This is a genomic window from Rossellomorea sp. ABR4_004 (assembly GCF_056159585.1).
The window spans coordinates 57,672-146,099 of the sequence record NZ_JBSWVM010000005.1; the positions used below are offsets into that span (position 1 = coordinate 57,672).

The following is an 88,428-nucleotide window of genomic DNA, read 5'->3' on the forward strand; positions in this document are numbered from 1 at the left end:
AATTCCGAAACGTGATCCCGGTCCGTATGCACTTGCTTCTCCTTCATTCCCCATCAAGATCAATGCTTTGCTATCAAGGCTTCCAGTCTTCTCTTTAATGCCGTCGACCTGAGCTTGAACATCCTCTAATTCCTTCTTCATTTCATCTTCTTTATCAAAGATTTCTGCAATGGTTTCCATGTTACTTGTGAACGATTCCATGTAATTTGTGTAATCCGTTTGAACATACACAGTCGGAGCGATTTTTGCGAATTCTTCATACATTTCCGATTGGCGTGCAGAGATGAAAATCACATCCGGCTTCATCGAACTGATGGCTTCAAAATCTGCCTCTTTCAAACTTCCTACGTTCGTATAGTCTGAGCTGCTGTACTTTTCCAGGTAGGGAGGAATGGTTGCTTGTGGTACTCCCGCTACTTCCACGCCAAGTTCATCTAACGTATCAAGGACACCGAAATCAAACACGACTACCTTTTCAGGGTTTTGCTTCACTTTCGTTTCGCCAAGTTCATGCTTTACCGTGATTTCTTTCGACTCTTCATTTCCACTTGAATTCTTCGCTTCTGTTGATGATTCTTCCTTTGAACCGCACGCTGCCAAAACTAGTAAGACTGTAAATAATAATGTTATAAATGTCCATTTTTTCATTTTCTTATCTCCTCTTTTTTTATGAATTAAAATAAACACAAATTCGATTGTCATTCATCTGTTGCACAGGAATATCCATATCATAGATTTCCTTTAATGTTTGGGTTTGTATGATGGTATCTGTTGAACCTTCTCTAATGACCTTTCCGTTTTTCATCGCTACGATTCTGTCTGAATACACAGAGGCAAAATTAATGTCATGCAGGACGATGACGACCGTCTTTCCCAGGTCATCCACTAATCTGCGCAGAATTTTCATAATCTGGACAGAATGCTTCATATCCAGGTTGTTCAGGGGTTCATCCAGGAGAATATAATCGGTATCCTGGGCGATGACCATGGCAATGAATGCCCGCTGCCTTTGCCCACCTGATAATTCTTCTAAGTAGTTCCCCTCTAAGTCCACCAGATTCATATAATCAAGCGCCTGGTTAACTGCCCTCTCATCTTCTTCGGTCAATCGTCCTTTCGAATAAGGAAATCGTCCAAACGATACCAGTTCCCTCACCGTCAAACGGACGTTAAGATAGTTGGATTGTTTTAAGATCGCGACTCTTTTGGCAAGATCGTCTGAATTCATTTTCCTGAGATCGGTCTGATCCAGTATGATTTCACCACTATCTGAATCGAGCAAACGGCTTACCATTGATAAAAGGGTAGACTTCCCGGCACCATTCGGTCCAATGAACGAAGTGATTTGACCAGGCTGAACCGTGACGGTCACGTCTTCAACTACCAGCTTTTTCCCGTAAAACTTGGACAGCCCTCGAATGTGTATCATTTGGCTTTACTCTCCTTTAACAAAAGATATATAAAGTACATCCCTCCGATGAAATTCACAATCACGCTTAGAGTCGTGGAAAACGTGAAAATCCGTTCTACCACCCACTGTCCGCCAACGAGGGCAATGACACTCATCAAGCTCGCACCGGTAATGAAAATGCTATGTTTGTAGGTCCGAAAGAATTGATAAGCTAAGTTTGCGACAATCAATCCGAAAAAGGTAATCGGACCGACCAAGGCGGTAGAAACAGCAATGAGCACAGATGCAATCACCAGCATACGACGCACCATTTGATCGTACGGGACGCCAAGATTAATGGACATTTCCCTTCCCAATGACATGACATCCAGGTAATGGATCTTTCTCCAGCCAATCATCATCACGAGGATGACAATGATAAGGGCAAGCCAAACCAGATCTGCATTTATGTTATTGAAACTCGCAAACATCTTATCCTGAACCATTAAAAATTCATTGGGATCAATCAACACTTGCAGGAATGTGGTGATGCTTCCAAAGAATGTACCAACGATGATTCCGATCAACAATAAAAAGTAGATTGGTTGATTACTATGACGGAATAATAATTGATACAGGATAAGGGCAAATACAATCATGGCTGTAACGGATAATAAGAAGTTTATATTCTTGTTTATGACTAGTATGTGATCCGATCCCAGGAAAAAGATCATTACTGTTTGCAGAAGAAGATAAAGAGAATCAAGCCCCATAATACTCGGTGTTAATATCCGATTATGTGTGATCGTTTGAAACACGACCGTTGAATAGGCGATCGCGACTCCCGTAATGATCATGGCAAGCACCTTCATACCCCGTCGAGGCAGTGCATAATCATAGCTTCCATTTAGCTCGTAAAATAAATAAACACCACAGAATAATAGAGAAATCCCCAGTAGAATAAGCATTTTCCAACGATTACGCATATGCCTTCCTCCTTACCAGCAAGTATAAGAAGATGGCACTGCCGATGACCCCAACCATTAAACTGATCGAAATTTCATAAGGGTAGATGATGACCCTGCCCAAAATATCACAGACAAGAAGAAAGATGGCTCCAAGTAAGGCCGTATGAGGTAATGTCTTCTGTAAATGATCTCCTTTAAAGATGGAAACGATATTGGGTATGATCAACCCCAGGAACGGAATCATCCCTACGGTCAATACGACTGTCACCGTGATGAGCGCAACCAGCACGAGACCAATATTCACTATTCTGCGATAAGAAACACCCAGGTTCTTGGAGAAGTCCTCCCCCATCCCGGCGACAGTAAATCGATTCGCATAAAGATACGCAATGATCATAATGGGAATGCTTATGTATAAAAGTTCATATCGACCTTTCATGATTAATGAGAAATCACCTTGCAGCCATGCTGCCATATTTTGAATCACATTTGCCTTGTAGGCAAAAAACGTTGTCACCGAAGATAACACATTTCCAAGCATCAACCCGACGAGGGGGATAAAGACGGCATCCTTGAATTTGATCCGATCGAGGATTTGCATAAAAAGCAGAGTACCTGCTAACGCAAATGCAAAGGCAACAATCATCTTCTCAAGTATTGAGGCATGCACAAACACAATCATCGATACAAGGATACCAAGCCTGGCAGCATCTATGGTTCCCACTGTTGTAGGGGATACGAACTTGTTTCGACTCAAGCTTTGCATGATCAAACCTGCAATGCTCATTCCCGCACCGGCAAGTAAGATCGCCAGCAATCTCGGTAATCGACTGATGAGAAAAATCTGTGTCTCTTCGGATTGAAATTGAAGTAAATCCATCGGTGTAATATGGCTCACTCCGACAAATAAAGACAGGAGTGACAGCAAGATGAGCGTAATAAGAAGGTAACGTTGTTTCATGACAATCCCCAAAACTTTCATTGATTTTTACTGAATATCATTGATATTGAAAATCATTATCAGTTAATACAATCCTATATTACAATAAGGTTTCAAGAGGAGTCAACAACTAAATGAAAATCATTATCACTAATTCCATAATCATCCACGGCTGAAAAACAGTTCGAAATGCGCAGTACAGTTAGAATTACACACAAAAAAAGACTTGCCCTCCCTCTCGGAAAAACAAGTCTTTTGGACTATGAGATTTTCTTTTCTTTTACCCTGCCGGTGTCCTTCATGTAATACTCATCCGACGTAAAGAATTCATGTGTAAGCCTCTTCACTTCTTTACTTAAAAGAAGAACCGCAATGATATTCGGAATTAAGATTGCTGCAAGGGCTAAGTCAAGGAATTGCCAAATGACTTTTGCTGCACCAACTGAACCAAGGACAATCGCGACCGTATAAACGATCTTAATCCCTTGTGCTGCTTTGTAGCCAAATAGAAATTCTGCCTGCTTTGCTCCATAAAAGACGATGACGATAATCGTAGATAGTACGAAGAAAATCAATGAAATCGTAACGAGGATTCCACCAAATTCCCCGAAATAACTAGAGAACGCTTCAGTTGTTAGTGCTGAAGGGTCATCCAGTGCATTTTCAGCAGTCCAAACCCCTGAAGATAACACGACGAAGGCCGTTGCTGTACATACGATGATCGTATCAATCACGATTCCAACGATCGCCCATAGCCCCTGCCTGACGGGGTGATCGGTTTGTGCCGCAGCATGTGCAATCGGTGCCGTTCCCAGTCCTGCCTCATTGGAATATAACCCACGGGCAAATCCCCAACGGATCGTCTCAGCCACTGCGACCCCTGCGAACCCACCCATTGCAGACATGGGTTGAAATGCGTTCGACAGAATCAGACTGAAGAATTCCGGCACTGCATCAATATTCATAAATAGAATGACCAATGCGCTTCCAACATAGATCAGAGCCATGAACGGTACAAAGATTTCCGTCACTTTACCGATACGCTTTATGCCACCAAATACGATTAATACAACGATGAGGGCAACGACAATACCCGTGATAAGTCCATCTACATTAAATGTTTCTTCTACCGTGGATGCCACAGCGTTCCCCTGCACCATCACACTTGGAATCAGCTCGATCATAAGGGCGAAGGCGAACCATACACCGAGCCATCTCATGTTTAATCCTTTCGTCATGTAGTACATGGGACCGCCAACATACTCTCCCTTTTCGTTTTTCTCACGATAGCGGACCGCAAGCACACTCTCGGAAAACTTAAGGGCCATCCCAATTAAGGCAATCACCCACATCCAGAAAACAGCTCCCGGCCCACCAAACATGATCGCTGCCGGTACCCCGACAATATTTGCTGCCCCGATGGTGGATGATAGAGCCGACGTCAAGGCCTGCAACGGCGTCACCGTTCCTTCACCTTTAGGCTTCTTAAATACGCTCCCTATCGTTTGCTTAAATATGTAGAGAGGATAGCGAAATTGTATGAATTTCAATAAAAATGTCAGGTACAAACCCGTTGCACCCAGGACAATGATTAATGGTGGCCCCCATAACCATGCCGAAACTTTACCTATGATGTCAAAAAACGTATCCAATCGTGCTCCTCCTTTTAGTAGAGGCAGTGGCTAAGGTTTGGAATTGTTGATCGGGGCAGGCGGAAATGATCGTACAAACGTATGTATAATGCCTTTATTTTCCTAAATGAGACCCCTGTTCCTGAAAAATTAGCCACAGCTTCTAAATGGTTTTTCAAACTTTTCCCTAAATTTGGTTGTGTGAAACATTTTGTTTGAAAATAGGAAAGTATGAGGATGATTTAGTTGGTGAAAGTCTATTAAAGTGAGTTTTGAGAGGGGTCCCATTCGACAAAAACCGTTCATTTCCCCGGAAATACGGCAACTTCTGACCAATAAAAAATCTGCAGCCAACTTCTGACTGCAGACCCTGATTCTTATTCTGAAACCCTGGGCAGAATCAATACTTCCACCCTGCGGTTTTGTCCCCGACCCTCTGTGGTAGAATTGTCGGCAATCGGTTCAAATTCACCGAATCCTTTTGCACTGAACCACTGGGGATCAAGCTTCGGATTGTCCAAAATGATTTTCATAAAATTGACGGCCCTCATGACGCTAAGCTCCCAGTTGGAGTCGTACTCCGCATTACTGATAGGCACGTTGTCGGTGTGACCGCTAATGATGATGTTCCGAGGAGGATTCATTTCAAGTAGTGCCGATAGTTCACCTGCCACACTCAGGTCATTTCCTTGGACTATGGCTGATCCCGAGGCGAATAACACATTGTCCCGTATCGTGAGAAGCAATCCTTCATCAGTAAGCTTCGTAACGAATTGAATCTCCAGATTATTCGTTTTGATATACTGATTGATTTTTTCCTGAATTTCCTTTAACTCTTCCTGATCCTTCAGAAATGCCTGCTTTTCAAGCTCTTCCTTACTTAATTCCTTCTCTTTCTCCTCATCATTCCCTGATGATGCTGCCTGTTTGCTTTCCTGATCGCTCGACTGCTGGGGTGCCACGGGACTGGGATATTCCATCATTCCGGTCCCACCGGTGAATATTTCACTAAACACCTGGGAGAGTTCCCTGAATTTTTGAGCGTCCACTGAACTTGATGCATAAAGCACGATAAAAAGGGCCAGTAACAGGGTTAGCAAATCCGCGTAAGGTATCAGCCAGGACTCGTCCATATGCTCGTCGTCATGTTTCTTCTTACGCCGCCTCATCCTCATCCCCCTTTAACAACAATAATCGTTCACTTGCCGGTAAGTAGGATGCCAGCTTCTGTTCGATCACCCGCGGTGATTCTCCTTCGATGATCGAGAGGATCCCTTCTACCATCATCATTTTCATCTGTACTTCACGCTTTGATTTACGCTTCAGCTTGTTGGCAAATGGATGCCAAAGAACGTAACCCGTGAAGATACCGAGGAGTGTTGCAACGAAGGCTGCAGAAATGGCATAACCAAGTTCATCCGTATTGTCCATGTGACTGAGGGCCGCAATAAGTCCAATCACCGCTCCAAGTACCCCAAGGGTCGGTGCATAGGTACCCGCTTGAGTGAAGATGAGCGCCCCGGCACTGTGCCTCTCTTCCATGGCATCAATTTCTTCATGCAGCACATCCCTTATATAATCAGCGCTTTGTCCATCCACAGCTAATGAAAGTCCGTCCCTCAAAAAAAGATCATCGACTTCCTGAGTTTTGGCCTCAAGTGCAAGCAGTCCTTCCTTTCGGGCAAGGTCTGCCAATTGGGAGAAAAATTGAATCGTTTGTTTCGGGTCCTGCAGTTTTTGTTCTTTAAACAGTATGCCGAATAGCTTCGGTACTTTTTTAATTTCATGGGTTGGAAAGGCAATGGTCACTGCTGCCACTGTCCCAAGTAAAATAATCAATATGGCTGCAGGGTTAAGCAAGGCAACAGGGCTTACTCCCTTGAAAACCATCCCAACTCCAACCGCTATCAATCCTAAAATGACTCCTATCAAAGACGTCTTATCCATCGATCGCTCCACCTTACTCTTCGTAGTCTACTTCTAATATCGGATGGAACTTCTAATTATTGAGAGGTAAAAGCGTTCAAAATTTTCTTATAAATTACTGTAAACCGTTATGAAAACGCAACCTGTTTTTGTCGATATATGTAATATATAGGTATTTATATTAAAGGAGAGAACCGTCATGACCCCAAAGCAATTGAAAGAAGTCGATAGTAAAAGAAAAAATCTGCTGCTCCTGATCACATATTCCATCAGTCTGATCGCAGCCCTCGTGTATTCCATCATGAATGAGTCAGGGATCATTACCGTAACAGTATTCGCTTCACAGATCATCATTCTGGCCGCATATTTCATATTGTTGCAATTAATGCTGAAAAAGCCACATTCCTTTGTTTATTTCAGCATTCCTACTGTTTATGCCATCATCGGAATCTGGCTTTTTTTAGAAGGGTCCAATCCAAACGAATTAGTCATCTTATTATTTTTGGCTGTCATCAGTGCGATTCATTTTAATCCAGTGATCTTTGGGATCGGGTACGGGTCCGGACTCGCCTTATTCATCTTAAATGGCGCCCTTGCACCTGCAAACGACCCGATTTTCACAGAATTATTCATTCCGGCTTTACTTGTATATGTACTATTGGGGACGGTCCTTGGAGTGGTGATCCACTTGAACCGCAATCAATTCAAGCAGCTTCAGGAATTTATCAAAATGACAGAAAGCGAAGGAATGAAAAAAGAAGAACAACGAAACTTCCTACAAAAAGAATTAGCGACCATCTCTACGAGCATTCATCAAATCAACGAGCAGATACAAACTCACCTCGTCTCACATGATGAAATGAGGACGGCCGTAAATGAAATATCAGCAGGCAGCGTCACACAAAGCGATCAGATTAACAACATTGCTGCCGTTTCCGAAACGACGATGAGTAAAATGGAGGAAGTTTCGAAGCTTTCAAACAATCTCACTGTCCATTCCACTCAAGCGAATTCCATTGCAGTGTCAGGCAGTGAGCGAGTCACTTACTTGCAGGAAAACATGATTGAGTTGAAGAATATTATCGAAGGCCTTCGTCAAACGTTCAGCGAATTAACAAGCAAAATTGAAGAAACAAATACGTTCATTGGAAGCATTCAAGACATTACGGATCAAACCAATTTGCTCGCTTTAAATGCATCCATCGAGGCTGCGAGGGCAGGGGAAGCAGGTCGGGGATTCAGTATTGTAGCAGATGAAATCCGGAAACTGGCAGAGATTACGCGAAACACTGCCACCCGTATTAACGACAATCTCGCTTCCGTTAACTCAGTGAACTCTTCTGCTGTCGAAATTATGAATCTAAGCTCAGAAAAGCTGAATGAAAATGTCGGGGCAACCGGTGACGTAACAGAGTATTTCACGACACTGCGTGAAAAGCTTGCTGCCTTGTCAAACGAGTTCGAGACCTTAACTTCTACGGCAGCTGAAGTAAGTGGGCAAACAGAAGAAGCTGAGCTATCGACGAAAGAGCTTGCAGCTGTCATTCAACAAACCTCTGCAGGGCTCGAGGAAATCAGTGCTACCATTGAAACCCTTCATGGTGATAATCGTATGATTGCTCAATATGTTCAAGAAACCGCCACAAGTGCCGAACGGATTCAACGGAGTGTCGACGTGTAAAATATGATAAACTAAAAGCATCATTAGAGCACTAAAGGATGTGGCACCTTGAAACGAAGAATCATCATGATGATTCCCATCATGTTTATCGTAGCCGTTGTAGCAAATTGGATGCTCGGCAAAGGATACTCTGAAATACCTGCCGAAGCCAAAACCATGATCATCATTGGAGCGGCACTCTTATCCGGTTTGATCTCATTTTTCTTATTTAAAGATGAGCCCGAGAAGAAATAAAGAAACACCACTTTCCTTGTCGAAAGTGGTGTTTTCATTATTTCAGCAGCTTATTTTCAATTTTATGCTCATAATTTTTGAATAGTGAACCATTCGTTTTGATTCTTTTCTTTGAAAGCATCGCGTTGTATTTGAGCATGTTTTCACTCAGGCTTTTTTTCAGCTCCTGCTTCTCCAGGTCATCATCACATACCCGTAACAAATCTTCAATGCGCATCATTTCTTTTTTCACATTCATTTCATCCGTTGTAAACCCTGCATTCTTCATCATTCTGTGGGCCATCTTCAACTCCTGGGGCACTCCTAAATCATCATCTAAATTGAGCGGTTTACCAAAGCCCGGCAGCTCTTTGAACTCGCCATCCTCATACGCCTTCTTAATCCGTTGCTCGGACATGATCATCGAAAAATCCAATTTTACCCCTCCTACTCAAAACTATAGTGGACGCGGCTGGTCTTTGACGTATCGATCACTCCCCACTTCTTACCAATAGTATATCCAAAGAACTCCAGGTTTGTATGCATAAGATACGTCTATTTTCTGACAATTCCTCTTCACATATTTTCGTATGAGCTGGAAAAACTACCTGTATCACGGATGAAAAGGAGTGGCTGATATGGCACGTGGAAAATCGTTCGAATCAAAGAAAAAGGGACATCCAGGAAACTTCCCTCAAAATAGTGCACCAGAGGGAAAACACTCAGAAGATGCAGCTGGGGATGAAGAACTGATTGTGACCCAGGAAGCGTTTAAAAACCGGGTGGATGAGGACGAACATCGTCTGTAAATACGAAAAACGCCAGGTTATCCTGGCGTTTTCTGTTTATTTGGCTGAAAATCAAAATGTGAAAGGGACGAAAACTTAGTTTTATTTTCAATTCTTTCACTTCTTAATTTCAATTTCGGCCAATATAATTTCAACTTCCCCATTTTATTTTCATATCCAATTCCCGAAACTCTTTTTACACACTTACACTTTCCTTCTTCGATAAATCCATCGCTGGTCCAAAGAACTCAAAGTGTATGTTAGATTCAAGAACTCCCATTTCCTTCAACGTTGAGATGACAGCTTTCATAAATGGTACCGGCCCGCACACATAGCATTCCGTTTCTCCATCCACATATTGTGTAAGGATTTCTTTGTTCACATATCCTTTATAATGACCTTGAGATTCGTCACGGGGATTTTCGTACACATAGCACGCTTCTCCGTTCATTACTTCTTCCATTAAACCGTCTACTTCATTTCTAAAGGCATGTACCCCTTCATGTTTGCTCGCATGAATAAAGACAGTCGGGCGTTCCGGCTTCGTTCTCGCCACCGTTTCAAACATACTCATCATAGGGGTGATTCCGACACCTCCGCTAATAAATGCAACAGGTGATTCGGCATTCGCTAAATAGAAATCGCCTGCCGGTGCACTGACTTCAATCTCACTTCCCACGGCTACTTTGTCATGTAAGAAATTAGACACCTTCCCTTGAGGATCGAATTCCGCTTCTCTTTTAACAGAAATTCTGAAGTAGTTCTCCATTGGCGCACTTGATAAACTGTACTGACGAATATGGGTGTACTCTTCACCAGGGATGCTCACCCGTACAGAAATATATTGACCCGGCATGTAGGTTGGGACATTGCCCCCTTCTTTTGGTTCAAGATAGAAAGAGGTTATACTATCGCTTTCCACTACTTTTTTCGCGACGATGAACGGTTTAAAGTCTCTGTAACCGGCTACTTTGTTCTCCGTTTCTTTGTACATCTCTTCTTCTACTTCAATAAATACTCCTGCGATGACACCGTATGCTTCTCCCCACGCTTCAATGATTTCGTCTGTCGCTGCGTCTCCAAGAACTTGCTTGATGGCTTGAAGTAAATGCTCGCCAACGATCGGATAATGCTCAGGCTTAACGCCTAAACTTCTATGCTTGTGCGCGATTTGCTTTACAACCGGCAGGATCATCTCGAGCTTATCGATATTCTGTGCAGCTGCATACACCGTATTGGCCAATGCGGTTTGTTGTCTGCCCTTTTTCTGATTGGCATGATTGAAAATATTTAGTAATTCCGGATGATTTGTAAATAAATTTTTATAAAAAGTGGACGTAATTTCCGTTCCTTTGACCTCTAACACAGGCGCAGTTGACTTCACGATTTCAATGGTTTTTTGAGATAGCATGTTGGTCACCTCTAAAGATATATTTTAAATACATCTTTAGCGTACTCCTCTTTTTTTTACAAAGCAATATATAAAATACATCTTTAACAAAACAGCCACATTTAGACACAAACATGCTTCCTTCTGTATAATAAATGTATCGGATCGGAAAGGTGAGATAAATGAGACTAACTTTATACACTGACTACTCACTGAGAGTCCTAATCTTTCTGGCATCAAAACCAAAAGAGGAACTCTCTAATATAAAAGAAATCGCTGATGCCTACAGCATCTCAAAGAATCACCTGATGAAAGTGACGTATGAACTGGGGAAAAACGGTCTGATCGAGACGATCCGCGGCAGAAACGGCGGCATCAAACTGGCACAATCCCCGGAAGATATAAATATAGGAAAACTTGTCCGGACCACAGAAGAAGACTTCCATCTTGTCGAATGCTTTGACGCCAAAAACAACAGCTGCGTCATCACTCCGGTCTGCGGATTAAAACATGTCCTCGGCAAAGCGTTAAACGCCTACCTCTCTGTCCTTGACGAATATACCTTGGCCGATTTGATCCAAAACCCGATGGACTATCGGTTCCTATTTCAAGAGCAGCAGCAGGATAAAGCTTCCACCTAGTTATGAAAACTCCTCTCCATTTCGATGGGAGGAGTTTTTTGATTGAGGTGGAGTAGCGTCAGGCACGTTTTATCCAGGTACAACTTATCCACAATTAACTCACACCCATTCAAAAAAGCCTGTTTTTCAACTGAAAACAGGCTCCTCTCCTACTTCTTACTCTCACTATATTTAAATGTCATGAATACGAATAGGAAAAAGCTGAGTAATAACGTGCTTCCTCCAACTATATAGAAGACCATCGTGAAGCTTCCCGGCAGTTTGAATGGATTTAAGTTGTACATCCACATCCCAAGGGTTAATCCGATGGAACCGATAATCGCAGTCCATACATGTGCAAATGCAAGTTTAGAAGATTTCGGCACTTGATAGGAACGATAATAGGATGAATACGCAAATAAGCTTAACCAGCCCACTACTAAAATATGAGCGTGAATGGGCTTAAACGCATACGACCCGGCTCCTGCCATATGAGACCCGAGAAATGCTCCAATAAACCCATAGATGGCGGACATTCGTAATAAAAGGACATTCCACGGCACTGTTTCTTCCCCCTTTTTGATCTGAAGTATTGCTTCAATCATTATAGTATAGTTTCCCCGTGGTTCGCTATGTTTCTTGTTTGGATGCCACAGAACGTTCACGAAACAAATACTTTTCCCTTCTTTCGCATACGATAGAAAGATGGGTGTAAACACTTGCAAACGGTGCCCGCACTGATACAATAAGAATGTAATAGAACATTCTGAAAAAAAGGAGAATACATATGTCTAATTACCAACAAAATCTTGAGAAATATGCTAGCCTGGCTGTTGAAGTCGGCGTCAATGTTCAAAAGGGACAGACACTTGTCATCAACACGTCCATCGATTCAGCAGAATTTGTCCGCTTAGTGGTAAAGAAAGCCTATGAAGTTGGGGCTAAGCATGTCTATGTTAATTGGAATGATGATGTAGTGAATCGTACGAAATATGATCTTGCTCCAGACGAAGCATTCCAGGAGTTCCCTCAGTGGAAAGCAAGAGAAGTCGAAGAGCTTGCTGAAGGCGGAGCTGCATTCATGAGCATCGTATCTTCAAGCCCTGACTTGCTTAAAGGGGTAGATCCAGATCGTATCTCAAACTTCCAAAAGGTAGCTGGAAAAGCAATGTCCAAATACCGTCAATTCATTCAATCGGACAAAGTAAGCTGGTGCGTACTGGCTGCTCCTTCGAAAGACTGGGCTGCAAAAGTATTCCCGGATGCTTCTGAAGAAGAACAGGTGGATTTACTTTGGGATGCAATCTTCAAAGCAGTCCGTGCCGACCAGGCTGACCCTGTCCAGGCATGGAAGGATCACGACGCAAACCTTCACGAAAAAGTGGAATACCTGAACGAAAAGAACTACAAAAAGCTTCACTACACGGCACCGGGGACGGACCTTACGATCGAGCTTCCTCAAGGTCACCTGTGGGTAGGAGCTGGAAGTGTGAACGAACAAGGAACCACTTTCATGGCAAACATGCCAACGGAAGAAGTTTTCACGGTTCCATTAAAAACTGGTGTGAACGGAACGGTATCAAGCACGAAACCACTTAGCTACGGTGGTAACGTGATCGATAACTTTACGATTACATTCGAAAACGGCCGTATTGTGGATGTTAAAGCTGAGGAAGGCGAAGAAATCCTGAAGCGCCTTGTGGACACAGATGAAGGATCTCATTACCTTGGGGAAATCGCCCTTGTTCCTCATCAATCCCCAATCTCTCAATCGAATGTGTTATTCTACAACACACTATTCGATGAGAACGCATCAAACCACCTTGCGATCGGAAATGCCTATGCATTCTGTATCGAAGGCGGAAAGAAAATGAGTGAAGAAGAGCTTGAGAAAAACGGTTTGAACAACAGTATCACACATGTTGACTTCATGATTGGTTCTGACAAAATGAATATCGATGGTGTGAAAGAAGACGGCTCGACTGAAGCAGTATTCCGCGATGGCGGTTGGGCGTTTTAAGATTTGACTGTGGAGGATCCCGGAAGGTGGCTTGGCTGCCTTTTGGGATTTTTTTTATGGGGATGAGGATGGGATTGGAAGAAGTTCGGTTGACTGAGCGCTCAGTCCATTGGGTGTATCTGGAAAAAGACGCATATATTGAAATGTTGACGCAATAATTTTGAAAAACGACGCATAAATCAAAATATAGACGCATATAATACTATTTTGACGCAAAAAACCTGAAAAAAGACGCAATCCTCCCCTTTAAATCGGAGTATCCTTCTCCCGTGATCCTATAAACCTTCCATTCACATTTTGAAACAAATCCTCCTATTTCGCTCAAAAAGCTCACTCACCCAAACTGCTTTGTCAACGCAATGGCTGCAATCGTCGCACCTGCTGCCTGGGCATAGCTTCCGAATGCGGTGATCTGCAATCCGATATCCTTCATTTCCTTTAAAATATATACTTCTCCTATCGCTTCAATTGCTGCACCAAGGGATTGAAGTGAATTTCCGGCTGCAAGAAGATCTGAAAACTCCCGCGTACCCAATGTGGCCCCATAGGCTTCCAGTCCTGCCCCTAAGGATTGGATGGTATCACCAAAGATATCAAGATTCAATCCTTCCTCTCCTCTTCCTGCAAATTGGAGTTCAGCTGCTGCAACGTTTGTTACGTTTCCTGAAGCCTGAATCCAATCACCGATCACTCTTAACGTTTCTCCAAATGAACCGTCCGAGAGCTTTTCCGCTCCCACCCCCTGAAGGGCATTTCCTGCCGCTTCAAATCCGTTTCCGATGGAGACCAACCGAAACCCGAGAGGCTCTTGACTGAATCGTTCTTCTTGTATGACCATGGTTTCGCCAATTGCTGCAATCACCGTTCCGATCACCTGCGTCCAAGCACCAGTAATAAGGATAAGCCTATCAATCACCTCCACCCACCGTTCCTTTCCCATTCAATACTTTTAATGTATTCAAAAAGGAGAAAATGGTATCTTTAGACGCTGCTTCAGCAAGAGTAAATATTTTGTAAATACCAGTTAAATCAGTCTTGTTTATTTTGTCCTATCGAGCTATGATATTCTAGTTCATCTAGCGTTTCATGAGGGGAGGAATATAGATGAGAATTCGGGATTGGGACCGTAATCTTAAGGTCCGGCTGTTTGGGGAAGCAGCGATTAACATTACGTTCTGGATGTTCTTTCCGTTTTTGACGATTTATTTTACAGAGTCATTCGGAAAGCAGACGGCAGGATTATTATTGGTTCTTTCACAGGTATTCGCCGTACTCGCGAATCTGATGGGAGGCTATTGCGCGGATCGCTTCGGGCGTAAGCGTATGATGGTAATCTCTGCATTCGGACAAGGCTTTGCCTTTTTAATCTTCGGCCTTGCCAGTTCACCGTGGCTCGATTCAGCCATGATCGGCTTTATCTGCTTTAGTTTGGTAGGGGTATTTGGTTCGTTTTATTGGCCGGCAAGTCAGGCCATGGTGGCTGATGTAGTGGACGAAAAGGACCGCAGTCATGTGTTTGCCATCTTTTATACTTCTATAAATATCGCAGTAGTCGTAGGGCCGATTCTTGGTGGGATTTTCTATGTTCATTACCGTTTCGAGCTTTTAATTGCCGCTGCGCTTATTTGCATGTTCCTAGCTCTTCTTTTATATAAAATGACGAGGGAAACAGCACCTCTAGACACTAGTAAGCTACTGGTGACAGAAGGGAAAAAGAAAGCCTGGCATAGTGTGATATCAGATCAGATGAAGGATTATAGTGTTATTTTTAAAGACAAAACGTTTTTATTATTCATATTAGCAGGGATTCTCGTGGGTCAAACGTTTATGCAACTGGACCTGCTGATTCCCGTATATATCAAAGATGTGATGGATCAAGCCACTCTGTTCAGCTTCGGGGACTGGTCATTGACCCTTGTGAGTGAGCAGGTATTCGGGTTGATACTATCTGAAAATGGATTCCTGGTGGCCCTTCTTACAGTGGTCATCACGAGATGGATCACGAAATTCCGTGAGCGCAATGTGTTCATCCTATCCTCGGTCATCTACGCCGTTTCAATCTTTATGTTTGGACAAACAAGCTCGGTTTGGATGTTTGTGATTGCCATGGCGGTATTCACATTCGCAGAGCTCATGACAGCAGGTATCCAGCAAAGCTTCGTTTCAAAGCTTGCACCGGACCATATGAGGGGGCAGTACTTTGCCGCAGCCAGCCTGCGTTTCACAGTCGCGAGAACGATCGCGCCTCTATCCATCACTCTCTCACTTTATGTAGGGTATGATTGGACGTTTATCATCCTTTCGCTCCTTGCTCTAGTGAGTGCCGGACTCTTCTTCATCATGTTCGAACGATTTGAAAAAGAAGAATTGGAATTGAAGAAAGCTGTTCAATAAAAAAGGAATGATCCGCAATGGATCATTCCTTTTCTTTTTTTACAGTCCTAAATCAAAACCTTCATCGTCAGACTGCATCATTGTATTTAGTCCAAGATCTGTAGAAAGACCAAGGTTGAACTCGCTGTCTGAAGATTCTTCCTTTTCCCATTGAGTGTAGCTGGCATCTGCATTTACTCCAAGGTTTGATAGAAGAGAAGATTCGTTGTCCTCATCAGAGGATAAGAATCCAAGAGTTGTATCTGTACCTGCACTTAACCCAGCACTTGTATACTCTTCTTCTTCAGAATCCATTGATTCAGCCCATAGTCCAGCTTCCACTGTGTTCATGACAGTAGCAGCAGATTGTTCGTCTTCATCGTTCGACATAGCACCCAGCATCAGGTTATTCCCTGCGTTTGTTTCAAACTTAGAATAGTCGTCGCTGTTTTCAACAGTCGTCATGACAGAAGTATCGTTCATAGCTTCTACTTTAGAAGAATCGCCATATTCTTTATCTTCTGTCCCCAGTACAAGACCATTTGCAGATTCAGTACCAAACGACGCTTTAGAAGAATCATTTTCTTCGTTGCTTTCGGCACTTACCCAAACATTTGAATCTGTCACGGCATCAGCCATTACTTCGTTCTCTTCATCAGATTCAGAAGCATTCAGACCAGAAGTAAGGTTTCCGGAAGTAGTAGTGGCATAAGAATCTTCTTCTTCATTGTACATGGTTTCGTTCATGATACCAGCGTCAGTCATTGCTCCTACCTCTGCTGATTCTTCTTCTCCTTCAAGAGCGGCATTTACATCTTGGGATGCTCCTGCTTCTGTTTTTGAAGTAGCTGAATCTTCTTCTACTGTTATTTCGTTCATGACTCCAGCGTCCGTTTCCGCATTCACTTCCGCTGATTCGTCTTCTCCTTCAACCGCTGCATTTACATCCTGGGATGCTCCTGCTTCTGTTTTTGAAGTAGCTGAATCTTCTTCTACCATTGTTTCGTTCATAACAGCAGCGTCCGTATCTGCATTCACTTCTGCCGATTCATCTTCTCCTTCAACAGCTGCGTTTACATCCTGTGATGCTCCTGCTTCTGTTTTTGAAGTAGCTGAATCTTCTTCTACCATTGTTTCGTTCATAACAGCAGCGTCCGTATCTGCATTCACTTCTGCTGATTCATCTTCTCCTTCAACAGCTGCGTTTACATCCTGTGATGCTCCCGCTTCTGTTTTTGAAGTAGCTGAATCTTCTTCTACCATTGTTTCGTTCATAGCAGCAGCGTCCGCATCTGCATTTACTTCTGCTGATTCGTTTTCCCCTTCAACCGCTGCGTTTACATCTGAAGTTGCTTCTGCACCATTATTCGTAGTAACAGAATCATTCTCTTCATCGACGACGGTTTCGTTTACGACATTTGCATTAGCATCAGCATTTGCATCCGTATTCGATTCTTCATCTGATCCACCAATGTTTAATCCATTTAATAGACCCTCTTCAGAATCCAGGATGTTGACATCTTCCAGTAATCCATCATTGCTGTTAAGCAGTGAATCATTCTCTGCCGCTAAGCTTGTTTGACCTCCGATTGCTAGACTTGCTGCTAATCCACCTGTCATTACTAATGTTCTAAATACGCTTTTTCTCATCTTATTTTTCTCTCCTTTTAAAAGTTTTTAGGTTTTATATACTTTTGAAAAGAAGAGATTGCCTGAGGTGGTTGGGACGGTGGTGCGTTTAACCATTGATCATAATAAAGATTCTTTTTATCATATAAATTGGCTTTTTGGAAGTTGACGGACCCTGCTTGCTGGTCCGACACATACCATAGAGAGCTAGATCCGGTAGTTTGCCCATTCATTCCACTCGTGCTTGAAGGCTGACTTGTGGAATTCGTGGTTGTTGTCGTTAATACCGGTTCCATCTTTTTGGCAGGTGTGAAAGGACGTTCCTTCTGATTTTTCGGTTCTTCAACCTTGAAGGCTTCTTTTGCCTCAACTTTAGCCGGTTTGGTAAGTATTGAGTCTTTTAATTGTTTTGCTTTGCTAATTCTAATGGAATTTTCATCAGTACCTTTGGATGATGCTTCATCAGGGACATCTTTTTTGAAAGTTTCCTTCTGAACATCTTCTTTCTCCACTTCTACTTTCTCATCCACCTTAATGTCAACCGATGGCTCATCGTTTACTTCTGTTTCAACGATTCCAGTGTCCACTTCAACAGATGTTTCGTCTGAAACATCTGCTTCTACTACTCCTGTATCCACTTTTACTTGTGGATCCTTAGAAACGTCGACATCGACAATCCCTGTATTTACTTTCACTTCAGGATCTTCTGTTAGATCGACTTCTAATAAGGGCTCATCGTCTGACAAAGAATCTGTAACTGGTTCTGTCGTTTCTTCCACCGTGTTCCTGACCGTATTGGTTGTCGATTCAACTGTATTGGTTACCGTTTTCGTTGTTTCTTCAACAGTATTGGTAACGGACTTCGTTGTATTGTTCACCGTTTCCGTTACAGGAGCCGCTGATTCCCCTACGATATCAGTAACCGGTTTTGTTGTACGTTCCACGGTTTTGTCTACAGTATTTCCGACCGTTTTGGTTGCGGAATTCACTGTATTTGAAACGGTCCCAGTCGTCTGATCAACCGTTTCTGTCACCGAATCAACTGTACCCGAAAGTAAATTCCCTTTTGATTGATTCTCCTCCTTTGAAGTTGTCCTTTTCTCTTCAATGGAAGGTTTGTCCTTCTCCTCGTCAGGAGCGGATACGGCTTCATTCACGGTTGACGTTGCTTCATCAGTGACAGCGTCGACTTCATTTGTCACATTGGAGAGAAGTCCGCTATCTGCAGAAGCAAAAGTGGGAATACTGATGACTCCGAGAAAGAGCAAAGCCTGAATTAGGCGTTTATGCACTGCGTCTTGTCACCTCCTTCCGATTCGCTTTTTTTGGGGTGTGGTGTACCTGAGACAGGCACCCTCCATCCAATTTTCACAAAGCTAACGAAGGTGGTTCAGTTTTGGATCACTTTTTTTCAAAAAAAATAATTTTCCCTGAAAAATATTCAGAAAAGGATGAATCCGAAAAATTCCCTTTACCCCCTTTTTTCATGAAATATGAGATGTTACAATGTACAACCGTAAGCAATCTTAACGTAGCTCATGCGAAGAGCTAGTCGGAGATTCCAATCAATAACAAGCAAAGAAAGGATGTTGATTTCAATGCATATCGGAAGCAAAGGCTGGTACGTACAAGAACTAAAAAAAGCAGGCGTACGCCACTACGAGGAACGCTATGTAGAATCTTACAAAAAACACGTTCTTGCAAACCTATTAGAACGTACAAAATAAGAAGACACAAGAGAGGGACGGACCTCGATTCCTATGACCTGGTCATAGGAATGAAGGTCCGTCCCTCTTTTTTATATAGTAATAAAGATTCACCACGTTTTTCCATGGCTTGCATTCATAAAAAACTATTGTGATAGTCTTCCGTCATATGATAGAGTAGAAAACATATTTCAAATCAACTTCATACGAATTCCTTATATATCTATGGTGATATGGACCATAAGTCTCTACCTGGCAGCCGTAAAGTGCCGGACTATAAGGAAAGTCTTTTCTATATGCTGTTTGTGTATGGAGACTTTCCCTATTTAATAGAGAATGTCTTCATGCACTTTTTTATTTTCTCGAGAGGTCTGACATCATACGACGTAAACCTGAGAATTCGTTGAAGATTACATGTTGGGGGATTGTATTATGAGTTTACTATATGGCATCTTATCATTACTTGGCGTTCTATTTTTAGCATGGCTGTTGAGCAGCAACCGCTCTGCCATTCAATGGCACACGATCATCATCGGGATCTGCCTGGAATTCCTTCTTGTCTTATTTGTCTTAAAAGTCCCATTCGGACAAACCATTTTGAAAAAAGCTGCCTTGGGTGTACAGAAAGTGATCGACTACAGCAATGAAGGGATCATGTTCGTGTTCGGAGGATTTTTTGAGAAGGGTACGAACATTTCATTTGTGTTCGCAATCAACGTTCTGGGTGCGATCATCTTTATTTCTGCACTTATTTCAGCACTTTATTACTTGCGAATCATCCCGTTCTTTGTAAAATATATCGGAATCGGGTTAGGTAAGATCCTTGGGACAACGAAGGTTGAATCGTTTAATGCGATCGGAAATTCTTTTCTTGGATTAGCTGAAGCCCCCCTTTTGATTAAACCCTATTTAATAAAACTGACGCGTTCTGAACTTTTTGCCGTTATGGTTGGGGGAACTGCTTCGGCAAGTGGAGCGATTTTAATCGGATACTCATTGATGGGGATCGACATGAAATTCCTTCTTCTATCCGTCTTTAGTGTACCAATCGTCTCTCTTGTGATGGCCAAAATCATCGAACCGGAAACGGAAGAATCCAAGACGAATGGAGATATTTCGTTAGGAAAAACAACTCATACAAACGTATTTGAAGCGATTTCAGAAGGTGCCCTTAGTGGTACACAGCTGGCCATCAATATTGGTGGACTGCTCATCGCATTTATCGGGATCCTTGCCCTCGTGAACGGATTACTGGGTGCTGTCGATATGAGTCTTTCCACGGTCTTCGGGTACCTGTTCTATCCACTTGCTCTTCTCGTCGGCATTCCGATGGATGAAGCATTCCGTGCTGCCTCCATCATCGGGACGAAGCTTTCTGTGAATGAATTCGTCGCATACAAAGAACTTTCAGGAATGATGAGCGAACTTTCCCCTAAGACTGTTGCGATTCTTTCCGTAGCCCTTTGTAACTTTGCGAACCTGTCTTCAATCGGTCAATTGATTGTCGGATTGGGTTCTTTAGAGCCGACACAGCGTCCAATGGTTTCTAAATTAAGCTTGAAGGCTATCATAGCCGGGACATTGGCGAGCTTCATAACGGCCATTGTTATTAGTATATTTCTATAACTTTTTCTCGCGATTATGTTTCTTCCGACCGCCTTTAGTGAATAGTATAAGGTAGCAATCTTTTTGCACATTGATAACGGAAGGTGAATTCATTGAGAGAAAAAAAGTTTATGAAAGAAACGAAAACAAGTAAAACGACCCACGTTCTTCCACCTGACACCAACCATCATGGTACATTGTTTGGTGGAAAATTGATGGCCTATATAGACGATGTGGCATCCATAGCCGCTACCCGTCACGCCCGTAAGCCCGTCGTAACGGCTTCAACAGATTCCGTCGACTTCCTGCAGCCCATCAAAGTCGGGGATGCCGTGACGTTGGAAGCGATGGTTACCTATACCGGACGCAGCTCCATGGAGGTTTGTGTGAAGGTCACTTCAGAGGTGCTTCTAACGGGAGAAACCAATGTGGCAGCCATCTCATTCTTGACCTTTGTTGCTTTAGAAGGCAATAAACCAGCCGTCATTGCTGAAGTTGTACCGGAAACAGAAGAAGAAAAATGGCTGAACGAAACAGCCAAGAACCGTGCCGAGCACCGCAAAGCGCGCAAAAAACATAGTCAGGAGCTTGCGGAGTTTTTCCGTAAGGCGTATTGATGAAGGGGAGATGCTTGTTGAGAGCATCTCTTTTTTTGATGGGAAAGAACTTGAAAGGTGTGTGTTCGCCGTTAAAATGGAATTTTCGCTGTTATATCGAAAATTCCGCTGATAAAATGTAAATCCCGCTGATATCTTGCGTCCGAAGTCTAAAACGCTTCTCATTTACCGTTCAAAATCCACCCCCTCCCCCTTTTCCGAACATATCACGATTCCCCACCAGAAAATTGTAATTTTCCATTTTAGTTGCCGATTCCCCACCAAATAATGGTGCATATCCAATTGTCATTACCAAACCAATCTACACAACATCATCCATACCACACGTTCACTCTAAACCCCAATCATCCCCACAACACTTTTTTCCCTCCTCCCCTTCAAAATAGGTCCGTCCCTCCGATAATACAGAGGTACGGACATGTGAATGTCCCACTATATATTTTTGGAGGTAACGGTTTGAAGAAGTTAATCAGCGTGTTTCTTCTTGTCATGTTGGTTGTGGCAGGTTGTTCCACACCCATGACGGAAGAAGCGAGTGTAGAAAAGCAGCAAAGTATTGGAATCCTTCTCTCTGACACAGGGCTTGGAGATGGATCGTTTAACGATTCGGCATTTCGAGGATTAGAACGGGCGAGGGAAGAATTAGGTATTTTATTTGACTATAGAGAAGCCCCGGACGGAAACTTTGAAGAAGCACTCCAGAAGCTTGTCGATCAGAACCATGAGCTTGTGATCGGACTTGGATTTTCGATTCAAGATGCGATTGAAAAGATTGCAAAAGAAAATCCTGATCAGAAATTTCTATTGATAGACGGATACTCAGATGTGGATAACATCACATCGATTACGTTTAAAGAACATGAAGGCAGCTTCCTTCTCGGTATGGTGGCAGCTATGAAATCAAAAAGCAATACGATTGGATTCATTAGTGGAGCCGATGTTCCTGTTATTCAACGATTTGAAAAAGGGTTTGAACAAGGTGCTCAGTACATCAATCCTTCCATAAAGGTATTGAAAGACAACGCAGACAACTTTGGTGACGCTGAGCTTGGCGGGAAAATAGCTGAGAACCAAATGAAACAAGGCGCCGACTTTATTTATCCTGCCGCTGGCTTTACAGGAGTGGGAGCGATTCAGGCTGCGCAAAAAGCAGGCATTTTATCTGGAGGGGTCGACTCGGATCAATACTTTATTGCCGAAAAGTCGGTTGTGACGTCCATGGTCAAAAAAGTTGATAACGCGGTTTTCAACCTGACAAAAGAACTCATTTCAAAACAAAAAATAACTCAACAAGCCTATGAGCTGGGTCTCAAGGAAGATGGAGTCGGATTAGCCCCTATCCGTGTCACAAGCTTGTCTCCTGAAGAAACAAAACAAATAGAAGACGCTAAAAACAAAATCATCTCTGGGGACATTAACATTAAATTGCACTAAATCTCATCTAAGGAGTATTCTCATGGCATTAAAAAGACGTTTACTGATTTTGGGACTTATCCCCCTTATCCTTTCGACGATTATCATTGGGTACATCGTCTCTCAACTGATTTCTCTTCAAAATTCTGCAAATGAAGATGTACAAGTGCTTCTTGAAACAGAGACATTGCGGGGAGATTTGAATGTAGCAAAGCAGGCACTATCCAATTACTCCGTCAATTCAACAGCAGAAAACAAACAAATGGTAGAGGGCATTCTGGAAGAAACCTCTACGCAGATCTCAGATTTAAAAAAGCTTTTGACAGTTAAAGATCAGCAAGAAACCCTTTCCTCCATCGAGAGGAAATTCACAGATTTGAAGACTGCATCAGACGCAGCTCTCACTGAAATGAACAAAGCAGAGATCAAACGGCAGTCGATCCGTATCTCCGGCGTCCTGAACGATATGTATCTATTAACGAAACAAACAAATGATTGGTATCAAAATCTTTTAAAAGAAAACAAGCGGCAAATTGAATTTATTGTATGGGTGTCAGTCATTGGATTTATCATAACCATCATCCTGTCCATGGCAGCATCTACCTTATTGACACAGCGAATTGTGAAGCCTTTAAACGTTATGGTGGATAATGCTGAAAAAATGGCCAATGGTGATTTAACAATTTCAGTTGAGTCGGTTAAAGAGAAAAACAGTAAATTTGAAGTGGACAAACTCCAAACAGCTTTTCACCATATGGTTCTGAACCTGCGGAGTACGGTTCAGTCCGTTCATGATATCGGATCAAATGTAGAGAAGTTCACCCAGGATGTACGTTCACAAATGACGAGTTTGGCAGAAAGCAGCAACCAGGTGGCGGTTTCCACTGAAGAACTGGCAAAAGGAAGTCAATCCATCTCTGAAGACATCCAGTCAACGGCTGCTTTAATGTCTCTGATGGGTGATGATTTTGCTCAGAATGTAAGACAAAGCGGAGAATCATCCGCTAGCAGTAAAGTGGCATTGGATTCGGTTGAGCATGGTCGGGCTTCCTTAAATAAACAGCAGCAATTTGCTGAAATGATCGCCGAATCTTCTTCATCCATCATGGATTCCATCGAACATTTTGCCCAGTATACGGGTGAAATTGAACATGCTTCCCATGCGGTAAGGGAAATTGCCGATCAAACAAATCTCTTAGCACTAAACGCAGCAATCGAAGCAGCCAGAGCCGGGGATGCAGGAAAAGGATTCGCCGTCGTTGCCCAGGAAGTCCGAAAACTGGCAGAAGATTCATCCGTTGCAACCGAGCGAATCGGTAACATGGTCGGAAATATCAAAAATGGCATTCACTCTATTATGGAAGCTTCTCAAAAGGGAAAATCCCTTTCTACTCAGCAAGTAGACTCCATGAGTGTGACAGAGCATGCGTTTAAAGACATCTCCGGAAACGTTTCAACCATTTATGAAAATTTAGTACAACTTGAAAATGGTATGCATGCTTCGAATGAACGCACCAACCAGGTGATCGCAGCCATTGAAAACATCTCGGCGATCACAGAGGAAACAGCTGCCGGAACAGAAGAAATTTCTTCTTCTACGGAAGAGCAGCTGAGGTACTTCGAACAAATGAATGAACAAGTAGGAAAATTGAATGAAATGACAGCAGAAATGAAAAAAGAATTGGAGCGGTTTACGCTTTGATTGTGGGAAAAATGCCTCTTGATGGGGCATTTTTTGTTTGATAGATTGATTGATATTGAAGGGATATCGGCCGTTCGCTGATATATGTGGAATTTCGCTGATAAAATGAAAATTTCGCTGATATCTGGCTTTCAATGCCCAAACTTTCTTTCAACCTATCATAGTAATGGCGATTCCACCCGGAAGATAATATAAATAGTATCGAAATCATAAGGAATACACAATCTACTACAAGAGTCCCCTTCCCCACCATTTTCGCCTAAGCACCATCCCATATGACCACTCCCATGTCCCGAACTCCCCATTCACCACCATCCGACTACTCCAAACATCCCTATCTATATTACAGAACGTTTAAATTTTTTTAACGAACAAAAAATCAAGGTCCGTCCCCACGTACCCGCATAGGTATACAAAACCCCTCCATTATACACTTTCAATTTTTTCGAAGCGCTTTCACTTCTGTCATACTTTGTAATAAATTGTCGATGGTAAATATCTCCACCTTCATAACCCTCAAAAATCTCCTATACTGTATAGAAGGTTATACTGTCTAGAATTCTTATAGTTGGAGGAATATTGATGTTATCAAACTCTGAAATTGGTATCGATTTAGGAACTGCAAATATACTTGTTTATAGTAAAAATAAAGGAATTATACTTAATGAACCATCTGTTGTCGCGATTGACACAGAAAATAAAACGGTATTGGCGGTTGGAACCGAAGCTAAGAGCATGATCGGGAAAACGCCAGGGAAAATCGTGGCTGTGCGCCCGCTTAAAGATGGTGTGATTGCCGACTTTGACGTGACTACTGAAATGTTAAAACAAGTGATGAAAAAAGCGAGTAAAAAACTTGGATTCTCTATCCGCAAGCCAACGGTTGTCGTATGTACGCCTTCTGGTGCAACAAGTGTCGAGAGAAGAGCGATTCAGGATGCCGTGAGAGGAAGCGGTGCGAAATCCGTTACCCTTATTGAAGAACCTGTAGCTGCTGCCATCGGTGCTGACTTGCCTGTAGGTGAGCCTGTTGCCAACGTAATCGTTGATATCGGTGGCGGAACGACGGAAGTAGCGATCATCTCTTACGGTGGCGTTGTTTCCTGTAACACGATCCGTATCGGTGGAGATCAAATGGATGAAGATATCGTTCAGTACGTTCGCAAACGTTACAATCTGTTGATTGGTGAAAGAACCGCTGAATTAGTGAAGATCGAAGTGGGTCAAGCACTGATCGACCATGAAGAAAGAACGATGGATATTCGTGGACGTGACCTTGTGACGGGCCTTCCTAAAACGATCGAACTTTCATCAAACGAAATTCAGGATGCGTTAAAAGAATCTCTTCTTCACATCTTGGAAACGATCCGTGCGACATTGGAAAATTGTCCTCCTGAACTAAGTGGGGACATTGTCGACCGCGGTGTGATTCTGACTGGAGGCGGAGCACTGCTGAACGGACTTCAAGATTGGTTGAGCCAGGAAATCGTTGTACCGGTTCACTTAGCTCCAAACCCGCTGGAATCAGTGGCCATCGGTACAGGACGTTCCCTATCCGTGATTCACAAGCTACAAAAAGTAAAATAAACACTTGGTATCCCCCATTTCTCTGGGGGATATTTTTTTATCAATATCAATCCGAAACTCCTCTATTTACCCCACTAACATTTTTTTCAAACATTTTTGATCCAAAATCTAATTCCATGCGTTAGCTTATCAAAATTGAGTTCCTCTCCGTTGTTTAGTATCCTTATTTTATATGTCAAAGATAAGGAGCGTAATATGCCCAATGATCGACACGATGATATAGAACTGTATCAGCAAGTATTAGCTAAGGATTCAACAGCATTACGACAACTTTATCAACAATACGAAAAACTGATTTATTCATTCTCTTATAAAATGACAGGTGATCGGGAAATTGCAGAGGAAGTAATTCAAGAAGTATTTATGAAACTCTGGAAAAAACACTCTCCCTATGACCACAGTAAAGGAAAATTTTCATCATGGCTGTTAACGATGACGAGAAATACGTGCCTTGATGCGATCCGCAGGCGAAAGAAACATGAGTCTGTTGAATATATAGAGAAAGACTCTCTGCAGGTGACCGATGAAACTCCTGCCGATCAGTTGGAATGGAAAGAAAAAGGAGCAGCGATTCGGGAATGTATCCAGTCGTTGAAAGATGATCAGCAAAACATTGTACAATTATTCTATTTTAAAGGGTTGACTCAACAATCCATTGCCGATTCCACTGACATACCACTAGGGACTGTCAAGGGAAGAATCCGTTTGGCGCTAAAGCATTTACACACGTGTCTTAAAGGGAAAGGAGGTCAATTCGAATGACTACACACCAATGCGATTACTTACTCGATTACTACAACGGTCATTTATCTGAACTTGAGAGAGCCCAATTTGAAAAGCATCTGGAAAGCTGTCTCCAGTGTCAGGAAGAACTTCATGAACTGGAACAGTTAGCAGAATATATGCCTTTCGCATCTGAAGTTGTCGAGCCTCCTAAAGACCTGGAAGACCGTGTTTTGGCTAACATTCTGAGTGAAGACAAGCAAAAGGAGAACGTGAAACCTATCTCAAATAAGAAAAAGAAGTCATGGTTCCTCCCTTCTGTGGCAGCTGCCTTGGCCCTTTCCTTAATCGGGAACGCGTATATGTTCACACAGATCGAGGACCAGAACGATGTGGTTGAACAAGCAACCATCGATCAGGTAGTACAATATGTCGATCTCGCTGCCGTCAGTGGAAATGCCAAGGGTACAGCGAGTATCATCAAGCAGGGGGAACAAACAAGCATGGTGGTCCAGGCTTCTGAGCTTCAGAATCTTTCTAACGAAGAAGTGTATCAGGTCTGGCTCATTAAAGATGATCAACCGGAACGGGCCGGAACATTTGTCACGAGTAAGGATGGTAAAGGATCGGTCGTATTCAAGTTTAACGAAGAGTTCACGAAGAAAGATTGGGATACGGTGGCCATCACCCTTGAGCCCGATGCAAACAGCCAGCTACCTCAAGGGGACATTGTGTTAGCTTCGGAAATATAAAAAAAGTTCAATAAATGTTTTTTCGCCGGGCAGTCCAGTACTGCCGGGCTTTTTTTATTTCTATCGGTGATTATTTCGTTATTTTTCACCTATCGAAATGTTTAAGAAATTTGCATCAGGGAATTAAGTCCTATGCAACAGAAGTTATACAAATATTAAACAATGGCTATTCGTTATTCATTACTACATTTTTAATACGGCTACATAGTAGAAGCCCCCCCTATCCATGATATCTTTTACACCCTACTTTTCACCCCTATTAAAAAATAATAGAAAAAAATTTTAAAAAAATGTGATCCATGTTTGAACTTCTGTCGTTAGCTTTATGAAAATATAAAAAACCCAAAAGGAGAGATTCAATTATGAAAATGAAAAAAAGTTATTTAGCCGTCCCTTTAAGTATGACATTACTAGTACCGACTGTAGGTACAGTTTCTGCCCATAACGGTGAAGATCATTCACACGAGGCGAAAGTGGATACTCCAGCAGGAGAATTAAGAACAACCTTAGATCACTTACTTACTGAGCATGCATACTTAGCGGTGGAAGCAATGAGACGTGGAGCTGAAGGTGCTGAAGATTTTGATGCAGCAGCCGGGGCCCTAAATGATAACGCAGCCGATTTAAAAGGAGCCATCGCTTCTGTATACGGTGAAGAAGCCGGTAATCAATTCAACACCATCTGGACGAATCACATCGGGTTTTTCGTTGATTATGTAAAAGCAACGGGTGCTGATGATCAAGCGGCAAAAGACGAAGCACTTGCAAATCTTGCAGGCTACAAAGAAGAGTTCTCTACCTTCCTTGAAACGGCAACTGGTGAACGTTTAAAATCTGATAGTTTGGCAGAAGGACTTCAAATGCATATCAACCAACTGATCGGTGCATTTGATAGTTATGTAGCCGGAGATTATGAAAAGGCTTACGAATACGAGCGTGAGGCAATCGGACATATGGGAATGGTATCAAAAGGATTATCAAGTGCCATCACAGATCAATACCCTGACAAATTCGAAAATACGATGGCTGTTACACCGGCAACGGACTTACGTTCAACTCTTAACCACCTGTTAACAGAGCATGCTGCCCTTGCGACGATGGCGATGCAAAACGGGATTGACGGATCAGAAGATTTCGACGCTTCTGTTGGTGCCCTGAATGCAAATACTGAGGACCTGTCTGCAGCGATTGCTTCTGTATACGGTGAAGAAGCGGGTAACCAATTTAAAGATATGTGGTCCAAGCATATCGGATTCTTCGTTGATTATGTAAAAGCAACAGGTGCTGAAGACGAAGCAGCAAAAGAAGAAGCCCTTAAGAATCTGGATGGATATCGTGCAGAATTCTCCAAATTCCTTGAAACGGCAACGGATGGCCGCTTGAAATCTGATGCCCTGGCAGAAGGACTTCAAATGCACGTTGAGCAGCTGGTCGGAGCATTCGACAGCTATGCAGCCGGGGATTACGAAAAGTCATGGGACCAAATCCGTATGGCGTATGAGCATATGCTGAATCCGGCAAAAGGATTATCAGGAGCGTTTGCTGATCAGTTCCCTGACAAATTCAAAGCCAATATGCCTTCTGAAATGCCTAACACCGGTATGGGTGGAACAGCCGGAAACGAATTCCCATTCGAATTCCTTCTTGCAGCGCTTCTGATCATTGCTGGTGGAACCACACTAGGAATGAAAAAATACGCTACACACAAAAAATAATAAGAAAAGATGAGAGGGACGGACCTATTAAGGTCCGTCCCCCAGTGTGAAGATGAAAGGAGTGGCTTCACATAATGTATACTATGAGGGTTGTACTACTTGTGCTTGTACTATTGCCCATTTCTGCTTGTTCTTCGGGATTTAGTTCAAGTTCCCAAGAGGAAAAAGCGGCCACGCAAACAGCCGAGGAAAAGCCGAAAGCTCAAATGGCTAGTACCACTACTTCCCCTTCCCCATTTGCTGATACGATCATTAAAGATGAGCGAAGCGGAATCGTGCCAACGACCATTGAAATTCCTGCAATCGATTTATCGGCACCAGTAGAAGCTGTCGGATTAAAAGAAAACGGGGAAATGGACGTAACCGAAAGTTTCGAGAAGACTGGATGGTACGAAGGCGGATACAAGCCGGGCGAACCTGGAAATGCTGTCATCGGTGGTCATGTGGACAGCCGGAATGGCCCTGCTATTTTTTATAACCTTAACAAACTTTCAAAAGGTGATGAAATCATTGTTAAAAATAAAGATGGTGATGACCGCATCTTCGTTGTATCGGATATGAAGGAATATCCTTGGAATGACGCCCCTCTTCAATCGATTTTCGGATACTCCCACGCAAGCACCCTTAATTTAATCACTTGCACAGGTGACTTTGACCGTTCCTCAAGAAACTACAGTAAGCGCCTGGTCGTTTATACCGAATTGAAGCAATAGATAAAACAGCACGGACTCCTTCCGCTGCTGTTTTTTTATGGATATTTTTTCAAGATAGTGAAATCCTATTAGTAAGGAAGGTGAAGGTCATGAACGAACAACAACTGGAAGATCTGTTCAGCTTTTACGGGTACGAGGATTTATACAAACGATTCAAGACGCCTCTTTATGTGACCGGTATTATGGATGATGCCGACGCAGAGTTAATTGAAGATTTCTTTGAGAATTTCACATTCGATGCCCCTGTTTTATTCGATGAATTCAGGTTTTGGTTTCAATATTATGAAGTATCCAAACGCCCGCCATTCACGTTTTAAAAAAGCTGCTTTCTGTACGAAACAGAAAACAGCTCTCCTCAATAAGGTGCATCTTGATAGAAATAATTCGTCGAATTCCACGTATTGTTGTACTCTTTATGAAATATATGAGTCGTCGCCGGGGACACAGGCGGAATCAACCATGTCCAATCCCCCGTCATATCACGCTCTGCACTTTTCTCGTTTTCCTCGAACAAACGGAATTGCTGGGCAGCCGTATGATGATCGACGATGCTTACCCCCTCTTCTTTAAAAGAATGGAGCACAGCGATATTCAACTCAATCAGCGCTTTATCTTTCCACAACGTTGCCGCTCTTGACATATCCAACCCCATGCAGCTTGCTACTTTAGGCAGAAGATGATAGCGGTTCTCATCCGCAAGATTCCGTGCGCCGATTTCCGTTTCCATATACCAGCCGTTAAACGGAGCTGCTTTATATGAGATGCCCCCGATTTTCAATTCCATATCAGAAATGATCGGAACTCCATACCACTTCACCCCCAAATCCTGGAACCAGTCAAATTCAGGGTGACGTAGAGGAACCTCCAACTTAAGTCGGGATTCAATCTCTTTCCACTGTGGAGGTCCGTCCCCGATTTGCACGACGAAAGGCAGGACATCAAAGTCAGTCCCCTGCCCTTTCCAGCCAAGCTCCTGGCATTTCTTCGTAAAATCGATGGAATGGGGGTCTCCTGCATACTGCCCATCCTCCACATACCCAGCATATCTGATCAGTTGATGATTCCATAATCGGATGTCAGGCTGTTGTGGCTGAGACGGTCTGAAGATGGTAATCGTCGGACGGATTCTTCCATTGTTGGAAGCATAGTCAAGGTGGCGCTCTAACGCTCCGAACACCTCGTCCTCCGTCGACGCTTCCCTTTCGTCAAACACGTTCAACGAATTCCAGAACAATCTTCCAATACAGCGATTACTGTTTCTCCACGCCATCTTGGCACCATGTACAAGCTCTTCTCTTGTATGAGTATAGATTCCTTCTGTCCTTAGTTGATCTTCTATTTGTTGTAAGCGCAGCATCATATCTTGCTCGCTTTTATTTAATTCCTGATAACATTGCTCAATGAAGGCCCTCGCCTCATCCAAAATCTGTGTCAATATAATCGCTTCCCAACTTTCTTATTCAGCGCATACTGTACCTTCAAGTATACCATTTATCCTATACTCTTTTCCTTGGTACATTTGAACAACCATTGAATCTTAATGCGTCAGCGCTTTCTCATAGCAGCGATATTCCTGATGCCCCTCTGGTTTAGAGGTGAAATAGACCGATCCCCGATACTCATAGCCCATTTTTTCATAAAGGTAATTGGCTCCCGTATTCCTCGAATACGCATCTAACCGGATACTCTCGAAGCCTTTTTCACGAGCGAACTCCTCACATTTCTCCATGAAGATTTTCCCCAAACCATTTCCCTGCTGAAGGGGATCGAGAAACAAGGCATGAATCACCCACTCATTCTCAAGTTTCCAAGGAATTTCAGCCCATTCCGGGGACTGCCATTTATTCAGGGTTGCGGATCCTGCTATTATTTCATCTATCATGAGTACGTACAGATTTCCATTTGTCATTTCTTCTTCAAAATATTCACGGCTTGGGTAGACTTCATTCCATTGAAGTAATCCCTTTTCATCCAGATCCTTTTTACATCTCAAGTACACGTCCATAATCGTGTCGAGATGGTCAGGATTCGCTTGCTTAAGTTGAATATTCATGTTATTTCCTCTTCTTATCATTGAATTTATGTACTCTTCTAGTGTTTGTTGATGATATGGCGGTTATACTGAACCCCGCAATAACCTCTCACGATTTTGAGAGTGGTGATCCCTTCAGCTTTTCTGCCACTCTCTCTCCTGCTGAAATCCCGGATAAATAAGCACTTTCAAACCGAGTTCGTCCGGCTTCATCATTTTCTCTTAAAAAGGCATCTCCACAAACCATAACCCGCTGATTACTTCCAAGTTCCACATAAGGAGAGCGAACGACTTCTTCTGCCTCTGCATATTTCCAGCGTTTCAATTGAGCATCGACCAGTTGATTTCCCTCTCCAAGATGAAGTTCAGCAACCTTCTGAATTTCACCCAAAATGGTGGCATCCTCAAGGTCAAACCGCTTCTTCGACCAGGCTCCCGTCATATATACACTCACCGTTACCGTTGAAGAAATTCCTTTTTTATGATGATCCACTACCCGTTCAACTCCCGGAGGCAATTGTTCGTCCTTATGTCCCGGTGCAGGTACGATGCTTTCCTGATTGAAGGTGAACATTCCGACGAAACAAGGAGCGAACGTGATAGGCTTTAGCTCCTTGCTCTCAATTGTAGATAGCAATGTAAGGGTCTGAGGTACAGGTGCCGTTACGATGATATGTTCACCAATGATCTTTTCTCCATTATCCAGTTCCACTTCCAAAGGTCCGTCCCTCCCATCAAGGATGGAGGAGACTTTCGTATTAAGCTCTACAGGAAGTGCTTCGGCCAAGTTTTTGGCCAGGGCGTTCATTCCATTGACTGAGGTGTAGCGCGGGTACGGGTCGCCAAACCACCTTTTGATCCAGCCTGACTGGAGCCAATTCTCAACGTCTGCTTGAAGTTCTGGAGAGCGCACCGTGAAGAACTGCGCACCGTGATCCGCTTTTCCGTCTTGGATCCGTCTTGTGGCGAGTCTCCCTCCGACACTTGTACTCTTTTCAAAGACGATGATATCCGTTATTCCATTATCTTTTAACGTTTTGGCAGCCATGATCCCTGACAGACCGCCACCGATGATGATCACTTCTTTTTTCAACATTCACTCTCATCCTCTCTTCTATTCCATTATACAAAGGGCATGGGACATGTTGAAAGGGAGATGACTTCAGCGTCATCTCCCTTCTACACTAACCCATTAATTCTTCTAACTCCCGATACATTTTGTCCCGATCCTGCTCTTTCTGTTCTTTTTCCTTATACAGTTCCTGAAGGATGTCCAGGTCTTCTTGTGAAAGAAGCATCTCTTCAATGGAAAAAATCTCTTCTTCAACCCGTTCCAGCTCAGCTTCCACCTCTTCCATCGTCCTCGACGGTTTTTCAGGGACTGCTTTAAGGGGTGCTTCTTTTTTCACAACGACTGCAGGAACTTCCTGTGGAACAAGTTCAGGCAATTTTTCCTTTGCCCAGCTATATGGCCCATCAAAGAAATAAAGTTCGCCCTTATGGATCCAGTACGTTTTCTTAAATAATTTATTTAAAAAGTATCGATCATGAGATACTGCCAGGATTGTGCCTTTAAAGTCCTCCAGGGCATCCTCCAACACCTCTCTTGAATCAATATCCAGATGGTTCGTCGGCTCATCCAGGACAAGGAAGTTAAGGTCCTGATGCATCAACTGGGCAAGGCGGAGTCTCATCTTTTCCCCACCGCTCAGCTGACCCACTTTCCTGAACACATTCGGTCCATAAAATAAGAACCTGGCGAGAATATGCCGTGCATCTCCCTCTGTCACGGGAACCTCTTCCCGAAACGCATCAATCAAACGAACACTTGGATCCGCCACCGTAAAGTGCTGGGAAAGATAGCCTAATTTCACATTGCTTCCGATTTTCACAACACCTGCATCGGCGGCCTCTTCTCCGAGAAGCATTCTGAGAATCGTTGATTTACCAGTCCCATTCTGTCCGACAATCGCGGTGCGATCCTTGAAATGGACGAGGAGATCGGCGTCAATGAACAAGTTTTTGTCTCCATAAGACTTTGAAGCACCATCCATGGCAAACACGATTTTCCCGCTTCGATCGCTTTCTTCAAACTCCAATCCCATCTTCTTTCTGTCCAGAACCGGGCGCTTGATCTTCTCCATCCGTTCTAACGCCCTCTCCATGTTTCGTGCCCGCTTATGGAGAGCTTCATTTGGCGGATTAGCCTGATTCGCCCATTCCCTTAACCGTTTGATCGCTTCTTTCATTTTCTTGATTTTCTTCTGCTGCTCCTGATAGGCTTGAAATTCGATCATCAGACGTTCTTCCTTTTCCTTCACGAAACCGGAGTAATTCGTATGATAAATCGTCAATTCCCCGTCCTCTAAGTCATACACCTTCGTAATCACGTTATCGAGAAAATAACGATCATGTGAAATACACACGACGGTGCCCTCATACTCTTTCAAAAAATCCTCCAGCCATTCAACGGCTCCTATATCCAGGTGGTTCGTCGGTTCATCAAGGAGCAGGAGATCAGGCTTTTGCAAGAGAATCAATCCTAAACAAAGCTTCGTTTGTTCCCCGCCGCTGCAGTCATTGAAGTCCTTATCCACCAGTTCACGGATATCCAACCCATTGACGATCTTTGAAATATTGGATTCAATTTCATATCCCCCGGCAAGAGTGAATCGGTCCTGGGTTTTGCCGTATTCCTCTAATAAACGGTTGAGAGTATCGGCATCTTGCTCCGTCCCCATTTGAAATTCCAATTCTTTTAATCGCTCACCGGTCTTGATTAAATCGGAAAACGCAGAGCGTAATACGTCAAGTCCTTTCGTCCCTTCCGGATAATGAGGGATTTGCGCAAGGTAGCCTACCCTGGCTCCCTTCTTTAAATGAACAAGACCTTTATCAGGGGATTCGACTCCTGATAATAATTTAAATATCGTCGTCTTCCCCGTCCCATTTCTGCCAACGAGACCGATTCTTGCTCTTTCTGGTATTTCAAAGGATAAGTCCTCAAATATTAAATGTCCTCCAAACATCTTGCTTAATTCCTGTGCACTGCATAGTATCATGTTCCTCTTCCTTTCGTTCATCTATTTTAAGGTAAGAGGTTCCGTTATGATCACAAAAAAGCCATGGGAAGCAGAAGGCTCTCCCATGGCTGATCGAAGTGCGATGGCACTTCCCCCTTTTATAAAAGAAGGTATAAAAAAAGAGAGCGAAAACGCCCCCTTTTTCCGATTCTTTATAGAAAAGTGATTGGAATTGAGACCTCTTACCGTTCAGTATTCATATTTATTTGCTGCAAAAGGGCATACGTGTCCCCTTGAAGGCAAATACATGAAAAATTGCACGGCAAATGTAAATATAGTCTAAATACTTCCCACGCAATCCTACAGAACGATTCATCTCAATTCCACCTCCTTTTCCATTACACGTTAGTTAATATCACCATTATATAATTATTCTGAAAGCTTTTGCAATGTGTTTATTCCTTTTTATATAAAAATCTTGAAAGCACAAGACCAATCACTCCGATTGGAATCAGGATCATGGCACGGATCGTGAAATCCAGGAACACGAGATCTGCCAGGAAGAATTTCACCAGTGCCAGAGCTAAAAAACTGATCCCCACCCAGCGGTAAAAGGCGTCCTTCCTGCTTTCACCGAAGATGAGATAAGCAATGGACAGAGCGGCAATTGCTACGGTGAAGGCGGTGGTTCGCGGGGTATAATCCCAGCCGATTACAATGAAATCCGTCAAACGTAACACGAAGAACATCACAATCCCTGTCAACACCACTTTAATCGCCGTTGTCGACACGTTTAAGAAAGAAGACTCTTTCTTATTGTATTGGGAAAACAGATACACATACCCAAAAGCAATCACAAAAATCGGCAGCTCAATCGTAAAGAAATCATCAGATGCACCGACCAGTACCCCGAGGAATGAACACATCATCAAAAGAACGGAAGCAACCAAACCAAGATAGCTTTCCCTTTTTCCCGCAAGCCATAAAAGGGCAGTTGCCTGAAGGCCGACTAAGACAAAGCGCCAATCGTATTCGAATCGTTCAAATAAGAAGAGGAGCACATGCAGGAACCCTAAGACCAGCAGGACATCCTTTGTTTGTTTCTTTTCCTTCGGTTCAATGAACGATACGCCGATATACACCGCTGCGAAAGTCACATAATAAAAGAGTGGGATCGCTGCGTAAATATCATTCAATAATCCGAGAAGGATGAAGGAGCCTGACACTAGAGCAGGAATCATTTCGGCACTCACCCGTTCATCGCGGCCCAGCACGATCAACAGTAAAACATAGGCGTGCTGAATCGCAAATGGGATCAGAACGGTCAGCGTCATCGCCCCTACCCCAAAGGCCGCAAAGAAAAACAAAGAGAAATATAGTAAATAATAATGTATATTCCAGGCAATCCGGTATCGTTTCACCGTACTGAACGTCATTAACACAAAGAACAATACTAACTCATATCCGTAAAACAACCACTCATTCCGTTCGTCCCCTGCGAAAATAAACGGAAACAGATACGCTCCTGCCCCTATCAAGCACAGGATCACTTCAGAACCATGCTTATGAGAAGTCCACAGTCCGACAGAAATAATGACGAGTAGTAGTAGATTCGTAATGAGACCGCCTATATATCCATACAAAATGTTTGCTGAGAATAACGTAATGATTGCAAGGACGATGCTCCCCGATAGCAGCGTGAGGGCTAATTTCCTCTGATCCCTGATATACCGCTCACCTAAGTAATACATCACGATACTGATGACAGCGCCCGTTAACACCCTTAAACCGGGCGTAACCCAGCCATTTTGAGAAGCAGCCATAAAGCCCCATATACTTCCTATCAATAGAACAAATAGAAACACTTTCGGAAGCCAGCGTTCCACTGAAAAGTCGAAGGGCTCTTTTTCAATGAATGGCTCATTTTCCTCAGAAGGGAACTGCTCTTCAGTTTCCGAATACACTTCTGCTTTTTGGATGACAGGCGCTTCACTTTCGCTCTTCGCTTGTATCAACTGTCTTTTCACAAGGTATAGCTCTCTTTCCAGAGTGCTGATTTTCCTTTCAAGGCGCTCAAACTCTTCTTTCTCCATATTTCCACCCCCTATCTTTTATTTATACAGGAAGAATGGAATAATTTCCTTTATTTTCTTGAAAGTAGAATAATAATTTTTGACAAAGAAAAAGCTCCACCTCCTTGAAAGGTGAAGCTTTGTTTCTATGCCAGTCGTTTGAAGTTTTGACCGAGTATTTCATTCATCGTATGGACCGTGATGAAGGCACGATTATCAACCTGGGTGATGAAGCCTTTCAGCTTGGAGAAGTCCTTGCGACCAAGGATGGTGGTGATGACTTCCTTTTCGTCCGAAGTGAAGGCTCCCGTTGCCGTATGAATCGTCGCTCCTTTTCCCAGTTCATGAACGATATATGACTTGATCTCATCACTGTATCTGCTGATGATCACAATCTCTTTATTTGAATTGAATTGTTGCAATGCATAATCGATGACCAGTCCGTTCAGGATGACACCGAAGAATGCATACATTCCGACTTGAGGTCCGAATAGGACGGCTGAGGACATGGCAATTGATAAATCTGCCAGCAATACGCCTCTGCCTACATCTATATTGAAATATTTATTAAAGATCAGGGCCACGATATCCGTTCCACCCGTTGATGCCTGCTGGTTGAATACAATGGCCATCCCGGTTGCGGCAATGCATTGCCCGATAATCAATTGAATCAAGATATCATCACTTAATGGAGCACTCATGGGAGCAAATCGCTCTAATAACCAAACATAGAATGAAAGGGCGAAACTTGCGTAAATGGTTTTCGCACCGAAATTAAAGCCGAGAAAGATCACACCGACGATAAATAATACGATATTGATTATGATCATGAACAGTCCAAGGGAAAGACCCGGAAACAGATCGTTCATGATGATAGACAATCCACTGACTCCCCCTGTCGCTAAATTATTAGGCGATAAGAAAAAATGGACATTCACCGAAACAAGAAAAGCACCAAGATTCATCATTAAGAAGGAAAATATTCTTTGTCGCATCACCGCAACCTCCTTTTTCTTTAAAATTTTTTTTGGTTTTCCGTAAATAGTTGAACAACGGGATTATAAAGCCCATGAAGACCCTTTGTAAAGGGAATCCGGTCAAATAAATAAGGTTTAATAATTGTGAAAATTGGAAGGGTTTGCAGATGCGATGATGGTGGGGTTCGGGTTTTAGGGGGTAACAATTGGGGTAAGGTGGGAATTTTAGCTCTCACCGTAAAAAAAGCTCCCTAAACAAAAAAAGAACGATTCCTTCAGCAGAATCGTCCTTTCCATCTTATCGATTATCAATCTTCTCCGGATACAAATCATGGTTCATCAAGCGGTGGTCTGCCATCGTTTCGTATTTCGTACCTGGCTTTCCGTAGTTACAGTATGGATCAATGCTGATTCCGCCGCGTGGAGTGAATTTCCCCCACACTTCGATGTAGCGTGGATCCATTAATTCAATCAGGTCGTTCATGATGATATTCATGCAGTCTTCGTGGAAATCACCATGATTCCTGAAGCTGAACAGGTAGAGCTTGAGTGATTTGCTCTCCACCATCTTTTCACCTGGTATATAGCTGATATAGATGGCAGCGAAGTCCGGCTGACCTGTTTTCGGGCATAGACTTGTGAATTCAGGACAGTTGAACTTCACAAAATAGTCCCGGTTTGGGTGCTTATTGTCGAATGCTTCCAAAATGTGTGGAGCATACTCGAACAGGTAATTCGTTCCCTGATTACCTAATAATGATAGATCTGTTAAATCTTCGTCTTTTCTTCCTGACATGTAAAAATCCTCCCCTTCTGAGTGCCTCGAATGAAGGAGGACATAGCATTAGCCTAAGAATCGACATAACAGTCAGGTAAATTGCAAATAATGTCCTTTCCTGTTACGCTTAAAGGATAACATGTTTAAGAAAATCCCATGTTAGATTCATAGAACCATAGTTTTTTATAGAGGGTTAATGCTATGAACCTCTCTCAGGTACATGAGTGACAATTTGTGTTACAGAGGTTATATTAAATAAGAATATAGGGAAAGTCAATCCAATTATAGGTTGAAATTTGTAGCAGGAATTTCAATTCTATCTATTGAATATAGTAATTGGTATTTTTGCTGGGAGTGATCATAAATGAATCAGCTGGTCCAGGCTTTCACCAAGTCTATTCTCGCGGGAGACGTGCATTCATTAATGGAATTACATTCGTCTTCTATTCACTCAAAAATAGATAATTTTACTTTTTATGAGAAAATTATTAAACCATCTATGTATAGAATCGGTGATCTTTGGGAGAAAAATCAAATTACCGTTGCAGATGAGCATTTAGCTACTGCAACTCTTAAATATTTACTTGCTACCGTCTTTACCCATCAAGAAGCTTTGGAAAACCATCCTAAAGCTCTTTTATTTTGTATAGAGGGTGAACACCATAGTTTAGGACTTGAGCTTGCAAACGAAGTGTTCAAAGCGAAACAATGGAATACCCGTTACTTGGGAGCAAATGTCCCTGTTAAGGATGCCTTAACATTTATAGAAGCGTGGGAACCCCATGTCATTGGGATTTCCATCGGCATGACAACGGAACTGACTCGCTTGAAAGAGTGCGTCGAAAAGATCAGAGAGTATAATCAAGAGATTGAAATTCTGGTTGGCGGCCGATTGATTTCAAACTACACCCTGGATTTTCTGGAAAAATCACAGGTAGAAAGCTTTAATGACTTGTTAGAGCTCAATGAGTATCTGACAGATATGTCTGAACAGCTTGTTTCACAGAAAGGCTAGCTCCTTCATCATATTTAGCCAAACTTAATAAGGTTTAACTGAATGTTATCCCACATGAACCTCCTCTGTAGTGAGGAACGGGGCAATGACGTCCATTAACCTTTCCCAAGGGAGTGATCATGTGGAAAACCTGCATTTATGCCCGATTCCTTATTTACTACTGGATAGGCAGTTTAATTTAATAGATGCGTCAAATTCAGGGTATGACTTCTTAAAGCCTGGAGAAAACTTCATGTCTATAGTAGAAGAAGAAAGCTCGCCAAAGTTCGCACGGATTATTCATAAGAACTCCTCCGGTGAAATGGAACTGAATCTGAAGAAAAATGATTCATTCGAGCTGTTTGATATATTCTATCAGTTCTCAGATATGCAGCAATATTTCCATGTTGCCGTCATTTCTAAAGACGTTCAATACAAGAAAGTATCAGATCAAATGAATGGCTTATTTGATCTAATGGGTAAGTCCACGTATCCACGAAAAGAACCTAATTTGACAGAAGTACTGGCTAAAGTGTCTTCTCTTTATTTAAAGCTTTCTAATACTTCTGATTGGAATCGACAAGAAATTATGGATAAAATAAAAGAGATAGAAAATCACCTTCAGCAAAATGTGAAGTGATAATAAATTTTATAGGAGAAGACAATATGACTTTATTAACGAACATACTTGATTACAACCAGCAGTTTGTACAAGAACAATCGTACGAAGAGTACAGAACAACCAAGTTTCCAGACAAACGATTAGTCATTCTTACTTGTATGGATACCCGTTTAGTAGAGCTTCTGCCTAAATCCATGAACATGAAAAATGGCGACGTGAAAATTGTCAAAAATGCCGGTGCGGTCGTGAGCCATCCATTTGGTAGTATCATGCGCAGCCTGCTCGTTGCGGTCTATGAACTCCAGGCAGATGAAGTACTCGTGATCGGTCACCACGACTGTGGAATGAGCGCCATCAACAGCGATAGTATCCTGGACAAAATGAAAGAACGCGGGGTAGCGGATGAAACACTCGACACCGTCAACTACTCCGGAATCGACCTCCACGACTGGCTGAAAGGCTTCAGCTCAGTACAGGAAAGCGTCGCCCACAGCGTCGACATGATCAAAAACCATCCGTTGATGGATAAAAAAATTCCTGTCCACGGGCTTGTCATCAGTCCGGAAACAGGGAAGCTTGATTTGGTTGTAGAAGGATACTAAGAAAAGCGGAGGCGGCTCGTTCAGAGGCGACAAGCATAAGTAAACCCTACCGGAAAGGCGCTCTTTGCCTTTTTGGTAGGGTTTACTTATGACCTCGAGCCTCTAGCCGCCGGAGCTGGACATCGCAGAAAAGCGGAGGCGGTTCGCCCAGAAGCAACAAGCATAACCAAAAAATCCCTGAAGGCGAATTCGCCTTCAGGGATTTTTGCGTATATAGAGGGACGGACCTCCATTTTTCACATAAAGCCTTCCCTATAGCATTCCTGCCAATTGATATTAAATTATAGGTCCGTCCCTCTAGAGAACCCCTTCAATTCCTTCAGGATCGGCATTTTTTCCATTTCGTCTTCGGTTACGTGTTCCCATTCGATGCCGTGTGGTTTTGGGTATGGGGTGTGGGTTTTCATGATTCCTTCTTCGGTGATGATCCAGTCGACGGCCAGGTCATAGGTATCTCTTGGGATATCGTCCCCTACAAGTTGCTCACTGTTAATGGTGGTGATGACCGGCACCGGGCTGTTCCCGATCTCACGAAGGATGGCATATTCGCGATCGGCATACCCCTCTCCTTTTCCGAGCCTTCTCCCATCACGGTGAATCGCAACGGAACCAACTACGATTAAGTCGATGGCAGGTATATCTGTGAGCGGCACTACTTTACCATATGTATTCATATGCTTGATACTAGCTGCCTTTCTCTCTTCCCCCCTGGGTACCCATTCAGGGTGGATCATGACAAATCCGTCCTTTAAGCGCGGTGTTGGAATAAGCAAGGTTTTCCCGTCCTTCAACACAGATGCTCGAAGTGGAAGCTGAGGTGCATCCGGATTCACCTTTACGACCTCAGCATCCTTGTAAATATCCATACTTTGAACATAAGAGGCCGCCTTTTCTGCCCCTTTGAAATTGGGAATCCGTCCTGTTAACGGAAATGGAAACCGCCCTAATTTATTTTCTGTCAGACGATTCCATACCTTATGCCTGATTTCATCTTTCTCATTCATACTTTTTCTCCCCTTTTTTCAATAAAAATCTGAAAACAGCTTCTATTTTCCCGATTCTTACGGGAAAATCAACTCAGAATTAAAACCATTCAACATCATTATACATAGTGCTGCTATTATTCTTATCATCTTAATGTCCATCAAACCATTTTAATCTGAGTCGACAGCCTGCTTGATGTGGGCTGGTGTGCAGGAAGTTGGGAGATTGTTTTTCCCTTATTATGTTAAAAAAACCGAGCGATTTAAGAATCAACTCGGTTTTTTCGTCTATGCTGTAGCTTCTTTTGATGAAACATTCCCAACACTTTCTTTGTTTGGTGTTTTTTTAATTTTTGGTACAGGAATGAAATAACTGCTAAATGGAACTTGCTGAATGAGTCGGATCAATCCTACACAAATTAATAATACGGCGACAAATATTATCGGCAGATAAATCATGTTCCATGTAGAACCAGGCAAATATATTTTCATCAAGTGCAGAATAAAGGGATGAATCAGGTAAATCCCCATAGAATACTTTCCTAATAACGTCAGAGGCTTTTTTAAAACACTCCACTGAGAAAGTAAAGGATACATTCCAATAGTACCAATGCTTAATAGAGGTATATTTAATAAATTGCTTGCTCTTCTGTTCGTAAGATCTCCACTGATTGTATACTCAACGATTGCTCCTGCTGTAATAAGTAGGGATAAGGTTAACATCATCCAAGGAAAGTCAGTTGCAAAATCTCTAATATCCTCCCAGAAGAAGGCCAATAGTCCACCGAATGAAAAATAGAAAATCCATAGCGGCATAAACGATTTACTTGCCATAAAGTTCCCTATAAACCCTTCTACTCCGGGATCAAAACCGATCATATTATAACTTATAAAAAATGAGATGACAGTTAAAATAATTAATCCCATTTTCGTTCTGAACATTTTTTGCAAGATAGGGAAAATAAAATAAAATTGAACGATAATAGCAATAAAATAGAGATGATAGAAGTGACCGCCTGTAAAGATCTTCACAAGTTCTGTCTTTATTGCTCCAATCTGTTGATTATCAAAATAATAGAGTAAGAAGCGATAAGCTAAGCTCCATAATATCAATGGCATAATAATTTTTGATATCCTGGAAGTAACAAATTTATTAAAAGAATACGTGTTTCTTTTTACTTGATAGAATAATAGAAATCCCGCAATCACAACAAAAATAGGCGTTCCAAAACGGCCTACTTGATTTAAAAAGTATGAAAACCAATTAAACGTATTATCATTCATTGAGTAATAAGTAGCTGATACGTGAACTCCTAATACCGCTAAACAAGCAAATGCTCTTAAAAAATGTATTTCAAAAAGATATTTTTTCTTTTTTGTTGAAATGGATGACATAGTCTCTCCCCTTCCTTACTGACAATATCATAGGTAATTGTAATAGAATCAGACATGAAAATCCCTGAACAAATTTAAAAAGGAACTATTGTTCTATTTTGTTTTGGGATACTTTCATACCACAATACCTTTAAGGAATCCTTTGTCATCAGGATAAAATCTATTTAAATTAATATAGTTTTGCTTTATCATTTACTAAAATAAGAACAATGTCTTATAGAGTATAATAGCTATTTTTCAACAAATAGCGACAAATTTCAACATTAACTTATTTGAAGGAGAGGTAAAAACTGGATCATAGACATTCTCAACTTCGAATAAAATAAGACCGCTTGAACAATCCAAGCGGTTAATAACTAAATCCATGACCCACGGCAACGATTCCTTTGACACGTAAACCTTGTCTGCAATTTCATATATTGATACATGAGAAGAGCATGTCTCCCTTTTCGACTATCATGGTTGATTTCATTTTTCAGCTTCCTCATGAACATCCGATCACACTGGCAGCTTGGGCCGTATCGCTCATAGCAAAGGTCATGGGCCTTGCATGCTGCGTCAACTGAATTGATGGGGGCCCCTGGTCCGCTGCAACCTGGTCCACACCACTTGTATTCCGGGAAAATACACAGATTAGGACCTGTCTTATTTCTTCTCATATTCATCCTCCTTTCTACTCACTCTGCACACTAGTACGTTTTGTTTCTCACATAAAGGGAAATACACTCCATGTAAGCAAAATAAATTACTATACTGTATGTATTTCATTCTGGTTAGGTTTGTCCTAATGCCTATCTGACTAGAAAGAAAACAATAGGAGGAATGAATAATGGCAACTTTTCAATTAAATGATACGGTACCAAATTTCACGCTCCCGGCAGTTTCAGGTGAAACGTTCTCATTTGAAAACCATCAAAAAGAACATCAAAGCTGGCATCTCATCGTTTTCTTCAGGGGCTCATGGTGCCCGGTATGTCAGGAAGAACTCAGAGAGTTACAAGCTAACAAAGAGGATTTTGAAAAACATAATGTTCACATACTTGCGATTACCAGCGATAAACTGGAGGACTTGCAGGAGTTTGCGAACAAAGAGGATTTAACTTTCCCGGTTTTAGCTGATGAAAAGTTAGAGGCCATCAAAGCCTATGATGTGTTCTATCACGGTGAAGATGCCCCCTATGAGGATCACGGACAACATGGTGAACCGGCTTACTTCCTCGTCAATGAAAAAGGACAAACCATGTACCAGCAAAGACAAACAAGTCCATTCGGCCGTCCACATGCGAATGAACTGAGAAAAATCGTGAAGTATATCCAGAAAAACGTTAAATAATAGTAGAAGAGGGACGGACCTTGTGTTACTCACCAAGGTCCGTCCCTCTTATTAATGCAAGCTCTAAACTTTTCTGAGCTTCTACTACTGTATGAGGCTGCTTTTCATGATAGCCGTAAAGAAGCAGGACGACGTTGGTGTAGATGGCTTTGAACCGGGCATATTCCAACTCGACTTCCTCTACCTCTCCATATTCTTCAAAAAATAACTTCCGTCCCGCAGGATTGAGATAACTGTATACGAGGTTAAGATCAATGGCGCGATGACCGATATGAACGTCACCCCAGTCCAGAATCCCTGATAAGATCCCATTCTCATTCACAACAATATTTTTAAAATGAAGGTCGCCATGAACCAGAGTGGTTTCTGATGGTAATGGTTTTTTTGGTACGTGCTGAAGGTAGTCCTTTAACTTATCAGCCTGGTGAAAAAGTTTTAGTTCTTCGATTTCATGAATGTTTTTTTCCAAGGTCGATATTCGTTTTTTTACGTCTAAACGATTCAATTCATCACGAGGTACTCCCCGTTTCACGGCCTCTGAAACATCCGTCAAATGAAGTTTTTTTAGAAACCACGCCATTTTAAGTGCTGACTTCCCTTCTCTAACCACCTCATGTGCTCGGGATGGAATCGTTCCTTCAACAAACCGGCAGCCTAAAAAAGGCCATTTGTATTGAGGGGAAGGCTCTCCAAAAAAAGTCGGAACCGGAATTCGGAGCCCGAGACTCTTTTCACCGAGCAGTGGCAAGAGCTTTCCTTCCGTTTCCAAAAGCTTCACGGCTATATCCCTTCTTGGAAAACGAAAGACCCAATCGTTGTTCACTTTCATAACCGTATTATCGAATCCATAGTCAATGATCTCCATTCTTGATGGATGAAGTTCCGGAAACTGATTCCCGATTAATAATCTTGCCTGGTCAATCGTGACCTCGACCTCCGCATCCCAACTATTCGCCACATTCACCCCACCTTTCTCAAGTGTTATTCTTTGTGGAACCTAAACTCCATGTGATAAGTTTCAAGTAATCGGAAAATATATTCCAGTTTAATTTACGAGGAGGAATCATGATGTTACCCGAAAAGCAGCAACAAATTCAATTAGTCGCCCGTCCTGAAGGAATGCCTGTAAAAGAGGATTTCAACTTCAAAGAGATTGAAGTTCCTAAACCATCCAAAGGTCAAGTATTAGTCAAAACTCTTTATCTTTCCGTGGATCCTTATATGCGGGGCAGAATGTCTGATGCCAAGTCGTATGTAGAACCATTCCAGTTAAACGAAGCGTTGGCTGGTGGAGCGGTTGGTGAAATCGTCGAGTCAGAATCCGGACATTTTCAAAAAGGCGATTTCGTTGTAGGGATGCTGCCTTGGCAGGAGTATTCCCTTGCCGATGAGAAGCAGGTACGCTCCATCGATCCGAATGTCGCTCCTATCTCTACTCACCTTAGTATACTGGGAATGACTGGATTGACCGCTTACTTCGGACTCCTTGACATCGGTCAGCCGAAAGAAGGCGAAACCGTGGTTGTATCCGGTGCTGCAGGCGCAGTCGGCTCTGTTGTCGGACAAATAGCCAAAATCAAAGGAGCACGTGTCGTCGGGATTGCAGGTTCGGATGAAAAAGTAAGCTACCTGACAGATACGCTTGGATTCGACGAAGGAATCAACTACAAAACAACGGATAACATCTATTCTGCGTTAAAAAAAGCGTGTCCAAACGGCATCGATGTTTATTTCGAAAACGTTGGTGGTGAGATTGGTGACGCTGCCCTTAGTTTACTAAACAAACATGCCCGTGTACCAGTGTGCGGAGCGATTTCTTCTTATAACAAAACAGATCGTGACCTTGGACCTCGCGTACAAACCAGATTAATCAAATCAAGCGCACTTATGAAAGGCTTTGTCGTCAACGACTACAATGACCGCTTCAAAGAAGGAGCAACAGAACTTGGCCAATGGCTTTCCCGAGGAAAACTCCAATACGAAGAAACCATCACAGAAGGCTTAGAAAACGTAACCGACGCCTTCCTCGGGCTCTTCCAGGGCAAAAACATCGGCAAACAACTCGTCAAAATCGCAGAACCAAGCAAGTAACCTGACTTGAGGGACGGACCTCCATTATTACTCAAATCCTATTAAATCAGTGTTTTGATTAAAGGATTGAGTGGATGAGGTCCGTCCCTCTATTCATTTTAAAACTCACTTCCCCCCTTTGTATCAAGGTCTCAGCCATATATATGAATGGAACGAGGTCCGTCCCTCGCACATCCCCATGTTTACCCCTCCCCATTGAACGGGAAAAGAAGAAGATATGATAAGAATGAGTTCTACAAGGAGGAGTAATCGTGAAGAAGTATCAGATGTATGTTAATGGTGAGTTTGTGGATAGTACGTCGAAGGGTACGTTGGACGTGATCAATCCTGCAAATGAGGAGACGATTTCTTCCATTCAGATGGGGACGGAAGAGGATGTGAATCACGCGGTTAATGCTGCCCATTCTGCTTTTCTTTCTTGGGAGAAGGTCCCTTCCAAGGAGCGTGCTTCCTATTTATATAAAATAGCCGATAAGCTGGAAGAACGGAAAGACCAATTTGTTCAGATGCTGACAGAAGAAAACGGGAAAACGTTGGATGCCTCTGAGGGTGAGCTCGATTTTGCCATCGAGTATTTCCGGTACATGGCGGGTTGGGCGTTAAGATATGAAGGTGAAATCCTTGAGAGCGAACGTTCCAATGAAAACATTCTTGTTTACAAGAAACCGATTGGAGTCGTAGCAGGAATCGTTCCGTGGAACTTCCCGATGTTCATTCTCGCCAGGAAAGTCGCCCCTGCGATAGTGACAGGATGTACGATTGTAATAAAACCAAGTCAATACACGCCAAATACCGCATGTGAGTTTGCTAAGATCATAGACGAAGTCGGGCTGCCAAAAGGAGTCTTCAACCTGGTAACGGGTAAAGGGTCCAATATCGGAAACCCAATGTCCAGCCACCCTAAAGTACGCATGGTATCCATGACGGGAAGCTACCCGGCTGGTTCAAAAGTGATGGAGGCCGCATCGAAGTCCATTACAAAAGTAAACCTGGAGCTTGGGGGTAAGGCTCCTGCCATCGTCACCAAGCATGCAAATATTGATCTGGCCGTTGAGAAGATCAAAACATCACGAATCACCAACTCCGGGCAGGCATGTACGAACGCTGAACGAGTGTACGTCCACGAGGATGTAGCAGAAGAATTCATCAGCAAAATGACTGAAGCGATGAAAAACACGACAGTCGGAGATCCGACTAACCGGGATAACGACATCGGACCTCTTGTGAACAAAGATCGACTTGAAACCGTAACTGAAATGGTCAATTCAGCCGTAGAAAACGGAGCAAAAATCCTTACTGGCGGGAAACCGCTAAATTTAGATAAAGGGTTCTACTACGAGCCTACCATTCTCGTTGATGTAAAACAGGATATGGAAATTATCCAGGAAGAGATTTTTGGACCGGTCCTCCCAATTATGACATACAAGGATTTTGATGAAGTGATCGAGCTTGCCAACGATACCGAATACGGTCTTTCTTCATCGATCTTCAGTGAAAATCTTCATGAGATCATGAGAGCCGCTAATGAACTTCGATACGGCGAAACCTTCGTCAACCGTGAGAACTTTGAAGCCATCAATGGTTTCCACGCTGGCCGCGGTCAATCCGGAATCGGAGGAGCAGATGGAAAACACGGACTTAACGAATACCTGGAAACACATGTTGTTTATCTTGAGTACGATGAAAACTATAAAGGATAATACCTAAAGAAAAGCCTGCCCGCTTTCATCCTAAAAGCGGGCAGGCTTTTTCTATGGAGAGCTTCGTCCAATAAAAAAAGTCCTGCTAAACAGTCAGGACTTTTCTAACCGAACACAACAATATGATTAGGCCAGGATAAAGAAATTTGCTAAAGCGAGTAATAATAGAATAATGGCAACTCCGGAACTCATCCAAAGAATATCGTTAAAATCCAATTTCAAATCGGCTAATTTGTCCTTGTTTAGCAACGAACTTCACTCCCTTGAAGATTTTCAATAAATCCGATGACTTTAAAAATTGAAAGGTCCAATTTAGGATCTGTAGATGTTGAACAATGAGAACACTCGATTTCATTGACATTCATCGTTGAACGGAATTCATTCTCACAATGTGTGCACTCCAGTATATGTAAATCCCTTTTCTTACCCTTGCGATCAAATTGAATGCGCTCTCTACCCTGGTTAATATAGCTCACTTTATTCTCTCCCGTCGTGTGTTATTTAGTACATATTTACCCGATGGAAAGAACATAAAACATGATTTATCTGATTTCTTTAAGAAAATGGGCTTCAAAAGCATATTGGAGATTTTATAGAAGAAAAAACAACCAGCCCAGGCTGGTTGCTACAATCGTTTCTCCATAAAATACTGACTATGGCCCTTAGGAAAATCTTTAAGGACCCCAAATTCCTTATACCCTAATTTTCTATAAAAATGAGGGGCTTGAAAGCTGAATGTATCTAATATAACAAGGTGGCATCCCTTCTCCGTGGCGTACTCTTCTATCCGGTGAATCAGTTTGGAGCCGTACCCTCCATGCCGATAGTCGTCTGCGACCCACAGAAAATCAATATGGAGATGATGCCAGAACATTTCTCCAACCACTCCACCAACGATTTCATCCTCATCGTTCCTCATAACAAAACTGATTTGCTCCAGGGATGTCTTTGTCTCCTCATCTACTTGTGACATATTGTATTGGATTAATTTCTTACGTATGTAATCACTATCTTCCTGGACCCACTGCTTCTCTATATTCATTGGTTCTCCTCCCTTACCTCCTATTTTTTCCTATTAAGGTCCTTTCGTCAATTCCCTTTTTTTACAAAATAATGTTTAAAAGGTGCCTCTACCGTTTATATGAAAAGTAAGCATTCTATAAGGAGGAGTTCCATGTCTTTCAAAAAAACACTGAGCGTATTGGAAAACTTGTACTTACAAAAGCCTGATAAATTATTGACTGTATACTTGAATACAGACCGAAGCGACCACGATCAGCAGGGGGGCGAATGGAAGATTGCCCTCAAAAACGGATTCAACCGCCTGGAAGAATACCTGGAAAGTGCTCCCGAGGAAAAAGAAAGGCTTCAATCGATCCGTCCGAAAGTAGAAAACTATGTATATAGTTTAGAACGTGAACTGCCAAGAAGCTTTATTATCTTCGCTTCAGCCGATAGTGGCATATGGGAGACCTTCGAGCTTCAAATACCGGTTGAAACGAATTTTTATTGGGAGGAGAACCCTCACCTGGATCAATTGAAATCTTTGCATAAAGAATATCCATACACAGGATTGGTGCTGCTTCAGCAAAATCAAATCAAAATCATCACCTCCGCCTTTGGAGAGATTCAGTCCAGCGAATTTATGGAATTCGATTTGGAAACAGATGACTGGCGAAAGCATGAAGGCCCCCACCACTCAGACGCAAGCATGGGAAGCGGCGGCGGAAAAGCCAATCAGCAGGAAGAATTCGAAAACCGCCTTAAAGCCAATCAACAACGCTGGTGGAAAAGCCTCGGCAGCATCCTGGACAAAAGGGCCGCTGATGAGGAGTGGGAACGAATCGTCCTCGTTGGCGACAAAGAAGAGGCCGCTGTGCTGGAAGACAGCATGAATAAAGAGGTTCATGAAACAATCGGGAAAAACCTGCTGAATGAAAATGAGCATAAGGTTGTGGAGAAGTTATTGGCTTAAAATGGTTTATAAGCCACTGTCTTGGGAGATGACGGTGGCTTTTTATGTTGGTTATCTGCCATTCTACGTATATCGCAAAACCCGCACACGACATCACCACTCACCCCACAAAAAACAATTCCCTAAAACAAGCACACGCCTCTCACATAGTCATACACTGAAATAAGGAGGTGTGTGTCCGTGCTATCACGAATTAAATGGTTATCCTTTTCTATCGAATTGTTTTTGGCTGTTCCGATCTTTGGCAATATTGCGGGAGATGCGATTCCTTTTCTCCTGTGTTTAGTGGCCCTGTGGCATGCGAGCGTATTGTATATTTCAAGGTCAGAAGATCAACCGATCCTTGGAAGTGCCCTCGGTATCCTTGCTTCCTTCTTAAACTTTTTCCCGGTCATCCGATTGATTGCCCATGCAATCACTGCAATTGTACTTATTTTTGAAATCCAGAAGGCTCCCGGGATGGAGTAAGTTGCCAAAACAAAGGATGATTCTCAGCAAAGAGAATCATCCTTTTCAGTTTGACCGTTCCATTTATTCACACGCACTTTCTTCAAGACCTTCTGCATGGAACCCCCGGGACGAACTACTCTCCCTTTTTGGATTATGATCACAAATAAAAAAACAGCAAAGCCCTCTCCAGACTTTGCTGCTTTCTACAATTCAAATTCCCATTCTTCCCTTAATGCCAGGTATAAAAGGAGAAGGGTATCCTCAATCTCCTCATACGTTTTATCCTGCACGTCTAATCCCAGTTTAGGATAGAGGATAAAGGCAAGCTTCTTGGTTAATTGGTTTCGTTCTGAAAGAGGAAGCTGAACGAATCGGTTGCTATACGTTTTGACCAGATTCCATTCTTTCGCACCGAGCTGCTTTATTTCCCACTCTTCAACCGTTAAATCCTCTTTCCTCAACCCACGACGACGGATTTCCTTTTCGATTGCCTTTTCCTTTCGCATTCCTTTGACACGCCGCTCATGAACAACGATGGTTCCGGCAACAAGATCTCCCACCCTCTTATGCTTAGAATGCAGGAAGATCATGACCATACCAATGAAATAGGAGACGGGAAGCATGTCGATGATTCTTAATAGATTGCGAATGAAGCAGGATAAGAGAGTGACGCTGTGTCCGTTTTCCTGCATTACCCGGATCCCCAGCAATCGCTTTCCTACCGTCTTTCCACCCCAGAAGTATTCTAAAGCAAAGAAATATCCCCAGTTGAGAAAAAAGATGGCGATGATGGCGATCCCCCATAGTGTCGAGTTGATTTCCAACATACTAAATATGCCATTATTCCCCGACGTCGCAAAAAACAGGAGCACAACGATCAGAATGTTTACGATTGTTAACAACAGCTGATCAATCATCAGGGCCGCAGCCCGGCTGCCTAATCCTGCAGGTTGAAATTGCAGGGAAACATATTCGGGGGTTTTAATATCGACTTGTTCTTCATGCAATACAATCCCCTCCTTATGGATGAATTTACCTTTAATGGTTTCTATTTTTTTCTAATCTTACTATAATAAGAGATAAGAAATCAAAAGAACAAGTAGGTGTCATAATGAACGTGAAGCAATTTGTCAAACAGCACCGGGAAGACTGGAAGCAGTTAGAAGATCTCCTCGGAACTCTTCGCAAGAGGAAGAACACAACGGGTCCTGCCATTGATCGATTCAACCGTCTTTATCAAAAGGCTGCCCAGAATCTTTCCTACAGCCAGACTTATTTTCCCGGTGAAGAAGTGACCGATTATTTGAACGGCCTCGTATCAAAGTCTCACAATCTATTATATAAAGACCAAATTTCCAGTGGAAAACAAGTGAGACATTTTTTCTCCACGACGTTTATCGGATTACTGCTCGAACAGTGGAAGTTCGTTGTCACGGCGATGCTTTTATTTACAATCGGTGCGATCGGCGCCTTCATTTCTGTCGTAAATGATCCTCTTCACCTATATTCCATTTTACCAGCTGAGATGTCACAAGGGGTGGATCCTTCTAATCTCGGGAAAAGTGACGGACAAGTCGATTCTTCCCTTATGTCGGCTGCCATCATGACCAATAACATCAAAGTCGCCTTCCTGGCCTTTGCCGGGGGTGTGACATTTGGCTTGTTGACGGTCTATATGCTTGTGTACAACGGAATCATTGTAGGTGCACTGGCCGCTGTCTTTTGGAACCAGGAAATGAGCTATGAATTCTGGGCTTACATCGTCCCCCACGGCATGATCGAACTTACAGCCATCTTTATTGCAGGTGGTGCAGGACTCTTGATGGGCTATAAGCTCTTTGTACCTGGACGTTTCACACGAGGCTACCAATTAAAGCAGCAAGCGAAACGATCCGTCCAGCTGCTCCTCGGGACGGTGCCCCTGTTTGTGATCGCCGGGATCATCGAAGGCTTTATTACGCCTGCTGCCATACCGCTACTCGCAAAATATATGGTTGCCTTTATAACGGTTATCGGTCTGATTCTCTATATGACCATCGGAAAGCTTCGGCTAAAGGCAAGCTTACAGTAACCCCCGGTTCATCATATCGATATAGTAAGAAACAGCCGTTGCCGCCAGTTTCTCTTCACGGGCCTCTACCATCAGGAGGCCCTGTTTTTCCCACTTTGCCTTTTCCCTTTTCTTCACGAGCATCTGTTTCTGAGCCATGCTCTTCATCATCGCCTGCTGAGAATCAATAGGATCTGTCTTGATCCGTTTGACCAACGTTTCATCTTCTATCCCAATCGTTAAAAAGAGATGTTGCTTCCGCAGGCGCTGTAAGTAAAACAGGGCGCTGTCTTCATGAAGAAAAGTGTGTACGTCACTGAATAATAAGAGCAGACTCCGCTTTTTCTGAACCGTTTGAACATAGTGGAGGACGCCAGCATAATTAGATTCGGCTGCCTCCACTTCCAAATGATAGATACGATGAAGAATCGTTTGCAGATGCGCCATCCCTTTTGCAGGAGGGATATATACCTTCACATCTTTACTGAAAGCAAGGACCGACACATAATCCCCATTTTGAAGGGCCGCTGCCGTCACGGTCAGGGCAGCCTCAAGGGATTTCTCCAACCGGTTTCCTTTTTTCAATTCCGCTCCCATCATTCTTCCGCAATCAATGAGAATCGTAATGTACTTACCATGCTCAGGTTCATATTCATTGGTCATCACTTCCCGGAGCTTTGCGGTTTGACGCCAATTGATCTTTCTTGGATCGTCCCCGAGTACATAATTTCTAATCTTGGAGAATTCCCCGGCACCGCTTTGCTGCTTACGGATTTTTACCCCTTCATACAGTAGAAACTGCTGAGCACTTTCCAACACTTTTTTCGTTTCGGTAAGATCCGGAATGACTTTCACCTCATCATGGAGCTCCACAGTTTTTTGTTTTTCCCATAAACCGAGGGAGCTTCGATAGCGAAGATACAGCTTCGTCAGGCTATAGTCTCCCCTTACCGGCGTCACCACATCATAAGCAAGGGTCCCTGCTGAATCCTGTTCAAGCTTCCCAGCTATGGGAAGGGATGTTTGAAAGCTTTGAGGGGTACCATCCAGGATCCGAAACTCCATGCCACGGGAAGATCTGTTGATCATTTCCAGATCGACGACATAATCCAGACCCCTTTCCATTTGATCCGGAATATGGCGCTTGACGTCTATTTCCTTTTTGGATGGCGACAGAGTCAGGTCAATGAGACTCACGACGATAAACAAGCCGTTCAATACGAAAATGAGCGTCCATGACAGTCCAATAAACGTTCCTGCAAGAAGGATGACGGAAAATAGGAGATACGAGATCAACAACTTTCGCGTCGGCAAGATTCCCTTATCGTGGAACAGGAATCGACCCAACAAGCTCTTGGATGGCTTGGTCAATGGTCACTCCCTCCAATTCTACGTGCGGCGATAGCTGGATTCGGTGTCTCAGGGCAGGTCTTGCCACGATCTTGATATCATCCGGTGTGACATAGTCACGTCCTGACAGATAGGCCCATGCCCGTCCCGCTTTTCCAATTGAAATCGCCGCCCTTGTACTTGCCCCGAAGCGGATCGATTCCGTTTCACGGGTTTTTCTCACAATCTGCATAATATAGTCGAGTACCGCGTCACTAAGTGTGACCTCCCCGATTTCTCTTCTAATAGAAAGGAAGGTTTCCATGTCGAGAACGGGCCCGACACTTTCCGCATAATGATTCTCGATCACTTGTTTCAATACGTTTTTCTCTTCTTCAAAGGAAGGAAAATCGATGTCCAGTTTAAACAGGAAGCGGTCCTGCTGGGCCTCAGGCAAGGGATAGGTTCCCTCGAATTCAATCGGATTCTGGGTGGCTACCACGAAAAACACCTCTTCAAGAGGATACGTTGCCCCTTGGATCGTCACCTGCTTTTCCTCCATGGCTTCGAGCAGGGCCGCCTGGGTTTTCGCCGGTGTCCGGTTGATTTCATCGGCCAATAGTACATTGGTGAAAATCGGCCCTTTGATCGTTTGGAAGCTGCTATCTTTCATATTGTAAATCGTACTACCCGTGATATCACTCGGTAACAGATCCGGTGTGAATTGAATCCGGTTGAAACTTCCCCCGAGTAACTGGGAAAGGGTCTTGACCATCTGTGTCTTCCCTGTTCCCGGGACTCCCTCTATCAACACATGCCCTCCTGCCAGAATGGAAGACAACAAGAGTTTAAGATTCGTACTTTGACCTACAATTCGTTCTTCATATTTCTCCATTAAGGATGTGATTTCTGGTTTCAACGATCCTCCACCTCTTTCCTGAATAGTTCTATTCTTTTCGACCATAGTACGTATTCCTGTTTACTGATGCGTTCTTTCTCTAATACAGCCCTTATCCCTGATAAAAACGAAGCGATTTCTTTTTGAGAAACGGTGGATAACCTCCGTTCCAACGGTTCCTTCAATTCCGACCAATCCTTACTCGTCGGGATCCCCCAACGTTCCTGGAACAGAACTCTGACATACTCGGCTTGAATCACTAACGATTCTTTGTACTGGCGTCCTTTTAAGTACCAGGCTGAAAGCGCCTTGATTCGTTCATCACTGAATCGGACCGTCTCTTCCCTTGGTATGAGAGTACCACCAAAACGTTTCCCCCGCATCCAGAGCCAAAGGACGGTGAGGATCAGCAATTGAAGAATGAAAAGTAACAGCCATTGGGGATAAAGACTAGTAAGGCTTGCCTCACTCTCTCCCCCGTGAAGGTATTCATCGACCAGGATCGTTTTCCGGGCAGCAAGACCGCTTTCTAATAGAGTGAGAACCAGCTGAAGATGATCACTATCAAGAATATTCCCGTTCATCACCCATCCCGGTGAAGTAGAGACAATCAGTTGCCCCTTACCCATAGGAGAGCTATAGGCAATCGTTCCATCCCGATCATCCAATAGAACGGTATCGTCATCCGATGTTTCTAACCTTACTCCTGATAGTAGATCTGTTTGATATGTATTCCCTTTTTGATCACGTATAAGAGGATTATCGAGCCCTTCCCCTATTAAGACCGTCTTCGTGTCAAACATCCCTTTTGGATTATCCTTTAAAAGAAGAATCGTATTCCCTGCTTTCATGAAATTCTCGTAAGCTTCCATTTCTTCTTGTTCAGGGATTGAAAACGGTTCTATCATAATCAGTAATCGATCAGATTCAGTCGCCGGCAGCTTCTCAGGTGAAAAAGACCACCGTTGTATAGAAGCACCTTCATTTTCCAAATAAGTATAAAGGGCTTTTATTCCAGAAGGAGAGGGAGACTCGGAAACATAGGCTGGATACTCCTTTGGCTTTTCAGGAGAAAGAAATACACCGATGACGATAAATAAGCTTAGAAGTGCGGCGAGCCAGACCCACGCCTTTATAGTTGTTTTCAATGCTCGTTCCTACCTCCTTTCTCTATGCATAAGGCTGTGAATCCGTTTCAAGTTCCAACCAGCTTAGAGCTTCCTGTTTATAGGGAAGATACTCTTCTTCCTCCACTTCCCGCTCACCATAGGCCACCTCATCAAACAGAAGAGCCAACCTGTAGAATCGCTCTGCCCAATCCCGATTCACTTTACGCAGTTCATCATAATACTCCCAATTTGTTTTCCAGACCTTTGCTTCGAGATAGTCTCTTTCATGAAAGTATAAAAGGAGGGCCAGGAACATATGACGGGTTGCTTTCGAATAATCTTCAAGCCCCTCTTGTTTATAAGCTTCTTCTAAATGTCTACCATAGGACCACTCCATCTCATTCATGGATTGAAGTGGTTTATTCGAACGGAATTTCCGTTTTCGGACTCCGTTTCGAATAGCGAAGAATGCAACAACGAGGAGAATGGCCACTACAATGACAATCAACGTGATCAGGATGCCCGATGCTGCCCCGCCAGTCGGTTCAAGAGAAGGGAATAGTTTTTCAAGCTGTTCTGAAAGCCATCCCTTTGCCTTTTCCCACCATTTGGCAAGCAGTCCCTGAGACTCCTCACGATAGGCCTTATATTCCTCCCCATCCAAGATTTCTTCTACTTGATCCCTTGCTCTGTTTTCATTCAACACTTTCTTCACCTAGCTTTCAGATCAAAAGCCCGGAAGCATGAAACTTCCGGAGCCTGACTGGATACTTCAATTGTTCAAGGAAACTATTGGATTGTGTTATAATCATCGATCATTTCATTTAAATCATCTGCGTCATGTCTCGTTTTTAGATCAAGGAACATAACCCCGAAACCAACGGCGAACAGCATCGACGTGAATAAAGACACAACGTTAATAATCATGCCGTACAGGACACTATTCCCTAATACCAACCCGAACGTTAATTCGAAGGCTGAGCTTACGATTCCAACGATCAATCCGAATACAATGAATAATAACAGAAGGATCCATCCACGCTTCTTCGTCAGCCTCCAGCTCCTGCCGAGACCAGGTGCGTCATTTTCGATGGCTGCCGCTCCAAAATAAAAGCTCCAACGTGTTAAGAAGTATGCTACAGCAACCGCGAATGCAAGCAACAGGATAACTCCGGCGACCACAATCCCGACGCCCGGCTCCAGAAGTGCAGCGCCGAATACTCCGGCAAAACCAATTGTAAAAATAGGAACAAATACGATACCGAATACAATCACTCCAAATAGGAGACTACTTCCGATAATCGGCCAAAAACGTGAGAATGCTTCCTTTATCACAAGCTTCACCGTAAATTCTTCATTCTTTCTCATATGATTAAGGGCAAACAAAATTGCCGCTTGAGCGATTGGGGCGAGGATTAGACTGATCAGTCCAATAAGACCTGTGCCAAGCTCTGCTGCCAGATTCACTTCTGGACCCCCTTCTTCCGTAAACTCGCCTGAAAAGCTGTTGACAATCCCATCGAACCAGGTTTCTCCTGTACCGACAGTTCTAAAGAAACTAACCCCTGCTGCCAGTTCAATGAGAGCCTGCAGTAAATAAACTGGCCCTAATAAAATAAGGAAAATAAGAAAAAAGTCTTTAAAACGGTTCTTGCTTAATCGAAATGTGTGGTCCAGTATTTCACCGAACCCTTTAGGCTTACTAAATTTTGCGTTCACATCATATCCCCCTACTGGTTATTTTTCAATATTTGACAATATATCGCTTATTCTACCATTATTCCTCCTTCCGTTGATGAAAGATTTGTATTTTTTTCTCTCTTATTACCAAAATGAACCAATCCTTATTAGATGTATATTTCACGCTGGGATTCTCATGCTTGTCATTTTAGGGAAGGAGATTCGTTTGTTTTCTTCTTTCTATACGAAAAAGTGACCCAAAAAGTTTTCTTTTTGGGTCACTTTTTACCATTTTATTTAGCTAAATCATGTTTAAAAGCATAAATCACAGCCTGGGTCCGGTCCTGGACTCCGAGCTTGGAGAGGATATTGCTCACGTGTGTTTTCACTGTTTTCAGGGCGATGAATAATTCATCGGCAATTTCCTGGTTCGTTTTCCCTTGTGTCATCAGGAGAAGGATTTCCAGTTCTCGGTTGGTGAGCTCTTCATGGGGATGGGAAACGGTCTTTTGTCTCATGCGTGTCATCATTTTCCCAGTGACTTCAGGTTCGAGAATCGATTGTCCGTTGTACGTCTTTCGCACCGCCTCGGCAATCTCACTTGCTTTCGACGTTTTCAGCATATAACTGACCGCACCGGCTTCCAGGGCTGGATACACTTTATCATCATCCAGGAAACTGGTGACGATGATGATCTTTGCGTCCGGCCACTCTTGAATGATCTCCTTAGTCGCCTGGATGCCATCCATTTCTTTCATTACAAGATCCATGAGAATAATATCAGGCCGCAGCTCAAGGGCAAGCTGGACGCCTTCTTTCCCATCCGATGCTTCCCCGACGACATCAATATCCGCCTGAGCCGATAGATAAGAAGAAACTCCGATCCTTACCATTTCATGATCATCGACAAATACCACTTTAATCATTTTTTTCACCTTCATTCTCCACAACGGGAACCTTCACTTCCAAGCGTGTCCCCTTATTCGGTACACTGATGATTTTAAACGTACCACCGATTTCAATGGCACGCTCCCTCATATTCTGAAGTCCATAGGAGCTTGTGACCTTCGATTCGTTCACATCGAAGCCCTGACCATCATCCACTACCCGTAAAATAATGATGGATTCTCTTTTGATCAATCGAATATCCAAGGAAGTCGCCTTCGCATGTCGCAGGGTGTTTGACACCGACTCCTGCAGAATTCTGAAGAGATGATCTTCGATTCCTTTATCAAGACTCATGTCTTCTATTTTCCATTCGATATCAAGGGGTACCTTCTGAGCTAATTCGACCAGCAGCTCCTTCATTCCTTCTTGAAGATTCTTTCCTTTTAACGCAACGGGGCGAAGATGAAGAAGGAGAGCCCTCATTTCAAGCTGAGACTGATGAATCATCTGCTCCACCATACCAAGCTGCTTTTCTTCATGAGGCGTTCGTCCAGGTGAGGGTGTTTCCGTGATGGCTGACATCAACATAGATGCTGCAAATAGTTGCTGACTGACCGAGTCATGTAATTCCCTCGCCAAACGGTTCCGCTCCTGGGAAACGATTTCCTGGATTCTCTTTTCCTGTTCCTCCGCCTTTTCATTGGCAAGCTTCTGGGAATATCGCGCTTGATCCGTGAGATGCTTCCCTAACGCATCGACCTTTTTCCAAACCTGCTCCACTTCCATGGTTGCCGTTTCCGGAAAGTTGATCGTGCGGCCCTGCTCCACATTCATCAGGGCATCTTCTATCTCCCTTAACTGCCGTTTATCCTTCAACCCTGTCCGGATGCCGAACACGATTCCGATAAGGATACTTACAACGAGGATAAACCCTGCTCCCGGTATATCCATAATCTCTACTTCCCATAAAAGGGACCAATCCTCCAAGGGATACAAATAAAAATATGACAGCGATAAAAAGATCACCATCCCAAGGGAAAAAAGAATGCCTGCAACAATCTGCCTACTGACTGTGCTCATATTCTTTTCACCTCTAAATCCCCGATCCACATTGAGGTGACAATCTTCACACGCTGGACAGCCGTATCATATCCTGGAGTTTGATAATAAAGGGACTGATTAATCGCTTTCGGCTCCACTTCTTCGAAAACCTCAATCGAACCGGCTAGTACCGAGTGATGAACACTCACTTCCACATCATACGGAATCAATATTTCAATATTGCCTAAAATGTTTCGAATCGAAACGACGGACGTCCCTTTAGGAAGCACCGTATTTCCAATATCGATGACCGAGTCTCCGATCACACCCTGGATGTTGATATCATTCCATTCATATACGTCTTCCGGAGTCCGTTTCGGCCCGAACCATTCGTTTTGAAGAGCGGACTTTTTCATGATGAGTGGTTCACTTGTGTGGGTGAACGTTTCCTTAATCGTCGGAGTGATGTATTTAGGATGTTTCTTCGAATCAGCAAAACGGACAATGATAAATAGAAGAATGGCAAACAATAAAAATTTAAATGCTACGGTATTAAAGATATTGACCGCTAAGCTGATGATCCCAAACCACAGCAGTATCTTCCCAAAGGTACTCGGAAGCTTCTTTCTTCCAATATAGATACAGAAGGCCGCAATCGAGAGAAAGACGAGAACCCCCCCATCGTAGAATGATACTTCCAACAGTATTAAAAGAGTTCCTATTAAAATGATCCAGCTGATCCCATCTGAGCGTAAACGATTGAACAAGGGGGTTCCTCCTTTCTGGTTATGTAGGTAAGTTTTTCGACAAGAGGTTCGTATATCTGTATTCCAGATTAAAAAGTCCTTAATGGGGTTCATATTTTCTGATTCAGGTGCATAAATCCCATATCGGGATTAAATATGATGATAAAACGGGGTGAACCCATTTGGGCTCCCCCTTTTTTATCGTTACTATTCGTTTTCATAGATTAGAATACCATGTTTTATGAAGGAATGGCTTCCGTTTCCTCTTTTTTCACTTCTTTTTCTAATTTAGCGATCTTTGCGTCGATCGTATTTCGATAATAAGAGGAGTTCACACCATGCTCTAAATGATCTAAGTATGTTTCAATTTCATCGAATTTAGAGAACGCCTGGTTGTTATAACCGGAAGAAGATTCAAGCACAGAATTCACCTTGTTATGAGCACGGGCAATATTCTCTCTTCCCATTAGCTCCATCCGCTTGATGTACATATCCTTCAGCTTGTGCTTCATCTCTTCATATTTTCTTTCAAGCTCTTCAAGCTCTTTCGTTGCTTTCAACTTTGAATCCTGGATGCGCACTGCACGCTCCTCATAGTATTTTTGTTCCTGCAGGGCAAAATCATACAGACCTTCTTCATTTGCCTTCGATGCAACCTCAGCCTGGTATTTTCGTTTGTCGGCTAAAGCAGAAGCCTGCTGATACTCTTTCTGGAATTCTTCTTTTAATAGATATTGTCTTTCAACAAGCTTACTTACTTTTTCTACTTCCTGCTCACACTGTCTTAAATAATGATTCAACACGGCTATTGGATTTTTCTTTTCCTTTTTATCTAATGCTTCGTGCAGGTCGGACATGACTGTATTTTTAATTCGTTGAAATAAGTTTGCCATAGTGTATTCTCTCCTTTAGTTTTTTAATTGTGACCATTCTCTTTCAAAATTAGTGAATGGATCCGATGATTTTTCTTCTATCATGACTTCTTCTTTTTTCCAGTTCTTGTAGATTACATACAGAACGTATAGAGCAACCAATCCGATGATCGCCGGGAAGTTGGATATCGAAGCACTGAATGCCGCAAGACCGATTAGCGCCCATAAGATCTTCTTCATTGTGGAATCTGTTTTCACAAATCCTTTAAAGCTGTAATACATGATCACTAAAGATATAGCAAGCCCTACGATCGGTCCCAAATTGGCAAGCAGGACAATGGCTGCAATCCCTCCTGCTAAAAGCAATCCAAATTTCTTCATATATTGTTGCCTCCTTTCTTCTTCATGTCTCTATCCTATCTATTTTCCGGGTTTCCCATAACGAGCCTGAGCTTTATTTTCGTATCAGACTTGAGGCTTAGGGGTGGTAGGACTTGTCGTTTTTTGGTGTAATCGATGGTTGCGAAGTTTGTCGTTTTTTGTAAAATGGTCGATATATTGAAAATACGGTTGATAAATCACCACAACAGTCGCTCTACTACAAAAATAAGGTCCGTCCCCAAAAAGGAACGGACCCTACCAGCATTATTCTGTTAACTCAAGAAATTCTTCCACATCCGCTATGCATAGCTTGATCCCTTTTTCCCAGAAGGCTTCTTTGGTGATGTCTTCACCGAGGTGCTTCATGGCCAGTTCTTCGACATTCATGACCGCGGTGTCACGGAGTAATGCCATGTATTTATCTTCATAGCTTTCATCCGACTCCAGGGCTTTGGCGTAAATGCTCAGTGAGAACAAGTATCCAAAGGTGTATGGGAAGTTATAGAACGGCACTCCTGTAATATAGAAATGGAGCTTTGATGCCCAGAAGCGCGGATGAACCTCTCCAATGGAGTCTGAGAATGCTTCCTTCTGAGCCTCCACCATCAGCTCGTTGAGTTTATCAGCAGATACAATCCCCTTCTTACGTTCTTCATAGAAGCGTGTCTCGAATAAGAAACGGGCATGGATGTTCATGAAGAACGCGACACTCCTCTGCAGTTTATCTTCCACCAGGGCAATCTTTTCGGCCTTCGTTTCCGCTTCTTTTACGGCAGCATCCGCGACGATCATTTCAGCAAAAGTGGATGCGGTCTCTGCCACATTCATGGCGTAGTTACGATTCAATGTGTGCATCGGTTTTAATGCATAGGAATGAAACGCATGCCCTAACTCGTGTGCAAGGGTGGACACATTCGACATTGAACCTGAATACGTCATGAAGATGCGGGATTGATCACTTAACGGGAAGGAGGTGCAGAATCCGCCCGGACGTTTCCCGGATCGGTCCTCCGCTTCGATCCATTTGTCCTCAAATGCTTTTTCAGCAAACTGGGCCATCTCTTCTCCGAATCGGGAGAACTGCTTCAGAATGAATTTTGCCCCATCGTCATAGGACATGGTACTCGTCGATTCTGCCACGGGAGCGTCCAGGTCATACCAATCAAGTCGGTCTTTCCCGATTAGTTTCGCTTTTCTTTCCAGGTACTGAACGAATGGCTGCTTGTGCTTTGAAATAGCTCCCCACATGGCATCCAGCGTTTCTTGCTTCATACGATTATATTCGAGGGGCTCCTTCATCAACTCATCCCAGCCACGCTTCTTATAGACATTTAAGCGAAATCCGCCCAAGTGATTAAGTGTCCTTGCAAAAAGCTCCTCATTTTGTTCCCAGGCATTCTCTAATTTTTCAAAAACCTCTTGGCGCGTATTGGCGTCTGGACTGGAGAGCAGATTATTAGCCTGGCCAACCGATAATTTTTTTCCATCATGTTCAATCTCCATGGCCCCAACAATCGTGTCATACATCTGTCCCCAGCCGTGATAGCCATCGACAGCTAACGCTTGGATAAGTGACTCTTCTGAGCTGGATAGCTTATCTTTCGCCTTTTGTCTCCACTCATTGAGGACGAAGGTAATTTCACTCAGTTGATCATGTTGAAGCAGTTCATTCCAGACCTCTTCTCTGCAATCTGAAAGCTGCTGCTGGAACTTTGTAAACGTAGAAGAAAAGTCCGCACTTAGGCTTGTGACTTCCGCGCGGAGAGAATCTGCTTTTCGGTCATGCATATTTTGAGCTTCAAGACAGCTCACGAAGGCACCTGCCTGGCGCAAATACAGCATCACTTCTTTTGCTTCTTCAATGAGGTTCCACACCAGGTCAGCATCTTTTGCCGATTGAGGCGGATGAAAAGCGAGTGCATTCTCTGCAAAGTCACTTTTCTTTTTTTCTAACGTATCGAGATGCCTTCTGAATTCCAGTGATTCACTTCCTCCTTGGAAAAAAACATCTAAATCCCAAACATCTGAATATGTATGATTTGTACGGTCCATAATGTCCCCCTAGTAGATTTTCTCATTTTCTCATTGTCCCTATCCTATTTCTAATTCTCGATAAATCCCATAAATCCTTCCTTATCTTTCACTAATCCTTTTTGCCTAACTCTCTTCATTTGGTTTTTAATCTGATAAGAGTGGAATAGTATATAACACCACTACTTACAGGGGGTTCACTCAATGAAACTGATCTTGAATATGTTAGCCTTCGCTTTAGTGATTGTGATGAATACGCTGGCTGTTACTTTGCCATTGAATAATCAATCAACGGGGGAAATCAGTGACAGGCTCGATATCATGATTACTCCAGCAGGTTATGTCTTTTCCATCTGGAGCCTGATTTATCTGCTGCTCGCGATTTGGATCATCCGCCAGTTCCCTAAAGACAGAAGAGATCTTCCCCTTTATCAGGAAACAAGCGGACTATTCATCCTGAGCTGCTTATTGAATTCAGCATGGATATTCGTATGGCACTACAATTACTTTCTCGTTTCGGTATTTATCATGATTGGACTTCTTTTAACTCTTATTGTCCTTTATAGACGGGTGAAGAGTACAGGTCCGTCCCTCCTGGATATAGCCCCTTTTTCGATATATTTAGGATGGATTTCGGTTGCCACGATTGTGAACATTACGTACTACTTGACGGACATCGGTTGGAACGGATTCGACATTTCTGAATTGGTGTGGGCTTATCTCGGGCTGATCGTCGCTACGGTACTTGCTTTCTGGTTCCGCATCAGGCAGCATGACATGCTCTATCCGCTTGTGTTTGTTTGGGCATTTGTCGGTATCGGAGTAAAGAACATGGCAGATCACTCAACCTATGCCTATACTGCCTACGCACTCGCCTTTATCATCCTCATCTTTGACCTGGTCTACAAGAGAACACGACAATCATAATGTGCACGAAGGTCCGTCCCTCGGGCCTTCTTTTTTTGTATAGGAAGCCTTCCGATGACTTACATTAAGTGATAGGGGGTGTAGTGTATGAACCAACAGAAGAAAAACGTCACTCGTTCCGGAACGGATATTGATGAGGTCAAACAACTCAATCAGCATTCTGGGCTGACGTATAATCAAGTGAAACAGTTACTGGGAGAACAATATAGCAGAAAGAAATAACTCCACAAAAAGAAAGCGCCGACTTAGTCTGCGCTTTCTTGATTTGTTTCATTTTGAGCTTTTATGATTTCTTTTTCACGTTGAACGGTAAGTTTCTCCTGTATCTTATTCTTTTCCTTACAGGGTTGGGTAAGACTGACAATCACATCTCCCTGCTCAATCTTAGGTGAAGCACCTTCAGTGAAGAATTCAATCCTTCCTGCAGGTTTAAGGGCAAACATCAATAATGTGTTATCATCCCGCTCCTGCAGATAAGATTCAAAGGTGTATTTTTCAGTAATATTCGTTTTTCTGAATACGTCTCCCCGTTCGACACGTTTATTCAACTCTTCCCACGTCACGTGGTTTTGGAAGAGGATCCTTCCGCCAATCGTATGGACCATATCTTCAAGATCATCGTCCCGCTGGCTTCGCAAACTCAGTTGGAAAAGGTTATTACGGCCGATCTCAGGAACAAATGTCGTACAGACAAGAGCGTTGTAAGAATCAAGCTCTGTAGCCGCAATCATGTATTCATACGGCGTCATATCCAGATAGTATTCCGTTTGTTCGGATAAGATTTCACCACGGTAAAATGGGATCCCTGCTTTTCTGACTGAAAACAATCGCTGCCACGATGAATCCGAAATTAAGACCGGAATCTTCAGGTCTTGAAGGGTTTTGGCAAATTCAGTACTGAATTTACTTCCTCCCACAATCATAACTCCCGGTCTTTCATCAATGGCAAGGTCCAATTTTTTCGCCAGCCATTTAATCGAGAAACCATGTGCACATACTGTGGAGAAAACGAGAGCAAAAGTCAGGGACGTCAGTATAGCCGCATCTTCAAAGCCTTTCTCTAATAGGACTGAAGCAAAATAACTTGAGACGGTCAGCGCGACAATTCCCCTGGGGGCAATCCACCCGACAAGCAATTTCTCCTTATTAGAGAGGTCCGTCCCTATCGTAGACAACCAAATCGATAATGGTCGGACAATGAATAACATCAGGAGCACAAACGCGACGATATTCCAGTTAAAGATTCGTAAAAGCGTGTCTACGGTTAACGAAGCCGTCAGCATCACGAAAATGGTTGAAATGAGCAGTACCGAAATGTTTTCTTTGAAGTGACGCATATCATCAATGGATGAAATATGCATATTCGCAAGCGTCATCCCCATTGCCGTGACGGCTAACAGTCCTGTTTCATGTGTGATCTGATCTGAAACTGTGAAACAGGCAAGAACCAGAGCAAAAACAACAGGTGATTTCAAGAACTCCGGTACATGCCCATTCTCAAAAATGAAGCCTGTGAATTTCCCCAGTGCCCATCCAAATACCACGGCAAATAGGGAAGCTGCAAAGAAAAGTAATAAAGCTAATCCCGTGACTTCATCGCTTATAAGGAAATTAATGATTTCAAAAGCAAAAACGGCAAGCAGGGCACCAAATGGATCAACGACTATCCCTTCCCATTTCAAAATCGCTGCAGGTCTTGGTTTCAACTTCGCCTGTCTGAGCAGCGGAAGAATGACGGTTGGACCGGTTACGATAAATAACCCACCAATGACAAAGGAAACAGCCCAGGATAACCCGGCCACATAATGAGCCCCGAGAGAACCTAATATCCAAGCGAGGATGGCCCCGATGGTGACGATTCTAAATAAGGGCTTGCCTAATCCCTTTACCTCACGAAAATTAAGATTTAAGCTTCCTTCAAAAAGGATGATGGCAACCGCCATGGATATAATGGGTTTGAACACTTCCCCGAAATCGTCCTTTGGATTAATGAGACCAAATATAGGTCCCACCAGCAATCCAACAATCGACATGACGACGATGGCAGGAAGCCTGAACCTCCAGGCAATCCACTGGGAAGCGATCCCTAGTACTCCGACTAACATGATGTTGAATAAAATAGAATCGATCATAGCTTTCTCCTTTGAAGGTTATGAAATCAGCTATCATAACAGTAGATAGTATGTACGTGTTACCAGGATAAAAGATTTGTCCCTCTTTGTGCAAAACAAAGAGGTTCAAAAGGGCACATCTGTTTTTGTATAGTTTACATTTTAATTGCCGATTTTAACCAGAGAGTCGTTTCCAATTCTCTGCAGATCGTAAAATAATGAAGCATAGTGATCAGAACGGCTCCCGCGTTCATGCCTAGAATGACTCCTTCCATTCCAAAACGGGATCCGAGCAAGTATATCAGTGTAAAAGAAAATACACTCGACCATACGGTATGAAGGAGAGCATCCTTTACCAATCCCAGTCCGATCAAAAAAGCTTGGAGTGGAAATACCAGGAAATGAAAAAGAAAATACGGCCAGAGCAGCTTTAAATAATAGGCCGATGCCACAGAATGAAAGAACCTTTCTGTAATATAGTCCCCAAGCAAGTAGTATATGAATACTACAGGGATACCATATCCTAATGTAATCCACATGACCTGCTTAAGATGGGTCAGGATTCCATCAAAATCCTTTGATGACACTTTTTCCGACACAGTCGGAATTAACACGATCAACATCGAAAAGGCAATAAATGATGGGAAGAAGCCAATGGTAAGGGCAATCCCAGCCAGCATTCCGAAATGCTCATTCGCCTCAAGCGCCCCCATACCTGAAAGAACCAACGCCCATTTGATCAAAAATGGCTGAACGGCATGGGTGAGAGCGTGGAATATCCGCAGCACAGTCGTTGGAACCGATACAGATAATACTGACTTTCTCATTTCAACTGTTGATAATGTAGAATGGCTCTTCTTTCTATTACCCCTAATCTCGAGTACGTAAGCATGAATTAAATAAACAAAGACGACCACTTCACTCGCAATCAGCGTCCCAAGGGCTATGAAGATGGACGTATTGATACCAAAAGATAAAAAATTATAGATCGAAACCAGTAAAAATAGCTGAATTCCTTTCCGCAGAAAATTAGCGACTGCAATTTTGCCCATCTGCTGGATTCCCATAAAATAGCCTCTGGTGATCGAAGTAAACGCCACAATGGGAATGACAATCAAAATGAGCCAGCGAATTCCTGGGTGGTATCCTTCAAATAAAGGAGTCCAGGCATATATGAGGACCATAAGAACTAAGAGAATGCACGTCGTGATGACCGCAAATCGAAAAGCAAAATGAAGCATGCCCCGGTGATACTTTTCTTCCCGTTCGGCAAAGAACTTGGAAAGACTGATCGGCAGCTCCATACTTGATAAAATGACAATCAGAAACACAGTCGGCAGAATCGACATATATGAGCCAAGACCAGCCTCTCCAAGCTCCCGAGCCAAAATCATATTGATCACAAACTCCAAACACTCACCTAAAAAAGCCGTCACCACCAGCACCAATGTACCTCTTAAAAACAAATTCATATGCTTGTACCCTGCCTTTGTTTTAGATGGTCTATTCTATGATGGTTGTCCGGGGAATATGTGAAGGGGGCGTGACGGATGTGGAGTTAGTTCTTTATTTTGGGTTTGTCATTCGCTTTAGAATGTTGCTGCGGGGTATTTTTGAGTATAAGGGAGAGGTTGTTGCGGCACTTTTAGCGGTTGTTGTGCCGCCGTCAGACAAACTTGTATCAAATTGTGAACATACCCCTCCCAACACACGCACAACCTCTATTATGAACATTTCAACCCTAAAGAAAAAAAGCAGCCCGCAACAGGACTGCTTTCCTCAACTTACTCTTTTGCTGCCTTTCGCTTCCGTCGACCGATCTTTCCTTTCATTTTCATCAGGATTTCATACACAATCGGCACAACGACAAGTGTTAATAGTGTCGAACTTGTCAGACCGCCAATCACGGTTACACCAAGTCCTTTAGAGATCAATCCACTTCCTTCAAGACCTAACGCCAACGGGAACAGTGCCCCGATTGTCGCAATGGCTGTCATAAGGATCGGGCGAAGTCGGGTGGCACCGGCTTCCAGTAACGCTTCCCTTGTTGATAGACCTTCGTTTTCTTTATGAATCACCCGGTCAATCAGGACGATTGCGTTGGTTACAACGATACCTATCAGCATGAGGGCACCAATCATCGAGGAAATACTGATTGTTTCTCCTGCGATCAATAGTCCAACCAATGCCCCGATGATCGTAAATGGCAGCGAGAACAAAATGGCAAACGGTGCAAGCCCTCCGCCGAATGTGATCACGAGGATCAAGTACACGATGGCAATGGCTGCGAGCATCGCTAATCCCAGTTGTGTGAAGGATTCCTGGATGTCTTCCGTTACTCCACCCATGTCTACATTGATACCGGCTGGCAAATCGAGTTCTTCGATTTCTTTTTGAATGGCTTGTGATGCTTTTGATACATCATCCGATTTTAATTCTCCGCTCACTTGAGCAAATACTTTTCCGTCGCGTCGTGAAACAGTATCGGATGTCTTACCTTCCTGTACTTCAACGACGTCTTTAATCGGAACTTCAATGCCCAGTGGTGATTGAATGGTTTTATCCGTCAAGTCGTTGATGCTTTCGTATTCTTCTTTTTCAACGTCTAAATAGACATTTACCTCTTCTCCATCTTTTTCAATGGTGGTGAGGACAGGACGCTGACGTGTCTGACCAAGTTCCATGGCAATTTGACCAGCTGTCAGGCCAAGCTCACTCAGCTTTTCCTGGTCTGCGATGAACGAATACTCATCGTACGATTCAGAGATGCTTGATCCCACTTTTTTGAAATCTTCTTTATCTTCCATCATAGTTTGAATATCGTTTACAACAGGTTCGATTTCTTTCAAGGTTTCACCGTACACATACACGACAATTTCATTGCTTCCGGCACTGGCGGAGAAGTCTTGTGAAGCCCATTCCCCTTTATCTGTTGTTTCTTGAAGTTTTTTAATGACTTGTTCTTTTTCTTCAGAGAAATTCTCTGTATCATCGCTGTATTGAACATAGAATATTGCATTGTTTGAGCTTCCCGGACTCATTGGGTTCTCTCCACCAACCGAGTACTGAATCGTTTCAGCCCCTTTACGTCCTTGGAAATACTCTTCTGCATCTTGAGCGATTTGATTTACATCTTCTTCTGTTTGACCAGGTTCCGGTTTATACGTTGCCATGATCATCTTTTCTTCGTCTGATGGAAGGAAACTCACACCAATGAGCGGCACCAGGAACAAGCTTCCGACAAGCATCGCGACAGCCAGGAGTGACGTGATGATTTTATGGTTCAGCGTCCAGTTCAATACGCCTTTGTACCAAATCGCTAAACGGCTTTGTTTTTCCACATGTTTCTTCCCGACACCTTTTTTAAACATCGAGTGAGCAAGCATCGGCACAATCGTTACTGCCACTAGAAGTGAAGCCAATAGGGCAAATACGATGGTCAATGCGAATGGCAGGAATAGTTCCCCGATCATTCCTTGAACCAATCCTAATGGAAGGAACACAGCGATTGTTACAATCGTGGAAGACGCGATCGGAACGAACATTTCCTTTGTTGCTTCCCGGATCAACTCTTTTCCTTTCAACATCTCACCTTTAAGGGACATCCGTCGGTAAATGTTCTCCACTACTACAATGGAGTCATCAATGACACGTCCAATCGCTACGGTCATCGCTCCAAGAGTCATAATATTCAACGTGATATCCATCTGTTTTAAAAGTAAAATCGCGATCAACAACGATAATGGAATCGATACGACGGAGATGAGCGTCGATTTAATATCACGTAAGAATAGCAGGATGATGATGACCGCAAATACAGCACCAAATAATGCTTTGTTCAGCATGGTACTGACTGATTCCTCAATCGGTTCACCTTGGTCAAAGGTAGAGATGATTTCAACCCCATCCAAGCTTTTTTCAAAAGCTTTCACTTCTTCTTTTACCGCGTTTACAACGTCTACCGTATTGGCATCTGCTGTTTTCACCACTTGAAGTCCGATGGATTCCTTCCCATTGGTTCTGGAAATGGATTCAGCTTTCCCTTTCAGTTCAATATCAGCAATGTCTGATAGTTGTACGGTCGGGATTTTCATACCGTCAGGTGCTTCCTGAGCCTGAGGCGTTTCTACAGGTTGACCTTGAGAAGATTGACCACCAGGCTGTTGTCGCTGTTGTCCTTGCGGCGCTTCCATATTCCCGCCAGCTGAAGGCGTCACAGGAATCTTCATCTCTTTCAAATCTTCGATCGTTGTGATATTTCCATCAACCATCACAGATTTCTGACTGTCTTTAAACGTGTAAAGCCCTAATGGTGCTGTCACATCAGAACCTTTGATCATATTTTGGACCGTTTCTTCGGTTAAGCCGTATTGAGGAAGCTTTTCTTGATCAAAAACGACTTGTGCTTCCTGAACCTGTTGACCTGAAACTTGAACAGATGCGACCCCGTCCACTCCTTCAAGTTGTGGTACGATCGTTTCTTCTACAGTCGAAGTTAATTGAGCAAGAGATTGATCATCATTTGCTACACTGAGTGCGATGATCGGGAAAGCGTTAAAGCTTAATCTTGATACTTCCGGCTCATTCACCCCTTCTGGAAAAGAGAGATCAGAAAGAGCATCTTCCACTTCAGTCTTTGCTTCGTCCATATCTTTCGAAAACTTGTATTCTATCTGAACGGCTGAAGCATTTTGATAAGACGTGGAGCTGACAACATTTACTCCATTTAAATTCTTCAAACGTTTTTCAATTGGTTCTGAAACCTTTTCGGCTACATCTTCAGGCGTAGCTCCCGGATACACCGTCGTAACACTTACAATCGGTGTATTAATGTTTGGCAAGGTTTCGAGTTTCATATTAAATCCTGAATATAAGCCTGCAACAATGACGATGATGGTCATTAACCATACGGCAAACTTATTCTTGAGTACAAAATTGATAATACTATTCACTCTTTATTCGTCCCTTCTCTCATTTTCTGACCGACTAGTCATAACACAATCTAATATAACTGACCGTACAGTCATAAGTCAATATACTTATAAAATAAAAGGTTTATTTATTGTGACCAATCGGTCATAATAGAGTCAAGGAGTTTATCAAGGAGAGGAAAGCATGAAGGAAAAAGAGAAATTAATTATTGAAACATCGATTAAGCTGTTTGCCACGAAAGGGTTTAACGCCACCTCGGTGCAAGAAATCGTGAACGAGTGTGAAATATCTAAAGGTGCATTCTATTTGTATTTCAAGTCAAAGGAAGCCCTTCTGTTAGCTATCATGAACTACTATTTTAAAATGATTACAGCCAAAGTGAATGAGATCGAAAACGAGGATCTGCCTCCTTATGAAAAATTCCAAAAGCAATTAGAATGTCAGTTTATTGAAATCTGTAAACATAAAGAGTTTATCATTATGCAGATCAGAGAGAATGCCATGCCGTTTAACGATGAAATCCATGATCTCCTCAGCGAGATGAAAATGGACACCCATCGTTACTATAAAAGAAGATTATTTGGGATTTACGGAAAGAAAATCGAGCCCTATTTCTGGGATATCACCATGATGATTCAAGGTTTTTTCCATTCTTATTTAGAATTGGTGATGCTTGATAAGATCGAATTGGATTTTTCCTATTTATCCCGATTCATATTGAAACGTACGGATGATTTAGTGGAAGGCTTACTAAAAAGTGGGGATCAGCCTGTTCTTTCCTTTGAAAAATTGGATGATTTGGTGAAGGATTTCACTTCTTCAAACAGAATCAACGAATCCACCCTTGTTCATATGATTGAGGACTCCATAGAAATAGCGGAGGACGAAAACAACCAAATTTCATTGGAAGTCATCAAAGAAGAAATTCAAAAGGATGAGACCCGTATCGTCGTCATTAAAGGGATGATGATGAACCTTGAGGAAGACCCAACGCTTAAGCATCTGATGAATGCATTGAGACATTATTATAAAATTTAATGATGAAAGACCCGCACCTGATCAGATGTGGGTCTTTCGTTTACCTTAAAAGAAAGTAGCTTTACGCTAAAACATTCTCCCTTAACTTTCCGATCCCATCCTTACAAACTCCATACTCCAGCCAGGAGCAACCTTCACATAAATGATCAAGGTCTTCAGGCTTTACCCTTTCGGCCGTTATGCTGATCAATGCTGATTTCATATAGATGTCACCGTGTTTCAAGCCTAAATGGTGAAGAACCTTGCTGTCTAACGATAGAACATGGTCATTGGAGTCCGAACTTTTTTCACATGCTGATTTCCCCTTATGAGGGCAGGCCTGGCAGGCGTCATCGAAGGACTGAACAACCTGGATGGGAAAGTCCAATTCCTCGTTTCGTATCTCTCCCACTATGTCTGCCATCACCTTAACGAACTCAGTACTGTATCCCATACCTTGAAACCCGTGAGTACAAAGTAGATGATGACCTCTTAGTATCCTCTTCATAGAATCCCCCTTTTTTAAAGGTTTTGAATTTGATCCGATTCATGGATGGTTACTTTTTCACTGCCAGATCCATTAGCGGCACGGTACATTCCATAAGCCACCTGACGCCCTGAGATACTTCTGTACTTTTTCAACTTACCCACCATCACCGGACGGATGGCTCTTGAGAAAATTTCTCCCGCTTTTTCCCCCAATCGGAATTCATCTCTCTCTCCTAAAAGAAGGGATGGCCTGAAAATGTGCAGTGCCGGATAGTACAGCGCTATTAAGTCTTCCTCCAACTCTCCTTTCACCTTACTATAAAAGAACGGTGAACCCGAGCTCGCCCCAATGGCTGATATGACCATATATTGTTTGGCTCCATGGTCTTTACCGAGCCTACCCAGTTGAACGGGGTACTCATAATCTACCTTTCGAAACGCTTCCTTTGTCTGCGCTTTCTTGATGGTCGTTCCTAGACAACAGAAAACATCATCGATTTCCTCGTGGGAAAGGAGCTTCATCTGATCGAATGGGATGATTCGTTCATCCAACTTTCCATGCTCCACACCACTGCTTCTTCTCACGAACGAAATCACTTTTTTATACTCGGGACTCTTGATCAGTATTTCAATCAAATGAGAACCGACTAATCCAGTGGATCCTACTACCAACGCTACTTTCGACATTTTTCATTCCTCTCTTCCAAGTAACTGTGTCTTATACCTAGTATAGAGCTTTTTTATGTATTGAACGATACATCAATCAAAAAAGGTGCCAATCATGTGACTGACACTTTTTTTGTATATTGAAACAAAAGATTAAAGTTCTTATTTTATATCACCTATAACTCTTCATCTTCGAAAAATTGCTGTAATTTCTCATCTTGTTCTGGATCTCCATGTTCAGACGCATACGGATTGTCCTTGACACCTGCCGTATCCATATTTGTTTTAATGGCGAGAAACGGTCCTTTCGGTTCCTCTGCGATGACACGGTCGTTTAACTGTTTGAAATCCGGCATGTCTCTATTTCCTTTATTCACTTCATCTTCCCTCTTCAATCATTCCACCACCATTCTTATAAGCAATTAGAATAATATCCTCGTTCGTTTGCTGACGAAGTTGACTCTCCATATTCTGCACTTGATTCAACGTATCTTCTGATAGGTTTGCCACCGGAAACTCTTTATTCATCTTCTTTCTTCACCTCTTAACTATTTTCGTTTGCTTGTCCGAATTCTTTTTCTGCAATGAACCCGTTCCCTTCCTCAATTGCATGATGTTCCTCTACTGACTCTCCCGGAACATACACTTGACTGGGATTACGAAGCTGGTTATTCATTGTGAATTCCGGATTTAACGGCGTGTCCATCCTGAACTCTTCAGGTTTCTTATGATCTCTCATCTATTCCACCTCCATTATTTAGTATGGCTACTGATAAAAGAATCATCCAAACTTCATACAGCTCAAAAAAGCGTTAAGCAACTTAAGCTGCTTAACGCCACATTCATCTTCAAACCCACGTATAATCCCTTCCCCAGCTATCTCGGGCAAGATCTTTGATTTCATCGACAATTTCATTTTCCACAGCAAAGGCATCTCCCTGTTCATAAGGGTTGTAGTGGAAAGCGTATAGACGGGAAACAAACTCGTGAAACGGAAGAGAGCATTCTCCTTCCAGTTCCCCGTTTTCCATGACGGAAGGTTCGATGCCCTGCCCCCAGTTCTGAGAGCCATCGTTATTCGGATTATAGAAATAAATCCGGTATTGGCCATTGGGATCCTGAGTGATTCTCAGAATCGAAACGGCATGGAATCCAAGGAGCTTTCCATGAACATTTGTAATGAAGATCCCAACAGGATTCGGATAGATCAATCCGTAGTCATCATTGTATTCCGGATGATGAGTGGCATAGAACAGGCGAACGAACCCGGGATAATCTGAGATTAGGCCTGTTAGTGAATCAATGACCGTGCTAAATCCTTTTTGAACCCAATCTCCATAGAACTCCGGATTCACCCAGCGATGTCCATCTTCCCCTCTAAGCGATACACGTCTCATCATCTCACTATATATACGATCAAGATGAGGAACGAGAACAAGTGATACAGGATCAAGCTCTTGATGAAGCTCAGGTGCCAGCCCTCCACTTAATTCTTTGGAATGGACCGGTGTTCCTTCAAACATAATATCGATATCTCCATCCCTGGCAGCCCGTGGAATCAGTTCGAGTAAGTATCCAGGGGCATGCTGTGCCCAAAGGCTGATTCCCCGGGCTGTTTGACAAGTCGGATTTAGGCCTTGGCCAATCCCGATCGGTTGACCGAGGACATTGATGACACCGGCCAGAAGGACAGAATTTGCTGTAATTCCGTCTCCAGCTTTACAAGAATTAAGGAGCGTCTTCCGTACTTCCGGTCGAATATCAAGCTCAATCAGCCTTTTCAATCCCGGTGATACTGGAGATGATGATAATACACCCCGCTCAAGCATAAGAGCGAGTCCATAAACCGATTGCTTTGTGGCTGGATAGATCGCTACTTTGATGAGCTGGAATACAAGTTCCTTATGTTCATCCAAATTTGCTTTTCCTTTGTCATTTAAGTGCAGGGCAGCCGGAACAAGGTCTTGGACTTTTCTGCTGAGGAACCTTAGCAGGATGGCATGCTGAGGGGCGACCAATCCTGTTTCACGCATTGAACCCGCAAAGGCCACTGCTTCCTTCTCAAGCTCTTCCTTAGACAGGTTCATCAACTTTTTCCGGTACTCACCTGGCTGAACAATGCTTTTGCTGATTGGTGATGGACCTTCAATGGCCGAAACGTACTTCTCCAGCACAAGGCGTTCCGCTACGCTTAAATCTGAATGAAGCATTTTTTTGGCTGTTTCGATCATCGACACGGTCCTTTTTACCATGATCGGACGCTGTGCTGTCAAACGTTCGATTTCTTTAATCAGTGTAGTTGTAAGTGCTTGATAGGAAAGCTTATCAGATAGAAATCGAAATAATTCCGTTGCCCTTTCACTCTGCTCTCCACCTTCAATCCGTGCTGCTTCTGTTGCTTCAGGGAAAAGCAGGTTCAGATTCAGGACCATTACTTCATTGAGGAAATCCTCCGCCATTTCAGTCGAAACATCGGGATGTTCATACTGTCCTTCTGCAATGGAGAGCATTCTTAACTCACTGAGAATTTCAATGATCGAAGGAAGCCCCTTCGCTTGGAGAGAACCGGCCACAAGTGGTGGTTGGAGCTTGGACGCCTTTTCCCAGGGGCCGTCCTGGAAGACCCCGGCTTTTTCAAAGCGGCTTGCGCTCCGATATAGAATCTCCAATCCTTCATCCATATCCAACAATCTTTGTGCTTCCTGATAGACGTCAGTTTGATACATTGATTTCGCAAATGAAGCTGCGCTCTCCAACTCATTAAGCGCTTGCAGAAATCGATCTTCCAGCTTAGACGTTAATTCAAATGCCATTTCAAAACTCCTTTATCGATCAAAATACCAGTGGATAAGAGAATTAAATATAGAAGTTAAACTGTTCGTATTCCTTTAATAGATCCCTCATGATTTCACTGTCTTCCCCGTAGAAGAAGATCGTTCCGTAATGATTACCGAAGCCGATTCGCTGAGCTACCTTGCCTTGAGCAGGACTGAACATATCATGTTTTTCAAAATAGGCATGGTTCTCCAGTTCATCGGGTACCTCCAGCTTCTCCACATAATTAACATGAGGGTGGACCATTAAACAACCTGCATGTGCTTTTGCTTTTTCACCTGTAGAAGGGAAAAACTCTCTAAGCTCTTCTTCTGTTGTATTGGGGTCACTGCAAAGAATTTGAGCTTGATATGCATTAAACCCATAAGCCCGTTCAATCAAATCAAAGATATGTCCGCCGGGGACCCTGGCTGCGACTTCACCAAAATGAAGAGTACCATCGGACGTAATGAAATATTCCGGATGAATAACACCGTATTCAATCTCAAACGCATCAATGAGCTGTTGAATCGCCTCTCGGATGATCGGACGCTTTTCCTCAAGGCTTGGAGATGCCGGTACGAAATTAGAGTAGCCTAATCGCACATACTCCGTTATATTTAAAAATTGAATCTTTCCATTATGAATAAACGCTTCACACGAGAATTCCTGTCCGTCTAAATGACTTTCCATCAAAAGCGGAAACTCCGCCTCAGTGAGAGCATCGATATCTTCCGGATTCTCAATGGCACGGTGTCCCACAGACCCTGCTTTATCAAGAGGTTTTACGTGAATGGGATCGTTCTTATCTCCTTCGACTTTCAGGAGGGCTTCATTCACTCGTTTCAAGAAGCGTCTTACATCTTCCTTATCCCTTGCTTCTTCAAATACACCTACTTTAATTCCGGCAATTTGCGCTTTACGCTTCATCATCCCTTTATCTCTTAATAGTAGAGAACGATTGAAGACGCGTGGTTCGTTACGGAATCGGGAGTTTAATGCCCCGGACCACTCCACACACTCTTCATACAAAGGAACAGCCACTTCTGCACCCATTGCTTTCAGCTGTTTATAAAGATGATCTGAACCTTCATTTAATCGATCGAAGTCCCATCCGATAAAGGCAATATCATGTTTTTCTGCGTATGCCTCAAAATCTGGGGGGCCAACAACGACGAAAGGTCTCTTAAGCTTCGTACATGCTTCGATTGCCGGCAGACTCCAACCGATCAATGCCGTTAGATAGGGTTTGGTTTTTTCCTTTCGATCCACGTTCTGTTCTGCTTGCTGTAATTCGAGTTGATCTAGTCCCATAGTTTCCTCTCCCCTTGTCACGTATTTATTCAGATTCCTCTTTAGCATAACAAAGCAGATAGGGAGAATGAAGTATTATGCTGAATTTTCAATCTATTCGACAAATAAAGTGGTAAAGTGACATTATCAGCAGGGATGTCTCCAATAAAAAACCCCAAATGCACTCAGCATCAGGGGTCCTTTCTTCTATTATTCTCCTAAATCAACATTATGATAAACCTGCTGAACATCTTCCAAATCTTCTATCGCATCAATCATTTTTTCGAATTGAGCTTGACCGTCTTCTGGAAGTTCGACATCATTCTGCGCAAGCATTGTCAGTTCCGCTACTGTAAACTCAGTAACACCTGCACCTTTAAACGCTTCTTGAACCGCATGGAATTGATCTGGTTCAGCGTAAACGATCACAGCATCATCTTCTTCGATAATATCACGTGCGTCTACATCCGCTTCCATCAGGATCTCCATTACTTCTTCTTCTGATTTCCCTTCAATACCGATTACGGCAGTTGCATCGAACATATACGCTACAGATCCACTTACACCCATGTTACCGCCATTTTTGCCGAAAGCTGCACGCACTTCGGATGCAGTTCGGTTTACATTGTTCGTCAGGGCATCAACAATGACCATGGAACCATTCGGTCCGAAGCCTTCATAGCGTAGTTCGTCATAGTTCTCTTCTGAACCACCCTTTGCCTTTTCGATGGCACGGTCCACGATATGTTTCGGTACGCTGTATGTTTTCGCACGCTCAAGAACAAATTTCAGCGTTTGGTTCAATTCGGGATCCGGCTCACCTTGCTTGGCCGCAACATAGATCTCACGACCGAACTTCGCATAAATACGACTCGTATTCGCATCCTTAGACGCTTTCTTTTCTTTAATGTTATTCCATTTACGTCCCATATTGTTTCTCACTCTCTTTCACATTTATCTATAGATACTTTCACTCTTAAAAGGTATTTTCGTTTCTATTATACATGAAAACAACTATTTTTGGCTAAGTAGATTCCTTGCCACTCTTACCTAAAGAAAGCCGACTCAGATGAGTCAGCTTCCTTCCTGGTATGCACTTATCGCTTCATATTCTTCTTCCAGCAAACGTGGAACGCGAATAAAGATAGGCATCAGTTTCGTATAAGCTTCCGTTGCTTTCGGATCCGGCTGATGGGAATGTACAGAACCGACCATTTCACTCACTTCTTCCAGTGAGTGAATCATCCCGTTGCCATACATCCCAAGGACAACCGCTCCAAGACATGAGCTTTCGAAGCTTTCCGGCACTTCCACTTCCTGATCAAATACATCAGCGAGCATTTGACGCCAAAGTTCCGAGCGGGCAAATCCACCCGTTGCCTGAACCCTTTTCGGTGTTCCGATTAATTCTTCCAGCGCCAGAAGAACGCTGTATAAATTCATGATAATTCCTTCTAACACTGCACGGATCATATGCTCTTTTTTGTGATGCATACCGAGTCCAAAGAATGAACCACGGGCTTTTGCGTTCCAAAGAGGTGCCCGTTCGCCTGCCATATATGGATGGAAGAGCAATCCTTCCGAGCCCGGTTCTACTTTAGATGCAATTTCCGTAAGTACTTCGTAAGGATCTTTTCCTAACCGGCTGGCAACTTCAACCTCTGCAGAAGCCAGTTCGTCCCGCACCCAACGAAAGATCATACCACCGTTGTTGACTGGCCCGCCAATCACCCAATGATTATCCGTCAAGGCATAACAGAAAATGCGGCCTTTCGGATCCGTTACCGGACGGTCCGTTACAGCGCGTATCGCACCACTCGTTCCGATCGTAACGGCTACGACTCCCGGTTCAATGGCATTGACGCCAAGATTCGATAGGACTCCGTCACTTGCTCCGACGACAAACGGTGTGTCGGCTGATAAGCCCATCATGTCCGTGTATTCAGATTTCAATCCAACTAAGCTTTCAGTTGTTGAGACAGGAACCGAAAGTTGATCCTTGGTGACACCTGCCACTTTCAACGCTTCTTCATCCCAAGCCAGGTTTTCCAGATGGAACATACCTGTTGCAGATGCGATTGAATAATCCACAACATATTTTCCGAAAAAGCGATGGAACACAAATTCTTTTATGGAAATGAACTTAGCTGCCTTGGAAAACAATTCCGGCTCTTCATGCTGCAGCCAGGCAAGCTTTACAAGGGGGGACATCGGGTGAATAGGAGTCCCTGTTCTGCGATAAATCTCCAAACCATTCATTTCTTTTTTTATCTTATCCGCCCATTCGGCACTTCGGTTATCAGCCCAAGTAATGGAAGGAGTCAGAGGTTGGTCCTTCTCATCCACCAGGATCAAGCTGTGCATAGCAGAGCTGAACGACACAAACGAGATTTTCTCACTTGTTTTCGAGGTCACTTCCTTTATACAACTGATGACGGCACGGAAGATTTCTTCGGGATCCTGTTCGGCGGTTCCCGGTGCTGGTGTATGTAATGGATATTCGATCCCATGACGATCGATCGCTTCTCCCTTTTCATTAAAAAGTACCGCTTTTGTACTGGTTGTCCCGATATCGACACCAATCATGAATTCTGACATTTTCGTTCCTCCTAAACAAATAGAGAAAAGGAAGAAGCGACATGGCTCTTCCCTCTACCACTATTATTCTATCCTATTTTATCCGATGAATATCCCTATAATGAATACTACGGCAAATCCTACAAAACCGATGAGCGTTTCCATCATCGTCCATGATTTTAACGTATCTTTCACATCTAATCCAAAATAACGGTTCACTAGCCAGAATCCGCTGTCATTTACATGGGAGAATACAGTTGCTCCTGCAGCGATGGAAATGACCATTAAACCAAGGACCGGCCCTTCTAAGCCAAGAGTGGAAATTAATGGACTCATCAATCCCGCTGCCGTGACCATGGATACAGTCGCTGAACCTTGTGCCACGCGAACGACCATGGCAATCAAGAAAGCAAGGGCAATCGGAGGCAAGCTTGAACCTGCCATCATTTCACCAAGTACTTCACCGACACCTGAGTCAATCAGAACTTGCTTGAACACTCCACCGGCACCTGTAACAAGGATGATGATCCCAGCAGGCTCAAGTGCTTTTGTCGCAATATCCTGAACCTCCTGACGGGAATATCCACGTCTCGTTCCTAATAATGTAAACGTCAATAGAGTCGCAATCGTTAACGCTACAAACGGATGACCCAAGAAAGTCAAGATTGAACGAATGGTATTTCCTTCATCTAATAGAACACCCGAAAGCGTATTCAATAAAATTAACACTAACGGAATCGAGATAAGTGACGCAATCATTGCAAAGCTCGGAAGCTCTTTATCGTACTCGATCTCTTCCACTTGCATATAATCCGGAACCACTGCATGAATCCGTTTCGAAATGAATTTTGCAAAAAGTGGACCAGCGATGATCATGGATGGAATACCGGCAAGAGTACCGAATAAGATAACCCAGCCAAGATCCGCACCGATTAAATCAGCTACAGCAATCGGGCCTGGAGTTGGCGGAATGAAGCTGTGTGTTACAGCAAGTCCCGCAAGTAAAGGAATCCCATAGTATAACAGCGACTTTCCAGTTTTCTTTGCCAATCCGTATACGATCGGTACAAGAATGATGAATCCTACATCAAAGAATACCGGAATGGCTACTAAGAAACCTGTAATACCTAACGACCACTGCGCTTTATCTTCGCCAAATTTATTAATCAGGGTTTGAGCCAATCGTTCCGCTCCCCCTGAAACTTCAAGCATACGACCGAACATTGCACCTAAACCAACCACGACAGCGACAAACCCGAGGGTCCCGCCCATTCCGCTTTGTATGGAAGCGACAACTTCCTGGAGAGGCATCCCTGCGGCGATCCCTACAATTAAACTTACTAATAATAGGGCAACGAAAGCATGAAGCTTCGTTTTAATAACTAAAAATAATAGAAGAAAAATCCCGGCTAATGCAACTAAAATAAGCATTTGATCAGACATCTCTATCCCTACCTTTCTTTTATGACGACAGCTTGGCTGCCAGATTTTTTATAACGATTGATCCTGACTACCTGGGAAAGTAAAACGTTTACAATTTCCTCTATGTAACTACTACTCTCTGACCTACTAAACAGAAATGGCTTAAAGAAAGTTCATTTCGCAGTAAAAGATAACCAGGAAAATTATTTTCTGTATATCTCTATTATAAAAAATATTTTTCTTTTTGCAACCGTTTACAGAAATTATTTTTATTTTTCTCGTATTCTTGTATAATAAAATTATGAAAACCCTTACAGGAGTGAATTTTATGAGTCAACATCAGCATTGTTTAGCGAGTATACGTTCACACTACCCTCAATTTAGCGTGACCGAGAAAAAAATTGCCGACTATATACTTGAAAATCCAACCGAGATCATTCATTCGACGATTAATGGTTTGGCAGAAGATTTAGGAGTCGCGGACTCCACTGTCTTCCGTTTTTGTAAGCGAATCGGCTTTAAAGGTTATCAAGCGATGAAAATTGCCCTTGCCTCAGAAATCGTGACGGGGCTTAAGGACATACACGAGCGGGTTGATGAAGGGGACTCCGCTCAAACCATTGCCACAAAAGTATTCCGATCCAATATCAAAACCATTGAAGATACATTGATGGTAGTAGATGAGAAAAAGTTAACAAAAGCTGTGGAAATAATGACGAATGCCCGATCAATCGAATTTTTCGGCAGTGGCGGATCAGGCGTCATCGCCCTTGACGCCTATCATAAATTTATCCGAACCGGTCTACGTGTTCATGCCGCAAGCGACAGTCATATCCAGCTAATGACCGCTTCCCAAATGACGAGTGAAGATTGTGCTGTATTCATTTCCCATTCCGGTTCAACAAAGGATATTCTCCAGGTTCTTGATATAGTCAAGGAAACCGGGGCCAAGACGATCTGCATCACCAATTTTGCAAAATCTCCATTAAGCCAGGGTGTGGATACGTCCCTCTTCACGGTGTCAGAGGAAACCGACTATCGATCAGAAGCACTATCCTCCCGTATTGCTCAATTAACATTAATCGATGCCCTCTACGTCAATTTGATGATGCAGAGAGAAATGGAAGGTCAGGATGCACTTAGGAAAATGCGCAAGGCCATTTCGGTTAAAAGGCTATAAAAAGGTCGATCAGTGAAAACTGATCGACCTTTTTAGTGCCATCATTAACTCTAATCCAACTGATACTATAGGGACTTTTACCTAATCGCCCAAACTTAATAATAGGTATAAAGATTCATTTTATTATTTTTCCATGCCGTGATTTATTTTAAATTTCAAATAATTCCTTCTATTTCTGTACCTATTGACCCGTATAGGCTTAGTTGCTATACCACTTTTTACCACAAAGAGATTAAAAGCTGAAAATCTTGTCAAGTCAAGCTTTCCAACCATTTTTTATCGAAATGAATGTATGCTAAGGTTAATGAGAAATGTTTTTACGTGAGACAAGCATTCATGAAAAACATCACAACGAAAGACATTTTCAAAGCCTCTAACAACCTCTAAACTTTTTTCGGATCGTTTTAGATATTTTAATTGGTAGGTAGAACCTTTCTACCTCATCCAGGCTAAAATGTGTTTATCTTCTCACCGGTGATTAAATTGTGATAAAGAAATGAATCAACGTTCTCTCGCGTGAACAAATACTGTTCAGGAGATGATCGTTTTATGGAATTACAACAAAATCCACATTTACTATGGTTTATAGGGATATATGCGGTACTCATGATAGGGATTGGTACGTATATGTCTAAGAAAGTATCCAGCAGCAATGATTTTATATTAGCTGGAAAAAGCCTTGGTCCATTTGTATTAATGGGGACATTGCTTGCAACTTGGACTGGAAGCGGAAGTATTTCAGGGGGAGAAACATCTGTCGCATATAGCTTCGGAATCATCCCTTCGTTAATGCTAATGATTCCGACTCTGGTGGGAATCGGGATCCTTTACCTCGTTGCACCTAAAATCCGTGCATTCAGTAAATATACGGTTTCAGCAATCCTGGAAGAAAAGTATGGTTCCACTGCACGAAATCTTTCAAGTGTCATTATCATCTTAGCTTATGTAGGAATTGTTTCTTATCAGATGAAAGGTTTCGGGTTTATTCTAAATTTAACAACAGGCATGTCTGTTGGTCTTGGTACGACCATCGGTGCTGCCTTGATCATTTTTCTAGCCATGATCGGCGGCTTGCGTTCTGTATCTCAAACAGATGCACTCAGCGGTTTTCTTATGGTCGGTGGTCTAATCATTACCGTTCCAACCATTTTCTTCATTGCTGGGGGATGGGACGAAATTGTTAAAAATGTACCTGCATCCCATATGTCAGCTACGGGCAACTTATCCATCATTCAATTGATCGGTTATCTATTGCCATCTCTATTCTTGTTGTTGGGTGACCAAAACATGTACCAGCGTCTGGCTTCATCTAAAGGGGATTCTTCATCAAGAAAAGGACAAATTGGATGGCTTATTGCCATGATCATCATTTCTCCTGCCATCTCCTTAATCGCATTCGCATCCCGTTCTCTATTCCCGGATATCGATCCAGGAATGGCGTTAATGGCAACGACAATTGCGATGCCGATTGGAATCGGGGGAATCCTTCTGGCAGCAGCAGCTTCCTTTATCATTACAACAGGAAATTCGTATCTATTGTCTGCTGCAACGAATCTGACTTATGATATTTACGGTAAATATATCAATCCACATGCTTCTGATGATAAACAGTTAAAAATCACCAAGATGTTCATTGTTGTCCTTGGTGCTTTAGCATTCATCATCATTAATTACTTCCCAAGCGTCCTGGATGTTCAAATGTACGCTTACACTGTTTATGGTGCAGGCATCACTCCAGCTGTTTTAGCCGTGTTCTTCTGGAAACGGGTGAATGCTGCCGGAGGCGTTTCTTCCATGCTTGCAGGGGTGGTTTCCACATTGGTTTGGGAAATCGTCCTTCAGAAACCATTTGAACTGAACAGTGTCGTCATTGCTGTTCCGTTAGCCATTATTGTATTGATCGTCGTGACTCTTATGACGTCCAACAAGAATGATGCTCCATTACAACAAACTGCATAATGTCATGGTAAAAAGGCCGGATTCAAGGTACAATCATGTACCTTGAATCCGGCCTTTAACGTTTAATCGAAATGACTCATCAATGTAGCCTCATACTCACTCAATGATTCATCCAGCATGCGAAGTCCAGTATCTATTTGTTCCTTTGTTACAGTAAGTGGTGGAATCATCCTGATCACTTCACTATGATTTCCACATAGATAGAATAATACGCCTTTTTCCAAAGCACGATCCAGAATATCCATTAAGCCTTCCTGATTTGGTTTTCCTGTTTGTGGATGAACGATTTCAATGCCGATCATCAGTCCGACTGATCGAATGCTCCCAATCACGCTATGCTTCTCTTTCAAAAGCTCGAGCCTGGAAACCGCATAAGCCCCCATTGTTTTTGTATTATCGAGAAGTTTTTCTTCCTTCATGACTTCTAATGTAGCAAGTCCAACGGAACACGCAATTGGATTTCCACCAAACGTCGTCCCATGGCTCCCAAGAGGCCATTGTTTCATGAGCTTATTCGATGCGACCGTCGCGCTCAGGGGAAGCCCCGAGGCAATCCCTTTTGCAATCGCCATAATATCCGGTGTTACATCAAAGGTTTGAGCCGCAAACCAATTCCCCGTACGTCCAAAGCCCGTTTGGACTTCATCGAAAATCAGTAAAATATCGTGACGATCACAAATCTCCCTTACTTTTTTGAGCCATGCTTTCGGAGGAACGATGTACCCGCCTTCACCAAGGACAGGTTCTAATATGACACACGCTACCTCTTCAGGAGTGACCTGATGATTAAAGAGAGTTTCGAAATCCTTTTCAAGCTTCTCTACAACATATTGGACTGAGTCCACTCCCTCAGGACACTCTCTTTCGTTCGCATATGGAACCTGATACGTCAGGCCTGATGGCTGCATAAACTTTCGATACTTACTTTTAGAAGTCGTGACACTTAACGCACCAAGTGAACGGCCGTGAAAACAGCCTGTAAAGGAAACGACATAAGGACGCTGCGTTACGTATTTAGCAAGTTTGATTCCCCCTTCGATCGCTTCCGTCCCACTATTGGCAAAGAAGAAACTATCTAAGTCTCCCGGAAGAATCTCCGCAAGCTCATCAGCCAATCGAAGGATCGATTCGTACATGATGACTCCTGAAGGACCATGCATCAACCCATCTGCTGCATCTTTAATCGCTTGTACAATTTTCGGATGACGATGTCCAACATTCGTTACGGCAATTCCAGAGGTGAAATCAAGATATTTCTTTCCGTCCAACCCGTAGTAATAGCACCCCTCTTCTTTTACTACCGGTAAGTTCGGGTGATCTTTTGCCATACTGGGTGCCAGACGATTAGGCATATTTTGAATAAGTTGTTCAAACGTTCGTTCCATTCTAGTAACCTCCATATATGTGACTGACAAATTTGTTTTGTATTAATTCTCTTACATAAAGAAGAAATGAGCCAATAAAGCGACGATAGGTAACGTGATAATCGTACGTTGGATAAAGATGATGAATAGATCTAAAAAGCTGATCGGAATCTTGGATTTGATTAATAAAATACCAATCTCAGACATGTAAATTAATTGAGTCAAGGACATGGCGGCAATGACGAATCTTGTTAACTCACTCTCAATTCCGCTCCCTACAACAGCAGGTAAAAACATGTCTGCGAAACCAACGATCATAGCAGGAGCCGCATCTGCCGCCTGTGGAATTTGTAATAACTCTAATAGGGGAACAATTGGATAAGCCAATATGTCAAATACAGGAGTATATTCCGCTACCACTAAAGCGATCGTTCCAAGGGCCATGACTAAAGGAATCAGACCGAACCAGATATCGAGGACGTTTTGGAATCCTTTTTTCGTTACCTCTCCGACACTTTTCACTTCTGATGCTTTTTCCACTGCTTTTTCAAGTCCCCATTGAAAACGGGAAACATTTTCAGGAACGGTTTCAGAGATTTGCATGCCAACCGGCTCATAATAGGTGTCTTTCTTCCGTGAAAGAGGCGGGATACGCGGACATATGACCGCAGCTGCTATCCCTGCAATCACCACTGTCCCATACAGTTGAACAAACATTGATTCCAATCCGATGAAGCTGACAATCACTAGACTGAAAGCGATCGAAGCAACGGAAAAGTTTGTCGCAATGACTGCTGCCTCCCGTTTTGTGTAGTAACCCTCTTCAAATTGTTTCGTTGTAATCAATACGCCGACGGTACCACTTCCCATCCAGGATGCAAGAGCATCGATAGATGATCGTCCCGGCAGTTGGAAAAGCGGCTTCATGATTTTCTGCAGCAGAGTGCCGAAGAAATCCATCAATCCAAAATCTAAAAGAAGAGGCATCAATAAACCTGCAAATAAAAACCAAGTGGCTAAGACAGGAACTAACGAATACAATACGGTTCCACCCGTAAAGTCAGAAATAATCCACTCGGGACCACTCCCATTTACCGTCATCACCGCAAATATCGAACCGAGGACACGAACAGCGATCCAAAAGTATCCTACGTCGAATAGTCCTTTTAAGAATGATTGATTGACAATCCACTGAGGTTTAAACATTTTCGTATAAATAGCCATGAGAGCCGATACACCAAATACCACAGTCATGAATAATGGCAGTACACCTTCCAGCACCACTTGAAAATAAGAAGCAAATATCCCGACCCCGATTGTCATATTCCCTTCATACGTAACAGGCACAAGGAACAATAGTACCCCTAACAAGGACGGTATGATAAACTTCATTGTTTCTCTTGCCGTTCTGCCTGACCGGGTTTCTAATTGACTAACATTTTGTTTTCCAACTTCCATTGTCAAACACCCCTTTAAAATTTATCCATAACCCCTAACCATTCCATAACCACTTATGCGTCGTA

General features: G+C 43.0%; 87 protein-coding genes and 1 riboswitch (1 of these 88 cut by a window edge). Of the genes, 32 read left to right on the forward strand and 55 right to left on the reverse strand.

The window, feature by feature from the left end; translation table 11 throughout:
• The 7 genes from ACXAF2_RS21040 to motA all read right to left on the reverse strand — a co-directional run.
• Window positions 1–648, reverse strand: the 5' portion of a protein-coding gene (locus tag ACXAF2_RS21040) for a siderophore ABC transporter substrate-binding protein (RefSeq protein WP_475141588.1). 303 nt of this gene lie to the left of the window's left edge; the window shows 648 of its 951 coding nt (coding positions 1–648); the start codon lies at window positions 646–648; the stop codon falls past the left edge of the window.
• A gap of 19 nt (window positions 649–667) precedes the next feature.
• Window positions 668–1,429 carry an iron ABC transporter ATP-binding protein gene (locus tag ACXAF2_RS21045; RefSeq protein WP_475141590.1) on the reverse strand — a complete coding sequence of 254 codons (762 nt, stop codon included), beginning with the start codon at window positions 1,427–1,429 and terminating at the stop codon, window positions 668–670.
• Window positions 1,426–2,376 carry an iron chelate uptake ABC transporter family permease subunit gene (locus tag ACXAF2_RS21050; protein WP_475141592.1) on the reverse strand — a complete coding sequence of 317 codons (951 nt, stop codon included), beginning with the start codon at window positions 2,374–2,376 and terminating at the stop codon, window positions 1,426–1,428. Before ACXAF2_RS21050 ends, ACXAF2_RS21045 begins: the two co-directional genes overlap by 4 nt.
• Window positions 2,369–3,319, reverse strand: coding sequence for an ABC transporter permease (locus tag ACXAF2_RS21055; protein WP_475141594.1), 951 nt, complete (start codon window positions 3,317–3,319; stop codon window positions 2,369–2,371). Before ACXAF2_RS21055 ends, ACXAF2_RS21050 begins: the two co-directional genes overlap by 8 nt.
• A gap of 239 nt (window positions 3,320–3,558) precedes the next feature.
• Window positions 3,559–4,950 (reverse strand): alanine/glycine:cation symporter family protein, encoded by a 1,392-nt coding sequence (locus ACXAF2_RS21060; RefSeq protein ID WP_475141596.1) that lies wholly within the window; start codon window positions 4,948–4,950, stop codon window positions 3,559–3,561.
• Window positions 4,951–5,306: 356 nt separating this feature from the next.
• Window positions 5,307–6,098, reverse strand: coding sequence for a flagellar motor protein MotB (gene motB / locus ACXAF2_RS21065; protein ID WP_475141598.1), 792 nt, complete (start codon window positions 6,096–6,098; stop codon window positions 5,307–5,309).
• On the reverse strand, window positions 6,085–6,876 hold the full coding sequence (gene motA, locus ACXAF2_RS21070; RefSeq protein ID WP_113968680.1) for a flagellar motor stator protein MotA: 792 nt from the start codon (window positions 6,874–6,876) through the stop codon (window positions 6,085–6,087). The genes motB and motA overlap by 14 nt, the downstream gene beginning before the upstream one ends.
• A gap of 178 nt (window positions 6,877–7,054) precedes the next feature.
• Between motA and ACXAF2_RS21075 the strand changes: the two genes are divergently transcribed.
• Window positions 7,055–8,536: a methyl-accepting chemotaxis protein gene (locus tag ACXAF2_RS21075; RefSeq protein WP_475141600.1), complete on the forward strand. Its 1,482-nt coding sequence runs from the start codon at window positions 7,055–7,057 to the stop codon at window positions 8,534–8,536.
• A 48-nt stretch (window positions 8,537–8,584) separates the two neighbouring features.
• Window positions 8,585–8,770, forward strand: coding sequence for a histidine kinase (locus tag ACXAF2_RS21080; RefSeq protein ID WP_475141601.1), 186 nt, complete (start codon window positions 8,585–8,587; stop codon window positions 8,768–8,770).
• A gap of 37 nt (window positions 8,771–8,807) precedes the next feature.
• Here the strand turns inward: ACXAF2_RS21080 and ACXAF2_RS21085 are convergent, their stop codons facing one another.
• A complete protein-coding gene (locus ACXAF2_RS21085; RefSeq protein WP_475141603.1) occupies window positions 8,808–9,185 on the reverse strand; it encodes a DnaJ family domain-containing protein in 378 nt (125 codons plus the stop codon).
• A 202-nt stretch (window positions 9,186–9,387) separates the two neighbouring features.
• On the opposite strand from ACXAF2_RS21085, the gene ACXAF2_RS21090 reads away from it, so the two are divergent.
• The gene (locus tag ACXAF2_RS21090) at window positions 9,388–9,558 is read left to right on the forward strand and encodes a hypothetical protein (protein WP_187443193.1); all 171 of its coding nucleotides are present in this window, start codon (window positions 9,388–9,390) and stop codon (window positions 9,556–9,558) included.
• 175 nt (window positions 9,559–9,733) lie between these two features.
• On the opposite strand, the gene hmpA is transcribed toward ACXAF2_RS21090, so the two are convergent.
• Window positions 9,734–10,948, reverse strand: coding sequence for an NO-inducible flavohemoprotein (gene hmpA, locus ACXAF2_RS21095; RefSeq protein WP_475141605.1), 1,215 nt, complete (start codon window positions 10,946–10,948; stop codon window positions 9,734–9,736).
• A gap of 161 nt (window positions 10,949–11,109) precedes the next feature.
• Between hmpA and ACXAF2_RS21100 the strand changes: the two genes are divergently transcribed.
• The gene (locus ACXAF2_RS21100; RefSeq protein ID WP_475141607.1) at window positions 11,110–11,568 is read left to right on the forward strand and encodes an RrF2 family transcriptional regulator; all 459 of its coding nucleotides are present in this window, start codon (window positions 11,110–11,112) and stop codon (window positions 11,566–11,568) included.
• A 149-nt stretch (window positions 11,569–11,717) separates the two neighbouring features.
• Here ACXAF2_RS21100 and ACXAF2_RS21105 read toward each other — a convergent pair whose 3' ends face one another.
• Window positions 11,718–12,110 carry a hypothetical protein gene (locus ACXAF2_RS21105; RefSeq protein WP_475141608.1) on the reverse strand — a complete coding sequence of 131 codons (393 nt, stop codon included), beginning with the start codon at window positions 12,108–12,110 and terminating at the stop codon, window positions 11,718–11,720.
• 224 nt (window positions 12,111–12,334) lie between these two features.
• Between ACXAF2_RS21105 and ACXAF2_RS21110 the strand changes: the two genes are divergently transcribed.
• Window positions 12,335–13,567: an aminopeptidase gene (locus ACXAF2_RS21110; RefSeq protein WP_148967381.1), complete on the forward strand. Its 1,233-nt coding sequence runs from the start codon at window positions 12,335–12,337 to the stop codon at window positions 13,565–13,567.
• A 334-nt stretch (window positions 13,568–13,901) separates the two neighbouring features.
• Here ACXAF2_RS21110 and ACXAF2_RS21115 read toward each other — a convergent pair whose 3' ends face one another.
• Window positions 13,902–14,483, reverse strand: a complete 582-nt coding sequence (locus tag ACXAF2_RS21115; RefSeq protein WP_475141610.1) for a DUF6944 family repetitive protein — start codon at window positions 14,481–14,483, stop codon at window positions 13,902–13,904.
• A gap of 188 nt (window positions 14,484–14,671) precedes the next feature.
• Between ACXAF2_RS21115 and ACXAF2_RS21120 the strand changes: the two genes are divergently transcribed.
• Window positions 14,672–15,961: an MDR family MFS transporter gene (locus ACXAF2_RS21120; RefSeq protein ID WP_475141612.1), complete on the forward strand. Its 1,290-nt coding sequence runs from the start codon at window positions 14,672–14,674 to the stop codon at window positions 15,959–15,961.
• A gap of 39 nt (window positions 15,962–16,000) precedes the next feature.
• Here the strand turns inward: ACXAF2_RS21120 and ACXAF2_RS21125 are convergent, their stop codons facing one another.
• Together ACXAF2_RS21125 and ACXAF2_RS21130 are read right to left on the reverse strand one after the other, a co-directional pair.
• Window positions 16,001–17,590 carry a hypothetical protein gene (locus ACXAF2_RS21125; protein WP_475141614.1) on the reverse strand — a complete coding sequence of 530 codons (1,590 nt, stop codon included), beginning with the start codon at window positions 17,588–17,590 and terminating at the stop codon, window positions 16,001–16,003.
• Between the two features lie 17 nt (window positions 17,591–17,607).
• The gene (locus ACXAF2_RS21130; protein WP_475141616.1) at window positions 17,608–18,861 is read right to left on the reverse strand and encodes a hypothetical protein; all 1,254 of its coding nucleotides are present in this window, start codon (window positions 18,859–18,861) and stop codon (window positions 17,608–17,610) included.
• 306 nt (window positions 18,862–19,167) lie between these two features.
• Between ACXAF2_RS21130 and ACXAF2_RS21135 the strand changes: the two genes are divergently transcribed.
• The 11 genes from ACXAF2_RS21135 to ACXAF2_RS21185 all read left to right on the forward strand — a co-directional run bounded on the left by ACXAF2_RS21135 (window position 19,168) and on the right by ACXAF2_RS21185 (window position 30,419).
• Window positions 19,168–19,296: a YflJ family protein gene (locus ACXAF2_RS21135; RefSeq protein ID WP_082386245.1), complete on the forward strand. Its 129-nt coding sequence runs from the start codon at window positions 19,168–19,170 to the stop codon at window positions 19,294–19,296.
• A gap of 174 nt (window positions 19,297–19,470) precedes the next feature.
• Window positions 19,471–19,572: riboswitch (purine riboswitch) on the forward strand.
• Between the two features lie 135 nt (window positions 19,573–19,707).
• On the forward strand, window positions 19,708–20,901 hold the full coding sequence (locus ACXAF2_RS21140; protein ID WP_475141618.1) for a NupC/NupG family nucleoside CNT transporter: 1,194 nt from the start codon (window positions 19,708–19,710) through the stop codon (window positions 20,899–20,901).
• A gap of 92 nt (window positions 20,902–20,993) precedes the next feature.
• On the forward strand, window positions 20,994–21,497 hold the full coding sequence (locus ACXAF2_RS21145; RefSeq protein WP_113968670.1) for an acyl-CoA thioesterase: 504 nt from the start codon (window positions 20,994–20,996) through the stop codon (window positions 21,495–21,497).
• A 456-nt stretch (window positions 21,498–21,953) separates the two neighbouring features.
• A complete protein-coding gene (locus tag ACXAF2_RS21150) occupies window positions 21,954–22,931 on the forward strand; it encodes a BMP family lipoprotein (protein WP_475141620.1) in 978 nt (325 codons plus the stop codon).
• A gap of 22 nt (window positions 22,932–22,953) precedes the next feature.
• Entirely contained in the window at window positions 22,954–24,612 is a 1,659-nt protein-coding gene (locus tag ACXAF2_RS21155; RefSeq protein WP_475141621.1) for a methyl-accepting chemotaxis protein, read from the forward strand.
• Between the two features lie 582 nt (window positions 24,613–25,194).
• Window positions 25,195–26,199, forward strand: a complete 1,005-nt coding sequence (gene mreBH, locus ACXAF2_RS21160; RefSeq protein WP_034761217.1) for a rod-share determining protein MreBH — start codon at window positions 25,195–25,197, stop codon at window positions 26,197–26,199.
• 195 nt (window positions 26,200–26,394) lie between these two features.
• Window positions 26,395–26,961: an RNA polymerase sigma factor gene (locus ACXAF2_RS21165; protein WP_475141623.1), complete on the forward strand. Its 567-nt coding sequence runs from the start codon at window positions 26,395–26,397 to the stop codon at window positions 26,959–26,961.
• Window positions 26,958–27,674 carry an anti-sigma factor gene (locus tag ACXAF2_RS21170; protein ID WP_475141624.1) on the forward strand — a complete coding sequence of 239 codons (717 nt, stop codon included), beginning with the start codon at window positions 26,958–26,960 and terminating at the stop codon, window positions 27,672–27,674. Before ACXAF2_RS21165 ends, ACXAF2_RS21170 begins: the two co-directional genes overlap by 4 nt.
• A gap of 362 nt (window positions 27,675–28,036) precedes the next feature.
• Window positions 28,037–29,389, forward strand: coding sequence for a copper amine oxidase (locus tag ACXAF2_RS21175; RefSeq protein WP_475141626.1), 1,353 nt, complete (start codon window positions 28,037–28,039; stop codon window positions 29,387–29,389).
• 74 nt (window positions 29,390–29,463) lie between these two features.
• Window positions 29,464–30,102 carry a class F sortase gene (locus tag ACXAF2_RS21180; protein ID WP_475141628.1) on the forward strand — a complete coding sequence of 213 codons (639 nt, stop codon included), beginning with the start codon at window positions 29,464–29,466 and terminating at the stop codon, window positions 30,100–30,102.
• 89 nt (window positions 30,103–30,191) lie between these two features.
• A complete protein-coding gene (locus ACXAF2_RS21185) occupies window positions 30,192–30,419 on the forward strand; it encodes a hypothetical protein (protein ID WP_148968146.1) in 228 nt (75 codons plus the stop codon).
• Window positions 30,420–30,457: 38 nt separating this feature from the next.
• On the opposite strand, the gene ACXAF2_RS21190 is transcribed toward ACXAF2_RS21185, so the two are convergent.
• The 4 genes from ACXAF2_RS21190 to abc-f form a co-directional block, all read right to left on the reverse strand.
• Window positions 30,458–31,537, reverse strand: a complete 1,080-nt coding sequence (locus ACXAF2_RS21190; protein WP_475141630.1) for a nitric oxide synthase oxygenase — start codon at window positions 31,535–31,537, stop codon at window positions 30,458–30,460.
• A gap of 102 nt (window positions 31,538–31,639) precedes the next feature.
• The gene (locus ACXAF2_RS21195; protein WP_475141631.1) at window positions 31,640–32,155 is read right to left on the reverse strand and encodes an N-acetyltransferase family protein; all 516 of its coding nucleotides are present in this window, start codon (window positions 32,153–32,155) and stop codon (window positions 31,640–31,642) included.
• 88 nt (window positions 32,156–32,243) lie between these two features.
• On the reverse strand, window positions 32,244–33,230 hold the full coding sequence (locus ACXAF2_RS21200) for an NAD(P)/FAD-dependent oxidoreductase (protein WP_475141633.1): 987 nt from the start codon (window positions 33,228–33,230) through the stop codon (window positions 32,244–32,246).
• Between the two features lie 88 nt (window positions 33,231–33,318).
• Window positions 33,319–35,196 carry a ribosomal protection-like ABC-F family protein gene (gene abc-f / locus ACXAF2_RS21205; RefSeq protein WP_475141635.1) on the reverse strand — a complete coding sequence of 626 codons (1,878 nt, stop codon included), beginning with the start codon at window positions 35,194–35,196 and terminating at the stop codon, window positions 33,319–33,321.
• Window positions 35,197–35,242: 46 nt separating this feature from the next.
• Between abc-f and ACXAF2_RS21210 the strand changes: the two genes are divergently transcribed.
• Complete coding sequence (locus ACXAF2_RS21210; protein ID WP_187443192.1) at window positions 35,243–35,383, forward strand: hypothetical protein; 141 nt, start codon at window positions 35,243–35,245, stop codon at window positions 35,381–35,383.
• 36 nt (window positions 35,384–35,419) lie between these two features.
• Here the strand turns inward: ACXAF2_RS21210 and ACXAF2_RS21215 are convergent, their stop codons facing one another.
• From ACXAF2_RS21215 to queF, 4 genes are all read right to left on the reverse strand, one after another.
• Window positions 35,420–35,533: an RAxF-45 family protein gene (locus ACXAF2_RS21215; RefSeq protein WP_324746686.1), complete on the reverse strand. Its 114-nt coding sequence runs from the start codon at window positions 35,531–35,533 to the stop codon at window positions 35,420–35,422.
• Between the two features lie 79 nt (window positions 35,534–35,612).
• A complete protein-coding gene (locus ACXAF2_RS21220) occupies window positions 35,613–37,250 on the reverse strand; it encodes a DUF2339 domain-containing protein (protein WP_475141637.1) in 1,638 nt (545 codons plus the stop codon).
• Window positions 37,251–37,375: 125 nt separating this feature from the next.
• Window positions 37,376–38,224: a YitT family protein gene (locus tag ACXAF2_RS21225; RefSeq protein WP_148967364.1), complete on the reverse strand. Its 849-nt coding sequence runs from the start codon at window positions 38,222–38,224 to the stop codon at window positions 37,376–37,378.
• 280 nt (window positions 38,225–38,504) lie between these two features.
• Window positions 38,505–39,002 carry a preQ(1) synthase gene (gene queF, locus ACXAF2_RS21230; protein WP_113968655.1) on the reverse strand — a complete coding sequence of 166 codons (498 nt, stop codon included), beginning with the start codon at window positions 39,000–39,002 and terminating at the stop codon, window positions 38,505–38,507.
• Window positions 39,003–39,348: 346 nt separating this feature from the next.
• Between queF and ACXAF2_RS21235 the strand changes: the two genes are divergently transcribed.
• The 3 genes from ACXAF2_RS21235 (at window position 39,349) to ACXAF2_RS21245 (ending at window position 41,202) form a co-directional block, all read left to right on the forward strand.
• Window positions 39,349–39,999, forward strand: a complete 651-nt coding sequence (locus ACXAF2_RS21235; protein ID WP_475141639.1) for a cobalamin B12-binding domain-containing protein — start codon at window positions 39,349–39,351, stop codon at window positions 39,997–39,999.
• 85 nt (window positions 40,000–40,084) lie between these two features.
• A complete protein-coding gene (locus tag ACXAF2_RS21240; RefSeq protein ID WP_475141640.1) occupies window positions 40,085–40,618 on the forward strand; it encodes a hypothetical protein in 534 nt (177 codons plus the stop codon).
• Between the two features lie 26 nt (window positions 40,619–40,644).
• Window positions 40,645–41,202, forward strand: coding sequence for a beta-class carbonic anhydrase (locus ACXAF2_RS21245; RefSeq protein ID WP_475141642.1), 558 nt, complete (start codon window positions 40,645–40,647; stop codon window positions 41,200–41,202).
• Between the two features lie 281 nt (window positions 41,203–41,483).
• Here the strand turns inward: ACXAF2_RS21245 and ACXAF2_RS21250 are convergent, their stop codons facing one another.
• The 3 genes from ACXAF2_RS21250 to ACXAF2_RS21260 all read right to left on the reverse strand — a co-directional run bounded on the left by ACXAF2_RS21250 (window position 41,484) and on the right by ACXAF2_RS21260 (window position 44,245).
• Window positions 41,484–42,206, reverse strand: a complete 723-nt coding sequence (locus ACXAF2_RS21250; protein WP_475141644.1) for a 5-formyltetrahydrofolate cyclo-ligase — start codon at window positions 42,204–42,206, stop codon at window positions 41,484–41,486.
• Window positions 42,207–42,473: 267 nt separating this feature from the next.
• Window positions 42,474–43,580, reverse strand: coding sequence for an acyltransferase (locus ACXAF2_RS21255; protein ID WP_475141646.1), 1,107 nt, complete (start codon window positions 43,578–43,580; stop codon window positions 42,474–42,476).
• 356 nt (window positions 43,581–43,936) lie between these two features.
• A complete protein-coding gene (locus ACXAF2_RS21260) occupies window positions 43,937–44,245 on the reverse strand; it encodes a phospholipase (RefSeq protein WP_475141647.1) in 309 nt (102 codons plus the stop codon).
• 164 nt (window positions 44,246–44,409) lie between these two features.
• On the opposite strand from ACXAF2_RS21260, the gene ACXAF2_RS21265 reads away from it, so the two are divergent.
• A complete protein-coding gene (locus ACXAF2_RS21265; protein WP_475141648.1) occupies window positions 44,410–44,913 on the forward strand; it encodes a peroxiredoxin family protein in 504 nt (167 codons plus the stop codon).
• Window positions 44,914–44,938: 25 nt separating this feature from the next.
• Here ACXAF2_RS21265 and ACXAF2_RS21270 read toward each other — a convergent pair whose 3' ends face one another.
• The gene (locus tag ACXAF2_RS21270) at window positions 44,939–45,871 is read right to left on the reverse strand and encodes a phosphotransferase (RefSeq protein WP_475141650.1); all 933 of its coding nucleotides are present in this window, start codon (window positions 45,869–45,871) and stop codon (window positions 44,939–44,941) included.
• 107 nt (window positions 45,872–45,978) lie between these two features.
• Here ACXAF2_RS21270 and ACXAF2_RS21275 point away from each other — a divergent pair, with 107 nt between their 5' ends.
• Entirely contained in the window at window positions 45,979–47,004 is a 1,026-nt protein-coding gene (locus ACXAF2_RS21275; protein WP_475141651.1) for an NADP-dependent oxidoreductase, read from the forward strand.
• Between the two features lie 251 nt (window positions 47,005–47,255).
• On the forward strand, window positions 47,256–48,704 hold the full coding sequence (gene aldA / locus ACXAF2_RS21280) for an aldehyde dehydrogenase (protein WP_475141653.1): 1,449 nt from the start codon (window positions 47,256–47,258) through the stop codon (window positions 48,702–48,704).
• A gap of 126 nt (window positions 48,705–48,830) precedes the next feature.
• Here the strand turns inward: aldA and ACXAF2_RS21285 are convergent, their stop codons facing one another.
• From ACXAF2_RS21285 to ACXAF2_RS21295, 3 genes are all read right to left on the reverse strand, one after another.
• The gene (locus ACXAF2_RS21285) at window positions 48,831–48,953 is read right to left on the reverse strand and encodes a hypothetical protein (RefSeq protein WP_475141654.1); all 123 of its coding nucleotides are present in this window, start codon (window positions 48,951–48,953) and stop codon (window positions 48,831–48,833) included.
• Window positions 48,947–49,180 carry a hypothetical protein gene (locus ACXAF2_RS21290; RefSeq protein ID WP_475141656.1) on the reverse strand — a complete coding sequence of 78 codons (234 nt, stop codon included), beginning with the start codon at window positions 49,178–49,180 and terminating at the stop codon, window positions 48,947–48,949. The genes ACXAF2_RS21285 and ACXAF2_RS21290 overlap by 7 nt, the downstream gene beginning before the upstream one ends.
• Before the next feature lie 149 nt (window positions 49,181–49,329).
• Window positions 49,330–49,746 carry a GNAT family N-acetyltransferase gene (locus tag ACXAF2_RS21295; RefSeq protein WP_475141658.1) on the reverse strand — a complete coding sequence of 139 codons (417 nt, stop codon included), beginning with the start codon at window positions 49,744–49,746 and terminating at the stop codon, window positions 49,330–49,332.
• 132 nt (window positions 49,747–49,878) lie between these two features.
• On the opposite strand from ACXAF2_RS21295, the gene ACXAF2_RS21300 reads away from it, so the two are divergent.
• Together ACXAF2_RS21300 and ACXAF2_RS21305 are read left to right on the forward strand one after the other, a co-directional pair.
• Complete coding sequence (locus tag ACXAF2_RS21300) at window positions 49,879–50,679, forward strand: VLRF1 family aeRF1-type release factor (RefSeq protein WP_475141659.1); 801 nt, start codon at window positions 49,879–49,881, stop codon at window positions 50,677–50,679.
• A 180-nt stretch (window positions 50,680–50,859) separates the two neighbouring features.
• The gene (locus tag ACXAF2_RS21305) at window positions 50,860–51,147 is read left to right on the forward strand and encodes a hypothetical protein (RefSeq protein ID WP_044339178.1); all 288 of its coding nucleotides are present in this window, start codon (window positions 50,860–50,862) and stop codon (window positions 51,145–51,147) included.
• A gap of 185 nt (window positions 51,148–51,332) precedes the next feature.
• Here ACXAF2_RS21305 and ACXAF2_RS21310 read toward each other — a convergent pair whose 3' ends face one another.
• The gene (locus ACXAF2_RS21310; RefSeq protein ID WP_475141660.1) at window positions 51,333–52,136 is read right to left on the reverse strand and encodes an RDD family protein; all 804 of its coding nucleotides are present in this window, start codon (window positions 52,134–52,136) and stop codon (window positions 51,333–51,335) included.
• Between the two features lie 104 nt (window positions 52,137–52,240).
• On the opposite strand from ACXAF2_RS21310, the gene ACXAF2_RS21315 reads away from it, so the two are divergent.
• Window positions 52,241–53,200 carry a stage II sporulation protein M gene (locus ACXAF2_RS21315; RefSeq protein WP_475141662.1) on the forward strand — a complete coding sequence of 320 codons (960 nt, stop codon included), beginning with the start codon at window positions 52,241–52,243 and terminating at the stop codon, window positions 53,198–53,200.
• On the opposite strand, the gene ACXAF2_RS21320 is transcribed toward ACXAF2_RS21315, so the two are convergent.
• The 11 genes from ACXAF2_RS21320 to ACXAF2_RS21370 form a co-directional block, all read right to left on the reverse strand.
• Window positions 53,192–54,550, reverse strand: coding sequence for a DUF58 domain-containing protein (locus ACXAF2_RS21320; protein ID WP_475141663.1), 1,359 nt, complete (start codon window positions 54,548–54,550; stop codon window positions 53,192–53,194). The genes ACXAF2_RS21315 and ACXAF2_RS21320 overlap by 9 nt on opposite strands.
• Window positions 54,501–55,427, reverse strand: a complete 927-nt coding sequence (locus tag ACXAF2_RS21325) for an AAA family ATPase (protein WP_475141665.1) — start codon at window positions 55,425–55,427, stop codon at window positions 54,501–54,503. Before ACXAF2_RS21325 ends, ACXAF2_RS21320 begins: the two co-directional genes overlap by 50 nt.
• Complete coding sequence (locus ACXAF2_RS21330) at window positions 55,424–56,554, reverse strand: DUF4350 domain-containing protein (RefSeq protein ID WP_475141666.1); 1,131 nt, start codon at window positions 56,552–56,554, stop codon at window positions 55,424–55,426. The genes ACXAF2_RS21325 and ACXAF2_RS21330 overlap by 4 nt, the downstream gene beginning before the upstream one ends.
• Window positions 56,555–56,576: 22 nt before the next feature.
• Entirely contained in the window at window positions 56,577–57,221 is a 645-nt protein-coding gene (locus ACXAF2_RS21335) for a DUF4129 domain-containing protein (protein WP_475141667.1), read from the reverse strand.
• Between the two features lie 83 nt (window positions 57,222–57,304).
• Window positions 57,305–58,234 carry a hypothetical protein gene (locus tag ACXAF2_RS21340; RefSeq protein WP_475141669.1) on the reverse strand — a complete coding sequence of 310 codons (930 nt, stop codon included), beginning with the start codon at window positions 58,232–58,234 and terminating at the stop codon, window positions 57,305–57,307.
• Between the two features lie 254 nt (window positions 58,235–58,488).
• The gene (locus ACXAF2_RS21345) at window positions 58,489–59,121 is read right to left on the reverse strand and encodes a response regulator transcription factor (RefSeq protein WP_113968787.1); all 633 of its coding nucleotides are present in this window, start codon (window positions 59,119–59,121) and stop codon (window positions 58,489–58,491) included.
• A complete protein-coding gene (locus ACXAF2_RS21350; RefSeq protein WP_475141670.1) occupies window positions 59,114–60,163 on the reverse strand; it encodes a sensor histidine kinase in 1,050 nt (349 codons plus the stop codon). Before ACXAF2_RS21350 ends, ACXAF2_RS21345 begins: the two co-directional genes overlap by 8 nt.
• Window positions 60,160–60,891 carry a cell wall-active antibiotics response protein LiaF gene (liaF, locus tag ACXAF2_RS21355; RefSeq protein ID WP_475141671.1) on the reverse strand — a complete coding sequence of 244 codons (732 nt, stop codon included), beginning with the start codon at window positions 60,889–60,891 and terminating at the stop codon, window positions 60,160–60,162. The genes ACXAF2_RS21350 and liaF overlap by 4 nt, the downstream gene beginning before the upstream one ends.
• A gap of 218 nt (window positions 60,892–61,109) precedes the next feature.
• Window positions 61,110–61,763, reverse strand: a complete 654-nt coding sequence (locus tag ACXAF2_RS21360) for a PspA/IM30 family protein (protein ID WP_475141673.1) — start codon at window positions 61,761–61,763, stop codon at window positions 61,110–61,112.
• A 15-nt stretch (window positions 61,764–61,778) separates the two neighbouring features.
• Window positions 61,779–62,123 carry a lmo0954 family membrane protein gene (locus ACXAF2_RS21365; RefSeq protein WP_044339167.1) on the reverse strand — a complete coding sequence of 115 codons (345 nt, stop codon included), beginning with the start codon at window positions 62,121–62,123 and terminating at the stop codon, window positions 61,779–61,781.
• Between the two features lie 264 nt (window positions 62,124–62,387).
• Window positions 62,388–64,175, reverse strand: coding sequence for a M3 family oligoendopeptidase (locus ACXAF2_RS21370; RefSeq protein WP_475141674.1), 1,788 nt, complete (start codon window positions 64,173–64,175; stop codon window positions 62,388–62,390).
• Between the two features lie 183 nt (window positions 64,176–64,358).
• On the opposite strand from ACXAF2_RS21370, the gene ACXAF2_RS21375 reads away from it, so the two are divergent.
• The gene (locus tag ACXAF2_RS21375) at window positions 64,359–65,081 is read left to right on the forward strand and encodes a TspO/MBR family protein (RefSeq protein WP_475141675.1); all 723 of its coding nucleotides are present in this window, start codon (window positions 64,359–64,361) and stop codon (window positions 65,079–65,081) included.
• A gap of 87 nt (window positions 65,082–65,168) precedes the next feature.
• A complete protein-coding gene (locus ACXAF2_RS21380) occupies window positions 65,169–65,303 on the forward strand; it encodes a hypothetical protein (RefSeq protein ID WP_475141676.1) in 135 nt (44 codons plus the stop codon).
• Window positions 65,304–65,326: 23 nt separating this feature from the next.
• Here the strand turns inward: ACXAF2_RS21380 and ACXAF2_RS21385 are convergent, their stop codons facing one another.
• The 3 genes from ACXAF2_RS21385 to ACXAF2_RS21395 all read right to left on the reverse strand — a co-directional run bounded on the left by ACXAF2_RS21385 (window position 65,327) and on the right by ACXAF2_RS21395 (window position 72,144).
• Window positions 65,327–67,213 carry a cation:proton antiporter gene (locus tag ACXAF2_RS21385; RefSeq protein ID WP_475141678.1) on the reverse strand — a complete coding sequence of 629 codons (1,887 nt, stop codon included), beginning with the start codon at window positions 67,211–67,213 and terminating at the stop codon, window positions 65,327–65,329.
• A gap of 134 nt (window positions 67,214–67,347) precedes the next feature.
• A complete protein-coding gene (locus ACXAF2_RS21390) occupies window positions 67,348–68,664 on the reverse strand; it encodes an oligosaccharide flippase family protein (RefSeq protein WP_475141679.1) in 1,317 nt (438 codons plus the stop codon).
• Between the two features lie 312 nt (window positions 68,665–68,976).
• Window positions 68,977–72,144 carry an efflux RND transporter permease subunit gene (locus tag ACXAF2_RS21395; RefSeq protein WP_475141681.1) on the reverse strand — a complete coding sequence of 1,056 codons (3,168 nt, stop codon included), beginning with the start codon at window positions 72,142–72,144 and terminating at the stop codon, window positions 68,977–68,979.
• 163 nt (window positions 72,145–72,307) lie between these two features.
• Here ACXAF2_RS21395 and ACXAF2_RS21400 point away from each other — a divergent pair, with 163 nt between their 5' ends.
• The gene (locus tag ACXAF2_RS21400; RefSeq protein ID WP_475141683.1) at window positions 72,308–73,162 is read left to right on the forward strand and encodes a TetR/AcrR family transcriptional regulator; all 855 of its coding nucleotides are present in this window, start codon (window positions 72,308–72,310) and stop codon (window positions 73,160–73,162) included.
• Window positions 73,163–73,223: 61 nt separating this feature from the next.
• Here the strand turns inward: ACXAF2_RS21400 and ACXAF2_RS21405 are convergent, their stop codons facing one another.
• From ACXAF2_RS21405 to ACXAF2_RS21450, 10 genes are all read right to left on the reverse strand, one after another.
• Entirely contained in the window at window positions 73,224–73,649 is a 426-nt protein-coding gene (locus tag ACXAF2_RS21405) for a DUF1284 domain-containing protein (RefSeq protein ID WP_475141685.1), read from the reverse strand.
• 14 nt (window positions 73,650–73,663) lie between these two features.
• Window positions 73,664–74,317, reverse strand: a complete 654-nt coding sequence (locus ACXAF2_RS21410) for an NAD-dependent epimerase/dehydratase family protein (RefSeq protein WP_475141687.1) — start codon at window positions 74,315–74,317, stop codon at window positions 73,664–73,666.
• A gap of 155 nt (window positions 74,318–74,472) precedes the next feature.
• Window positions 74,473–74,691, reverse strand: coding sequence for a hypothetical protein (locus ACXAF2_RS21415; RefSeq protein WP_475141689.1), 219 nt, complete (start codon window positions 74,689–74,691; stop codon window positions 74,473–74,475).
• On the reverse strand, window positions 74,675–74,824 hold the full coding sequence (locus ACXAF2_RS21420; protein WP_475141690.1) for a hypothetical protein: 150 nt from the start codon (window positions 74,822–74,824) through the stop codon (window positions 74,675–74,677). The genes ACXAF2_RS21415 and ACXAF2_RS21420 overlap by 17 nt, the downstream gene beginning before the upstream one ends.
• Window positions 74,825–74,840: 16 nt before the next feature.
• On the reverse strand, window positions 74,841–75,035 hold the full coding sequence (locus ACXAF2_RS21425) for a hypothetical protein (RefSeq protein ID WP_282137600.1): 195 nt from the start codon (window positions 75,033–75,035) through the stop codon (window positions 74,841–74,843).
• A gap of 109 nt (window positions 75,036–75,144) precedes the next feature.
• A complete protein-coding gene (locus ACXAF2_RS21430; RefSeq protein WP_475141692.1) occupies window positions 75,145–77,109 on the reverse strand; it encodes a hypothetical protein in 1,965 nt (654 codons plus the stop codon).
• A gap of 43 nt (window positions 77,110–77,152) precedes the next feature.
• Window positions 77,153–78,424 (reverse strand): ATP-grasp domain-containing protein, encoded by a 1,272-nt coding sequence (locus ACXAF2_RS21435; protein ID WP_475141694.1) that lies wholly within the window; start codon window positions 78,422–78,424, stop codon window positions 77,153–77,155.
• A 189-nt stretch (window positions 78,425–78,613) separates the two neighbouring features.
• Window positions 78,614–79,333, reverse strand: coding sequence for a YebC/PmpR family DNA-binding transcriptional regulator (locus ACXAF2_RS21440; RefSeq protein WP_044339151.1), 720 nt, complete (start codon window positions 79,331–79,333; stop codon window positions 78,614–78,616).
• A gap of 144 nt (window positions 79,334–79,477) precedes the next feature.
• Window positions 79,478–80,989, reverse strand: coding sequence for a gluconokinase (gene gntK / locus ACXAF2_RS21445; protein WP_475141704.1), 1,512 nt, complete (start codon window positions 80,987–80,989; stop codon window positions 79,478–79,480).
• A 90-nt stretch (window positions 80,990–81,079) separates the two neighbouring features.
• Entirely contained in the window at window positions 81,080–82,423 is a 1,344-nt protein-coding gene (locus tag ACXAF2_RS21450) for a GntP family permease (protein WP_149154436.1), read from the reverse strand.
• A gap of 307 nt (window positions 82,424–82,730) precedes the next feature.
• Between ACXAF2_RS21450 and ACXAF2_RS21455 the strand changes: the two genes are divergently transcribed.
• Both ACXAF2_RS21455 and ACXAF2_RS21460 read left to right on the forward strand, forming a co-directional pair.
• Window positions 82,731–83,582 carry a MurR/RpiR family transcriptional regulator gene (locus tag ACXAF2_RS21455; RefSeq protein ID WP_475141695.1) on the forward strand — a complete coding sequence of 284 codons (852 nt, stop codon included), beginning with the start codon at window positions 82,731–82,733 and terminating at the stop codon, window positions 83,580–83,582.
• A gap of 549 nt (window positions 83,583–84,131) precedes the next feature.
• The gene (locus ACXAF2_RS21460; protein ID WP_475141697.1) at window positions 84,132–85,541 is read left to right on the forward strand and encodes a sodium:solute symporter family protein; all 1,410 of its coding nucleotides are present in this window, start codon (window positions 84,132–84,134) and stop codon (window positions 85,539–85,541) included.
• Between the two features lie 62 nt (window positions 85,542–85,603).
• Here the strand turns inward: ACXAF2_RS21460 and ACXAF2_RS21465 are convergent, their stop codons facing one another.
• The gene (locus ACXAF2_RS21465) at window positions 85,604–86,926 is read right to left on the reverse strand and encodes an aspartate aminotransferase family protein (protein WP_475141698.1); all 1,323 of its coding nucleotides are present in this window, start codon (window positions 86,924–86,926) and stop codon (window positions 85,604–85,606) included.
• Between the two features lie 51 nt (window positions 86,927–86,977).
• Window positions 86,978–88,363: a YjiH family protein gene (locus ACXAF2_RS21470; protein ID WP_475141699.1), complete on the reverse strand. Its 1,386-nt coding sequence runs from the start codon at window positions 88,361–88,363 to the stop codon at window positions 86,978–86,980.
• Between the last annotated feature and the right edge of the window lie 65 nt (window positions 88,364–88,428).

Bases quoted from the DNA above. Each gene is read 5' to 3' on its own strand.
- ACXAF2_RS21045 (WP_475141590.1), bottom strand. From the start codon at position 1,429: ATGATACACATTCGAGGGCTGTCCAAGTTTTACGGGAAAAAGCTGGTA.
- ACXAF2_RS21050 (WP_475141592.1), bottom strand. From the start codon at position 2,376: ATGCGTAATCGTTGGAAAATGCTTATTCTACTGGGGATTTCTCTATTA.
- ACXAF2_RS21055 (WP_475141594.1), bottom strand. From the start codon at position 3,319: ATGAAACAACGTTACCTTCTTATTACGCTCATCTTGCTGTCACTCCTG.
- motB (WP_475141598.1), bottom strand. From the start codon at position 6,098: ATGAGGCGGCGTAAGAAGAAACATGACGACGAGCATATGGACGAGTCC.
- motA (WP_113968680.1), bottom strand. From the start codon at position 6,876: ATGGATAAGACGTCTTTGATAGGAGTCATTTTAGGATTGATAGCGGTT.
- ACXAF2_RS21075 (WP_475141600.1), top strand. From the start codon at position 7,055: ATGACCCCAAAGCAATTGAAAGAAGTCGATAGTAAAAGAAAAAATCTG.
- ACXAF2_RS21090 (WP_187443193.1), top strand. From the start codon at position 9,388: ATGGCACGTGGAAAATCGTTCGAATCAAAGAAAAAGGGACATCCAGGA.
- hmpA (WP_475141605.1), bottom strand. From the start codon at position 10,948: ATGCTATCTCAAAAAACCATTGAAATCGTGAAGTCAACTGCGCCTGTG.
- ACXAF2_RS21100 (WP_475141607.1), top strand. From the start codon at position 11,110: ATGAGACTAACTTTATACACTGACTACTCACTGAGAGTCCTAATCTTT.
- ACXAF2_RS21110 (WP_148967381.1), top strand. From the start codon at position 12,335: ATGTCTAATTACCAACAAAATCTTGAGAAATATGCTAGCCTGGCTGTT.
- ACXAF2_RS21120 (WP_475141612.1), top strand. From the start codon at position 14,672: ATGAGAATTCGGGATTGGGACCGTAATCTTAAGGTCCGGCTGTTTGGG.
- ACXAF2_RS21125 (WP_475141614.1), bottom strand. From the start codon at position 17,590: ATGAGAAAAAGCGTATTTAGAACATTAGTAATGACAGGTGGATTAGCA.
- ACXAF2_RS21135 (WP_082386245.1), top strand. From the start codon at position 19,168: ATGCATATCGGAAGCAAAGGCTGGTACGTACAAGAACTAAAAAAAGCA.
- ACXAF2_RS21140 (WP_475141618.1), top strand. From the start codon at position 19,708: ATGAGTTTACTATATGGCATCTTATCATTACTTGGCGTTCTATTTTTA.
- ACXAF2_RS21155 (WP_475141621.1), top strand. From the start codon at position 22,954: ATGGCATTAAAAAGACGTTTACTGATTTTGGGACTTATCCCCCTTATC.
- mreBH (WP_034761217.1), top strand. From the start codon at position 25,195: ATGTTATCAAACTCTGAAATTGGTATCGATTTAGGAACTGCAAATATA.
- ACXAF2_RS21165 (WP_475141623.1), top strand. From the start codon at position 26,395: ATGCCCAATGATCGACACGATGATATAGAACTGTATCAGCAAGTATTA.
- ACXAF2_RS21170 (WP_475141624.1), top strand. From the start codon at position 26,958: ATGACTACACACCAATGCGATTACTTACTCGATTACTACAACGGTCAT.
- ACXAF2_RS21175 (WP_475141626.1), top strand. From the start codon at position 28,037: ATGAAAATGAAAAAAAGTTATTTAGCCGTCCCTTTAAGTATGACATTA.
- ACXAF2_RS21180 (WP_475141628.1), top strand. From the start codon at position 29,464: ATGTATACTATGAGGGTTGTACTACTTGTGCTTGTACTATTGCCCATT.
- ACXAF2_RS21185 (WP_148968146.1), top strand. From the start codon at position 30,192: ATGAACGAACAACAACTGGAAGATCTGTTCAGCTTTTACGGGTACGAG.
- ACXAF2_RS21195 (WP_475141631.1), bottom strand. From the start codon at position 32,155: ATGAATATTCAACTTAAGCAAGCGAATCCTGACCATCTCGACACGATT.
- ACXAF2_RS21200 (WP_475141633.1), bottom strand. From the start codon at position 33,230: ATGTTGAAAAAAGAAGTGATCATCATCGGTGGCGGTCTGTCAGGGATC.
- abc-f (WP_475141635.1), bottom strand. From the start codon at position 35,196: ATGATACTATGCAGTGCACAGGAATTAAGCAAGATGTTTGGAGGACAT.
- ACXAF2_RS21210 (WP_187443192.1), top strand. From the start codon at position 35,243: ATGATCACAAAAAAGCCATGGGAAGCAGAAGGCTCTCCCATGGCTGAT.
- ACXAF2_RS21215 (WP_324746686.1), bottom strand. From the start codon at position 35,533: ATGAATCGTTCTGTAGGATTGCGTGGGAAGTATTTAGACTATATTTAC.
- ACXAF2_RS21220 (WP_475141637.1), bottom strand. From the start codon at position 37,250: ATGGAGAAAGAAGAGTTTGAGCGCCTTGAAAGGAAAATCAGCACTCTG.
- ACXAF2_RS21225 (WP_148967364.1), bottom strand. From the start codon at position 38,224: ATGCGACAAAGAATATTTTCCTTCTTAATGATGAATCTTGGTGCTTTT.
- queF (WP_113968655.1), bottom strand. From the start codon at position 39,002: ATGTCAGGAAGAAAAGACGAAGATTTAACAGATCTATCATTATTAGGT.
- ACXAF2_RS21235 (WP_475141639.1), top strand. From the start codon at position 39,349: ATGAATCAGCTGGTCCAGGCTTTCACCAAGTCTATTCTCGCGGGAGAC.
- ACXAF2_RS21240 (WP_475141640.1), top strand. From the start codon at position 40,085: ATGACGTCCATTAACCTTTCCCAAGGGAGTGATCATGTGGAAAACCTG.
- ACXAF2_RS21245 (WP_475141642.1), top strand. From the start codon at position 40,645: ATGACTTTATTAACGAACATACTTGATTACAACCAGCAGTTTGTACAA.
- ACXAF2_RS21250 (WP_475141644.1), bottom strand. From the start codon at position 42,206: ATGAATGAGAAAGATGAAATCAGGCATAAGGTATGGAATCGTCTGACA.
- ACXAF2_RS21255 (WP_475141646.1), bottom strand. From the start codon at position 43,580: ATGTCATCCATTTCAACAAAAAAGAAAAAATATCTTTTTGAAATACAT.
- ACXAF2_RS21260 (WP_475141647.1), bottom strand. From the start codon at position 44,245: ATGAATATGAGAAGAAATAAGACAGGTCCTAATCTGTGTATTTTCCCG.
- ACXAF2_RS21265 (WP_475141648.1), top strand. From the start codon at position 44,410: ATGGCAACTTTTCAATTAAATGATACGGTACCAAATTTCACGCTCCCG.
- ACXAF2_RS21275 (WP_475141651.1), top strand. From the start codon at position 45,979: ATGATGTTACCCGAAAAGCAGCAACAAATTCAATTAGTCGCCCGTCCT.
- ACXAF2_RS21295 (WP_475141658.1), bottom strand. From the start codon at position 49,746: ATGAATATAGAGAAGCAGTGGGTCCAGGAAGATAGTGATTACATACGT.
- ACXAF2_RS21300 (WP_475141659.1), top strand. From the start codon at position 49,879: ATGTCTTTCAAAAAAACACTGAGCGTATTGGAAAACTTGTACTTACAA.
- ACXAF2_RS21315 (WP_475141662.1), top strand. From the start codon at position 52,241: ATGAACGTGAAGCAATTTGTCAAACAGCACCGGGAAGACTGGAAGCAG.
- ACXAF2_RS21345 (WP_113968787.1), bottom strand. From the start codon at position 59,121: ATGATTAAAGTGGTATTTGTCGATGATCATGAAATGGTAAGGATCGGA.
- ACXAF2_RS21350 (WP_475141670.1), bottom strand. From the start codon at position 60,163: ATGAGCACAGTCAGTAGGCAGATTGTTGCAGGCATTCTTTTTTCCCTT.
- ACXAF2_RS21360 (WP_475141673.1), bottom strand. From the start codon at position 61,763: ATGGCAAACTTATTTCAACGAATTAAAAATACAGTCATGTCCGACCTG.
- ACXAF2_RS21365 (WP_044339167.1), bottom strand. From the start codon at position 62,123: ATGAAGAAATTTGGATTGCTTTTAGCAGGAGGGATTGCAGCCATTGTC.
- ACXAF2_RS21370 (WP_475141674.1), bottom strand. From the start codon at position 64,175: ATGGACCGTACAAATCATACATATTCAGATGTTTGGGATTTAGATGTT.
- ACXAF2_RS21375 (WP_475141675.1), top strand. From the start codon at position 64,359: ATGAAACTGATCTTGAATATGTTAGCCTTCGCTTTAGTGATTGTGATG.
- ACXAF2_RS21380 (WP_475141676.1), top strand. From the start codon at position 65,169: ATGAACCAACAGAAGAAAAACGTCACTCGTTCCGGAACGGATATTGAT.
- ACXAF2_RS21385 (WP_475141678.1), bottom strand. From the start codon at position 67,213: ATGATCGATTCTATTTTATTCAACATCATGTTAGTCGGAGTACTAGGG.
- ACXAF2_RS21390 (WP_475141679.1), bottom strand. From the start codon at position 68,664: ATGAATTTGTTTTTAAGAGGTACATTGGTGCTGGTGGTGACGGCTTTT.
- ACXAF2_RS21400 (WP_475141683.1), top strand. From the start codon at position 72,308: ATGAAGGAAAAAGAGAAATTAATTATTGAAACATCGATTAAGCTGTTT.
- ACXAF2_RS21405 (WP_475141685.1), bottom strand. From the start codon at position 73,649: ATGAAGAGGATACTAAGAGGTCATCATCTACTTTGTACTCACGGGTTT.
- ACXAF2_RS21410 (WP_475141687.1), bottom strand. From the start codon at position 74,317: ATGTCGAAAGTAGCGTTGGTAGTAGGATCCACTGGATTAGTCGGTTCT.
- ACXAF2_RS21420 (WP_475141690.1), bottom strand. From the start codon at position 74,824: ATGAATAAAGAGTTTCCGGTGGCAAACCTATCAGAAGATACGTTGAAT.
- ACXAF2_RS21425 (WP_282137600.1), bottom strand. From the start codon at position 75,035: ATGAGAGATCATAAGAAACCTGAAGAGTTCAGGATGGACACGCCGTTA.
- ACXAF2_RS21430 (WP_475141692.1), bottom strand. From the start codon at position 77,109: ATGGCATTTGAATTAACGTCTAAGCTGGAAGATCGATTTCTGCAAGCG.
- ACXAF2_RS21435 (WP_475141694.1), bottom strand. From the start codon at position 78,424: ATGGGACTAGATCAACTCGAATTACAGCAAGCAGAACAGAACGTGGAT.
- ACXAF2_RS21440 (WP_044339151.1), bottom strand. From the start codon at position 79,333: ATGGGACGTAAATGGAATAACATTAAAGAAAAGAAAGCGTCTAAGGAT.
- gntK (WP_475141704.1), bottom strand. From the start codon at position 80,989: ATGATTGGTGTCGATATCGGGACAACCAGTACAAAAGCGGTACTTTTT.
- ACXAF2_RS21450 (WP_149154436.1), bottom strand. From the start codon at position 82,423: ATGTCTGATCAAATGCTTATTTTAGTTGCATTAGCCGGGATTTTTCTT.
- ACXAF2_RS21455 (WP_475141695.1), top strand. From the start codon at position 82,731: ATGAGTCAACATCAGCATTGTTTAGCGAGTATACGTTCACACTACCCT.
- ACXAF2_RS21460 (WP_475141697.1), top strand. From the start codon at position 84,132: ATGGAATTACAACAAAATCCACATTTACTATGGTTTATAGGGATATAT.
- ACXAF2_RS21465 (WP_475141698.1), bottom strand. From the start codon at position 86,926: ATGGAACGAACGTTTGAACAACTTATTCAAAATATGCCTAATCGTCTG.
- ACXAF2_RS21470 (WP_475141699.1), bottom strand. From the start codon at position 88,363: ATGGAAGTTGGAAAACAAAATGTTAGTCAATTAGAAACCCGGTCAGGC.